The organism is Sphingomonas sp. T1 (assembly GCF_902506585.1).
Lineage (GTDB): Bacteria > Pseudomonadota > Alphaproteobacteria > Sphingomonadales > Sphingomonadaceae > Sphingomonas > Sphingomonas aerolata.
The window spans coordinates 3,210,344-3,322,601 of the sequence record NZ_LR733875.1; the positions used below are offsets into that span (position 1 = coordinate 3,210,344).

At 67.7% G+C, this 112,258-nt stretch carries 105 protein-coding genes, 1 tRNA gene and 3 pseudogenes (1 of these 109 only partly in view); 49 read left to right on the top strand and 60 right to left on the bottom strand.

Going from position 1 to position 112,258, the window contains the following annotated elements; translation table 11 throughout:
• From GV027_RS21920 to hslU, 3 genes and pseudogenes are all read left to right on the top strand, one after another.
• Positions 1-85, top strand: a pseudogene (locus GV027_RS21920) (3TM-type holin); the annotation flags it as partial.
• A 212-nt stretch (positions 86-297) separates the two neighbouring features.
• Positions 298-840, top strand: a complete 543-nt coding sequence (gene hslV, locus GV027_RS14605) for an ATP-dependent protease subunit HslV (protein WP_081874259.1) — start codon at positions 298-300, stop codon at positions 838-840.
• Positions 841-964: 124 nt separating this feature from the next.
• On the top strand, positions 965-2,260 hold the full coding sequence (gene hslU / locus GV027_RS14610) for an ATP-dependent protease ATPase subunit HslU (protein WP_031393589.1): 1,296 nt from the start codon (positions 965-967) through the stop codon (positions 2,258-2,260).
• A gap of 336 nt (positions 2,261-2,596) precedes the next feature.
• On the opposite strand, the gene GV027_RS14615 is transcribed toward hslU, so the two are convergent.
• From GV027_RS14615 to GV027_RS14625, 3 genes are all read right to left on the bottom strand, one after another.
• Positions 2,597-2,863: a hypothetical protein gene (locus GV027_RS14615; RefSeq protein ID WP_037530941.1), complete on the bottom strand. Its 267-nt coding sequence runs from the start codon at positions 2,861-2,863 to the stop codon at positions 2,597-2,599.
• 57 nt (positions 2,864-2,920) lie between these two features.
• A complete protein-coding gene (locus GV027_RS14620) occupies positions 2,921-4,354 on the bottom strand; it encodes a DEAD/DEAH box helicase (protein ID WP_056679374.1) in 1,434 nt (477 codons plus the stop codon).
• Positions 4,355-4,594: 240 nt separating this feature from the next.
• On the bottom strand, positions 4,595-5,335 hold the full coding sequence (locus GV027_RS14625) for a Crp/Fnr family transcriptional regulator (protein WP_236559243.1): 741 nt from the start codon (positions 5,333-5,335) through the stop codon (positions 4,595-4,597).
• A gap of 298 nt (positions 5,336-5,633) precedes the next feature.
• Between GV027_RS14625 and GV027_RS14630 the strand changes: the two genes are divergently transcribed.
• The gene (locus GV027_RS14630) at positions 5,634-5,894 is read left to right on the top strand and encodes a DUF6894 family protein (RefSeq protein ID WP_107045618.1); all 261 of its coding nucleotides are present in this window, start codon (positions 5,634-5,636) and stop codon (positions 5,892-5,894) included.
• Positions 5,895-5,932: 38 nt separating this feature from the next.
• Here GV027_RS14630 and GV027_RS14635 read toward each other — a convergent pair whose 3' ends face one another.
• The 7 genes from GV027_RS14635 to GV027_RS14665 all read right to left on the bottom strand — a co-directional run bounded on the left by GV027_RS14635 (position 5,933) and on the right by GV027_RS14665 (position 10,910).
• Positions 5,933-6,346, bottom strand: coding sequence for a VOC family protein (locus GV027_RS14635; protein WP_037531709.1), 414 nt, complete (start codon positions 6,344-6,346; stop codon positions 5,933-5,935).
• 423 nt (positions 6,347-6,769) lie between these two features.
• On the bottom strand, positions 6,770-7,390 hold the full coding sequence (locus tag GV027_RS14640; RefSeq protein WP_056406925.1) for a MarC family protein: 621 nt from the start codon (positions 7,388-7,390) through the stop codon (positions 6,770-6,772).
• Complete coding sequence (gene folD, locus GV027_RS14645; RefSeq protein ID WP_159512314.1) at positions 7,387-8,277, bottom strand: bifunctional methylenetetrahydrofolate dehydrogenase/methenyltetrahydrofolate cyclohydrolase FolD; 891 nt, start codon at positions 8,275-8,277, stop codon at positions 7,387-7,389. The genes GV027_RS14640 and folD overlap by 4 nt, the downstream gene beginning before the upstream one ends.
• A 10-nt stretch (positions 8,278-8,287) precedes the next feature.
• Positions 8,288-8,584 (bottom strand): DUF167 domain-containing protein, encoded by a 297-nt coding sequence (locus GV027_RS14650; protein WP_056406921.1) that lies wholly within the window; start codon positions 8,582-8,584, stop codon positions 8,288-8,290.
• Positions 8,581-8,883, bottom strand: a complete 303-nt coding sequence (locus GV027_RS14655) for a YggT family protein (protein WP_031395935.1) — start codon at positions 8,881-8,883, stop codon at positions 8,581-8,583. The genes GV027_RS14650 and GV027_RS14655 overlap by 4 nt, the downstream gene beginning before the upstream one ends.
• Before the next feature lie 332 nt (positions 8,884-9,215).
• Complete coding sequence (gene argB, locus GV027_RS14660) at positions 9,216-10,133, bottom strand: acetylglutamate kinase (protein ID WP_056406920.1); 918 nt, start codon at positions 10,131-10,133, stop codon at positions 9,216-9,218.
• Between the two features lie 132 nt (positions 10,134-10,265).
• Complete coding sequence (locus GV027_RS14665; RefSeq protein WP_031440508.1) at positions 10,266-10,910, bottom strand: queuosine precursor transporter; 645 nt, start codon at positions 10,908-10,910, stop codon at positions 10,266-10,268.
• Between the two features lie 174 nt (positions 10,911-11,084).
• Between GV027_RS14665 and GV027_RS14670 the strand changes: the two genes are divergently transcribed.
• A complete protein-coding gene (locus GV027_RS14670; protein WP_031440507.1) occupies positions 11,085-12,350 on the top strand; it encodes a NupC/NupG family nucleoside CNT transporter in 1,266 nt (421 codons plus the stop codon).
• A gap of 249 nt (positions 12,351-12,599) precedes the next feature.
• On the opposite strand, the gene GV027_RS14675 is transcribed toward GV027_RS14670, so the two are convergent.
• The 3 genes from GV027_RS14675 to GV027_RS14685 all read right to left on the bottom strand — a co-directional run bounded on the left by GV027_RS14675 (position 12,600) and on the right by GV027_RS14685 (position 14,734).
• Positions 12,600-13,154 (bottom strand): fasciclin domain-containing protein, encoded by a 555-nt coding sequence (locus GV027_RS14675; protein WP_031395557.1) that lies wholly within the window; start codon positions 13,152-13,154, stop codon positions 12,600-12,602.
• An 84-nt stretch (positions 13,155-13,238) separates the two neighbouring features.
• Positions 13,239-14,186: a diaminopimelate epimerase gene (gene dapF / locus GV027_RS14680; protein WP_159512316.1), complete on the bottom strand. Its 948-nt coding sequence runs from the start codon at positions 14,184-14,186 to the stop codon at positions 13,239-13,241.
• Positions 14,171-14,734, bottom strand: a complete 564-nt coding sequence (locus tag GV027_RS14685) for a DUF6456 domain-containing protein (protein ID WP_236559349.1) — start codon at positions 14,732-14,734, stop codon at positions 14,171-14,173. Before GV027_RS14685 ends, dapF begins: the two co-directional genes overlap by 16 nt.
• 144 nt (positions 14,735-14,878) lie before the next feature.
• Here GV027_RS14685 and GV027_RS14690 point away from each other — a divergent pair, with 144 nt between their 5' ends.
• From GV027_RS14690 to GV027_RS14700, 3 genes are all read left to right on the top strand, one after another.
• Positions 14,879-15,442 (top strand): helix-turn-helix domain-containing protein, encoded by a 564-nt coding sequence (locus GV027_RS14690; protein WP_159512317.1) that lies wholly within the window; start codon positions 14,879-14,881, stop codon positions 15,440-15,442.
• Between the two features lie 49 nt (positions 15,443-15,491).
• Complete coding sequence (locus GV027_RS14695) at positions 15,492-16,190, top strand: EI24 domain-containing protein (protein ID WP_056406908.1); 699 nt, start codon at positions 15,492-15,494, stop codon at positions 16,188-16,190.
• Positions 16,191-16,255: 65 nt separating this feature from the next.
• Complete coding sequence (locus tag GV027_RS14700; protein ID WP_192008188.1) at positions 16,256-16,597, top strand: hypothetical protein; 342 nt, start codon at positions 16,256-16,258, stop codon at positions 16,595-16,597.
• A 5-nt stretch (positions 16,598-16,602) separates the two neighbouring features.
• Here the strand turns inward: GV027_RS14700 and GV027_RS14705 are convergent, their stop codons facing one another.
• Both GV027_RS14705 and queG read right to left on the bottom strand, forming a co-directional pair.
• Entirely contained in the window at positions 16,603-17,589 is a 987-nt protein-coding gene (locus GV027_RS14705; protein WP_236559244.1) for an MlaA family lipoprotein, read from the bottom strand.
• Between the two features lie 125 nt (positions 17,590-17,714).
• A complete protein-coding gene (queG, locus tag GV027_RS14710; protein ID WP_159512319.1) occupies positions 17,715-18,866 on the bottom strand; it encodes a tRNA epoxyqueuosine(34) reductase QueG in 1,152 nt (383 codons plus the stop codon).
• 38 nt (positions 18,867-18,904) lie between these two features.
• Between queG and GV027_RS14715 the strand changes: the two genes are divergently transcribed.
• The 4 genes from GV027_RS14715 (at position 18,905) to msrB (ending at position 22,962) form a co-directional block, all read left to right on the top strand.
• Entirely contained in the window at positions 18,905-19,822 is a 918-nt protein-coding gene (locus tag GV027_RS14715) for an ABC transporter ATP-binding protein (protein ID WP_159512320.1), read from the top strand.
• Positions 19,819-21,048 (top strand): ABC transporter permease, encoded by a 1,230-nt coding sequence (locus GV027_RS14720; RefSeq protein ID WP_159512321.1) that lies wholly within the window; start codon positions 19,819-19,821, stop codon positions 21,046-21,048. The genes GV027_RS14715 and GV027_RS14720 overlap by 4 nt, the downstream gene beginning before the upstream one ends.
• Positions 21,049-21,145: 97 nt before the next feature.
• Positions 21,146-22,393: a cytochrome P450 gene (locus GV027_RS14725; RefSeq protein WP_159512950.1), complete on the top strand. Its 1,248-nt coding sequence runs from the start codon at positions 21,146-21,148 to the stop codon at positions 22,391-22,393.
• Between the two features lie 62 nt (positions 22,394-22,455).
• A complete protein-coding gene (gene msrB / locus GV027_RS14730) occupies positions 22,456-22,962 on the top strand; it encodes a peptide-methionine (R)-S-oxide reductase MsrB (RefSeq protein WP_159512322.1) in 507 nt (168 codons plus the stop codon).
• A 13-nt stretch (positions 22,963-22,975) separates the two neighbouring features.
• Here msrB and GV027_RS14735 read toward each other — a convergent pair whose 3' ends face one another.
• Positions 22,976-23,590: a CHAP domain-containing protein gene (locus tag GV027_RS14735; protein ID WP_081877380.1), complete on the bottom strand. Its 615-nt coding sequence runs from the start codon at positions 23,588-23,590 to the stop codon at positions 22,976-22,978.
• A 343-nt stretch (positions 23,591-23,933) separates the two neighbouring features.
• Here GV027_RS14735 and GV027_RS14740 point away from each other — a divergent pair, with 343 nt between their 5' ends.
• A complete protein-coding gene (locus tag GV027_RS14740) occupies positions 23,934-24,722 on the top strand; it encodes an SDR family oxidoreductase (protein ID WP_159512323.1) in 789 nt (262 codons plus the stop codon).
• 140 nt (positions 24,723-24,862) lie between these two features.
• Here GV027_RS14740 and GV027_RS14745 read toward each other — a convergent pair whose 3' ends face one another.
• Positions 24,863-27,121 (bottom strand): NADP-dependent malic enzyme, encoded by a 2,259-nt coding sequence (locus tag GV027_RS14745; RefSeq protein WP_159512324.1) that lies wholly within the window; start codon positions 27,119-27,121, stop codon positions 24,863-24,865.
• Between the two features lie 151 nt (positions 27,122-27,272).
• Here GV027_RS14745 and mutS point away from each other — a divergent pair, with 151 nt between their 5' ends.
• From mutS to GV027_RS14760, 3 genes are all read left to right on the top strand, one after another.
• The gene (mutS, locus tag GV027_RS14750; RefSeq protein ID WP_159512951.1) at positions 27,273-29,852 is read left to right on the top strand and encodes a DNA mismatch repair protein MutS; all 2,580 of its coding nucleotides are present in this window, start codon (positions 27,273-27,275) and stop codon (positions 29,850-29,852) included.
• A 127-nt stretch (positions 29,853-29,979) separates the two neighbouring features.
• Entirely contained in the window at positions 29,980-30,927 is a 948-nt protein-coding gene (locus tag GV027_RS14755) for a cation diffusion facilitator family transporter (protein ID WP_443029541.1), read from the top strand.
• Between the two features lie 52 nt (positions 30,928-30,979).
• Positions 30,980-31,408, top strand: a complete 429-nt coding sequence (locus GV027_RS14760) for a glycine zipper 2TM domain-containing protein (protein ID WP_031395535.1) — start codon at positions 30,980-30,982, stop codon at positions 31,406-31,408.
• Between the two features lie 78 nt (positions 31,409-31,486).
• On the opposite strand, the gene GV027_RS14765 is transcribed toward GV027_RS14760, so the two are convergent.
• Complete coding sequence (locus GV027_RS14765; protein WP_159512326.1) at positions 31,487-32,515, bottom strand: polyprenyl synthetase family protein; 1,029 nt, start codon at positions 32,513-32,515, stop codon at positions 31,487-31,489.
• 101 nt (positions 32,516-32,616) lie between these two features.
• Here GV027_RS14765 and GV027_RS14770 point away from each other — a divergent pair, with 101 nt between their 5' ends.
• The 4 genes from GV027_RS14770 to GV027_RS14785 all read left to right on the top strand — a co-directional run bounded on the left by GV027_RS14770 (position 32,617) and on the right by GV027_RS14785 (position 37,510).
• Positions 32,617-32,895: a chorismate mutase gene (locus tag GV027_RS14770; protein ID WP_031395533.1), complete on the top strand. Its 279-nt coding sequence runs from the start codon at positions 32,617-32,619 to the stop codon at positions 32,893-32,895.
• Positions 32,896-33,035: 140 nt separating this feature from the next.
• Complete coding sequence (locus GV027_RS14775; RefSeq protein WP_159512327.1) at positions 33,036-33,695, top strand: thymidylate kinase; 660 nt, start codon at positions 33,036-33,038, stop codon at positions 33,693-33,695.
• 21 nt (positions 33,696-33,716) lie between these two features.
• On the top strand, positions 33,717-35,021 hold the full coding sequence (gene pncB, locus GV027_RS14780) for a nicotinate phosphoribosyltransferase (protein ID WP_159512328.1): 1,305 nt from the start codon (positions 33,717-33,719) through the stop codon (positions 35,019-35,021).
• Positions 35,022-35,074: 53 nt separating this feature from the next.
• The gene (locus tag GV027_RS14785) at positions 35,075-37,510 is read left to right on the top strand and encodes a hypothetical protein (RefSeq protein WP_159512329.1); all 2,436 of its coding nucleotides are present in this window, start codon (positions 35,075-35,077) and stop codon (positions 37,508-37,510) included.
• A 22-nt stretch (positions 37,511-37,532) separates the two neighbouring features.
• Here the strand turns inward: GV027_RS14785 and GV027_RS14790 are convergent, their stop codons facing one another.
• The 7 genes from GV027_RS14790 to GV027_RS14820 all read right to left on the bottom strand — a co-directional run bounded on the left by GV027_RS14790 (position 37,533) and on the right by GV027_RS14820 (position 43,194).
• Entirely contained in the window at positions 37,533-38,852 is a 1,320-nt protein-coding gene (locus GV027_RS14790; RefSeq protein WP_159512330.1) for a M20/M25/M40 family metallo-hydrolase, read from the bottom strand.
• A gap of 66 nt (positions 38,853-38,918) precedes the next feature.
• Positions 38,919-38,994 (bottom strand) — tRNA-Val (locus tag GV027_RS14795).
• Between the two features lie 75 nt (positions 38,995-39,069).
• Positions 39,070-40,020: a hypothetical protein gene (locus GV027_RS14800; protein ID WP_159512331.1), complete on the bottom strand. Its 951-nt coding sequence runs from the start codon at positions 40,018-40,020 to the stop codon at positions 39,070-39,072.
• A gap of 100 nt (positions 40,021-40,120) precedes the next feature.
• On the bottom strand, positions 40,121-41,554 hold the full coding sequence (locus GV027_RS14805; protein WP_056673591.1) for an NAD(P)(+) transhydrogenase (Re/Si-specific) subunit beta: 1,434 nt from the start codon (positions 41,552-41,554) through the stop codon (positions 40,121-40,123).
• Positions 41,555-41,582: 28 nt separating this feature from the next.
• The gene (locus GV027_RS14810) at positions 41,583-41,876 is read right to left on the bottom strand and encodes an NAD(P) transhydrogenase subunit alpha (RefSeq protein ID WP_031394789.1); all 294 of its coding nucleotides are present in this window, start codon (positions 41,874-41,876) and stop codon (positions 41,583-41,585) included.
• 69 nt (positions 41,877-41,945) lie between these two features.
• A complete protein-coding gene (locus GV027_RS14815) occupies positions 41,946-43,067 on the bottom strand; it encodes an NAD(P) transhydrogenase subunit alpha (RefSeq protein WP_056406884.1) in 1,122 nt (373 codons plus the stop codon).
• 4 nt (positions 43,068-43,071) lie between these two features.
• A complete protein-coding gene (locus tag GV027_RS14820) occupies positions 43,072-43,194 on the bottom strand; it encodes an aa3-type cytochrome c oxidase subunit IV (protein ID WP_031396100.1) in 123 nt (40 codons plus the stop codon).
• Positions 43,195-43,401: 207 nt separating this feature from the next.
• Here GV027_RS14820 and GV027_RS14825 point away from each other — a divergent pair, with 207 nt between their 5' ends.
• Positions 43,402-44,817: a sigma-54-dependent transcriptional regulator gene (locus GV027_RS14825; protein WP_159512332.1), complete on the top strand. Its 1,416-nt coding sequence runs from the start codon at positions 43,402-43,404 to the stop codon at positions 44,815-44,817.
• A 43-nt stretch (positions 44,818-44,860) separates the two neighbouring features.
• Here GV027_RS14825 and GV027_RS14830 read toward each other — a convergent pair whose 3' ends face one another.
• The 7 genes from GV027_RS14830 to glmM all read right to left on the bottom strand — a co-directional run bounded on the left by GV027_RS14830 (position 44,861) and on the right by glmM (position 51,639).
• On the bottom strand, positions 44,861-45,745 hold the full coding sequence (locus tag GV027_RS14830; RefSeq protein WP_031396098.1) for a bestrophin family protein: 885 nt from the start codon (positions 45,743-45,745) through the stop codon (positions 44,861-44,863).
• A 104-nt stretch (positions 45,746-45,849) separates the two neighbouring features.
• On the bottom strand, positions 45,850-46,908 hold the full coding sequence (folP, locus tag GV027_RS14835; RefSeq protein WP_159512333.1) for a dihydropteroate synthase: 1,059 nt from the start codon (positions 46,906-46,908) through the stop codon (positions 45,850-45,852).
• A 156-nt stretch (positions 46,909-47,064) separates the two neighbouring features.
• A complete protein-coding gene (locus GV027_RS14840; protein WP_037531642.1) occupies positions 47,065-48,207 on the bottom strand; it encodes a site-specific DNA-methyltransferase in 1,143 nt (380 codons plus the stop codon).
• A 177-nt stretch (positions 48,208-48,384) separates the two neighbouring features.
• Positions 48,385-49,023, bottom strand: a complete 639-nt coding sequence (locus GV027_RS14845; RefSeq protein ID WP_159512334.1) for a ribonuclease HII — start codon at positions 49,021-49,023, stop codon at positions 48,385-48,387.
• A complete protein-coding gene (gene thiD, locus GV027_RS14850; protein ID WP_159512335.1) occupies positions 49,011-49,871 on the bottom strand; it encodes a bifunctional hydroxymethylpyrimidine kinase/phosphomethylpyrimidine kinase in 861 nt (286 codons plus the stop codon). Before thiD ends, GV027_RS14845 begins: the two co-directional genes overlap by 13 nt.
• A 212-nt stretch (positions 49,872-50,083) precedes the next feature.
• Entirely contained in the window at positions 50,084-50,299 is a 216-nt protein-coding gene (locus tag GV027_RS14855; RefSeq protein WP_031439763.1) for a DUF1272 domain-containing protein, read from the bottom strand.
• Positions 50,299-51,639, bottom strand: coding sequence for a phosphoglucosamine mutase (gene glmM, locus GV027_RS14860; protein WP_056673574.1), 1,341 nt, complete (start codon positions 51,637-51,639; stop codon positions 50,299-50,301). Before glmM ends, GV027_RS14855 begins: the two co-directional genes overlap by 1 nt.
• Positions 51,640-51,708: 69 nt before the next feature.
• Here glmM and GV027_RS14865 point away from each other — a divergent pair, with 69 nt between their 5' ends.
• Entirely contained in the window at positions 51,709-52,983 is a 1,275-nt protein-coding gene (locus GV027_RS14865; RefSeq protein WP_056673571.1) for a dicarboxylate/amino acid:cation symporter, read from the top strand.
• Positions 52,958-53,950 (top strand): aldo/keto reductase, encoded by a 993-nt coding sequence (locus GV027_RS14870; protein WP_159512336.1) that lies wholly within the window; start codon positions 52,958-52,960, stop codon positions 53,948-53,950. The genes GV027_RS14865 and GV027_RS14870 overlap by 26 nt, the downstream gene beginning before the upstream one ends.
• A 148-nt stretch (positions 53,951-54,098) precedes the next feature.
• On the opposite strand, the gene GV027_RS14875 is transcribed toward GV027_RS14870, so the two are convergent.
• On the bottom strand, positions 54,099-55,892 hold the full coding sequence (locus tag GV027_RS14875) for a peptide MFS transporter (protein WP_159512337.1): 1,794 nt from the start codon (positions 55,890-55,892) through the stop codon (positions 54,099-54,101).
• 164 nt (positions 55,893-56,056) lie between these two features.
• Here GV027_RS14875 and GV027_RS14880 point away from each other — a divergent pair, with 164 nt between their 5' ends.
• Positions 56,057-56,632 carry a nitroreductase family protein gene (locus GV027_RS14880; RefSeq protein WP_031394567.1) on the top strand — a complete coding sequence of 192 codons (576 nt, stop codon included), beginning with the start codon at positions 56,057-56,059 and terminating at the stop codon, positions 56,630-56,632.
• 37 nt (positions 56,633-56,669) lie between these two features.
• Entirely contained in the window at positions 56,670-57,026 is a 357-nt protein-coding gene (locus GV027_RS14885) for a GntR family transcriptional regulator (RefSeq protein WP_031394568.1), read from the top strand.
• A 35-nt stretch (positions 57,027-57,061) separates the two neighbouring features.
• On the opposite strand, the gene GV027_RS14890 is transcribed toward GV027_RS14885, so the two are convergent.
• Positions 57,062-57,835 carry an arylamine N-acetyltransferase family protein gene (locus GV027_RS14890; protein WP_236559245.1) on the bottom strand — a complete coding sequence of 258 codons (774 nt, stop codon included), beginning with the start codon at positions 57,833-57,835 and terminating at the stop codon, positions 57,062-57,064.
• A gap of 322 nt (positions 57,836-58,157) precedes the next feature.
• Here GV027_RS14890 and thrS point away from each other — a divergent pair, with 322 nt between their 5' ends.
• From thrS to GV027_RS14905, 3 genes are all read left to right on the top strand, one after another.
• Positions 58,158-60,149, top strand: a complete 1,992-nt coding sequence (thrS, locus tag GV027_RS14895; protein WP_159512338.1) for a threonine--tRNA ligase — start codon at positions 58,158-58,160, stop codon at positions 60,147-60,149.
• A gap of 99 nt (positions 60,150-60,248) precedes the next feature.
• Positions 60,249-60,779 carry a translation initiation factor IF-3 gene (gene infC / locus GV027_RS14900; RefSeq protein WP_031396176.1) on the top strand — a complete coding sequence of 177 codons (531 nt, stop codon included), beginning with the start codon at positions 60,249-60,251 and terminating at the stop codon, positions 60,777-60,779.
• A gap of 346 nt (positions 60,780-61,125) precedes the next feature.
• Positions 61,126-63,945 (top strand): TonB-dependent receptor, encoded by a 2,820-nt coding sequence (locus tag GV027_RS14905; RefSeq protein ID WP_159512339.1) that lies wholly within the window; start codon positions 61,126-61,128, stop codon positions 63,943-63,945.
• Between the two features lie 192 nt (positions 63,946-64,137).
• Here GV027_RS14905 and GV027_RS14910 read toward each other — a convergent pair whose 3' ends face one another.
• The gene (locus GV027_RS14910) at positions 64,138-66,885 is read right to left on the bottom strand and encodes a [protein-PII] uridylyltransferase (protein WP_159512340.1); all 2,748 of its coding nucleotides are present in this window, start codon (positions 66,883-66,885) and stop codon (positions 64,138-64,140) included.
• Between the two features lie 98 nt (positions 66,886-66,983).
• Between GV027_RS14910 and GV027_RS14915 the strand changes: the two genes are divergently transcribed.
• On the top strand, positions 66,984-68,273 hold the full coding sequence (locus GV027_RS14915; RefSeq protein ID WP_159512341.1) for a homoserine dehydrogenase: 1,290 nt from the start codon (positions 66,984-66,986) through the stop codon (positions 68,271-68,273).
• 111 nt (positions 68,274-68,384) lie between these two features.
• On the opposite strand, the gene GV027_RS14920 is transcribed toward GV027_RS14915, so the two are convergent.
• Positions 68,385-69,593, bottom strand: a complete 1,209-nt coding sequence (locus GV027_RS14920; protein ID WP_031440657.1) for an LL-diaminopimelate aminotransferase — start codon at positions 69,591-69,593, stop codon at positions 68,385-68,387.
• A 102-nt stretch (positions 69,594-69,695) separates the two neighbouring features.
• On the opposite strand from GV027_RS14920, the gene lnt reads away from it, so the two are divergent.
• Both lnt and metK read left to right on the top strand, forming a co-directional pair.
• Positions 69,696-70,712: an apolipoprotein N-acyltransferase gene (gene lnt, locus GV027_RS14925; RefSeq protein WP_268893569.1), complete on the top strand. Its 1,017-nt coding sequence runs from the start codon at positions 69,696-69,698 to the stop codon at positions 70,710-70,712.
• A gap of 72 nt (positions 70,713-70,784) precedes the next feature.
• A complete protein-coding gene (gene metK, locus GV027_RS14930) occupies positions 70,785-72,002 on the top strand; it encodes a methionine adenosyltransferase (protein ID WP_031395305.1) in 1,218 nt (405 codons plus the stop codon).
• Between the two features lie 90 nt (positions 72,003-72,092).
• Here metK and GV027_RS14935 read toward each other — a convergent pair whose 3' ends face one another.
• The 4 genes from GV027_RS14935 to GV027_RS14950 all read right to left on the bottom strand — a co-directional run bounded on the left by GV027_RS14935 (position 72,093) and on the right by GV027_RS14950 (position 75,129).
• Complete coding sequence (locus GV027_RS14935) at positions 72,093-73,205, bottom strand: AI-2E family transporter (protein WP_159512953.1); 1,113 nt, start codon at positions 73,203-73,205, stop codon at positions 72,093-72,095.
• An 89-nt stretch (positions 73,206-73,294) separates the two neighbouring features.
• Positions 73,295-73,579: a hypothetical protein gene (locus GV027_RS14940; protein ID WP_042466252.1), complete on the bottom strand. Its 285-nt coding sequence runs from the start codon at positions 73,577-73,579 to the stop codon at positions 73,295-73,297.
• Between the two features lie 33 nt (positions 73,580-73,612).
• Positions 73,613-74,281: a phosphatase PAP2 family protein gene (locus tag GV027_RS14945; protein ID WP_159512343.1), complete on the bottom strand. Its 669-nt coding sequence runs from the start codon at positions 74,279-74,281 to the stop codon at positions 73,613-73,615.
• A gap of 2 nt (positions 74,282-74,283) precedes the next feature.
• Positions 74,284-75,129: a formate/nitrite transporter family protein gene (locus GV027_RS14950; RefSeq protein ID WP_159512344.1), complete on the bottom strand. Its 846-nt coding sequence runs from the start codon at positions 75,127-75,129 to the stop codon at positions 74,284-74,286.
• A 65-nt stretch (positions 75,130-75,194) separates the two neighbouring features.
• Here GV027_RS14950 and trmB point away from each other — a divergent pair, with 65 nt between their 5' ends.
• Complete coding sequence (gene trmB / locus GV027_RS14955; protein ID WP_037530578.1) at positions 75,195-75,875, top strand: tRNA (guanosine(46)-N7)-methyltransferase TrmB; 681 nt, start codon at positions 75,195-75,197, stop codon at positions 75,873-75,875.
• Here the strand turns inward: trmB and GV027_RS14960 are convergent.
• Positions 75,872-76,960 carry a GNAT family N-acetyltransferase gene (locus GV027_RS14960; RefSeq protein WP_159512345.1) on the bottom strand — a complete coding sequence of 363 codons (1,089 nt, stop codon included), beginning with the start codon at positions 76,958-76,960 and terminating at the stop codon, positions 75,872-75,874. The genes trmB and GV027_RS14960 overlap by 4 nt on opposite strands.
• 121 nt (positions 76,961-77,081) lie before the next feature.
• Between GV027_RS14960 and GV027_RS14965 the strand changes: the two genes are divergently transcribed.
• The 5 genes from GV027_RS14965 to GV027_RS14990 all read left to right on the top strand — a co-directional run bounded on the left by GV027_RS14965 (position 77,082) and on the right by GV027_RS14990 (position 80,123).
• Positions 77,082-77,558, top strand: a complete 477-nt coding sequence (locus GV027_RS14965; RefSeq protein ID WP_031440529.1) for a DUF2721 domain-containing protein — start codon at positions 77,082-77,084, stop codon at positions 77,556-77,558.
• Positions 77,555-77,968, top strand: coding sequence for a DUF4345 domain-containing protein (locus GV027_RS14970; RefSeq protein WP_159512346.1), 414 nt, complete (start codon positions 77,555-77,557; stop codon positions 77,966-77,968). The genes GV027_RS14965 and GV027_RS14970 overlap by 4 nt, the downstream gene beginning before the upstream one ends.
• 39 nt (positions 77,969-78,007) lie before the next feature.
• Positions 78,008-79,204 carry a thiolase family protein gene (locus GV027_RS14975; RefSeq protein ID WP_159512347.1) on the top strand — a complete coding sequence of 399 codons (1,197 nt, stop codon included), beginning with the start codon at positions 78,008-78,010 and terminating at the stop codon, positions 79,202-79,204.
• Positions 79,205-79,667: 463 nt separating this feature from the next.
• Positions 79,668-79,844 carry a CopG family transcriptional regulator gene (locus tag GV027_RS14985; RefSeq protein ID WP_159512348.1) on the top strand — a complete coding sequence of 59 codons (177 nt, stop codon included), beginning with the start codon at positions 79,668-79,670 and terminating at the stop codon, positions 79,842-79,844.
• The gene (locus GV027_RS14990) at positions 79,845-80,123 is read left to right on the top strand and encodes a type II toxin-antitoxin system RelE/ParE family toxin (protein WP_159512349.1); all 279 of its coding nucleotides are present in this window, start codon (positions 79,845-79,847) and stop codon (positions 80,121-80,123) included.
• Positions 80,124-80,407: 284 nt separating this feature from the next.
• Here the strand turns inward: GV027_RS14990 and GV027_RS14995 are convergent, their stop codons facing one another.
• The 4 genes from GV027_RS14995 to GV027_RS15010 form a co-directional block, all read right to left on the bottom strand.
• The gene (locus tag GV027_RS14995) at positions 80,408-80,578 is read right to left on the bottom strand and encodes a hypothetical protein (RefSeq protein WP_159512350.1); all 171 of its coding nucleotides are present in this window, start codon (positions 80,576-80,578) and stop codon (positions 80,408-80,410) included.
• Positions 80,579-80,806: 228 nt separating this feature from the next.
• On the bottom strand, positions 80,807-81,862 hold the full coding sequence (locus GV027_RS15000; protein WP_056409090.1) for a ribonucleotide-diphosphate reductase subunit beta: 1,056 nt from the start codon (positions 81,860-81,862) through the stop codon (positions 80,807-80,809).
• A gap of 45 nt (positions 81,863-81,907) precedes the next feature.
• The gene (locus GV027_RS15005) at positions 81,908-82,186 is read right to left on the bottom strand and encodes a hypothetical protein (protein ID WP_084215159.1); all 279 of its coding nucleotides are present in this window, start codon (positions 82,184-82,186) and stop codon (positions 81,908-81,910) included.
• Positions 82,168-82,371 (bottom strand): hypothetical protein, encoded by a 204-nt coding sequence (locus tag GV027_RS15010; RefSeq protein WP_031396614.1) that lies wholly within the window; start codon positions 82,369-82,371, stop codon positions 82,168-82,170. The genes GV027_RS15005 and GV027_RS15010 overlap by 19 nt, the downstream gene beginning before the upstream one ends.
• A 56-nt stretch (positions 82,372-82,427) precedes the next feature.
• On the opposite strand from GV027_RS15010, the gene GV027_RS15015 reads away from it, so the two are divergent.
• Positions 82,428-82,676, top strand: coding sequence for a DUF2171 domain-containing protein (locus GV027_RS15015; protein WP_031396615.1), 249 nt, complete (start codon positions 82,428-82,430; stop codon positions 82,674-82,676).
• A gap of 461 nt (positions 82,677-83,137) precedes the next feature.
• Here the strand turns inward: GV027_RS15015 and GV027_RS15020 are convergent, their stop codons facing one another.
• The gene (locus tag GV027_RS15020; RefSeq protein WP_236559246.1) at positions 83,138-83,455 is read right to left on the bottom strand and encodes a hypothetical protein; all 318 of its coding nucleotides are present in this window, start codon (positions 83,453-83,455) and stop codon (positions 83,138-83,140) included.
• Positions 83,456-83,512: 57 nt separating this feature from the next.
• Positions 83,513-84,901, bottom strand: a complete 1,389-nt coding sequence (gene nhaA, locus GV027_RS15025) for a Na+/H+ antiporter NhaA (protein WP_159512351.1) — start codon at positions 84,899-84,901, stop codon at positions 83,513-83,515.
• A gap of 188 nt (positions 84,902-85,089) precedes the next feature.
• Between nhaA and GV027_RS15030 the strand changes: the two genes are divergently transcribed.
• The 5 genes from GV027_RS15030 to GV027_RS15050 all read left to right on the top strand — a co-directional run bounded on the left by GV027_RS15030 (position 85,090) and on the right by GV027_RS15050 (position 92,885).
• Positions 85,090-85,293, top strand: coding sequence for a DUF5818 domain-containing protein (locus GV027_RS15030; protein WP_031440577.1), 204 nt, complete (start codon positions 85,090-85,092; stop codon positions 85,291-85,293).
• A 66-nt stretch (positions 85,294-85,359) separates the two neighbouring features.
• Positions 85,360-87,168 carry a DUF885 domain-containing protein gene (locus tag GV027_RS15035; protein ID WP_159512352.1) on the top strand — a complete coding sequence of 603 codons (1,809 nt, stop codon included), beginning with the start codon at positions 85,360-85,362 and terminating at the stop codon, positions 87,166-87,168.
• 161 nt (positions 87,169-87,329) lie between these two features.
• Entirely contained in the window at positions 87,330-88,838 is a 1,509-nt protein-coding gene (locus GV027_RS15040; RefSeq protein WP_236559247.1) for an ATPase domain-containing protein, read from the top strand.
• A gap of 13 nt (positions 88,839-88,851) precedes the next feature.
• Positions 88,852-90,525 (top strand): response regulator, encoded by a 1,674-nt coding sequence (locus GV027_RS15045; protein WP_236559248.1) that lies wholly within the window; start codon positions 88,852-88,854, stop codon positions 90,523-90,525.
• A gap of 128 nt (positions 90,526-90,653) precedes the next feature.
• The gene (locus tag GV027_RS15050) at positions 90,654-92,885 is read left to right on the top strand and encodes a hybrid sensor histidine kinase/response regulator (protein ID WP_159512354.1); all 2,232 of its coding nucleotides are present in this window, start codon (positions 90,654-90,656) and stop codon (positions 92,883-92,885) included.
• On the opposite strand, the gene GV027_RS15055 is transcribed toward GV027_RS15050, so the two are convergent.
• The 10 genes and pseudogenes from GV027_RS15055 to GV027_RS21285 all read right to left on the bottom strand — a co-directional run.
• Complete coding sequence (locus GV027_RS15055; protein ID WP_159512355.1) at positions 92,882-93,454, bottom strand: hypothetical protein; 573 nt, start codon at positions 93,452-93,454, stop codon at positions 92,882-92,884. The two genes, GV027_RS15050 and GV027_RS15055, sit on opposite strands and share 4 nt — an antisense overlap.
• On the bottom strand, positions 93,454-94,473 hold the full coding sequence (locus GV027_RS15060) for a M48 family metallopeptidase (RefSeq protein WP_236559249.1): 1,020 nt from the start codon (positions 94,471-94,473) through the stop codon (positions 93,454-93,456). The genes GV027_RS15055 and GV027_RS15060 overlap by 1 nt, the downstream gene beginning before the upstream one ends.
• Before the next feature lie 165 nt (positions 94,474-94,638).
• A complete protein-coding gene (locus tag GV027_RS15065) occupies positions 94,639-95,385 on the bottom strand; it encodes a hypothetical protein (protein ID WP_159512356.1) in 747 nt (248 codons plus the stop codon).
• Positions 95,386-95,566: 181 nt separating this feature from the next.
• Positions 95,567-97,453: a ribonucleoside-diphosphate reductase subunit alpha gene (locus GV027_RS15070; protein WP_409349135.1), complete on the bottom strand. Its 1,887-nt coding sequence runs from the start codon at positions 97,451-97,453 to the stop codon at positions 95,567-95,569.
• A gap of 407 nt (positions 97,454-97,860) precedes the next feature.
• A complete protein-coding gene (locus tag GV027_RS15075) occupies positions 97,861-100,533 on the bottom strand; it encodes an EAL domain-containing protein (RefSeq protein WP_159512357.1) in 2,673 nt (890 codons plus the stop codon).
• A 76-nt stretch (positions 100,534-100,609) separates the two neighbouring features.
• A pseudogene (locus GV027_RS15080) lies at positions 100,610-101,607 on the bottom strand (anion permease).
• Positions 101,608-101,868: 261 nt separating this feature from the next.
• Positions 101,869-102,987 (bottom strand): DUF47 family protein, encoded by a 1,119-nt coding sequence (locus GV027_RS15085; RefSeq protein WP_159512955.1) that lies wholly within the window; start codon positions 102,985-102,987, stop codon positions 101,869-101,871.
• A gap of 145 nt (positions 102,988-103,132) precedes the next feature.
• Positions 103,133-105,472, bottom strand: coding sequence for a TonB-dependent receptor domain-containing protein (locus tag GV027_RS15090; RefSeq protein ID WP_159512956.1), 2,340 nt, complete (start codon positions 105,470-105,472; stop codon positions 103,133-103,135).
• A 142-nt stretch (positions 105,473-105,614) separates the two neighbouring features.
• The gene (locus tag GV027_RS15095) at positions 105,615-106,238 is read right to left on the bottom strand and encodes a glutathione S-transferase (protein WP_159512957.1); all 624 of its coding nucleotides are present in this window, start codon (positions 106,236-106,238) and stop codon (positions 105,615-105,617) included.
• Positions 106,239-106,255: 17 nt separating this feature from the next.
• Positions 106,256-106,478: pseudogene (locus tag GV027_RS21285) on the bottom strand (efflux RND transporter periplasmic adaptor subunit); the annotation flags it as partial.
• A gap of 70 nt (positions 106,479-106,548) precedes the next feature.
• Between GV027_RS21285 and GV027_RS15100 the strand changes: the two are divergent.
• Genes GV027_RS15100 through GV027_RS15115 form a run of 4 tightly spaced genes read left to right on the top strand, consistent with a single transcriptional unit; the run spans position 106,549 to position 109,689 of the window.
• Positions 106,549-107,115 (top strand): CvpA family protein, encoded by a 567-nt coding sequence (locus GV027_RS15100; protein WP_159512358.1) that lies wholly within the window; start codon positions 106,549-106,551, stop codon positions 107,113-107,115.
• Positions 107,112-107,600 (top strand): iron-sulfur cluster assembly scaffold protein, encoded by a 489-nt coding sequence (locus tag GV027_RS15105; protein ID WP_159512359.1) that lies wholly within the window; start codon positions 107,112-107,114, stop codon positions 107,598-107,600. The genes GV027_RS15100 and GV027_RS15105 overlap by 4 nt, the downstream gene beginning before the upstream one ends.
• Positions 107,600-109,363: a cation:proton antiporter domain-containing protein gene (locus tag GV027_RS15110; protein ID WP_159512360.1), complete on the top strand. Its 1,764-nt coding sequence runs from the start codon at positions 107,600-107,602 to the stop codon at positions 109,361-109,363. Before GV027_RS15105 ends, GV027_RS15110 begins: the two co-directional genes overlap by 1 nt.
• A complete protein-coding gene (locus GV027_RS15115; protein WP_159512361.1) occupies positions 109,360-109,689 on the top strand; it encodes a DUF423 domain-containing protein in 330 nt (109 codons plus the stop codon). The genes GV027_RS15110 and GV027_RS15115 overlap by 4 nt, the downstream gene beginning before the upstream one ends.
• A gap of 13 nt (positions 109,690-109,702) precedes the next feature.
• Here the strand turns inward: GV027_RS15115 and GV027_RS15120 are convergent, their stop codons facing one another.
• The 3 genes from GV027_RS15120 to GV027_RS15130 are packed head-to-tail and all read right to left on the bottom strand — an operon-like array spanning position 109,703 to position 111,479.
• A complete protein-coding gene (locus GV027_RS15120; protein WP_159512362.1) occupies positions 109,703-109,843 on the bottom strand; it encodes a DUF2256 domain-containing protein in 141 nt (46 codons plus the stop codon).
• Entirely contained in the window at positions 109,843-110,943 is a 1,101-nt protein-coding gene (gene aroB, locus GV027_RS15125) for a 3-dehydroquinate synthase (RefSeq protein WP_159512363.1), read from the bottom strand. Before aroB ends, GV027_RS15120 begins: the two co-directional genes overlap by 1 nt.
• Positions 110,940-111,479, bottom strand: a complete 540-nt coding sequence (locus GV027_RS15130) for a shikimate kinase (RefSeq protein ID WP_031395245.1) — start codon at positions 111,477-111,479, stop codon at positions 110,940-110,942. Before GV027_RS15130 ends, aroB begins: the two co-directional genes overlap by 4 nt.
• 103 nt (positions 111,480-111,582) lie before the next feature.
• Between GV027_RS15130 and GV027_RS21730 the strand changes: the two genes are divergently transcribed.
• Together GV027_RS21730 and GV027_RS15135 are read left to right on the top strand one after the other, a co-directional pair.
• The gene (locus GV027_RS21730) at positions 111,583-111,717 is read left to right on the top strand and encodes a hypothetical protein (protein ID WP_260171443.1); all 135 of its coding nucleotides are present in this window, start codon (positions 111,583-111,585) and stop codon (positions 111,715-111,717) included.
• Positions 111,701-112,258: the beginning of a hypothetical protein gene (locus GV027_RS15135; RefSeq protein WP_159512364.1), read on the top strand. The gene runs 1,335 nt beyond the window's last position; only the first 558 of its 1,893 coding nucleotides appear in the window; it begins with the start codon at positions 111,701-111,703; its stop codon lies beyond the right edge, outside the window. Before GV027_RS21730 ends, GV027_RS15135 begins: the two co-directional genes overlap by 17 nt.

A 112,258-nucleotide genomic window follows, 5' to 3' on the forward strand; every position in this document is an offset into this window, starting at 1 on the left:
GGCGATCCCCGAGCCGCTCTATGCGCTCTTCGGGACGGGGTATCTGGGGTATACCGCGGCGCGTGAGTGGGGGAAGCGGCGGTGAGCGGTGCTGTCTTCGGGGCCGCGCGCGTGGCGTTCGGGGCTCTGGGTCCTGACTTTCGTCAGGATGACGTAAAGGGGGAAGGTAACCGGGAAGCTGACAGGGAAGTCGAGCGGGAGGGTGAGGGGGTCGTGCAGGGGGTGGATGCAGCGGACCGTTGCGTGGTCGAAAGCGCACCCTACATCGCGGTCATGAGTGCAAATGATCCCCACGCCATGCCGGTCTGGCACGGCACCACCATCCTTTCGGTCCGGCGCGGCGGCAAGGTCGTCGTGATCGGCGACGGCCAGGTCTCGATGGGCCAGACGGTCATGAAACCCAATGCGCGCAAGGTGCGGCGGCTCGGCGACGGGTCGGTGATCGGCGGGTTTGCCGGCGCGACCGCGGACGCCTTCACGCTGTTCGAACGGCTCGAACGCAAGCTGGAGCAGCATCAGGGGCAGTTGCTCCGCGCCGCGGTCGAGCTTGCCAAGGACTGGCGGACCGACAAGTTCCTGCGCAACCTCGAGGCGATGATGATCGTCGCGGACAAGGACGTGACGCTGATCCTGACGGGCAATGGCGACGTGCTCGAGCCCGAGAACGGCGTCGCGGCGATCGGATCGGGCGGCAACTACGCGCTCGCCGCGGCGCGCGCGCTGGTCGAGTATGAGAGCGACGCCGAGGTGCTGTGCCGCAAGGCGATGGGAATCGCGTCAGAGCTCTGCGTGTACACCAATGACCGGCTGACCGTGGAGTCGATGGACTCGACCAGCTGAAGACCCGGAAGCCCCTCTCCTTCAGGGGAGGGGTTGGGGTGGGGGGCTTCATCAAGCGCTCCGCCCGCGGATAGTCCCCACCCCCAACCCCTCCCCTGAAGGGGAGGGGCGAAGAAGAGTGATCATGAACGACCAGCTTACCCCCAAGGCCATCGTCGCCGCGCTTGACGCGCATATCATCGGCCAGGCCGCGGCCAAGCGCGCGGTCGCGGTGGCGATGCGTAACCGGTGGCGGCGCCAGCAGCTTAGCGAGGATCTGCGCGACGAGGTGACGCCGAAGAACATCCTGATGATCGGGCCGACCGGCTGCGGCAAGACCGAGATCAGCCGGCGTCTGGCCAAGCTCGCCGATGCGCCGTTCGTCAAGGTCGAGGCGACCAAGTTCACCGAGGTCGGCTATGTCGGCCGCGACGTCGAGCAGATCGCGCGCGACCTGGTCGAGGAGGCGATCCGGCTGGAGAAGGAACGCCGGCGGATCGCGGTGAAGGACAAGGCGGAGGAGGCGGCGATGGGCCGGCTGCTCGACGCGCTGGTCGGCAAGGATTCGAGCACCGCGACGCGCGAGAGCTTCAAGCAGCGGTTCCTCGACGGGCATCTGAACGCGGCCGAGGTCGAGATCGAGGTCGAGCAGACGCCGACGACGCCGTTCGAGATCCCCGGCGGTGCGCCGCAGATGATCAATATCGGCGAGATGATGAAGTCGCTGGGCGGCGGGCAGCAATTGAAGCGCCGCAAGCTGACGGTGACCGCGGCGTGGGACAAGCTGGTCGAGGAAGAGGCCGACAAGCGTCTCGACCAGGACGAGGTGAGTCGCGTCGCGCTGGCGGATGCCGAGGCGAACGGGATCGTGTTCCTCGACGAGATCGACAAGATCGCGGTGTCGGACGGGCGCGGCGGATCGGTGAGCCGCGAGGGCGTGCAGCGCGACCTGCTGCCGCTGATCGAGGGGACGACGGTCGCGACCAAATACGGGCCGATGAAGACCGACCATATCCTGTTCATCGCGAGCGGGGCGTTCCATGTCGCCAAGCCGAGCGACCTGCTGCCCGAATTGCAGGGGCGTCTGCCGATCCGGGTCGAGCTGAAGGGGCTGACCGAGGGGGATTTCGTCGCGATCCTGTCGGATACCAAGGCGTCGCTGCCGCTGCAGTACAAGGCGCTGATCGCCACGGAAGGCGTCGAGATCCGCTTCACCGAGGACGGCATCGCCGCGGTCGCACGGATCGCCGCGGAGGTGAATGCCGAGGTCGAGAATATCGGTGCGCGGCGGTTGCAGACGGTGATGGAGAAGCTGCTCGAGGACGTCAGCTACAATGCCGAGGATCGCGGCGGGTCGAGCGTGGTGATCGACGGGGCGTATGTCGACAGCCAGCTGAAGGAGATTGCGCGGAATACGGATCTCAGCCGGTTCGTGCTTTAGTCTGGGGGTTTTCGGGTGCGTTCGGGGGCGGGGGTGCCATTGCGCTCTCCCGCTCCGTTCGTGCTGAGCGAAGTCGAAGCACTGGGCGCAAGCCCTTCGACTTCGCTCAGGGCGAACGGGTGGGGGCGCAGGCCTTTCGACTTCGCTCAGGGCGAACGGGTGGGGGGCGGTTCCCGCCCTCTTCGTCATCCTGGGCTTGACCCAGGATCCAGGGTTACGGGCGGGGTCGCTTTTGGCTCTGGGTCCTGACTTTCGTCAGGATGACGCGGGGGGTGAGGTGGCGCGCGCCCCAACGGTCGTCAGCCTGGGGAGGCGGGGACCGTCGCGTGGCGGGCGCTACAGAACCACCGTCTGCGGGCGGGCGGCTTTCAGCGCGGCGAGGACCATGGTTTCCCAGATGGCGGGGTCGCCGGCGGCGGCCATGGTCTGGTCGGGTTCGCGCAGGGTGCGCAGGACCGCGAGCGCGTCGGGGAGATAGTCGGTCCAGGCGTCGTCGATCAGGCGCGACGCGGAGGCGGCGTCGCCGCCGGCGTTGGCGCTGATCCGCTGGCCCGCCAGGACGCGGGCGATGCGTTCGGCGATCGGGGTATTCGAGACGTCCATCAGTCTTCTCCTCGCAGGTCTGCCTATAGCAAACCCGCGAGGCAAAGACATGGGGCCTTAGCGTGCCGAACTGGGGCCGGCGCCGCGGCCCTGGCCGCCGGGGCGACCGCCACCGGCGGGGCGACCACCGCCCTGGCCGCCGGGACGACCGCCGCCCTGGGGACGACCGCCGCCGCCACCCTGGCCGCCGCCGCCCTGACCGCCACGGCTCGCGCCCGCATAGTTGCGGCCGGTGGTGCCGGTCGCGCGGGGCGCGTGGGTGGCGCGGGGACGCGCGGGATCGCGCGGACGGTCGATCCGGACCTCGGGATCGGCGCCCATCGTCTTGACGCGGGTCTGCTTGATCTGGTTCGACAGGTTGACGAAATCGTCGGGCAGCGGGCGGACCGTCACCTTCTGGCGGGTGATCCGCTCGATGTCGCGCAGATAGGCCTTCTCGTCATCCGCGCAGAACGCGACGGCGATGCCGCTGGCGCCCGCACGCGCGGTGCGGCCGATGCGGTGGACATACTGCTCGGCGACGTTGGGCAGTTCGAAGTTGATGACGTGGCTGACGCCCGAGACGTCGATGCCTCGCGCGGCGATGTCGGTCGCGATCAGGACCTTGACCTTGCCCTGCTTGAATTCGCCGAGGGCGCGCTCGCGCTGGCCCTGGCTCTTGTTGCCGTGGATCGCGTTCGAGGCGATGCCGTTGCCCGCGAGCAGCTTCACGACGCGGTCCGCGCCGTGCTTGGTACGCGTGAAGACGAGCGCGCGGTCGATCGCGGGATCACCCAGCGTGATCGTCAGCAAAGCCTGCTTTTCCGACTGGTTGCAGAAGGTGACATACTGGTCGACGCGCTCCGCGGTGGTCGCGGCTGGCTTGACCGACACCGTCTTCGGATCGAGCAGGAACTGCGAGGCGAGGTCGCGGATCGCGGTCGGCATCGTTGCCGAGAAGAAGAGCGTCTGGCGCTTCTTCGGCAGCATGCGGACGATCTTCTTGAGCGCGTGGATGAAGCCGAGGTCCATCATCTGGTCGGCTTCGTCGAGCACGAGGATCTCGATCATCGACAGGTTGCAGAAGCCCTGCTCGATCAGGTCGATCAGGCGGCCCGGCGTGGCGACGAGGATGTCGACGCCGCGGCTGAGGTCCTGGCGGTTCTTGTTGATGCTGGTGCCGCCGAAGACGGTGGTCACCGACATCTTGCTGAACTGGCCGTAGGCGCGTGCGCTGTCGGCGATCTGGCTGGCGAGTTCGCGCGTCGGCGCGAGGACGAGCATGCGGCAATGCGTCGGCAGGACGCGCTTCTGCGTCTCGGTCAGGCGCTGGATCGAGGGGAGCACGAACGCGGCGGTCTTGCCGGTGCCGGTCTGCGCGATGCCGAGCAGATCGCCGCCCTCGAGCAGGATCGGGATCGACTGGGCCTGGATCGGCGTCGGCTCGGTATAGCCCTTGGCTTCGAGCGCGCGGACGAGGGGCTCGGCGAGGCCGAGGTTGGAAAAGGACATGAATAGTCTCTCAAATGTGCCGGGCTCGCGAATCCACAGGAGGACGCGCGAGGGGCGTGGTGTTTTGACACCCCGCGTGAAAAGGGAAGCCCGTTAGAAACGACCGAGGCGGAGCCTGGACCTTGTTCAGGTCCGATCACGCTGCATGACACCTCGATGGCGGTCAGATGCGCGCGACCGGCCGAAAAGTCAAGAGTGGCCGGGTCGGGGCGGCTCTGGCCCCGTCCTCAGGCCCCGTCCTCAGCTGCGCGTCTGGGTCAGGTGGAGATAGCGTTCGTTGAATTCGGCGGCGTCGCGCAGCGCGCACCAGTCGACGACGCCGATCTGCCGCTTGCGGCGCGTGATCAGCCCGTCGGTCTCGAGCGCGCGGAGCACGCGGTTGACGTGGACCGGGGTCAGGCCGAGCGCATCGCCCATCTGTTCCTGCGTCATCGGCAGTTCGTAGCTGCCGTCCGCGTCGCTGAGCGAGGAGGCGCGCAGCCGGGCGGAGAATTCGCAGAGCAGGTGCGCGAGCCGCATCTTGGCGTTGCGGCGGCCGACGTTGAGCAGCCATTCGCGGTGGATCGACGCCTCGACCAGCGCCTCGATCCACAAGGCGGTGGCGATCTTCGGCGAGACCGCGACGATCTCGCGCAGCGCGGGGATCGGGATCTCGGCGACGGTGATCCGGGTCAGCGCCTGGACGTCGTGATCCGATTCCTCGAGAAACAGGTTCTGGAGATCGATGAAGTCTCCGGGCATCAGGATCGAGACGATCTCGCGCTCGCCGTCGGGGGTGAGCTTCTGGCGATAGGCGAAGCCGTCGATCACAAACGCGCAGCGCAGCGGGCGTTGCCCCTCGCGCAGCATATAGGTCGACTGGTCGATCGTGCGCAGCTTGCACGGCAGCGCCGCGATCGCCACGCGATCCGCCGCGCTCAGCTCGACCCAGGTCGCGAGCTTGGCAATCAGATGATCGGTGACGACGATGGGGTAATCCACATGCAGGCTCCGCTCGGGCGGGAGCATATCGAACTCTCAGTCGCCGGGTTAAGCATAGCTTGCCCAGAGGCGCCCTGCACTATCACAGGCGTTATAGTCTCGCTCAAACATAGGTTAGACGCGCATTTCGGAAATTGTCGGTTATTGTAAGAAAATGTCGGGTGCCTCGCGCTATACGGATGGCGCGGAACCGATCGTCGCGCAGGGGCGTAGACGCCTTGCGAGAAACAGGGGCGAACACTGGGCGCGGCAGCGCCGGTCGCCCCGGCCGTCGCGTCGAACGCACAGGATGTCGCTGATGCCGCGATACAGATTTCAGATCGCCCTGCGCGGCGAGGTGATCGAGGATCACGAGGGGATCGAGCTAGCGCACCGCGCGGCGGCGATCGAGCATGCGATCGTCGCGATGCGCGAGATGCTGGCGGAGGACATCCGCCAGGGCTGTGTCGACCTGACGATGCGGATCGAGATCATCGAGGGTTGCGGTGCGACGGTCCACGTCGCCGACTGTGCCGCGGCGATGGCGGCCGGGACGATGCCGGCCCGCCGCCGCGCCTGACGCGCGGCGGGCGGGCCGACGATCCTTACCAGTGGCCCTTACCAGTGGCCGGTGTTGGGCATCGACGCCCAGGGCTCGGCGGGATCGAGCCGGCCGTCCTGCAACAGCTCGATCGAGATGTTGTCGGGGGTGCGGACGAACGCCATGTGGCCGTCGCGCGGCGGCCGGTTGATCGTCACCCCGGCGTCCTGAAGCCGCTGGCAGGTCTCGTAGATATTGTCGACGCGGTAGGCGAGATGGCCGAAATTGCGGCCTTCGCCATACTCTTCCGGATCCCAATTGTGCGTCAGCTCAACCTCGGCGCTCTCGTCACCGGGCGCGGAGAGGAAGATCAGCGTGAAGCGACCCTGCTCGTTTTCGAGGCGGCGGGCCTCCTTCAGCCCGAGCAGCTCGAAGAACGCGATCGTCTTGGCCGGATCGGTGACCCGGATCATCGTGTGCAGATATTTCATGGACGGCCTTTTCGGGTTGGATCGCCGGTAGATAGGCGGCGCCCCGTCGGGGTTCCAGAGGGGCGGGTGGGGTTGTGGCCCCCTCCCCCGCAACTCCCCGCTGCGGCTCTTCAAGGTCGACTGAGGCCCAGGCACCCCCGCACGACGGACGCGGACGCGCACCGTCATCCCCGCCCCCCTCCCGTCATCCCCGCGAAGGCGGGGATCCAGACGGGCAACCGCTGCGAGTCATCAGCAAACGCATAGACTATGGATCCCCGCCTCCGCGGGGATGACGAAGGGGGCTGCGACACCGTCACCCCCCCCCCGTCATCCTGACGAAAGTCAGGATCCAGAGTTACGCGCGGTATCGGTATTGGCTCTGGATCCTGACTTTCGTCAGGATGACGGCAATCGGCGAACGGCCCACACCTTCGCCCCAGCCTACCGCAACACCACCGACAACCCATCGAGCACGAACTGCACCGCCAGCGCCGCCAGCAGCACGCCGAGCAGCCGCGTGATCACCGCCTCGATCTTCGCGCCCAGGATCCGCATGATCGGCCCCGCCGCGAGCAGCGCGACCAAAGTCAGCAACAGGATCGTCACCATCGCCGCCAGCACCACCGCCGAGCGCTCGATCCCGCTGTTGCGGCTCATCAGCAGCATCACCGACGCGATCGAACCCGGCCCGGCGATCATCGGCATCGCCATCGGGAAGATCGACACGTCGTCGGCCTCGGGATCGCTCGCGACCTTGGCGGCGCGGTCCTCGCGGCGTTCGGTGCGCTTTTCGAACACCATCTCCAGCGCGATCAGGAACAGCATGATCCCGCCCGCGATCCGGAAGCTCGCCAGGCTGATCCCCAGCCCCTTGAGCAACGCCTCGCCGAACAGCGCGAACACGAACAGGATCGCCGCCGACACGCCGACCGCGCGGATCGCCATCGCGCGCTTCTGCGCCGCCGACGCGCTCGCCGACAGCCCGGCATAGATCGGCGCGCAGCCCGGCGGATCGATCACCACGAAGAAGGTGATCAGCGACGAGATATAGAGCTCGATCATGCGCCGGCCCGGTCGAGCGCCGCCTCGTCGATCGCCACCCCTTCGCGACGCCCCGCCGAGACGAGCGTATTGCGCAACAGGCACGCGATCGTCATCGGCCCGACGCCGCCCGGCACCGGCGTGATCGCGCCCGCGACCCCGACCGCGCTCGCGAAATCGACATCGCCGACCAGCCCGGCCTCGGTCCGGTTGATGCCGACGTCGATCACGGTCGCGCCGGGCTTCAGCCAGTCGCCCTTGATCATCTCGGGAATCCCGACCGCGGCGACGACGATGTCCGCGGCGCCGACATGCGCGCGCACGTCGCGCGTCCGGCTGTGCACGACGGTCACCGTGCAGCTCTCGCGCAGCAGCAATTGCGCCATCGGCTTGCCGACGATGTTCGACCGCCCGACGACCACCGCCTCCATCCCGCTCAGGTTCGGCACGACACTTTTGAGCAGCATCACGCAGCCGAGCGGCGTGCACGGCACGAACCCCGCCGAACCCGTCGCCAGCCGCCCCGCATTGATCGGGTGGAAGCCGTCGACATCCTTGTCGGGATCGATCGCCGCGATCACCGCCTGCTCGTCGATATGCTTGGGCAGCGGCAGCTGGACGAGGATCCCGTCGATCGTCGGATCGGCGTTCAGGTCCGCGACCAGCACGAGGAGCGCCTCGGCCCCGACATCGGCGGGCAGCCGGTGCTCGACGCTCACCATCCCCGCCTCGCGCGTCGCCTTGCCCTTCGACCGGACATAGACGTTGGACGCGGGGTCTTCGCCGACCAGCACCACCGCGAGCCCGGGCGCGCGGCCCGCCGCTGCGGCAAAGGCGGTGACGCCGGTGGCGATACGGGCCCGGAGGCCGGCGGCGAAGGCCTTGCCGTCGATGATGGTCGCACTCATGCCCGCCGTCCTAAAGCGCGGCGGCGATTTCCGCCAGCGCAGGCGTGTCGCCCGCGACATGCAGGCGTTTCAGCCGCGCGGTCTCGCCCGCGACGATTCTCACCGCGCGTTTGGGCACGCCGAAGCTCTTGGCGACCAGCGCGATCAGCGCGGCATTCGCGGCGCCATCGACCGGCGCCGCCGCGAGCCTTGCGGCCAGATGCTCCGGCGTTCCCGCCGCCAGCGCATCCCGCCCGCCGCGCGGCGTCACGCGGACCGCGATCGCCAGACCGCCGTCCACCGCACGCCAGGCGGCCGGTTCGCTCACAGCCCGGGGGCGAGCAGGCTTTGTGCGATGTTCGGCACGACGATGTTGGTCAGGATGTACAGGATCAGCAGCACGACGAGCGGCGACAGGTCGAGCGTGCCGAAATCGGGCAGGATCCGCCGGATCGGCCGATAGAGCGGCTCGGTGATCCGCTGCAACGCCTCCCATACCGACCGGACGACATTGCTCTGCGTGTTGATGATGTTGAACGCGATGAGCCACGACATCACCGCCTGGATCATGATGACCCACCAGACGAGGTTGAGCAGCAACTGGACGATCTGAAGAAGGGCGAGCAAGGCAAGGGTCTCCGCTGGTGTATGCCTTATATAAGGCAGCGGACCGACAACGAGAACCCCGCCCCCTCCAAACAACCCCCTTCCGTCACCCTGAAGAAAGAAGAGCATCCCCCTGCCCCAACGCCGTCATCCTGACGAAAGTCAGGATCCAGAGCCAAGCAGCGTCATCCCCCGTAACCCTGGATCCTGGGTCAAGCCCAGGATGACGAAAAAGGGGTAACCCTGCCCCAACTCCGTCATCCTGACGAAAGTCAGGACCCAGAGCCAAGCAGCGTCAGCCCCCGTAACCCTGGATCCTGGGTCAAGCCCAGGATGACGGGAAGAAGAACTCCCTACCGCGCCCGCCCGTTCGCACTCACCAGCGTCCCCGCCCCCTGCCGCGTAAAAATCTCCAGCAGCATCGCATGCGGCACGCGCCCGTCGATGATCACCGCCGCGTCGACGCCCGATCCGACCGCCGCGACGCAGGTCTCGAGCTTGGGGATCATCCCCCCCGTGATCGTCCCGTCGGCACGCAGCTCGGCGATCTTCGCGGGATCCAGATCGGTCAGCAATTCGCCCTGCTTGTCGAGCACGCCGACCACGTCGGTCAGCAGGAAGAACCGCGCCGCGCCCATCGCCGCGGCGATCGCGCCCGCCATCGTGTCGGCGTTGATGTTGTAGGTGTGGCCGTCCGCCCCGATCCCGATCGGCGCGATCACGGGGATGATGTCCGCGGCGATCAGCGTGTCGAGGATCGTCCGGTCGACCGCGATCGGCTCGCCGACGAACCCCAGGTCGACATGCCGCTCGATCCCCTGCAGCTTGTCGGGCTCGCGCCCGTGCCCGACCTTCTGCGCCAGGACGAGCCCGGCGTCCTTCCCCGAAATCCCGACCGCGCGGCCGCCCGCCTGGCCGATCCAGCCGACGATTTCCTTGTTGATCGATCCCGCCAGCACCATTTCGGCGATCTGCGCGGTCTCCTTGTCGGTCACGCGCAGCCCGTCGACGAACCGCGATTCGACCCCCAGCCGCTTCAGCATCGAGCCGATCTGCGGCCCCCCGCCATGCACCACGACCGGGTTGATCCCGACCGCCTTCAGCAGCACCATGTCCTCGGCGAAATCGCGCTGCAGCTCGGGGTCGCCCATCGCGTGCCCGCCATATTTCACGACGAAGGTCTTGCCGGCATAACGCTGCAGATAGGGCAGCGCCTCGGTCAGCGTCTCGGCCTTGGCGAGCAGGGCGGGATCGGGCGTATGATCGGTCATCCCGCCCCCTTAGCCAGTTGAGGGGGGGAGCGAAAGCCGCCGGGGGCCCGCCTGCCTCCCTGTTCTCCCGCGAAGGCGGGAGCCCAGTCTGGGTCCCCGCCTTCGCGGGGACACATCAGGTGGCCGGCCCGGTCAAACCCGGTCCAGCCGCCGCCCCAGCCGCACGAAGAACGTAATCGCAAACGGCACCAGCACCACCGACAGCACGACCTTGGTCAGCATCTGCCCCGCCATCAGCTCGACGATCGGCCGCGCGCCGAGGAACGAGATGGTGATGAACAGCACCGTGTCGATCACCTGCGACACGATGCTCGCGATCATGCCGCGCAGCCACACCAGCCGCCCCTCGCCGCCGACCGGCCCCGCCAGCCGCGCGAAGATCAGCACGTTGAGCGTCTGCGAGATCCCGTAGGAGATCAGCCCCGCCATCATCATCCGTGCGCCCTGCCCGACGACGACCGGGAAGGCGTCGACCGCGGGCGGGTACATCCCCGGATCATGCGGCAGCGCGAGCACCAGCTGGATCAGCGCGGCCGACACCAGCAGCGGAATGAACCCCAGCCGCACCAGGAACGTCGCGGTCTTCTGCCCGTGCAGTTCCGAAATCGCGCTGCTGATCACCACCAGCAGCAGGAACGCGAAGATCCCCGCCTCGACCGCGAGCGGCCCGAGCGCGACCTGTTTCACCCCCAGCACGCCGGCGATGCACACCATGCCGCCATAGAGGACAGAGAAAATGAAGAGCGAACGCGGGAACGCGGGAAGGTCTGTGGTCATCGCGCCGGACGCTAGCGAAATGCCGCGCGCCGTCAAATGCCTAGCCCCCATGAAACCGCGCCGTGAAAGCGTGCGGGCGTCAAATGACTGGCGAGCACGGCGTACCCGTGTCATGTCGGCCGCTTGCGCAGCCGGGGGGCCGCGTGTGTCACCGTACCAAAACGCAGGGCGTCCATGGAAAGACTGATCATCGGCCTTGCAGGCATCGCCGTCATCCTCGGCATCGCGGTGCTGCTGTCGAGCGACCGCCGCGCGATCCGGCTGCGGATCGTCGGCGCCGCCTTCGCGCTCCAGGCGGGCATCGCGATCCTCGTGCTCTATTCGAGCTTCGGCAAGGTCGTGCTCGGCAGCATGTCGGGCGGCGTCGCCAATCTGCTCGGCTATTCGCAAAAGGGCACCGAATTCCTGTTCGGCAAGATGGCGACCCCCGAGATCGGCGGCCAGAGCTTCGCGATCGCCGCGCTCCCCGTCATCATCTTCTTCGCCAGCCTCGTCTCGATCCTCTATTATCTTGGCATCATGCAGTTCGTGGTGCGCTGGGTCGGCGGCGGCATCGAGAAGGTGATCGGCGTGTCGAAGGTCGAATCGCTCTGCGCGGCCGCCAACATCTTCGTCGGCCAGAGCGAATCGCCGCTCGTCATCCGCCCCTATCTCGCCGGCCTCACCCCCGCGCAGCTCTTCACCGTGATGACCAGCGGGATGGCCGGCGTCGCGGGCACGATCCTCGCGGCTTACGCCTCGATGGGGATCCGCATCGACTATCTGCTCGCCGCCAGCTTCATGGCCGCGCCGGGCGGGATCCTGATGGCGAAGATCATCATGCCCGACCGCGTCACGCCGCCCGAGGGCGAACTCGCGCTCGGCGACCTGCCCGGCGAATCCTCCGCGGGCGAACCCATGCCGCAGGCGACGCATGACGAGGAAAAGCCCGCCAACCTGATCATGGCGGCGGCGCAGGGCGCGCAGACCGGCGTCCGCCTCGCGGTCGCGGTCGGCGCCATGGTGCTCGCCTTCGTCGCGCTGGTCGCCCTCGCCAACGGCCTGCTCGGCGGGCTCGGCAACATGATCGGGCTGCCGGGGCTGAGCTTCCAGGGGCTGCTCGGCTATGTCTTCGCGCCGATCATGTTCCTCTTGAACGTGCCGTGGAGCGAGGCGGGGATCGCCGGCGGGCTGTTCGGACAGAAGATCGTGCTGAACGAATTCGTCGCCTATATCTCGCTCGGCACGCAACCCGGGCTCAGCCCGCGGACGATCGCGGTGATCACCTTCTCCTTGTGCGGCTTCGCCAATTTCTCGTCGATCGCGATCCAGATGGCGGTGACCGGCAGCCTCGCCCCCAACCAGCGCCCGATGATCGCCAAACTCGGCCTCCGCGCCCTCGCCGCCGGCAGCCTAGCCAACCTCATGTCTGCCGCCCTAGCCGGCCTCCTGATCAGCTAAACATACCCCTCTCCCCCCCGGGGGAGAGGGAGGGGCCCACGCGAAGCGTGGGAGGGTGAGGGCACGAGAGGCTCGAGACCGCTCATCCCAACCACCCCTCACCCTCCCGTCGCCTAAAGGCTCCTCCTTCCCTCTCCCCCAAGGGGAGAGGGACCCCAAAACCCCTCTCCCCCAGGGGGAGAGGGAGGGGCCCACGCGCTCTTGCGCGTGGGAGGGTGAGGGCAAGCGAGGCTCGAGACCCTCACCCCCTCACGGCAGCATCACCGTATCGATCACATGGATCAGCCCGTTCGACTGGCGCACATCGGCGATCGTGATCCGCCCCTTGTGCCCCTTGCCGTCCATGATGCCCCAGCCGCTGCCCGACTTCATGAACATCAGCGGCTCACCCTGCACGGTGGTGTAGCTGGCCGTCCCGCCATCCGCCTTGGCCTTGGCGGCGATGTCGGCGGCCATGATCGTCCCCGGCACGACATGATAGGTCAGCACGCCCGCCAGCTGCGCCTTGTTCTCGGGCTTGAGCAGCGTGTCGACGGTCCCCGCGGGCAGCTTCGCAAACGCGGCATTGGTCGGCGCGAAGACCGTGAACGGCCCCGGCCCCGACAGCGTCTCGACCAGGTCGGCGGCCTTGACCGCGGCGACCAGCGTCGTGTGATCCTTCGAATTGACCGCATTCTCGACGATCGTCTTGGTCGGGTACATCGCGGCGCCGCCGACCATCGGGTTGGTCTGCGCGGCGACCAGCGCGGTGCCGCTGACGGCGACAGCGGCGGCAATGATCGTGGTACGAAACAGGGGGGTCATGACAGTCTCTCCTGATCGGCGCCGATGATCCGGCTGCCGCAGCGAAGATACGGCCACCCCGGCCGCAACGATGCACACGCTTTTTTACATTCCGGTGCGCAATGTTTCCCAGGCGGCAATCTCTTCGTCATGCCGCCGCGCGATCACCAAGTCGCGCGCACCGGTTTCACCCGGATCCAGATCGACCGTCACCGACCCGGTCCATTCGACCGTCGCATTGCCCGACAGCGTCACCATGCCGTCCGCCCCCGCCTCGGCGCGGACCAGCCCGCCGCGGTTGAACACCGTCGTCGGCGTGTCGTACGCGATCCGCCCCGTCAGGCACGCGGCAAAGGTCGACGCCGCCATCGCGCTGCCGCAACTGTCGGTCAGCCCGACCCCGCGCTCATGCGTGCGGACGAACAGGTCGGTCCCGCGCACCTCGACAAAGCTCACATTGGCGCGGTTGGGCAGCCAGTCGGGCGCCGCCTCGCACGCCATGCCGACGCGGACCAGCTCGGCATCGTCGACCGCCTCGACGAACGCCACCAGATGCGGGTTGGGCATCGCCACCGCGGTAAACGCGCGCGTCGAGGGCAGCCCGGCCAGCGGCGCCTCGACGATCTGGTCCGCATCGACATGCATCGGCCACGCCGCAACGTCGAGCGACGCCGGCCCCGCGGTCTCGCGCACCGTGAACACGCCCGGCGCAATCTCCGCGTCGCGCACGACCAGCGCATCGCTGGTCTTCAGCCGAGCGGTCGCGCGCGTCAGCCCGGTCGCGGCGAACCCCGCACGCGCGACACAGCGCAGCCCGTTGAGGCACGTCTCCGATTCGCTCCCGTCCGAATTGAACATCCGCATCCCGAACGCCCGCCCCTGCGCGTCGCCGCCCGTCAGCAGCAGCAGCCCGTCACCCCCGACCGGCCCCGCACGATCCGCCAGCGCGCGTGCGACCCGCGCCCAGTCCGCATCGCCCAGCGACAGCGCACGCGCGTCGATCAGCGGGAAATCGTTGCCGGAGCCGTGACATTTGATCAGATCGAAGCGCATGCCGCGCCCTTACCCGCGTCGCCGCGCAAAGGCGAGCCGCCGCCCCCCTCGCGCCCTCTGACGTCCCCGTCCTCATAATGTGTCGCCAGCCGGTCGAGCGCGAGCGTCAGCACCAGCCGCCCCGCACGCGCTGGCCAGGACAGCGCGCGCTCCGCCGCGGGCAGCCCCTCGCCCGCGCACACCACCCGCCACAGTATATCCGCGAGCCCCGGCCCCGCCGCCGCGATCGCCGCATCGAACCGCCGCTTCGCCGCGATCTGCGCGACGGTCGGGTCAAGCGCATCCTGCCCGCCGCCATCGACCCGCGGCGTCCAGCGCATCGTCACGCTCGGCGCGATCGACGCGGTCTCGTACGCCGCGCGCAACCGCTCGCCCGCCGCAAACTGCCGCGCATCGATGAGCCCGCGCGACCGCAGCCAGGTCAGCGGCGACTCCGCCCGGTTGACCGTCACACTCCGCCCGCCCCGCGCGACACCTTCCCTCTGCACTTCCCGGCCAAGGTCCCGCTCAACCACCCTGTCAGCTTCCCTGTCAGGCTCCCGCCGCATGCCCCGCCCGTCGATCGCGACCTCGATCAGATCCTGCATGCGCCGCCCTTTCCATTTGCCGAGTCCCGTTTGTCTTGCCATATTCGACCAGAAATTGCAAGAGAAACTAACCTATCTGGTTTGTGCAAGCGACGGAGCCTGTCGATGATCACTGCTATCCGTGCCGTCCGCCGCGCCAAGGGACTGACGCTCGACGACGTTGCAAGGCGTTGTGATCCCCCGACAACCGCGCAGACGATCGGCCGGCTCGAGACGGGGACGCGGACCGTGTCGGTCGGCTGGCTCAACCGGATCGCCGCCGCGCTCGACGTCGCCGCGGTCGATCTCGTGACGATGCCCGAACGCGCCGATCTGCCCGTCGTCGCGATCCTGGATTCGACCGGAATTCAAGCCCCTACCCGCCCCAACCTCGCCACCCCGCCGCATGTCGAGCCGGGTCAGGTCGCGGTCACGGTGGCGGCCGGCGTCGGCGACTATCGCACGGGCGACGTGCTCTGGTGCACCACGCTCAGCCCCGACGAGTTCGAGAGCGCGCTCTACCGCGACGTGCTCGTCCCCCGCCCCGCCGGCCGCTTCGCCTTTGGCCGTCTGGTCGCGCTAACCGACGGCAGTCCCACGCTTATTCCGGTCGGCGACGATGCCGCGCCCCAGCAGATCGAGCGCCCCGTCTGGATCGCCCGCGCTGTCCGCCTGATCCGCACGCTCTGAGTCGTAGCCCCGCATTGACGGCCCGGAGGCGGCGGGCCATCGCTGCCGCATGATCCGCGGCTTTTTCCTCTCGCTCGGCCAGCTCGGCGATCCGCCGGTGCTGCGCGTCTTTGCCAAGTCGATGGCGGTGACGTTGCTCGTCTTCGCCGCGCTCGGCCTGCTCATGTGGCTGGGCGCAAAGGCGATTTTCGCCGCCTGGCTCGGCAGCGACCAGGCCGGGATCGCCGCCGCGGTCGCGCTGTTTCTGACCATCCTCGCGGTCTGGATCCTGTTTCGCGCGGTCGCGATCGCGGTCGTCGGGATCTTCGCCGACGATGTCGTCGCCGCGGTCGAGGCGCGGCATTATCCCGCCAGTCTCGCCACCGCGCGGCCCGTGCCGTTCGCGCGCAGCCTCGCCATGGGATTGCGCTCGGCGTTCCGCGTCCTGCTCGTCAACCTGTTGATGGTGCCCGTCTATATCGGCCTGCTCGTCACCGGTGTGGGGACCGCGGCGGCGTTTTTCGTGGTCAATGGCTGGCTGCTCGGGCGCGATCTCGGCGACATGGTCGCGGCGCGCCACATGGACGCCGCGGCGATGCGGGGCTGGCGTGCGACGACGCGGGCGTCGCGGTTCGTGCTGGGTCTTGCGAACACCGCGCTGTTCGTGGTTCCGATCCTCAACATCGCCGCCCCCGTGCTGGGCGCGGCGATGGCGACGCATTTTTATCACGGGACGCGCGCAGCGGTGCGCGCCCGGGGGACCAGCTGATGACGAGATCACGTGTCAACGCGTTGAAAGGCTTCGCAATCCCGCGGTCCGCCCCGGGCCTGGCTATGGCCCTCGGCCTCGCGCTCGCGGGCTGCGCCGCGCCCGTCGCGACCGCCCCGGTCGGTCGCCCCGCCATCCCCTATACCAGCGTCGGGCTCGAACGCGTGATCGGCCAGACCGCCGCCGGCCTGACCCGGCTGTTCGGGGATCCCGACGCCGATGTCCGCGAGGGCGCGGCGCGCAAGCTCCAGTTCCAGAGCGGAATTTGCGTGCTCGACGCCTATCTCTACCCCGCCGGATCGGGTGAGCCCAAGGTCACCTATATCGACGCGCGCGAGCTCGACGGCAGCACGATCGACCGCGCCAGCTGCGTCGCCGCGCTCACCCGCCGCGACGGCGGCCGCTAAGCCGCTCAGGGCCCGGGCGGCGGCACCGTTTCGGTCGCGCCCGCCGCGCCGACCGGGATCCGCGTCGCGGGTAGCGCCGCCTGGCATTCGGGCGGCGGCGCCGGTGGCCGGCGGTGGAGATGATCGATCTCCGCCTGTCGCCGGTGCAGGTAGAAGGCGCGCGACGATGCATAGGGATCGCCCACATCGTCATGCAAACACTTGAGAGTTTCGTCGAAATCGGCGCGGTGGTCGAGCGCGCCGAGCACGCCGGCCGGCACCGTGTAGCTCGCATCGGTGAACGGCGACCCGATCGCCGTGGGCAGCAGCAACCGGTCGAGCGTCCCGCCGATCAGGTCGCGCACCGTCGTCGGCCCGACCAGCGGCAGGAACAGGAACGGCCCGTTGCCGATGCCGTGATAGCCCAATGTGTTGGCAAAGCCGTTCGACCGGCGCGGCAGCCGGAACGGCCGCTTCTTGGCGACGTCGATGACCCCCGCCGCGCCGACCGTCGAATTGATTACGAACCGCCCGACCGTCTCGGCCGCCTTGCCCGGCTTGAACTGCAGCAGGAAGTTCACGAACACGATCGGCTCGCGCAAGTTATAGAGAAAATTGTGAATACCCTTGCGGATCGGGCTCGGCACCTTGCGCTTGTAGACCCGCGCCACGGGTCCCACGACCGCGCTGTCGACCGCCTGGGTCGCGCCGAACGCCTGGGCATTGACCCCGCGAAGCGGATCCCCCGCATCCCGCGACTGCCCGACGACGACGATGTCCTTCTGCGCGTTCGGCTCGGCAGGCACGGGCGCAGGAACCGGGGCGGTCTGCGGCGCTGCAACCGGCGCTACGGGCACCACGGGCGGCGATACCGGCACGACGGGCGATTCGGGCTCGCGCTGCTCGTCCGCAACCACCGCTGACGGCGCGACCGGGACCGGCGCGACGGGCAGCGGGTCGACGGCCTGCACCGCCAGCGCGGCGACCATCGTAGCAGTGGAAAATGCCAACATATGCAATCATCGCCCCTTGGACCGCCACCGCTGTCCGCATTGCCCCCGCAAGGCAAGTCTCGAATGCGCGCCCCTACACCGCCGTTCGTGAATAATTTCCCCTGTCGCGCGTCACTTGGCCCGCGTCAGCTTAAGTTCGCCCGGTCCCATTCCGCGCGGACGCCGTCGTCATTTTCGCCGCCACGACGCTGCGCTTCCTCGGCCGCGAATCGCACCGCGTCGAGTCGCGACAAGGCCCACACCGCCGTCCCGCGCACCACCGGCACCGGGTCGCCCAGCAACGCCGCGACGCCCTCCGACAAGGCCGGATCGCCACTATTCCCCGCCGCGATCAACGCGTTGCGCACCATCTTGTCGCGCCCGATCCGCTTGATCGGCGATCCGGCAAAGACCTGACGGAATCCCGCATCGTCGAGCGCGATCAGGTCGGCAAGCTCGGGCGCGACCAGCTCGGCCCGCGGCGCAAAGGCGAGATTGGCGTTCGCCGCGGCGGCGAACTTGTTCCACGGACACACCGCCAGGCAATCGTCGCAGCCATAGATGCGGTTGCCGATACCCGCCCGGAATTCCTCAGGAATTACCCCCGCATGCTCGATCGTCAGATACGAGATGCAACGCCGCGCATCGAGCCTGTAGGGCGCCGGAAACGCATCGGTCGGGCATGCGCGCTGGCACGCGTCACAGCTGCCGCACAGATCCCGACCCGCGGCATCGCCCTTCAGCTCGAGCGTCGTGTAGATCGCGCCGAGGAACAGCCAGCTGCCCTCTTTCCGGCTGACCAGATTGGTGTGTTTGCCCTGCCACCCCAGCCCCGCCGCCTCCGCGAGCGGCTTCTCCATCACCGGGGCGGTGTCGACGAACACCTTGAGATCGAACGGATACTCGATACCGACCGCGTCGCTTGCGAGCCACCGGCCGAGCGCCTTCAGCTGCCGCTTGATGACGTCGTGATAATCCGCCCCCTGCGCATAGACCGAGATCCGGCCGACCTCGCCTTGCTCCGCCAGCCGCAGCGGATCGTCCTTCGGCGCATAGCTCATGCCCAGCGCGATGACGCTGCGCACCGCGGGCCACAGCCCGGCGGGGCTCGCCCGCTGCGCGCGCCGCTCCTCCATCCAGATCATGTCGCCATGCCGCCCTTCGGCCAGCCACTGGTGCAGCCGTTCGCCCGCCAGCGGCGCCGCATCCGCGCGCGCAATCCCACACGCCGCGAAGCCCAGTTCGGCCGCCTTGGCCTTCACGCGTGATTCGAGGTCGGATGGCTTGTCGTCGGGCACGTCCGCCCGCTACCACAGGCGATCGGCTTGAAGGAAGTTTGCGCGTGGGCGAGGAATGGGCGGTCAAGGCCAGCGGGCTGGTCAAGCGCTTCGGTGACCGGCGGGTGGTCGACGGCGTCGACATCGCCGTGCCGACCGGCGCGATCTACGGCGTGCTCGGCCCCAACGGCGCGGGCAAGACCACGACGCTGCGCATGCTGCTCGGGATCATCGAACCCGATGAAGGCCATCGCACGCTGCTGGGCTTCGACAGCCCGCGCGACGCCTCGGATCATGTCGGCTATCTGCCGGAGGAACGGGGACTTTATCCCGCGATGAAGGCGCGCGAGGCGATCGCGTTCATGGGCGCGCTGCGCGGTCTCGACTGGAAGACCGGGCGTGCGCGCGCGGTCACGCTGATGGAGGGGGCGGGGCTCGGCCATGCGGTCGACGAGAAGATCCGCAAATTGTCGAAGGGCATGGCGCAGCTCGTCCAGCTGCTCGGCTCGGTCGTCCACCAGCCCGATCTGCTCGTGCTCGACGAACCCTTTTCCGGGCTCGATCCGGTCAACCAGGAACGTCTTGAAAAGCTTATCCTTGTCGAGCGCGATCGCGGCGCGACGATCCTGTTCTCGACGCATATCATGAGCCATGCGGAACGGCTGTGCGACCGGCTGGCGATCATCGCCGGCGGCAAGCGCCGGTTCGAAGGCACCGTCGACGACGCGCGCGGCGTCCTGCCCCAGCGCGTTCACTACACCCCGCACCGTCCCGACCCCGCGATCCGCGGCGTGCTGCCCCCCGATGCGCTGTTCGATCGCGACGGCTGGCGGTTCGAACTGCCAGGCGGCGGGATCGAGACGCTGCTGGTCCGGCTGATCGACGCGGGATACGGCATTTCCGGGCTCTCGATCGAACGCCCCGGGCTGCACGAGGCCTTCGTGCGAATCGTCGGCCAGCAGGAGGCGCAGCCATGACCCGCTTCCGCCGCACGCTGCGCCAGACCTTCACCATCGCCCGCCGCGATTTCACCGCGACCGTCTTCACCCCGATCTTCCTGCTCTTCCTGTTCGCGCCGCTGATCATGGGCGCCTTCGGGGCGGTCGGCGGGCTCGGCGCGGCCAGCGTCACCGACGGCGCGCAGGACAAGGCGCAGATCATCGCGATTCTCCCCGCCGCCGAGTCGCGTATGATGGCCGAGGCCGACACGCGGCTGCGCGGCATCTTCCGGCCAGGCGAGGGACCGCCCGACCTGACCACCCAGCCGGCCTCCGCCGATCCGGCGGCACAGGCGCGCAACGCCTTCAACCGCAACGATATCGACGCCGCCGCAGTGCTTTACAGCCCGCTCGCGGCGCCACAGATCCTCTATGGTCCACGCGGCGACCGCGCCGCGGGCTATCTCGCCACGCTCGCGCAGACGACGCTGGCGGCGCAACAGGCGGGCGGCACGCTGCCCCGGATCGACGTGACCAAGACCCGGATCACGCGGTCGCGCGGCTCGGTCGGCGGCCAGCATCAGTCCGCCTTCTTCGCGGTGTTCGGGATCTTCTTCCTGACGCTGTTCCTCTCCGGCCAGGTCGTCGGGACGATGGCCGAGGAGCGCAACAACAAGGTGATCGAGGTGCTCGCCGCCGCGGTCCCGCTCGAATCGGTATTCTTCGGCAAGCTGATCGGCATGTTCGGCGTCGCGGTGCTGTTCGTCGCCTTCTGGGGAACCGTCGTCGGACAGGTCACGACATTGCTTCCCGCAGGCGCGGCGGCGGCGATCGGCGATCTCCGTCCCGCAGTCGGCGGCCCAATGTTCGCGCTGCTGTTCGCGGGCTATTTCACCATGGCCTATCTGCTTCTGGGATCAGTGTTTCTCGGCGTCGGCGCGCAGGCCTCGACGATGCGCGAGATCCAGATGCTGTCGCTGCCGATCACGATCCTTCAGGTCGCGATGTTCGGCCTCTCGTCCGCCGCGGTCTCGCGCCCCGGCAGCTGGATCGCGACGCTCGCCGAGCTCTTCCCGCTCTCCTCGCCCTTTGCGATGGCCGGGCATGCCGCCAACGCGCCCGAACTCTGGCCGCACGTCGCGGCGCTGGCCTGGCAGGCCCTGTGGGTGACGATCTTCATCGTCGTTGGCGCACGACTGTTCCGCCGCGGCGTGCTGCAGTCGGGCAGCGCGCGGCCCTTCTGGCGCCGCGCGAAACCGCACTGACACAGGTTGTTGACATCGCTGTCAGTACTTGGTCTCCTGCCCGAAAACAGGAGAGTGATGGGTGGCGACGCTTGCAGGCGAAATCACGACGGCTCCGATCAGCGAGCGCGTAACCAACGGGGCGGCAACCGGAAAACACCCGATCGACCCGCTCGATGTCAGTCGCGCGGACCTCTACCGCGACGACGTCTGGCACGTCCCCTTCCGCCACCTGCGCGCGCATGCCCCGGTCCACCATGTCGCGAGCTCGGATTACGGCGCCTATTGGTCAGTCTCGAACTACCGGGGGATCGTCGAGGTCGAGTCGCTGCCTGACCTCTACTCCTCCGAAGCCGGCGGCATCACGCTCGCCGATTTCGATCGCGATCGCGACGTTCGCATGCCGATGTTCATCGCGCGCGATCGCCCGATCCACACCAGCCAGCGTCGCACGGTGGCCCCCGCCTTCACACCGAGCGAGATGACCCGCATGGCAGCCGATATCCGGCGGCGCACCGCGGAGATCCTCGACGGGCTCGACTGGAACACGCCGTTCGACTGGGTGGACCGCGTCGCGATCGAACTGACGACGCAGATGCTGGCCATCCTGTTCGACTTCCCCTGGGAGGATCGGCGCAAGCTGACCTTGTGGTCGGACTGGGCGGGCGACATCGAACTCGTCAAGAACGAGGAGACGCGCAAGCAGCGGCTCGCGCATATGTTTGATTGCGGGGCCTATTTCCAGACGCTGTGGAACGCCAAGATCGACCGGCCGCCAACCCCCGACCTGATCTCGATGATGATCCATTCAGACGCGATGGCGCATATGGAGCATCACGAGTTCATTGGAAACCTGATCCTCCTGATCGTCGGAGGCAATGACACGACCCGCAACTCGATGTCGGCGCTGGCCTATGGCCTCGACGCATTTCCTGACGCCCGCGCCATGCTCGAAGCGGATCCGGCGCTCATTCCCAACGCCGTGAGCGAGATTCTCCGCTGGCAGACGCCGCTCGCGCACATGCGGCGCACCGCGACGCAGGATACCATATTGCAAGGCCAGTCGATCAAGGCCGGCGACAAGCTGGCCCTGTGGTATCTCTCGGCGAATCGCGACGAAAGCGTGTTCGGCGACGATGCCGACGCGATCCGCGTCGATCGCCCCAATGCGCGCCGCCATCTCGCCTTCGGCCACGGCATCCACCGTTGCGTCGGGGCCAGGCTCGCCGAGATGCAGCTCGCGATCCTGCTCGAGGAGATGGCGAAGCGCCGCATGCGGATCAACGTGGTCGGCGCCCCCACCCGAGTCGCCGCGTGTTTCGTCCACGGCTATCGTTCGCTCCCGGTCGAGATCAGCCGCTACTGACTTTCATCGCCCGCCCCCGCGCGCATCCTGTTCGCGGCAAGGTTCGTACTTATATCATGACCATGACACATACATCGCCCGATCGCCGCACGTTCCTCACGCTCGCCGGCGCCGGCGCGGCGGGCTTTGCCCTCTGGGGCTGTTCGTCGCAGTCCGCCCAGGCTGCCGAACGCTTCGAGGTCACATTGAGCGATGCACAGTGGCGCAAGAAGCTGTCGCCCGACGCGTATAACGTGCTGCGCAAGGAAGCGACCGAGCGACCCTATTCGAGCCCGCTCAACGGCGAACATCGCGCCGGGATCTTTTCGTGTGCCGGCTGCGCATTGCCTGCGTTCTCGTCGAAGACCAAGTTCGAGAGCGGGACGGGATGGCCGAGCTTCTGGCAGCCCTTGCCCAATGCCGTGCGGACCCGGGTCGATTCGACGCTCGGGATGGCGCGGACCGAAGTGCATTGCCGACGCTGCGGCGGGCATCTCGGCCATGTGTTCGACGACGGCCCCAAGCCGACGGGAAAGCGCTATTGCATGAACGGCGATGCGCTGACGTTCCGGGCGATGGCGGCCCGGTAATCGCTTAACTGGTTCAGCCCGCGTCGTTTACGAGCGTGAAGATGCCGCGCGGGTCGGTCGGGCCATGCTGCACCGTGGCGAGCTGAGCGGCATTGGCACGCTGCGTCGCGCTGGGCGCGCTGACCATCTGAAGCGACGGCTGGGCGGGGGCGTCGAGCGTGTCGCCACGCGGTGCATGGCCTGAATAGATGAAGCCCTTGGTCGGATAGGCCGAGGTACCGAGATCGCCCTGCGGCCCGTACCAGACCTTGACCATGCTCCAGTCACCCGCGTCGGACACGTCGATCGCGCGGACATTGGTTTCGATCGCACCGCGACGCGACCAGTTGGCATGGGTCAGGAGCACTTCGCGGTCGCTGACGACCTTCGAGACCATCGCGACATGGCCGACGCGCATCCGCGAGGTCGGCGAGAAGGCGAGGACGGCACCGGCCTTTGGTGCATGGCCACGCTCGTAACGGCCCTCGGCCTGGCTCCACCAGGTGTTGGCATTGCCACGGATCTCGATGCCCGACACCGAGCGGGCAAAGGTCACGCACTGCCAGAACTGGGCCGCTGCCGGTGTGGCCGTCATCAGGCCGCACGATACCACCAGCGCAAAACGCGCTGCTAACGCCTTGAAATTCATCGAGACCCCCCGGTCAAAACCCGTTCGTCACAGTCTGGCTACGGGAGTGCGGATTTAATTGAAAGGCGTCGCGGAACCATATCCGACGAAGCGTGTTGCCGCGCCGACGAGCCCCTTTTTGTGCCGTCCACGCGGCCCCTTGTCCGCTGTTCTGCCATTGATGCAGCGGACAAGCGCATGCGGCGGGGATCTTCGTCCCGCACGCATCAAGAAAGCGCAGGATGGCCGGCTTTGCGATGACAGTACGGCGCACCGCCTCGTCAAACTACGGCGATTCGAAAAACGGGTTTGCTACGGGCAGCGCGCGGCGATACCAGTCGCAAAAATCTCTGGAGGATGCCGCATGGATACGACCACCCTGTTCCGTCTCGACGGCCGCGTCGCGCTGATCACCGGCGGCAGCCGCGGCATCGGCAAGATGATTGCGGCGGGCTTCATCGCGCAGGGCGCGAAGGTCTATATCTCGTCGCGCAAGGCGGATGTCTGCGAAGCCGCCGCGGCCGAACTTGGCCCCAACTGCATCGCGCTGCCGCAGGACGTCTCGACCGTCGCCGGTTGCAAGGCACTCGCGGCGCAGTTCGCCGAGCATGAGAGCCGGCTCGACATCCTCGTCAACAATGCGGGTGCGGCCTGGGGCGTGCCGTTCGAGGAGTTCTCGGAAGTTGGCTGGGACAAGGTCATGGACCTCAACGTCAAATCGCCCTTCTTCCTGACCCAGGCGCTTCACGCGGCGCTCAAGGCCTCGGGCTCGCGCGACCGGCCGGCCAAGGTCATCAACATCACCTCGATCGACGGCCAGCGGCTCAACCCGTGGGAAACCTACAGCTATCACGCGTCGAAATCAGCGCTGATCTATCTGACCAAGCGCATGGCCGCGCGGCTCGTGACCGATTCGATCAACGTCACCTCGATCGCCCCCGGTGCATTCGCCAGCGACATGAACAAGGCGGCCCGCGATCACGGCGACGCGGTTGCGCAAGGGATTCCGGCCAAGCGGGTTGGTGTCGACGAGGACATGGCCGGTGCCGCGATCTACCTCGCCAGCCGCGCCGGCGATTACGTGATCGGCGAGACCATCACCGTCGACGGCGGCCTCGTCCACGCCTCGCTAGGCACCAGCATCGACGCCTAACCCTCAGAAAACCCTCTCCCCCCGGGGGAGAGGGAGGGGCCCGCCGCGAAGCGGTGGGAGGGTGAGGGCACGCGCCGCATTCCCGCCCCTGCCCTCACCTCCGCTCGCTCCCTCTCCCCGCCGGGGAGAGGGCTTGCCTGTCACCGGGCAATCCCACCCGCGGCGAGCACCGCCAGCGTCACCAGCTCGCTCGCCGTGCTCGTCATCGGCGCGACCTGCACCGGCTTCTCCATGCCGATCAGCATCGGCCCGATCACCGAATCGCCACCAAGCTCGCGCAGCAGCTTGGCCGAGATATGCGCCGACTGAAGACCCGGCATGATCAGCACGTTCGCCGGCCCCGACAGCCGCGCGAACGGATAGTTCGCCAGCTGCTTCGGGTTGAGCGCCACGTCCGGCGCCATCTCGCCCTCATATTCGAATCCGACCTGACGGCCGTCGAGCACCGTCACCGCGTCGCGGATATTGTCGAGCCACTCGCCCTTCGGATTGCCGAAGTTCGAATAGCTCAGGAACGCGACGCGCGGCTCATGCCCCATGCGACGCGCGACCGCTGCGGTCTGCTCGGCGAAATCGGCGAGCTGTTCGGCGGTCGGACGTTCGTTGACCGTGGTGTCGGCGATGAACACCGTGTGGCTCTGCCCGACGAGCAGATGGATACCGAACGGCGTCTTGCCCGCGGCCGGATCGATCACGCGGTAGATCTGGCGCATCGTCTCGCCATAGGTGCGCGTGATGCCGGTGATCATCGCATCGCCCTCGCCGAGCTGCAGCAGCAGCGCACCGAAGATGTTGCGATCCTGGTTCACCATCCGCTCGCAGTCGCGCCGCAGATACCCACGACGCTGGAGCCGGGCGTAGAGCAGCTCGACCATCTTTGGCACGAGCGGCGAGACGCGGCTGTTGTGCAGCTCGAAGCTCTCGGGGTCGGTGACGCCCAGCGCGCGCAACCGGTCGGGCACGTCGTCGCGGCCGACCAGCACCGGCGTACCATAGCCGCCCTCCTTGAACGCGATCGCCGCCCGCAGCACGACCTCTTCCTCGCCCTCGGCGAAGATGACGCGCTTGGGATGCGCCCGCGCGCCCTCATAGGCCATCGATAGCACCGAGGTGGTCGGGTTGAGACGCGCGCGCAACGACTGGCGATACGCCTCGATGTCCAGGATCGGCTTGGTCGCGACGCCCGATGCAATCGCCGCCTTGGCGACCGCGACGGGAACGACCTCCATCAGCCGCGGATCGAACGGCGCAGGGATGATATAGGCGGGGCCGAAGCTGTGGCTGACGCCATAGGCCAGCGCGACCTCCTCGGGCACACGCTCGCGCGCCAGCTCCGCGATCGCATTGGCCGCGGCGATCTTCATCGCGTCGTTGATCCCCGTCGCGCGGACGTCTAGCGCACCGCGGAAGATGAACGGGAAGCACAGCACGTTGTTGACCTGGTTCGGATAATCCGACCGGCCCGTCGCGACGATCGCGTCGGGGCGCGCAGCCATCGCCAGCTCCGGGCGGATTTCCGGCTCGGGATTGGCCATCGCGAAGATGATCGGCGCGGCCGCCATGTCCTTGACCATCTCGGGCTTGAGCGCGCCTGCCGCCGACAGGCCAAGGAACACGTCGGCGCCGACCAGCGCCTCGGTCAGCGTCCGCGCGCTGCTCGTCGTGGCATGCGCCGACTGCCACTGGTTCACGTCGTCGCGACCCTGGTAGATCACGCCGGTACGGTCGCACATGATGACGTTGTCGGGCCGCACGCCCATCGCCTTCATCAGCTCGGTGCACGCAATCGCCGCCGCGCCCGCGCCGTTCACGACCAGCTTGATGTCGCCAAGCTTGCGCCCGGTCACGAGGCAGGCGTTGATCAGCCCGGCCGCACAGATGATCGCGGTGCCGTGCTGATCGTCATGAAATACGGGGATATTCATCCGCTCGCGCAGCGTCTGCTCGATGATGAAGCATTCTGGCGCCTTGATGTCTTCAAGGTTGATGCCGCCGAACGTCGGCTCCATCAGCTCGACCGCATCGATGAAGCGATCGACATCCTCGGTCTTCAGCTCGATGTCGATCGAATCGACGTCGGCGAAGCGCTTGAAGAGCACCGCCTTGCCCTCCATCACCGGCTTCGACGCGAGCGCGCCGAGATTGCCCATGCCGAGGATCGCGGTGCCGTTCGAGATCACCGCGACCAGATTGCCCTTGGCGGTATAGTCATAGGCGGTCGAGGGATCGTCGGCGATCGCCTGCACCGGAATCGCCACGCCGGGCGAGTAGGCGAGCGCGAGGTCGCGCTGCGTCGCCATCGGTTTCGACGCAATGATCTCGAGCTTCCCGGGACGGCCTTCCGAATGGAACAGCAGCGCTTCGCGTTCGGAGAACTGGAGATTATTGTCGTCGGACATAAGCGAGGCCTCGGGGGTATCTGCAGGGGGAGCCCCTGCCTTTACGGAACGCGTGGCTGTTCGTCACCCCTTGGGAACCCTTCGCAGTGCTATTGGACGTGCGGACGGTTTTCGCTACCCCGCGCCGATGTCCACTCCCGCCGCTACCCCGATGATGACGCAGTATCTCAGCCTCAAGGCCGAGGCGCAGGATTGCCTGCTGTTCTACCGCATGGGCGATTTTTTCGAGCTGTTCATGGACGATGCGCGCATCGCTGCGGCGGTGCTCGACATCGCGCTGACTGCCCGCGGCGAGCATGAGGGCAAGCCGATCCCGATGTGCGGCGTGCCGGTGCACGCGGCCACCGCCTATCTCCAGCGGCTGATCAAGGCCGGACACCGCGTCGCGATCGCCGAGCAGGTCGAGAGTCCGGCCGAGGCGAAGGCGCGCGGCGGTTCGAAGGCGCTGGTCGCCCGCGCGATCGTCCGCGTCGTGACCGCGGGCACGCTGACCGAGGAAGCCTTGCTCGACGCGCGCAGCGACAATTGGTGCGTGGCGATCGGTGAAGCCGGGGGATCCGTCGCGATTGCCGCGGCCGACGTGTCGACCGGCCGGTTCGAGGTCATCGACGTCGCCGACGACGCGGTCGGGGCCGAACTTGCGCGACTTGCCGCGGCCGAGATCGTCGTCGCCGAGGCGAGCGGTTTTGCAGAGGCCGCCACGACGCTGCGCCCCAGGAGCGATTTCGACAGCGGTGCGGGCGAAGCGCGGCTCAAGCGAATCTACGGCGTCGCGACCCTCGACGGCTTCGGGCAGTTCGGGCGGGCCGCATTGGCCGCGGCCGGCGGTCTGGTCGCGTATCTCGAACATAATGCGAAGGGCGCGCTGCCCTTCCTGCGGCCGCCGCGAATCGGGCGGGCGGCACAGGTGATGGCGATCGACGCCGCGACGCGGGAAAGCCTCGAACTGACCTGCACCACCGGCGGCGTCCGCAAGGGAAGCCTGCTCGACGCGGTCGATCGTACCGTCACCGGTGCCGGTGCGCGGCTGCTCGGTGCCGATCTTGGCGCGCCCCTGATGGACAAGGCCGCGATCGACGCGCGGCTCGACCTCGTCCGGTTGTTCCATGACGACCAGGCGCTGCGCGAACGGTTGCGCGCGACGCTGCGCGCGCTGCCGGACATCGGCCGGGCGCTTGGCCGCCTCGCTGCGGGTCGAGGATCACCGCGCGATCTTGGCCAGTTGCGCGACGGTCTCGACGGCGCCTGGAACCTGGGGGAGCGGCTCGATGCACTTACCGATCCGCCGCGCCTGCTCAGCGACGTCGCACCGCTGTTGCGCGGGCATGGCAGCCTGATCGACCTGCTCAAGCGTGCGCTCGTACCATCGCCACCGATCGAAGCCTCTGACGGGGGGTATATCGCGGCGGGATATGACGCCGCTCTCGACGACCTGCGCGATACCGGCGCTGGGGGACGCCGCGCGATCGCCGCACTGGAGGCCGAGTTTCGCACCTCGACCGGCGTGTCCGCGCTCAAGATCCGCCACAATGGCGTGCTCGGCTATCATGTCGAGGTCCCTGCACGAGCTGCCGATTCGCTGATGAAGCCCGACAGCGGTTTCACGCACCGCCAGACCCTCGCAGGTGTCGTACGCTTCAACACGCCCGCGCTGCACGATGTCGCAACGAAAGTGTCGCAGGCGAGTGCGCATGCCACGGCGGCGGAGTCGGCCCATCTCGAGGATCTGACCGCGCGGGCGCTCGCAGGGCGCGAGGCGATCGCCGCGACCGCCGATGCGCTTGCCCGGCTCGATGTCGCCGCCGGTCTCGCCGAGCGCGCAGCCGAGGGGCAATGGTCGCGCCCGATCCTGGTCGACCATGCCTGTTTCGAGATCGAGGGAGGCCGGCACCCGGTCGTCGAGGCCGCGGTCGCCAAGTCGGGCGACCGGTTCGTCGCGAACGACTGCAACCTGTCGGAATGGTCGCGATTATGGCTCGTCACGGGCCCGAACATGGGCGGCAAGTCGACCTTTCTGCGCCAGAATGCGCTGATCGCGGTCCTGGCGCAGGCGGGCAGCTATGTGCCGGCGACCAAGGCCACGCTGGGTCTCGTCGACCGATTGTTCAGTCGCGTCGGCGCGTCGGACAATCTCGCGCGCGGCCGTTCGACCTTCATGGTCGAAATGGTCGAAACCGCTGCGATCCTCGCGCAGGCGACGCCGCGGAGCTTCGTGATTCTCGATGAGGTCGGTCGTGGCACCTCCACCTATGACGGCCTCGCGATCGCCTGGGCCGTGGTCGAGGCGATTCATGAGGACAATCGGTGCCGCTGTCTGTTCGCGACGCATTATCATGAGTTGACCCGGCTCGCCGAACGCTGCGAGGCGCTGTCGCTGCATCATGTGCGCGCGCGCGAGTGGAAGGGCGAGCTCGTCCTGCTCCACGAACTCGCCGACGGGCCGGCGGATCGCAGCTACGGTCTGGCGGTCGCGCGCCTCGCCGGCATGCCGCCGCTCACCGTGCAGCGCGCCAAGGCGGTGCTAGCAAAGCTGGAAGCCGGGCGTGCCAAAACTGGCGGCCTGGCGGCGGGGCTTGATGATCTTCCGCTGTTCGCGGCCGCCGCGCAGATCGAGGAGGTGGCGTGCGACGTGCTGCGCGAAGACCTGGCGAAGCTCGACATCGATGCGATGAGCCCACGCGACGCGCTCGACGCGCTCTACCGGTTGAAGGCGCTCGCAACCGAGGGCTGAGCGCAAACCCGGCGAAAACCACAGTATCGTCGATACTTGTCCCCGGTCTGCAATCCCATCGCGCGGCGTCCTAGTATCACATGCAAGACGGATGCTACGCGCCGGCCGAATCATTGGAGCATGGGCTTTGAGCGGACACGGGCACGGGCATGCACACGGGCATGCAGGACATGGGCACGGCCATGCACACAGCCATGCTCCGGCATCGTTCGACCGCGCGTTTGCGATCGGGATCGGGCTCAACGTGGCGTTTGTCGCGGTCGAGGCCTTGGTGGGATTGCGGATCAACTCGGTTTCGCTGCTCGCGGACGCCGGGCATAATCTATCCGATGTACTTGGCTTGGTCGTCGCCTGGGGGGGGACAATGCTCGCGCGAACCGAGCCGACCAAGCGCTTTACCTATGGGCTGAAGGGGTCGACGATCCTTGCCGCGTTGACCAATGCGCTGCTGTTGCTCGTCGCGCTCGGGGCGATCCTGCTCGAGGCGACACAGCGTTTCGCAGACCCAACGCCCACGGCGGGCCTGACCGTATCGATGGTGGCCGGAATCGGCATCGCGGTGAATGCGATCACCGCCTGGATGTTCGCGCGCGGTCGCAAGGGGGACGTCAACATCCGTGGCGCCTATCTGCACATGGCGGCGGACGCGCTGGTATCGGCGGGGGTCGTGATCGCGGGCGTGCTGATCTGGCAGACCGGGATCTCATGGATCGACCCGGCGGTCTCCATCGTCATCGCAGTCCTGATCTTCTGGCAAACCTGGGGATTGCTGCGTGAAACCGTCGAAATGGCGCTGTCCGCGGTGCCGCGCGGGATCGAATTCGACCAGGTCGACGAGGCGCTATGCACCCTGCCCGGCGTGACCGCGATCCATGATCTGCACATTTGGCCGATGAGCACGACGGAGCCCGTCCTGACCGCGCACCTGGTCATGCCGGGCGGCCATCCCGGCGATCCGTTCCTCACCGCGACCCGCACGATGCTGCAGGAGCGTTTCGGGATCGGCCATGCCACGTTGCAGGTCGAGACGGGCGACGGTCAGCCATGCTCGATGACGCGCCACGCGGTGATATGAACCTTTGGGGCGTTGCGCGGGTTATCCCAGTATAGTTCTGGAGTAATACCCGATGAAGAAGCATTTTATCGCTGCGCTGATGTCCGTTGCCGTCGTCGCCCCCGCAATGGTGCCCGTCGAAGCCGCTGCCCAGCGCCATGACGACCGCCGGGGCCATGACGACCGCCGCAACAACGATTCGCGTCGCGGCAACGACCGCAACTGGCGCGGTGACGATCGCAACTGGGATCCTTCGCGCAGCTATCAGAACGGCAATTACCGCGAGCGTCGTCTCGGCCGCAATGATCGCATCTATCGCGGCAACGATGGCCGGGCCTATTGCAAGCGCAACGATGGCACGACCGGGCTCGTGATCGGCGCACTCGGTGGCGGCGTTCTTGCCAATCTGATCGGCGGCGGCACGCTCGGAACGCTGGCGGGTGCCGGTGGCGGTGCACTGCTCGGACGGTCGGTCGACCGCGGTAACGTCAAGTGCCGCTGAGCTTTTTTGCTCGGTAAAAGAAGATACGGCGGCCGAGCGATCGGCCGCCGTTATTGTGCCTGCCTCAGCCGGCTGAACTTAATAAGCGCGAGCCACCGCAAACTCGACCGCTTCGATCATCGCGTCCTTCGCCTCGCCATTGGCAAAGCCCGCAATCGAATCGATCGCCCGCTGACCATAATGCCGCGCCCGCGCAAACGTGTCGTCGATCGCGCGGGTTGCCCGGATCAGGCGCACGGCATGCTGCAGGTCGGCATCGGTGTCGCGACGCCCCTCGACCGCATCCTTCCAGAATTGACGATCCTCGGCCGACCCGCGCGCATAAGCGAGGATCACCGGCAGGGTCATCTTGCCTTCACGGAAATCGTCGCCCGCATCCTTGCCCATCGTATCCGCATCCGAGACATAGTCGATCGCGTCGTCGACAAGCTGGAAGGCGATGCCGAGGTTGCGGCCATAGGCGTCGAGTGCCGCCTCTTCATTCTCGGGCCGATCGGCCACCACCGCAGCGATTCGGCAGGCGGCAGCGAACAGCGCCGCAGTCTTCGCGCCGATGATGTCGAGATAGCGCTCTTCACCCAGATCGACGCGGCGGGCCGCCGTCAGCTGGTTGACCTCACCCTCGGCGATGACCGCGCTGGTCGATGAGAGGATCTTGAGCGCCTTCAGGCTGCCCGCCTCGACCATGAGTTCGAAGCTGCGGCTGAACAGGAAGTCGCCGACCAGCACGCTGGCAGGATTGCCCCAGATGATGTTCGCGGTGCGGTTCCCACGCCGCAGGTCGGAGCCATCGACGACGTCGTCATGCAGCAACGTCGCGGTGTGGATGAATTCGACGGCTGCCGCGAGCAGGTGATGCTGCGTCCCGGCATAGTCCAACAGCTGTGCACTCGCGAGCGTCAGCATCGGGCGCATCCGCTTGCCCCCGCCCGCGATCAGATGACCCGCCAGTTCGGGGATCAACGGAATATCGGAGGTCATGCGCGCGACGATCACCGCATTGACCTGGTCCATGTCGGTGGTGACGAGCTTGACCATCGGGTCCAGCGAAGGCTGTGGCCCGGAATTCGAACGAGGGGAGTCGAGGCGGTGGACGGTGGCGCTCATCTGCCCGTGCCTCTGACGGCTACCGCCTCGCAAAGCAACCCTTGCCGGCTCGGCAAACCCTCACCAAAAGGCAGGCGACGGCAATAGGTGGAGGTTACACGATGCCCGACGACTTGCTGAGCGGCTATCGCCAGAGCATCGACAACATCGATGCGGCACTGATTCATATGCTTGCCGAGCGATTTAAGGTGACGCAGGCGGTTGGCCGGCACAAGGCGGAGCACGGGCTGCCGGCTGCCGATCCCGGACGTGAGGAGCGTCAGATCGCGCGGTTGCGTCGGCTTGCCGAAGAAGCCCAGCTCGATCCGGAATTCTCCGAAAAGTTTTTGCGGTTCATCATCGACGAGGTGATCCGCCACCACCAGAAACTTTGCCAATGACGCGCTGGGCGGTGGTGGCCGATTGAATGATTCACGGCATCGCCAAGGGCGGCCGACATCCCCGCCAGGCCGCACTTCCCGTATATTTGCGTCAGCACAGCTTTATCGACCTGCACGCGCCGGTCGGTTAGGGGAGCGCGATGAGCTTCCTCCTCGCTATCGAAGGCGCCGACGGCGCCGGTAAGGCCACGGCCTCCGCACTGGTCGTCGACCAGTTGCAGGCCGCCGGGCGCAGCGCCGCGGTCATTTCGTTCCCGCGCTATACGGACACGGTCGGCGGCTGGGCGCTGGGGGCGATGCTCGCGGGCACGTTGCCACGCGGCACGACGCCAAAGGCCGCCGCCGTGCTCTATGGGCTCGACCGGATGGAATCGCGCGATCACCTGATGGCAACGATGGCGGCGAACGACGTCGTCGTGTTTGACCGCTATATCGCGTCGAACATGGCGTATCAGGCGGCGCAGGTGCCCGTCGACGAAGCGGATACGATGATGGCCTGGATCGCGGATCTCGAGACGCGCAGCTTTGCCCTGCCGACGCCTGATCTGTCCGTCTACCTCGATACGCCGGCAGACATTGCACGCGGGCTGATCCGCCAGAAGCGCAAGCGCTCCTATACCGACGATGCGTTCGACGCGTATGAAGCGGATACCGGGCTCCAGGACCGCGTCCGCATCAACTATGCCGCGATGGCGGCGGCAGGGCTGCTGGGCCGCTGGGCGACCGTATCGACGGTCGCGGCCGGCGCTTCGCGGCTGCCAGCGGACATTGCACGCGATATTGTTGCATTGCTGCGCTGAACGCCCCGGAAGGAGATCGGCATGGCCGTCACCGATATTGCCACGCGTACCTATGACCACGGCTTCCGGCTCGATCCGATCGTCCGCAGCCTGCTCGATACCGATTTCTACAAGCTGCTGATGTTGCAGATGATCCGTCACCTCCACCCGACCGTGCAGGCGACGTTCACCCTGATCAACCGCACGACGAACGTGCGGCTCGCGGATATCATCGACGAAGGCGAGCTGCGCGCGCAGCTCGACCATGCGCGCACGGTACGATTCGGCAAGAAGGAGTTGATCTGGCTCGCGGGGAACAGCTTCTATGGCCAGGATCGCATGTTTGCGCCCGAATTCCTGCAGTGGCTCGCCGCCTTCCGGCTTCCCGAATACGAGCTGCAGACCGTCGACGGACAGTTCGAACTGCGCTTCGAGGGCTGCTGGGCGGAAACGACGATGTGGGAAATCCCCGCGCTTGCGATCATCAATGAATTGCGCGCACGCGTGGCGGTCCACGATCGCGGACGTTTCGCGCTCGACGTGATCTATGCGCGCGCGAAGGCCAAATTATGGGACAAGGTCGAACGGCTGAGGGATCTGCCCGATCTGGTCCTGTCCGACTTCGGTACGCGGCGCCGCCATGGCTTTCTGTGGCAACGCTGGTGCGTCGAGGCGCTTAAGGAAGGGCTTGGCAGCCGTTTCATCGGCACGTCGAACGTCTTGCTGGCGATGGATAACGATCTGGAAGCCATCGGCACCAACGCGCATGAATTGCCGATGGTCTATGCCGCACTGGCCGACGACGACCGGGGGATAGCGGATGCGCCCTACCGAGTACTCGATGACTGGCGACGCCATTATGGCGGCAATCTGCTGATAGCGTTGCCCGATGCGTTCGGAACGAGCGCCTTCCTCGCGAACGCGCCCGACTGGGTCGCCGACTGGACGGGCTTCCGCCCCGACAGTGCCCCCCCGATCGCCGGTGGCGAAGCGATCATTGCCTGGTGGAAGGCACAGGGTCGCGACCCGAAAACGAGACTGCTGATCTTCTCGGACGGCATGGATGTCGACACGATCGAAGAAACCTATCGGCATTTCCACGGCCGGGTGCGGATGAGTTTTGGCTGGGGGACCAATCTGACCAACGATTTCCGAGGGTGCGACCCCGATGGCATGGCCGGACTCGAGCCGATTTCGCTGGTTGCCAAGGTCACGCAGGCCAATGGACGCCCGGCGGTCAAGCTGTCGGACAATCCGGCCAAGGCGACCGGCGATCCGGGCGAGATTGCCCGGTACCTGCGAATCTTCGGCGACGAGGGCCGCACGAACGCGAAGGTCGCGGTCTAGACCCTGCGCCACCGCCCTAAAATGGCCATGCCCTGCCGCCACGGGTAGCGCCCATGGCTGTTTCGCGATTCCCCCTCGGCGCGTCGATTACCTGGTCGGGACGCATCGCGCTGCTCTTCGCCGCGCTGCTGCCGCTCACCCCGGCACAGGCTGACCCCGCGGCCTTCGACCTGTCTGGTCCGGCGCTGAACGTCATGGTGACGCACGGTGCGACGAGGTTGCCGATCGGGCAGGTGCCCAATCTCAGCGAAGGCGACCGGATCGCGGTGAGTGCGGATTTACCCCGTGATCAGGGTGTCCATTACCTGCTGGTGGCCGCATTCCTGCGCGGCGCGACCAATCCGCCCCCCAAAAACTGGTTCACGCAGGCCAAGACGTGGGAGCGGAAGAAAAACACTCTCGACCTGACCGTGCCCGCTGGCGCACGCCAGCTGATCCTCTTCCTCGCGCCGGAAACCGGCGGGGGTTATGACTCGATCGTCGACGCCGTCCGCAAACAGCCCGGCGCGTTCGTCCGCGCCTCGCAGGAGCTCAACCAGGCGTCGCTCGACCGCGCGCGGCTCGACACGTTCCTGGACTCGATCCACCGCCTCGAGCGCACGCATCCTGAACGGATCGAGACCGTATCACCCGTCCTGACCCGCAGCCTGTCAATCACGCTCAAGGCCGAATGCCTCGAGCAGGCGATCGATCTCCAGGCGGCCTGCCTGACGCAGAGCCGAAGCTCGCTACTGCTGGCCGACAGTCACAGCGCATCGCTGACCGAAACCCTCGTCGGCGCCCCCACCGATCTGGCCTTGCAACTCGCCGCAACACCCGAGGCCGGATACGGCTATTACAGCTCCTATATCGGTGTCGTTCGCGATCTTGCCCGGATTTTTGGCGCATTCCAGTCGACCCAGTTCCAGTATATTCCCGCCCTCGGCCGTGCGGCAGAGGCGCGCCTGTCGCTGTTGCTGAACGCCGCCCCCTCCTTTGCAAAGCCCAAGTCGGTCATGGTCGCGGCGCTTCCGGCGATCGAGGCGCCCGAGCCGCCGCCGCTGCGGACGATCGCGCCCGGTCGCGCGCTGTGTCGAGCACGAGAGGGTGTGCTGCTTCCAGTCGAAGGCGCGCCGCTGATCTATGCCACGCGCTATGCGCATGCTATGGCGGTCCGCGTGACGCGTGCCGACGGCAGCACGCTCGATCTGCCGGTCAGCGCCGATGTCGAACGCGGGGGTTTCCTTCTCGCCGGCCCGGGCAGCTACGGCGGCGATCTGCGAGTCAGCTTTGACGCCACGCTTCACGGCGTATGGGGCTTCACCCCGTTCGACGGTCCACGCTTTCGCATCCAGAGTCCGCGCGCGAACAGCTGGCGCGCGATCGAGGGCACCACGGTGATCGCCGGACGCGATAACAGCCTGACGATCGAGGGCGGAGCAGCCGCCTGTGTCGAGGACATCGCGCTCGCCCGCACCTCCGGCACGACCGAGCCGCTCAAATGGGCCGCATTGCCGGATGGCCGGGTCACCGCAACGATCCCGAAGGCGCAGATCGCGGCGGGGCAAATCAACCTGCTTATCCGCCAGCAGGGAATCGCAGACGTCGACACTATCGCGTTGACGGCCTTGACCGAGACGGGGCGGATCGACGCGTTCACGCTGCACGCCGGCGATCTTCATGGTGTCCTGACGGGCACACGGCTGGACACCGTCGCCTCGTTGAGCGTCGATGGCGCGGTATTCAGCCCTGGTGCGGTGGTACGAACCGGCAAGGCCGACAAACGCGTCATGACGGTCGACACGCCTGCTCCGGTCGCCGCCTGGACCGCAGGCCAGGATCGATCCGGGCGGGTGGCGCTGAAGGACGATCGCGTGCTGCCGGTCGCCGTGCATGTCGCTCCCGCGCGGCCGTCGGTCACGCTCATCGACAAGACCATCGCCCCGGCGGCGCACGCAGCGTCGCTGCCGATCACATTGCCGTCGAGCACCGTCATGCCGCTCGATGCCAGCCTGACCTTTTCACTCCGCGGCGCGGGGGCAACCCGTTTCAGCGGGCGCGAACAGGTCGAGATCGCCACGGTCGACGGACGCGCGTCGACGGTCATCGCTGCAGCGAACGGCTACCGCGTCCAGAGTGCACAGGTCGCGATTGCGACGATCGAACCGGCCAAGGCGCTGGGCGTATCGGCCTATGGCCCGCTGCGCTACCGCCTCCTGCAGGACGGTGTGGAAAGCGATTGGGCGCCGCTCATCACCCTCGTCCGCCTGCCCGCACTCACGGGCGTGACTTGCGACAAGGGCGCGCCCCGCTGCCTGCTGACCGGTGACGCGCTGTATCTGCTCGCCGCGGTTGGCGGAGACGCGCAGTTCACCGGCGCTGCGGCAATTCCCGACGGCTATACCGCCAGTACGGTCGCAATTCCGCGCCCGACCGACACGCTGTTCCTCAAGCTGCGCGACGACGATTCAGTCGTTGCGACCGCCAAGCCGAACGTCGTCGACCGCTAGCCCAGCGGGGCGTCGAGCCTTGTCACCGATCCTTTGGCTCGCGTGAAAGGCGGGCCATCAGGATCGCGGCGCGCTTGGCCTGACGGCGAATGCTCGCAAGGTCGACCGTCTCCCCCGGTGCATGATCGCCGCTGCTCGCGGTTCCGAGCCCGATCAGCCCGTCGACATCACCCGCGACGAACGCAATGTCGCCCGCACCCCGCTTGAGCGGATCGAGCGCTGCCGTCTCGGGCAGCCCCATGTCGCGATTGACCAGATTCAACCGGTCGAGCAGCGCGCGATTTCCCGCCGTCGGTGGCATGGCGGGATACCCGCTTTCGAACCGGATCGTCGCATTCGTGCCGGGCGCATGCGCCGCGACGATCCGCTCCATCTTCGTACGGACCCGCATGGTCTGGTCTTCGCTCAGGGTTCGGAAGTCGCCACGGGCGACCGCGGTTGCAGGGATGATATTGCCCTTGCCCGTCGCGCTCGCCCGGACGCCGTCGCTGTCGAGCGCTGCCGTCGCACCGCCCGCGACCACGCCCGTATTGAAGGTCAGATTGGGTTCGGGCAGATCCTTGCGAAATACCGCCAGGATCCGGGCCATCTCGTTGATGGCGCCGTCACCATAGGCGTCCGAGAAGATCAGCGACGAGTGCCCGGTCTTGCCCGACGTGGTGAGCACCCAACCGTTCGACGACCGCCGCGCGATCGATCCCATGTCGCGACCTTCGACGACCGACAGGCCTTCGAAGTCGAGCGCGACATTGGCGCGCTTGCCCGCTGCGATCAAATCGCCCCGCGCGATCGCCACCGGGTCGCCCGCATCTTCCTCATCGCCGGTCAGCACGATCTCGATATCGGCGGCGTCCAGCAGGCCGGCGGCCTTCATCGCGCGCAGCGCCGACAGCATCACGACGATCCCGCCCTTGTCGTCGCCCGCACCTGGCCCCGTCGCGCTCTCGCCTTTGCGTTTGAACCGTTGGAACGGTGAGTCCTGCTCGAAGACGGTGTCGAGATGACCGATGAGCAACAGGCGTTTGGCGCCAGGCTTGCCCGGGTGCCGCGCGATCAGATGTCCCGCCCGCTGCGTCTGTGGCATCGGTTTCCAGGTCACTGCAAAGCCGAGTGGTTCGAGCTCCGCACGGACCATCGCACCGACCTTGGCGACCCCTTCAAGATTCATCGTGCCGCTATTCTGGTCGACGAGCGTCTTGAGCAGCCCGATCGAGCGCTCATGCTCGGCGTCGACGGTCGCAACCGCCCGCATTTCTGCCGGCGTGAGGCGCGCCTGCGCTGCCCCTGCGAGATGGATACCCCCGACCACCGTCGCGACCCACCAGAATTTCTGTCGTGCCATAAGCGTCTCAACTCCCTTGGCAGCATGAAAGCGGGGTTCGGCCGCCGCGTCCAGTGTCGGGAGATATGGTGGGCGCTGACGGGTTCGAACCGCCGACCTACTCGGTGTAAACGAGCCGCTCTACCAGCTGAGCTAAGCGCCCTCTCGGGATGAGGCCCTGAGGTGAGGGTCCGATGCCAAAGCTATGGCGTCGGGGCAAGCCCCAAAGCACATGCGTTCAGGCGATCCGCAGCTCGTTGCGCAAGACTGCGCCGAAATAGCCACGCATTGCGTCGCGCGCGGGCGGCGACAGCGCCATATAGGCGCGGCGGCGATCATGCGGATCGGGCTGGCGTTCGAACAGCCCGCTATCCGTCATGCGCGCGATCCAGCGCAACGCCGTCGTCGGCGCGACGGCTGCGGCGATGCACAGGCTCGACACCGACACACGGCGCCGCTCGAGATCGGCGGCGTAGAGATCGAGCAGCATGTCCCAGCCCGGATCCTCGAACAGCGTGCCGCCAAAAAACTGGTCGCGAAGCCGCCGCGCGCGGATCGCGCGTCGAATGTCGGTCGCGTCGTGTTGCGTCGCCCCGGGCGCTGCCTGATAGGCGACCGATCGATCGCCGACGATCGCGGGGGGATCGGACGGTCGATCATGATCTGCCTGTGTCAGCCGGGCAAGCGCCTCGGCAATGCGCCCGACCTCCGCGCTTAGACGCTCCAGCCGGGCCCCGTCGCTTTCGCGGGTGACGTCGAAGACCCCGGCAGGCTGGCGCGATCGTTCGATCGCGATCGCCACCGCGGCAACGCACTCGCCGATCCCGGGATCGACGAGCAACGATGTCGCACCGCCAAGCGTCAGCGCGGTGATCGCGTCGATTTTGTCGGGCCGCAGCGCCACCACCAGCGCAGCATCGGTATCGGCGGCCCAGGCCACGATCTGCGCCATCCGCTCGGCGAGCAGCGGTCCGTTGATCCCCACCGTATCGACCAGAATGATACGCGGTGTCGCGGACCGATCGAGCGGGACGTGCCAGTCGATCCGGGCCATGAGGCGCCCGCCCAGCGCACCCAGCGCGGTCGCGAGCCGATCCCCTGCCCCCGCACCGCCAAGGTCCGCAATCAGAACCGCAGCGGCACCGCCATCATAGCGTATGTCCGCCGATAGCGCGTCGATCGCCGTCATTGCCGCATCCCCCGCCAGACGCGATTAGGCCATGGATCGTACCGGATTTACACGCCAAATGGGTCGGTTCTCGGCGGATCCGGCGGACAGGCAGACGCCGTCAGTCGAGCGCCTTGACGATGTCTTCGACCATCTTCTTCGCATCTGCCAGAAGCATCATCGTATTGTCGCGGTAGAACAAGTCGTTGTCGACGCCGGCATAGCCGACCCCGCCCATCGACCGCTTGATGAACAGCACCGTCTTCGCCTTCTCGACGTCGAGGACCGGCATGCCATAGATTGGCGACGATTTGTCGGTCTTTGCTGCCGGGTTGGTGACGTCGTTCGCGCCGATCACGAAAGCCACGTCGGTCTGCGCGAATTCGCTGTTGATGTCCTCAAGCTCGAACACGTCGTCATAGGGCACGTTCGCCTCTGCCAGCAGGACGTTCATGTGGCCCGGCATGCGCCCCGCGACGGGGTGGATCGCATATTTCACGCGCACCCCTTCCGCCTTCAGCTTGTCGCCCATCTCGCGCAGGACGTGCTGCGCCTGGGCGACCGCCATACCGTAGCCGGGCACGATGACGACCTGTTCGGCCTGGCTCATCAGGAAAGCGGCATCCTCCGCCGATCCGCGCTTCCAAGGGCGGTCGCTGGCAGCCGCGGGGCCACCGGCATCGGCCGACTGTCCGAAACCGCCGGCGATCACGCTGATGAAGCTGCGGTTCATCGCCCGGCACATGATGTAGCTGAGGATCGCGCCCGACGAGCCGACCAGCGCGCCGGTGATGATCATCGCGGTGTTGTGGAGCGTGAAGCCCATCGCCGCCGCCGCCCAGCCCGAATAGGAATTGAGCATGCTGACGACCACCGGCATGTCGGCGCCGCCGATCGGCACGATCAGCAGGAAGCCGATGACGAAGCTCAGGGCCGTGATCGTCCAGAAGATCCACGGCTCCTGATTGGTGACAAAATAGGCGATCAGCCCGAGGATCGCGGCAAGCAGCGCGATGTTGATGACGTGGCGACCGGGCAGCATGATCGGCTTGCCGCCCATGTTGCCGTTGAGTTTGAGGAAGGCGATGACCGAGCCCGAGAAGGTGATCGCGCCGATCGCGACGCCCAGCCCCAGCTCGATCCGGCTGACCGGCCGGATGATCGCGACCGGATCGCCGAGCAGCGGGATCATCAGGTCCGAGATCCCGAATGCCTGCGGGTTCAGATAGGCCGCAACCCCGACCAGCACCGCGGCAAGCCCGACCAGCGAATGGAACGCGGCGACGAGCTGCGGCATCGCGGTCATCGCGATCCGCCGGGCGGTCACGAGCCCGATCGCGGCACCGATGCCGATCGCGACGACGATCTCCCAGATGCCGACGTTGAGATGCGTGACCAGCGTCGTGACGACCGCGATCGTCATGCCGATCATGCCGAACCGGTTGCCCCGCTGGCTCGTCGCCGGGCTGGACAGGCCGCGCAGCGCGAGGATGAAGCACATGCCGGCGACGAGATAGGCCAGCGCGACCCAGGGGTTCACGGCTACGTCATGCATCACTCAGTTCCCCTCGGATCCGTGACGGTCACTTGGCGACCGGCCGTTCCTTTTTCTTGTACATCGCCAGCATCCGCGCGGTGACCGCAAAGCCGCCGAAGATGTTGACGCTCGCCAGCACGACCGCGAGCAGCCCGAGATATTTCGCGACCGGCGATCCCGCCGCGGCGGACGCGATCAGCGCGCCGACGATGATCACGCTGGAAATCGCGTTGGTCACCGCCATCAGCGGCGTGTGGAGTGCGGGCGTCACCGACCAGACGACATAATAGCCGACGAAGCAGGCCATGACGAAGATCGACAGGATCGCGATAAAGTCCATCTCAGCCCTCCTGAGCCCCGCGAATGTTGCGAATGTTGAGACGCAAACGGGGTTTTGTATCGTGCCGGGTCATGGCTGCAAACGCGGATTGACGACCGCGCCATCGCGGGTCAGGCGGATCGCGTCGCCGATTTCCGCATCGAGCACCGGCCGCCCCGTCTCCTTGTCCCAGAAGGCACTGAGAAAGTTGAATAAATTGCGGCTGAACAATGCACTGGCGTCGGCAGCGAGCCGGCTCGGGACGTTGCGGTGGCCGACGATCCTGACGCCGTTCACCTCGACGATCTCGCCCGCGACCGCACCCTCGACATTGCCGCCCTGTTCGACCGCAAGATCGACGATCACCGACCCGGGCTTCATGCTCGCGACCTGCGCGGCCGAGATCAGCCGCGGCGCGGGGCGGCCGGGGATCAGCGCGGTGGTGATGACGATGTCCTGCTTGGCGATGTGCCCGGAGACAAGCTCGGCCTGCGCGGCCTGATATTCGGGGCTCATCTCGCCCGCATAGCCGCCCGTCCCCTCGCCCTCGATCCCGGCGACGCTTTCGACGAAGATCGGTTTCGCGCCGAGCGACTGGATCTGTTCGCGCGTCGCGGCGCGGACGTCGGTAGCGGAAACCTGCGCCCCGAGCCGGCGCGCGGTCGCGATCGCCTGGAGCCCGGCGACGCCGACCCCCATCACGAACACGCGCGCGGCGCTGATCGTCCCCGCCGCGGTCATCATCATCGGAAAGGCCCGGCCATATTCGGCCGCGGCGTCGAGCACCGCCTTGTAGCCCGACAGGTTCGACTGCGAGGACAGGATGTCCATCGACTGCGCGCGGGTGATGCGCGGCATGAACTCCATCGCCAGCGCCTCGAGGCCCGCCGCGGCATAGGCATCGACCCGGGCGCGCTCGCCAAAGGGATTGAAGCTGGCGACGACCCAGGCGCCGGGCGCGGCGCCCGCCAGCGTTGCCGGATCCGGCGCCTGCACGCCGAGCACGATGTCCGCACCCGAAATCGCCGCCGCCCGGTCGGTGACGCTCGCCCCCGCATCGGCATAGGCGGCGTCGGCGATCGACGCGGACTGGCCGGCCCCCGCCTCGACCGCGAGCGTCGCGCCCAGCGCGACGAACTTGCGGACGGTTTCGGGCGTCGCGGCAACCCGCCGCTCGCCGTCCACCTGCTCCTTGAGGACGGCGATCTTCATCGGATCAGGAAATCAGCCAGATGACGATCGCGACGATCACCGCACAGGCGATCGCGCCGATCTTCATCACACCGATGACGCTGTCATAGGTCGCAGCATGACCCTTGATGTTTGCATCGTCCGCCATGATCCGTCCCTCGCCATTCTGTTATCGGTGCGACCTTATCGGGCCGGTGCCCCAGCCTCAACCCCCGCGCTGCCAAACCCCGGCTTCGCGCCGTCGTGCAGCCGCGGCGGCACGGTCGGAGCGCATCGCAACCGCCTCAAAGCGATATTTAAGTCGCCCTTTACCTGAAAAGGCTAAAGACTGTCCGCAAACGGGACAGGATTCGCCATGACGCGCAACGGGCAGCGCCTGCTACTACTGATCGACAACGAGCCTGCACAACGGCGGCTGGTGTCCGCACTGGCGTCGCGTGGCGGCTGGCGGACCGTGTTCGCGAGCGACGGCGAGATGGCGATCGCCACGCTCGGCACGCAGGACGGGATGCAGCTCGACGCGATCATCCTCGACCATTCCGCACCGCATGAGGACGCATCGGCGGTGATCGCCGAGCTGCGCAATCGCCGCCCGGCACTGCCGATCCTGATGCTGACCGCGAACGGATCGGTCGAGCATGCGGTGAACGCGATGCGCGCGGGCGCGACCGATTTTCTGGTCAAGCCGCTCGCCCCCGACCGGCTGCTCGCCTCGCTCGATGCAGTCGTCGCCGGCACGACCGCGGGCGAGCTGCGCCCGCTGACCGAGAAGATCCCCGCGCTGCTCGCGTTCGACGAGATCGTCGGCTCGTCGCCCGATTTCCGCGCCGCGCTGGCGATCGCCGCCAAGGCCGCGCGCGGCCGCGTCGCGATCCTGCTCGAAGGCGAAAGCGGGGTCGGCAAGGAGGTCGTGGCCGAGGCGATCCATGCGGCGTCGCCGCGTGCCAAACGCCCGATGATCAGCGTCAATTGCGGCGCGATCCCCGCCAATCTGGTCGAGAGCGAGCTGTTCGGGCACGAGGAAGGCGCGTTTACCGGCGCGTTCGAGCGCAAGATCGGCCGGTTTCGCGAGGCGGACGGCGGCACGCTGTTCCTCGACGAGATCGGCGCGATGCCGATCGACGCGCAGATCAAGCTGCTCCATCTGCTCGATACGGGCGACGTCCATGCACTCGGTGCGCGGCATCCGCAGCAGGTCGACGTCCGGGTGATCGCCGCGAGCAACACGACGCTGATCGACGAGGTCGAGGCGGACCGGTTTCGCGAGGACCTCTATTACCGGCTGAACGCGGTGCAGGTGACGATCCCGCCGCTGCGCGAGCGAACCGGCGACATCCCGGCGCTCGCCCGCCACCTGCTCGCGCGGATCGCGCAGCAGCCGGGGCTGCGTCCGCTTGGGATCACCGACGATGCGCTGGCGCTGCTGGTCCAATATGACTGGCCGGGCAATGTCCGGCAGATGCAGAATGCGCTCTTCCGCGCCGCGGTGCTGTGCGAGAGCGACGCGCTGACACGCGCCGATTTTCCGCAAATCGCGGCGCTCGGCAGCCGTCGCAGGCCCGAGCCCGCGACCGGTGCCGGTGCCGGTGGTGTGACGCTGTTCAGTGCCGACGGCCATCTGCGCACGCTGGAAGAGATCGAATCGGACCTCATCCGGCTCGCCATCGGTCATTATCGCGGACGGATGACCGAGGTCGCGCGGCGGCTCGGGATCGGGCGGTCGACGCTGTACCGCAAGCTCGCCGAACTCGGGATCGACAACGTCGCCTGACCCCTAAGCGACGTTGTCCTGGAGCCGGACGAAAGGCGGCGACCTACCAGAGCACGCCCTTGACCGGCTTCAGCGGCTCGGGGGCCTCGTCGCCGATCGCCTGGAGCAGGTCGATCTCGATCGTCCGGCACATCGCGTTGAGCGGCACGTCGTGGATCGTGTCCGCGAACGGATCGACGAGATCGTCGCCGATCTGAAGCACCGCGAGGAACATCAGCCCTGCGATCGTCGAGCCGATCGGGGTTGCGAAGCCGAGCGTCTCGACCAGCCCGATCGGCAGCAGGATGCAGAACAGCCGGGTGAAGAGCGTCGGGAAGAAGCGGTACTGATTGGGCAGCGGGGTGTTCTTGATCCGCTCCATCCCGCCCTGCGCATTGGCGATATCGACAAGCAGCCGTTCGAACGACGCCTGCTGGATCGTGTCGATCCAGCCATTGCGGCGGGCGATGTCGATCCGCCGCCCGGTGCCGTCGAGCAGGCCGTTGGCGGGATTGGTCCGCGCGAGCGCGAACGACGCCTCGTCCTCCGACAGGAACCGCAGGACGTCGGGCGCGACCGGCTGGCGACGGAGCTGACAGCGCAGCGCGTTCACATAGGCGATCTGGCGCAAGACGATCGTCCGCTTGAGATCATGGCCTTCGGGTTCAGGGAGCAGGTTGCGCGTCATGCGGGCAAGGCTGCGCGAGGCGTTGGTCATCAGCCCCCAGAGGCCGCGGCTTTCCCACCAGCGCTGATAGGCGGAATTGTCGCGAAAGCCGAGGAACAGCGCGAGCGCGGTGCCGAACAGCGTCAGCGGCAGCGACGGCGCGTGAAAGGGCAGGACATAATAGGTGATGGTTACCACGACGTCCCAGACAAAGAGCCCGAGCAACGGGCGCCAGACTTCGCTGAGGATCTGGCTTAGGCGCGGTGTTGCGGTAACGATCAAACGAAAGGCTCCTTGCTGACGCCTTGTCTAATGCGCGATCGCGCATTTCGCTGCAATGCGGCGATATTCCGCCCCGAACATGTGACCAGAAGATCGGCGCCGGGTCAGCCGCCGACGAGTGCGAGGTCACGCATCCCGCGCCAGACGCGCAACGCCTGAACGGTCTCGGCGACGTCGTGGACACGCAGGATCTGGACGCCGGCTTCAACGCCCTTGAGCGCGAGCGCGAGCGATCCGGCGAGCCGGTCGCCGACCGGGGCCTCGTTCGACAGCGCGCCGATCAGCCGCTTGCGGCTCGCCCCGAGCAGGATCGGGCAGCCGAGCCCGTGAAATATCGCCAGGCCGTTGAGCAGCGCGAGATTGTCGGCGAGCGTCTTGCCGAAGCCGATGCCGGGATCGACGATGATCCGCGTGCGATCGACGCCGCCCGCGACGACCGCGGCGATCCGCGCCTCGAGCCAGTCGAACACGTCGGTGACGACGTTTGCGTAGCCGGTCCGACCGTGGCCGCCCTCGCGGGGGTCGGGCGAGTGCATCAGTACGACCGGACAACCGCTGGCGGCGACGACCTCGAGCGCGCGATCGTCCCACAGCAGGGCGGCGACGTCGTTGACGATATGCGCGCCGGCGGCGAGCGTCGCCGCCATCACGCCGGCCTTGCGCGTGTCGACCGAGACGATCGCGCCGGCGCGGGCGAGCCGCTCGACGACGGGGACGAGCCGGGCGATCTCGTCGCCTTCCCAGACCGCCGCCGCGCCGGGGCGGGTCGATTCGCCGCCGACATCGATCATCGTCGCGCCCGCCGCGGCCATGTCGATCCCGGCGGCCGCGGCGGCGGCGGGGTCGTCGACATGCTTGCCGCCATCGGAGAAGCTGTCCGGGGTGACGTTGAGAATAGCGGCGACGAGCGGCTGGTCGAAGCGCAGCATACGCTCGCCGAGCGGGAGGGGCGCGCGCGGCGCGGTGATCATGGCGTGGAGATGCGCCCCGCGGTCACCCAGCGTCGCGACGTCGGCGACCGGGATCGTGCGACGCGCGCCGCGCTCGATCACCTCATAGGCGGCGAACCACTGCATCCCGCCCGCGAGCCGCGCGACGCTGCCGTCGGGATGGCCGATCGGGGTGTCGACGAACTGGACGGGGCGGAGGTGGAGGCTGGTCATGCCCCCCTTTTCCCCAAATCCGCATGCCGTTCAAACGGCTAATCCCGTTCGTCCCGTATAGGCATCGAGCACGTCGAGATGCCGTATCGAGGGGCATGTACCTCGATACGAGCCCTCGACTACGCTCGGTCTCTACTCGGCACGAACGGCAATTCGCTAGACCGTCGTCGCCAGCAAATAGGTCTGGCGGAGGTCGTCGATCGGTTTCAGCCCCTTGTCGCTCTCGTAATGCCAGAAGCTCCAGCCATTGCAGGCGGGCGCGTTCTGGAGCGTCGAGCCGAGCTTGTGGATCGAGCCGATCGTGCCGCAATCGCTGAGCAGCGAGCCGTCCGCGCGGATCGTCGCGCGCCAGCGGCGCTTGCCGTCGGTCAGCACCGTGCCGGGCGCGAGATACGCATTCTCGACGAGCACGCCGAACGCGACCTTGGGCTGCGCGCGCGGGCTCATCATCGTCGCCAGCGCGGATTCGTCGAGCGGCAGCGCGGCCTCGATCCGCTCCTGCGCCGCCTCGATATACTCGCCCTCGCGGTCGATCCCGATCCAGCTGCGCCCCAGCCGCTTGGCGACCGCACCGGTGGTGCCGGTACCGAAGAACGGGTCGAGCACGACGTCGCCGGGCTTGGTGCACGCGAGCAGGATCCGGTAGAGCAGCGCCTCGGGCTTCTGCGTCGGATGGACCTTGGTGCCGTTCTTCTTCAAGCGCTCGGGCCCGCCGCAGATCGGGAATTCCCAGTCGCTGCGCATCTGCAGCTCGTCGTTGAGCGTCTTCATCGCGCGGTAGTTGAAGGTGTATTTCGCCTTCTCGCCCTTCGACGCCCAGATCAGCGTCTCGTGCGCGTTGGTGAAGCGGGTGCCGCGGAAATTGGGCATCGGGTTGGTCTTGCGCCAGACGATGTCGTTGAGAATCCAGTAGCCGAGATCCTGCACCGCCGCGCCGACACGGAAGATGTTGTGATAGCTGCCGATGACCCAGATGCTGCCATCGTCCTTGAGGATCCGGCGCGCTTCCTTCAGCCAGGCGCGGGTGAAGCGGTCATAGGCGGCGAAGGTGTCGAACTTGTCCCACTCGTCGGTGACCGCGTCGACATGGCTGCCATCGGGGCGATAGAGTTCGCCGCCGAGCTGGAGATTGTAGGGCGGATCGGCGAAGATCATGTCGATCGAGTTCGACGGCAGCGCCTTCATGCGCTCGATACAATCGCCGCGCAGGATCTGGTCGAGCGGCAGCGCGGGCTGCACGGCCGGCGCCGTTCCCTTCTTTACCGCGCGCGGTCGCGCGATCGTGTCGATCAAACCCATGTTTTTGCGCCCCTTGTCGACCCCCATAGCTGCGGAATTGTCCGACTCCGTCAAGCAGAGTTTCATGAACGGCGCGCGCGCGCGAATCCGTCGGTGCGACCAAACGAGTCGCCGTCGCCCAGATGTTGAGTCGTGACAGACTCGCGCCTCAAGCCCTTGGGGTGTGGCGCGAAAGACTCAGCTCGTCGTTTCCTTCGCGAAAAGGCCCTCGCGCGTCAGATAGGCCGCCGCGACGGGGGCGAAACTGCGGCGATGAATCGGTGTGGGGCCATGATCGCGCAGCGCCTTCATGTGGTGCGCGCAGCCATAGCCCTTGTTCGAATGCCAGTTATATTCGGGGTGGACGTCGGCGGCGGCGATCATGATCAAGTCGCGCGTGTGCTTGGCGACGATCGAGGCGGCGGCGATCGACAGCGATTTCGCATCGCCCCCGACCAGCGGGGTTGCGGGGTAGGTCCAGCGCGGCAGGCGGTTGCCGTCGACGAGGACGTGGCCCGGCGCGTGGCCGAGTTCGGTGGCGAGCGCGTCGACCGCGAGCGTCATCGCCTTCATCGTCGCCCAGTAGATGTTGAGCGTGTCGATCTCGTCGGGCTCGACGATGCCGATACCGACGATAGCGCAGCCTTTCAGGCGCGCGCAGAGCCGTTCGCGTTCGGAGGCGGAGAGCTTCTTCGAATCGTCGATGCCGCGGGGCACGCCCTTCGCGGGCAGGATCACCGCGGCGGCGACGACCGGGCCGGCGAGCGGACCGCGACCGGCCTCGTCGACGCCGGCGACGGGGCCGACGCAGAGCTTTTCATGTTTCATGCCGGGCATGTGCGGTCTTTCAGCTGGTCGAACGGGCTGACGCCGAGCGCGTGCCCCATCGGCCCGTGCCCTGCGCCAAGCCCCGGCGGCTGCGCAAGCGCGGCGCGAACGAACGCGATCGCGCGCGCGATGGCTGCGTCGAGCGGCATGCCCTGGCCGAGCCCGGTGGCGATGCCGCTGGCGAGGGTGCAGCCGGTGCCGTGCGCGTGACGGGTTTCGATGCGGGGGTTGGTCCAGAGGGTTTCGCCGGCGTCGGTGACGAGGCGGTCGGTGACGAACGGGCCTTCGGCGTGGCCGCCCTTGATGAGCACGGCGGGCCCGAGGGCACGCACCGCCGCCTCGCCGCCGAGCGCTGCGAGTTCGGGGAGATTGGGGGTGACGAGCGTGGCGATCCGCATGAGGCGGGCGAAGGCGGCGATCGTGTCGGGGGCGGCGAGCACCGAGCCGCTGCTGGCGATCATGACCGGGTCGAAGATGATCGGGATGTGTCTGGCGAGGCGACGGTCCTCGCCGCCTTGTTCTCCCGCGAAGGCGGGAGTCCAGTCTGGGCTCCCGCCTTCGCGGGAGAACATTGACGTCAGGCGGTCGGCGACGGCGTTGGCGGTTTCTGCCGAGCCGATCATGCCGATTTTCACCGCGTCGACGCCGATGTCGGCCACGACCGAGTCGATCTGCGCGAGGACGATGTCGGTGGGCACCGGGTGGACCGCCTGTACGCCGAGCGTGTTCTGCGCGGTGATCGCGGTGATGGCGGTCATCGCGTGGCCACCGAGCATCGTGACGGTCTTGATGTCCGCCTGGATGCCGGCGCCGCCGCCTGAATCGGAGCCGGCGATGATGAGGAGTCTCGCGGTCATTGGCGGTGCCGGGCGGGGTTGGAGATCATGGGTCGGGCTATGGCATAGTCGGTGCGGTGCGGGACAGGGCCATGCCACCACCCCGGCGGAGGCCGGCGGCCAGTTGGGAACCGTTGCTGGGTGAGCGCAGCGCTTCGTTACTGCGACCTTGCCAACTGGGCCCCGGCCTTCGCCGGGGTGGTGGAGATGGGGGGGTGCTTACGCGAACCAGTCTAGTGCCGCCGGCCCGAGGCGGGTCTTTGTGGCGGGGCATCGCCGAACCGGGTCGGACGGTCGAGGAGTTCGCCGCCGCAATTGGGACAGCGCTCGTCGAGCGCGTCGGCGCAGGAGGCGCAGAAGGTGCATTCATACGAGCAGATGAACGCGCCGGGCGCGTCGGCGGGAAGCTCGGCGGCGCAGCGTTCGCAGGTGGGGCGCATCTCGAGCATCAGGCGGCGACCTTGCGGACGGCGTCGCAGATCCGGTCGACGACGCGCCCGACCTGACCCGGATCGTCGCCCTCGGCCATCACGCGGATCACGGGTTCGGTGCCCGACGGGCGGATGACCAGCCGCCCCTTGCCGGCGAGTTCGGCCTCGGCCTGCGCGATCACCGCTTTCACCGCCTCGTCGTCGAGCGGCTTGCCGCCGCCGAACCGGACGTTCTTCAACAGTTGCGGCAGGGGTTCGAACCGGTGGAGCACCTCGCCCGCGCGCGCGCCCGAGCGCTTGACCTCGGCGAGGATCTGGAGGGCTGCGACCAGGCCGTCGCCGGTCGTGGCATAGTCGCTGAGGATGATGTGCCCCGACTGCTCGCCGCCGACGTTATAGCCGCTCGACCGCATCTTTTCGAGCACGTGGCGATCGCCGACCTGGGTGCGGACCAGCCCGAGCCCTTGCGCGGCGAGATGGCGTTCGAGGCCGAGATTGGACATCACGGTGGCGACGAGGCCGCCGCCCTTGAGCCGCCCCTGCCGCGCCCAGCTTGCCGCGATCGTCGCCATCAGCTGATCGCCGTCGACGATCGTGCCGGTCTCGTCGACGACGATCAGCCGGTCGGCGTCGCCGTCGAGCGCGATGCCGATATCCGCGCCGCTCGCGACGACCGTCTCGGCGAGCGCCTGCGGTGCGGTCGAGCCGACGCCGTCGTTGATGTTGGTGCCGTCGGGCGTGACGCCGATCGCGACGACGTCCGCGCCGAGTTCCCACAGCGCGGAGGGGGCGACCTTGTAGGCGGCGCCGTTCGCGCAATCGAGCACGATCCGCATCCCGTCGAGCCGCAGGTTTTCCGGGAAGGTCGACTTGGCGAAATGGATGTAGCGCCCCTGCGCATCATCGATCCGGCGCGCGCGGCCGATCTTGCTCGATGCGACCAGCGGCACGTCGCCGTCGATCAGCGCCTCGATCGCGGTTTCGGCCTCGTCGGACAGCTTGAAGCCGTCGGGGCCGAACAGCTTGATCCCGTTATCGGCATAGGGGTTGTGGCTGGCGGAGATCATCACGCCGATATCGGCGCGCATCGACTGGGTCAGCATCGCGACCGCAGGCGTCGGCATCGGCCCGACCATCACCACGTCCATGCCGACGCTGGTGAACCCTGCGACCAGCGCGGATTCGAGCATATAGCCCGACAGCCGCGTGTCCTTGCCGATCACGACGCGATGGCGATGATCGCCGCGCAGGAAATAGGCGCCCGCCGCCATGCCGACCTTCATCGCCATCTCCGCGGTCATCGGCGATGCGTTGGTGGCACCGCGAATGCCGTCGGTGCCGAAATATTTCCTTGCCATCGTCAATGCTTTCCGTCCGGTATCGCTCTCTGGCATCGCTGATAGCGCGGTGGAACACGAAGGGCGAGCATGTCGCAGACTACACGGATACTCGCAGCGCTGTTCGGCGGCATCGGGATCGGCATCGCCGCGGCCGCCTGGTCGCCGGCCCACGCGCTCGCAGCGACGGCGGTGACCCAGCCGATCGGCGCGGCCTGGCTGCACGGGTTGCAGATGGTGATCGTGCCGCTCGTCGTCGGGCTGCTCGTCACCGGGATCGGCGCGACGACCGAGGCGGCACGCGCCGGGCGGATCACGATGCGGGCGATGGTGATGATCGTCGTCATCCTGTGGAGTTCGACGATCATGTCCGCGCTGGTGATGCCGTTGATCCTCGATGCCTTCCCGCTGCCACGCGGGCTCGGCGCCGCGCTCCGCGCCGCGCTGACCGGTGCCGCCCCGGTCGGGCCGGTGCCGGGGATCGGCGCGTTCTTCGACACGATCGTGCCGACCAACATCGTCGCCGCGGCATCGAGCGATTCGTTCCTGCCGCTCACCGTCTTCGCGCTGACGTTCGCCTTCGCCGTCACGAAACTGCCCGACGATCGCCGCCGCGTGCTGACCGGCTTCTTCCAGGCGGTCGTCGACGCCTTGCTGATCATCATCAAATGGGTGCTGAAGCTTGCCCCGATCGGCATCTTCGCGCTCGCCTACGGTGTCGGTGCGCGCACCGGGACGGCGGCGTTCGGTGCACTGCTGCACTATATCGTCTGCGTCTCGGCGATCGGCTTCATCGTCCTGCTGAGCGCCTATCCGATCGGCATGATCGGCGGCCGGGTCAGCCTGGGCCGGTTCGCGCGTGCGGTCGCGCCGGCGCAGGCGGTGGCGATCAGCACGCAGTCGTCGCTCGCCTCGCTGCCGGCGATGCTGAAGGCCTCGACCGAGCTCGGCGCGTCGCCCGCCACCGCCGGGATCGTCCTGCCGCTGTCGGTCGCGGTGTTCCGCGCGACCAGCCCGGCGATGAACCTCGCGGTCGCGCTGTACGTCGCGCACTGGCTGGGGCTGCCGATCGGGCCGGGACAGATGGCCGCGGGCGTCGCGACCGCGGCGATCACGACGATGGGATCGATCTCGCTGCCCGGCACGATCAGCTTCGTCGCCTCGGTCGCGCCGGTCGCGCTGGCGATGGGCATCCCGCTCGAGGTGCTCGGTCTGCTCATCGCGGTGGAGACCATTCCCGACCTGTTTCGTACGGTCGGGAACGTGACGATGGACACCGCCGTCACTATCTCCGTCGCGGCGCGGTCCGATCACGGCGGCGGCGCCGAGGAGATTCCGCATGAAATATCGCACGCTCGGCCCTGATTTCGAGGTTTCCGCGCTCGGCCTCGGCTGCATGCCGATGGCCGGGGTCGGCAAGGACATGTACGGCAGCGCCCCCGCCGACGAGAGCATCGCGACGATCCACCGCGCGATCGAACTGGGCGTGACGCTGTTCGACACCGCCGAAATCTATGGTCCGCTGATCAACGAGGAGCTGCTCGGCAAGGCGATCCGCGGCAAGCGCGACGGCGTCGTGATCGCGACCAAGTTCGGCTTCCGCTATGACGAGAACGGCATGACCGGCGTCGACAGCACGCCCGCCAATGTGCGGCGCGCGTGCGAGGGATCGCTCAAGCGGCTCGGCGTCGAGACGATCGACCTGCTCTACCAGCACCGCGTCGATCCGGGCGTGCCGATCGAGGAGACGGTGGGCGCGATGGCGGAGCTCGTCCGCGAGGGCAAGGTGCGCCATCTGGGGCTGTCGGAAGCCGGGCTCGACACGATCCGGCGCGCCGCGGCGACGCATCCGATCGCGGCATTGCAGAGCGAATATTCGCTGTGGGAGCGCGGGGTCGAGGACGAGATCCTGCCGCTGTGCCGCGAGCTGGGGATCGGGTTCGTGCCCTATTCGCCGCTGGGCCGCGGGTTCCTGACCGGGCAGATCACCGCGCGGTCGGACCTGCCCGAGGGCGATTACCGCCGCAACGACCCGCGCTATTCGGACGCAAACTTCGCCAAGAACATGGAGATGGTCGCGGTGGTGAAGGCGATCGCCGACACGCATGGCGCGAGCCCGGCGCAGGTCGCGCTGGCGTGGCTGCTGGCGCAGGGTGACGACATCGTGCCGATCCCGGGGTCGAAGCGCCGCGTCACGCTGGAGGACAGCATGAAGGCGGCCGACGTCACGCTGTCGGCGGACGATCTGGCGAAACTCGATGCGGCGGCGCCGAGGGGTGGCACGGCGGGGCCGCGCTATGGGGAGAAGGCGCTGTCGATGACGCGGATCTGACCGGGTCTACTGCCTTATAATCGTCATCCCCGCGGAGGCGGGGATCCAGACTGGCGACCCGTGGTCTCTTACGAACCGCAGAGTGTCTGGATCCCCGCCTTCGCGGGGATGACGGTTTGAAGGAATGATATGCCGGCGGTCCAACAGCTTACTGGACCCCGTGCATCCACTTCTTGATCAGCGGCGAGATCAGCAGCAGCAGCACGCCGATCCCCGCCGAGACCAGCCCGATCGTCCAGAAAACGCCGGCATAGGTGTCGAGGCTGACTTTGAGATTGGTCACCTGTCCGCCGACCGTCTCGACGCTGGCGACCTGCGCGACGATGCCCGCGACATATTGCGCGACCGAGATCGACAGGAACCACACGCCCATCATCAGCCCGACGACGCGCGCGATCGACAGTTTGGTGATCATGCTGAGCCCGACCGGCGAGATGCAGAGCTCGGCGAAGGAGTGGATGAAGTAGAGCCCGGCGAGCCACCAGATCGCGACCTTGAACGTCGGCCCGACCATGCTCGCGCCCCAGACGAGGAACAGGAAGCCGACGCCGACGCCGATCAGCGCGATGCCGAACTTGACCGGGATCGACGGCTCGATGCCCCGGGCGGCGAGCTTGGTCCACAGGATCGACATCACCGGCGCGAGCGCGACGATGAAGAACGCGTTGAAGAACTGCGTCTGCCCGGCCGAGATGCTGAACAGGCCGAACACGCTGAGATCGGTGTTGCGATCCGCGAACAGCGTGAGGCTCGAGCCTGCCTGCTCGAACAGCGTCCAGAACACGACGTTGAACACGATCAGCACCATCGCCGCGAGCATCATCTGGAACTCGCGCCGCTCGCCATTGACGAACGACCAGATCAGGATGCCCGGCACCGCGACCAGGAACGTGCCGAACAGCAATTTGCCCATCAGCGACAGCGAGACGATGTAGCCGATGATCCCCGATCCGGGCACCGGCGGCTCGGCGTTCATCAGGTTGACGAACAGCAGGTAGAAGATCGGGATGCCGAGCAGCGCGAGCGCATAGATGCCGAGCGCGCGATCGGGGCCGCTGCGCACCGGCGGCTCGCCATATCCGTTGAGTTTGCCGCCATCGAACTGGATCAGCGTCCACGAGAACAGCATGCCGATCGCCGCCAGCCCGAAGCCCGCCCACCAGCCGAACGCGACCGCGAGGAACGGGCAGAGCAGCTGCGAGAAGAGCGAGCCGAGGTTGATCCCCATGTAGAAGATCGTGAACCCGGCATCGCGGCGCTTGTCGCCCTGCGCATAGAGCTCGCCGACCATCGTCGAGATGTTGGGCTTGAAGAAGCCGTTGCCGACCGAGATCATGCAGAGTGCGAGCAGCATGATCGTGACGTAGAAGCTGCTGCGTTCCGCGCCCGATTCAAAGCCGCCCTTCTCGACCGTGCGCGCGGTCGATCCGTCCGCCGCGAGCAGCGAGACGGTGCCGTCGTCGTTACCCTTGATCTTCAGCTTGTTCGCGCCGTCGACGAGGTAGCGGACCTCGCTGTCGGCCTGCTCGACGACCTGGATCTCGTAGCGCTGGTTGGCGATCGTCGCATAGGGCTTGGCGGTCTCGCCGCCGAAGCAGAGCAGCAGATAGCCCATCGCCATGATGATCGCGCCGAACTTCACCGCGCGCTTCGAGCCCAGATACTGGTCGGCGAGATAGCCGCCGACCAGCGGCGTCAGATACACCAGCGCGGTATAACCGCCGTACAGCCCGGTCGCCTCGCGATCGCCGAACACGAAATGCTTGGTGAGGTACAGCGTGAGCAGCGCGCGCATGCCGTAATAGCCGAAACGCTCCCACATCTCGGTGGTGAACAGTCGCGCGAGCTGGCGGGGATGGCCGAACCACGTCTCCCCGCTGGCGGGGTTCACATGGGTGATATCCGGCTCTCGCGGCGTATCCGCGGTCGGGGTGTCCACCATCTTTTACGCTCCCTGAAACGCTGGGCCGCCGTCGAACGCGGCGGCTTCATTGCGGCCTTACCTAGCGGCAAAGCCGGGACTGTAAATATCGGTGGCCGCGGGACCGCCTGCTAAATCGCGGATGCGGCTGTAAATTGCCGCGCCCCGTGCCTATCTGCGGGGCGATGTTCAACGACACTTCCAGCCCGCTTTCGCTGCTCGCGACCCGCCGTTCGGGCAAGCCGCGCGACCTCGTCGCGCCCGGTCCCGATGCCGACCAGCTTGCGCAGATCCTGGCGATCGCGGCGCGCACCCCCGATCATGGCAAGCTGGCGCCGTGGCGGTTCGTGGTGGTCGGCCAGGACCAGCGTACCGCGCTCGCCGCGCTGATCATCGATGCGTACCGCGTCGAGAGGCCGACCGCGTCGCGGACCGAGATCGAGGCGCTTGACCAGTTCGCGCACCAGGCCCCCGCGCTGGTCGTCGTGCTGTCGTCGCCCAAGCCGAGCCACATCCCCGTGTTCGAACAAGAATTGTCGACCGGGGCGGCGTGCATGAACCTGCTCCACGCGGTCCACGCGCTGGGCTTTGCGGGCGGCTGGCTCACCGGCTGGCCGAGCTATTCGGACACGGTGCGCGATGCGTTTGGCGAGGGTCATGAGCGGATCGCCGGGTTCCTGTTCGTCGGCACGCCGTCGCGCCCGCTCGACGAACGGCCCCGCCCCGATATGGAACGTGTCGTCTCGCGCTGGCGGCCCTAGGACTCGACGAAATGGCCAATTGCTGTATTAAGGCAGCATGACAGCGCTCAGCAGCGAAGACAGCCCCGTATATCTCCGCCTCCGCGCCACGATCGCCGCCGGGATATTACGCGGCGACTATCGCGCGGGTGATCAGCTGCCCTCGGTCCGTGCCTTTGCCGCCGAGCACGGCGCCAATCCGCTGACCGTCGCCAAGGCCTATCAGACGTTCCAGGACGACGGCTATGTCGAGGTCCGGCGCGGCGTCGGCATGTTCGTCCTGCCGGGGGCCGCGGAGGCCCTGCGCGTGGCGGAACGCGAGACGTTCGTCACCACGCACTGGCCGCGCATCCTCGGGCATATCGACCTGCTCGGCCTCGACGCGCGCGACCTGCTGGCGCACGAGCGGGCCTGAGCCGCCCCGCGGGGTGATCCCGAGCGGCGGGTGACTCAGAACAGATTCAGGGCGGCGATGTCCTCGACGCTCAGGTCGATCCCGAACAACAGGCTCATGCGGATCCGGTAGACGCGCGGGTCGGTGATCTCGCCGCTCGCCGTGTCGGTGCCCGACCGCCGGCGATAGGTGCGCCCCATCAGCGACGCGAAACCGTTGGGCAGGACGATGCTGGCGATCGCGGTCTGCGTGAAGCGGCTCGCGGGCGCGGTCGACGTCCAGTGATTGCCGAGCAGCAGATCGGCATCGAACACCTCGGCGATCGTGAAGCTGTATTGCGGCTGGAACCCGCCGCTCGCGCCGCGTCCGTCGGTGGTCATCGGATCGCCGTCGCGCAGCAGCATCCAGCCCTGTTCGCCGTGATCGCGGCTGGTCGCCTCGAGCCGGAAGCGCGCGCCATCGGGCGCGGTCGCCTCGGCACCGTCGGCGAGCGGGAGCACGGGCGTGTAGCTGCCGCCGAAGCCGGTGTCGGCGATCCAGGCCTGGCCGTCGATCGTCACCAGCGAAAAGGTGTGCGTGAGCGGCGGCACTTCGGTTGCGGCGATCCAGACGCGCGCCAGTACCGGGCGGGCGGCAAAGCCGAGTTCTGTGAGCGCATCGAGGAACAGCCGGTTATGCTCGAAGCAATAGCCACCGCGGCGCGCGCTGCTTGGCTCTGGATCCTGACTTTCGTCAGGATGACGGGGGTGGGTCCGCCCCGGCGGAGGCCGGGGTTCAGGTGGTGAGGTCGGCGTAACTGGGCGCGGTCCGTCATCAGCGGCGTTTCGCAACTGGGCCCCGGCCTTCGCCGGGGTGGAGTTTCGGGAGGGGCGCGGGGTTATTGCGGCGTGCTGGGGTCGCGGCGCGCGCTGCTTGGCTCTGGGTCCTGACTTTCGTCAGGATGACGGGGGTGGTTCCCCGGCGGAGGCCGGGGTCCAGGTGGTGAGGTCGGCGTGACTGGGCGCTGTCCGTCATCAGCGGCGTTTCCCAACTGGGCCCCGGCCTTCGCCGGGGAACATGGGGGCGGTTCGTGGGGTGTCGGTGCGTGGCGGGTTGCCTATATCGGCTGGGCGACGGCATAAGCGCCGCTCTTCCATCACGAGAAAGTTCCTCATGTCTGCCATGTTCCGCATTACGCTTCCCGACGGCTCCGTCCGCGAGGTTGCGCCCGGGACTACGCCCGCGGATGTTGCCGCGGCGATCGGGCCCGGCCTCGCCAAGGCTGCGCTGGCGGCGCGGATCGATGGGCAGGTGCGGGATCTGAGCCGGCCGTTCGAGGGGGATACGCAGCTGGCGCTCGTCACCGCGCGCGACGAGGCGGATGCGCTCGAGCTGGTGCGGCATGACCTGGCGCATGTGATGGCGGAGGCCGTGCAGCATCTGTTTCCCGGCACGCAGATCACCTTCGGGCCGGCGACCGATGACGGCTTCTATTACGACTTTGCGCCGAAGGACCGGCCGTTTACCGACGAGGACCTGCCTGCGATCGAGGCGGAGATGCGGGCGATCATCGCGCGGAACGAGCCGTTCCTGCGCGAGGTCTGGTCGCGCCAGCAGCTGATCGACCGCTGGACCGAGCAGGGCGAGACGTTCAAGGCCGAATGGGCCGCCGAGCTGCCCGAGGGCGAGGAACTGACCATCTATCGCCAGGGCGAATGGCTCGACATGTGCCGCGGGCCGCACATGGTGTCGACCGGCAAGCTGGACCCGGCTGCGTTCAAGCTGACGCGCGTGTCGGGTGCCTATTGGCGCGGCGACCAGAAGAACGCGATGCTCAGCCGCATCTACGGCACCGGCTGGCTCAACAAGAAGCAGCTCGACCAGCACCTGTTCCGGCTGGAGGAGGCCGCCAAGCGCGATCATCGGAAAATCGGGCAGGAGATGGACCTGTTCCACCTCCAGTCCGAGGCGCAGGGGTCGGTGTTCTGGCATCCCAACGGCTTCGTGCTGTGGCGGCAGCTGGAGGCGTATATGCGCCGGCGGCTCGATGCGGCGGACTATGCCGAGGTGAAGACGCCACAGCTGATGGACGCCAAGCAGTGGGAGCAGTCGGGCCATTGGGGCAAGTATCGCGAGAATATGTTCGTGGTGCCCGACGAGATCCCCAATGTGGAAGACGAGGGCGCGGTCCTGTCGGGCGAGGGCGACCTGATGGCGCTCAAGCCGATGAACTGTCCGGCGCATGTCCTGATCTTCAAGCAGGGCATCAAGTCGTATCGCGACCTGCCGATCCGGATGGCCGAGTTCGGCTGCTGCCACCGCAACGAGCCGCATGGCGCGCTGCACGGCATCATGCGCGTGCGGCAGTTCACGCAGGACGACGCGCATATCTTCGTCCGCGAGGACCAGCTGGTCGAGGAGGTGCGCAAGTTCTGCGAGCTGCTCGACAGCGTGTACAAGCATCTGGGCTTCGAGGACTATGCGGTGAAGCTCGCGCTGCGGCCCGAGAAGCGGTTCGGCGACGATGCGATGTGGGACAAGGCGGAGGCCGAGCTGCGCGAGGCGGTGATGCAGTCGACGCTGAGCGACACGATCAAGGCGAATTTCGAAGAGCTGCCGGGCGAGGGGGCGTTCTATGCGCCGAAGCTCGAATTCCACCTGACCGATGCGATCGGGCGGACGTGGCAGGTCGGCACGATCCAGTCGGACCGCGTGCTGCCCGAGCGACTCGACGCGTCGTACGTTGGCGCGGATGGCGAGCGGCACCGGCCGGTGATGCTCCACCGCGCGATCCTGGGCACGTTCGAGCGGTTCATCGGCATATTGATCGAGCATCATGCCGGGCGCTTCCCGCTGTGGCTGGCGCCGGTGCAGGTGGTGGTCGCGACGATCGTGTCGGATGCGGACGACTATGCGCACAGTGTCGTCGCCGCGCTGCGCAAGGCGGGGATCCGCGTCGAGACCGATCTTCGCAACGAGAAGATCAACTACAAGGTGCGCGAGCACAGCCTGGCGAAGGTGCCGGTGCTGTTCGTGGTCGGCAAGCGCGAGGCGGACGAGGCGACGGTCGCGATTCGGCGGCTGGGCAGCCAGGGGCAGGAGATGCTGTCGCTCGACGAGGCGGTGGCACGCCTTGCGATCGAGGCGCGCGCTCCCGATATGTGATGGACGAGGCCGGCTTTCCGCGCAGAGCTTTCTGCGCTATAAGCCGGCCCAAATACTTCGTCAGAAACAACAGGAGCAACCCCCATACGTCCTCCCACGATGCGCCGGCCCATGCAGACGCCCGCGATGAACGGCCCGCGATTCAACGAATTCATCCAGAGCCAGAAGGTCCGCGTGATCGATCACGAGGGCGAGAATCTGGGCGTGATGTACACGCGCGAAGCGATCGAGCAGGCGGCCGAGCATGGCCTGGACCTGGTTGAGGTCTCGCCCAACGCCGATCCGCCCGTCGCCAAGTTCCTCGATGTCGGCAAGTTCAAGTACGAGGCGCAGAAGAAGGCGAACCTCGCACGCAAGTCGCAGAAGACGCAGGAGATCAAGGAGATCAAGATGCGTCCGAACATCGACGACCATGATTACGACACGAAGATGAAGAAGGTGAACGACTTCATCGGCGAGGGCGACAAGGTCAAGATCACGCTGCGCTTCCGTGGCCGCGAGCTGAGCCATGGCCAGCTGGGCATGAACCTGTTGAAGCGCGTGCAGGACGACGTCGCGGAGATCGCCAAGATCGAGGCGTATCCGCGCATGGAAGGCCGTCAGATGCTGATGGTGCTCGCGCCCAAGTAACGGCGTGACGACGCGGCCCGCGATGCGGGACGCGATACGACGATAGCGACCGGCCCATCGCCCCCTGTCCGGGGCGGTGGGCCGTTTGCGTTGGGGTCGGGTTGGGGGATTGAGCGCGCGATCGCAGGTTCCGTAGCGTCAATCGCGGGGAGCGAACCGCCCGTGCGCGATGCATCGATTTCGGGGCTATCACGCGGTGTTATTGCTCGGTGTTGCGGAAGTGCGACACAGCGACCGGAAAGTTACTTCCGCATACGGAAATCGGTGGACGCTGCATGAAAATTCCAATTACCTCCTGACCAAACCGGAAATTCGAAATAATTCGAAGCCGCCAGGAGAGATGCCCATGCGCATGACCGCATATCTGTTGTCTGCCGCCGCGACGATCGCGATCGCGGTGCCGGCCTTCGCACAGGATGTCCCGACGACGCAGCCCGAGGCGCAGACCGTACCCTCAAATACATCGGGTACCGCCGCCGCGTCGGTCGATGCGCAGCAGCAGCCGGTCGCCGAGAACGCGAATCCCCAGCCGATCAACGCAGGCGACATCGTCATCACCGCGACCCGGCGTTCCGAGCGGCTGTCGAACGTGCCGATCGCGGTGTCCGCGGTCGGCCAGGCCGCGCTGCAGAATTCGGGTGCGACCGACATCCGCCAGATGACCCAGCTCGCGCCGTCGCTGCTGATCTCGTCGACGGGGTCGGAGGCGAACGCCTCGGCGCGTATCCGCGGCATCGGCACGGTCGGCGACAATCCCGGCCTCGAAAGCTCGGTCGCGGTGTTCATCGACGGCGTCTATCGCAGCCGCACGGGGTCGGGTCTGAACGATCTGGGCGAAGTCGACCGGATCGAGGTGCTGCGCGGGCCGCAGGGGACGCTGGCCGGGCGCAACGCATCGGCGGGCACGATCAACATCCTGACCAAGCTGCCCTCCTACCAGTTCGGCGGTTACGGCGACGCGACCTATGGCAATTACAACAATATCCGCATCGCGGGCGGGCTGACCGGGCCGATCATCAAGGACAAGCTGGCGTTCCGGCTCGACGGCGTGTTCGGCAAGCGCGACGGCTATTATTACGACGTCATCAACCAGACCGATTACAACGACCGCAACCGGTATTTCGTGCGCGGGCAGCTGCTGTTCGAGCCGAGCGCCGACGTGTCGGTGCGGCTGATCGGCGATTACACGCGGCGCGACGAGAAATGCTGTGGTGCGGTCTATATCGACACGCGCGAGAAGATCGATCCGACGCCGGGCGTCGCGGGCGACTTCGCGATCAACCCCGCGGGCAACCGCATCCAGCAGGTCATGCAGAGCATGGGCGCGGTGTTCCCGAGTCAGGGCGACCCGTATAACCGCCGCATCGCCAACACGCTGGGCCGCGCCTATTCGAACATCACCAAGGATTATGGCGGTTCGGGCCAGATCGACGCGAACCTCGGCTTTGCGCAGCTGACCTCGATCACCGCGTATCGCGAATACAAGTCGGGCGGCGCGGCCGACATCGACTACGGCAATCTCGACATCGGCTACCGCGCGGACGACGGCAACAGCTATCGCCAGTTCCACACCTTCAGCCAGGAAGTCCGGCTGAACGGGTCGCTGTTCGACGACAAGCTCGACTGGCTGGTCGGCGGCTATTATTCGAAGGAAGACCTGGTCGTCGCGGACAATCTGAAGTTCGGGACGCAATATGGCGCGTTCGCCGCGTGCCGGATCGTCGCGACGGTCAACCCGGCGGCGGCGCTGCGCAATCCGGCCAATCCGGGCTGCCTCAGCGCGGCGGGACGTGCGGTCCTGTCGGGACAGGCTCCGGGCACGCAGCCCGCCTTCGGCGCGCTGACCGGTACCATCCTGAGCGGCATCGACCGGCTGAGCACGCTCAACAATCTGGGCGACCAGCGGTCGACCTATTATCAGGACAGCGAGAATTACGCGTTCTTCACGCACAACATCTTCAAGGTCACCGACAAGCTGTCGATCACCGGCGGGCTTCGCTACACGCATGAGGCGAAGGATTTCCACGCCGATTTCAACAACAACAACACCGTCTGCCCCGCGCAGCAGGCGGCGCTGAGCCCGCTGCTGGCGAGCGCGGCGGTGCCCGCCAGCCTGAAGACGCTGGTCGGCGGGATCGTCACGCTGACCTGCACGGGCAATTCGACCTCGGCGCTGAACGGGCTCGATCTGAACGACGGGTTCAAGGAAGGCGAGTTCAGCGGCACGGGGATCGTGTCGTACAAGCCGCGTACCGACACGCTGCTCTATGCGTCCTATTCGCGCGGCTACAAGGCGGGCGGCTACAACCTCGACCGGTCGGACCTGACCGCGAACGTGTTCTCGTCGCCGACCAATGCGAGCGCGAGCCGGCTGCGGTTCGATCCCGAGACGGTCAATTCCTACGAGCTCGGGCTCAAGTTCACCTCCGCGCAGTTCACCTTCAACGTCGCGGGCTTCCGCCAGGAGTTCAAGAACTTCCAGCTGAACACGTTCAACGGCACCAACTTCATCGTCCAGAACATCAGCTCGTGCGACACCAGCCTGAACGGCGCGGATCGCGATGCGAGTGCGGCGACGGGCGCGTGCACCGGCGACGTGAAATACGGCGTGCGGTCGCAGGGCGTCGAGCTCGAGGCGGGGCTGTTCCCGGTCCGCGACGTCGCGGTGAGCCTCGGCTACACCTATGTCGACACGACGTTCAAGAACAACCTGGTCGGGTCGGAGACGGGCGAGGCCCTCGACCCCGCGCTGTTCCTGCTGTCGGGCAACACGCTGTCGAACGCGCCCAAGCACACGGTCACCGCGTCGGGGACGTGGACGCCCGAGCTGGGGTCGTCGGGGATCACCGGGCTGTTCTACATCGATGGCCGCATGACCAGCGACTATAATACCGGGTCGGACCTGTTCACCGAGAAGGCGCAGGACGGCTTCTTCCTGATGAACGCGCGTATCGGCATCCGCGGGCCGGCGCAGAAATGGGCGGTCGAATTGTGGGCGCAGAACCTGCTCGACACCGATTACCAGCAGGTCGGCTTCAACGCGCCGTTCCAGGGTGCTGGCAATCTCGACCAGGTGAAGGCGTTCGGCGGGGTGGGGAACCAGATCTTCACCTCGTACCTCGCCGAGCCGCGGACCTATGGGCTGACGGTGCGCACGCGGTTCTGAGCGTTCGACGTCGCTAGGGAAGGCCGGTCCGCTCGGGAGAGCGGGCCGGCCTTTTTCGTTTGTGGCGGGCCTTCGCTCACGTCCGTCATCCTGACGAAAGTCAGGATCCAGGATAACTCAGCGAGACGTTCGTGGCTCTGGATCCTGACTTTCGTCAGGATGACGAAAAGAAAAGGAGGATGACGGGAGGGGTCAGGCGGCGAGGTCTAGTTCCTTGCCGGCGGCCGCCGCGAGCAGGCGGCGTTCGAGGGTCTTCAGCCGGGCGGGGGCGGTGATGCGGTCGCCGGTGAGGTCGGTGATGTAGAAGGTGTCGACCGCGCGTTCGCCGTACGTCGCGACATGCGCGGAGTGGATCGTCACCTTCGACTGGAACAGCGCCTGGGCGAGCCGGTTGAGCAAGGCGGGGCCGTCGCGGGCATTGACCTCGATTACGGTGAAGCGGTTCGAGGCGCGGTTGTCGATCATCGCGTTGGGGACGATGTCGAACGCCTCGGCGCGCGCGCGCGGGAGCGGCTTGGCGACGAGGCGGTCGGCGAGCTTGCCGCGGTTGGCGAGCGCATCCTCGATCGCGGTCTTCAGCCGGGCGAGCTGTTCTGAGCCGTCGAACGGGCGGCCGAACGGGTCCTGGACGAGGAAATTGTCGACCGCCATGCCGTCGCGCGTGGTGTGGATCCGCGCGTCGATGATGTTGCCGCCCGCGACATGGATCGCGCCGGCGATGCGGTAGAAGAGCCCGGGATGATCCGCGGCGTAGATCGTCACGAGGGTCGCGCCGCGGCCGGGATAGACATGCGCGTCGATCGCGAGCTGCGCGTCGCCGGTGCCGGCGAGGAAGCGGGCATTGTGGACGAGCACGTCCTCGGGCTCGGCGATCCAATAGGCCTCGGGCATGCGGCGGACGAACGCGGCGAATTCGGCGTCGCTCCAGCCGAGATCGGCGTGGAGCGTTTCGTGCTTGGCGGCGATGCGTTCGGCGCGGCCCTTCTGCTTGTGGCCGAGGCGGAGCACCTCCTCGGCGGATTCATAGAGGTCGCCGAGGAGCTGGCGCTTCCAGCCGTTCCAGACGCCCGGGCCGACCGCGCGGATATCGACGATGGTGAGGACGAGCAGGAGGCGGAGTCGCTCGGGGCTTTGCACCACGTCGCAGAAATCGAGGATCGTCTTGAAGTCCGACAGGTCGCGCTTGAACGCGGTCGCGGACATCAGCAGATGCCAGCGGACGAGCCAGGCGACGGTCTCGGTCTCGGCCGGCGACAGGCCGAAGCGCGGGCAGAGGCGCTGCGCGACCTCCGCGCCGAGGATCGAATGATCGCCGCCGCGACCCTTGGCGATGTCGTGGAGCAGCACCGCGACATAGAGGACGCGGCGCGAGACGATCTGGCGGAAGATCGCGCTGGCGAGCGGATGGTCGTCCTTCAACGCGCCATTCTCGATCCGTGCGAGCAGGCCGAGCGCGCGGATCGTGTGTTCGTCGACGGTGTAGTGGTGGTACATGTCGAACTGCATCTGCGCGACGACGCGGCCGAAATCGGGCACGAACCGGCCGAACACGCCGGTCTCGTTCATCCAGCGCAGGACGAGTTCGGGATCGCGCGGCGAGCTTAGGACATCGAGGAACAGCGCGTTGGCGGTCGGATCGTCGCGGATGTCGTCGACCAGCTTCACGTCGCGGGCGGCCGCGCGCATCGCGAGCGGGTGGATCTCGAGCGCGTTGCGGTCGGCGAGCTGGAAGATCTCGATCAGCCGGACCGGACTTGCACGGAAGAAGTCGTCGTCGGGCAGCGCCAGCCGGCCGCGGTCGAGGACGAAGCCGTTCAGGCGGCGCGGGCTGCGGCGGATCGTCGGCAGCCCGAAGCGGCGGCCGCGCGCGGCGAACTTCTCGTCGAGATGCGCGAGGAACACGCCGGTGAGGTCGCCGACGGTCTTCGCCTGGAGAAAGTAGAAGTGCATGAAGCGCTCGACCTTCGGTTTGCCCGGGCGGTCGGAGAAGCGCATCCGGTCGGCGATCTCGCGCTGGACGTCGAAGGTCAGCCGGTCTTCGGCGCGACCGGTGATGCTGTGGAGGTGGCAGCGCACCGCCTGGAAGAAATTGTCGGCGCGGTGGAACAGCCGGTATTCGGCCTTGGTGAACAGCCCGACATCGACGAGCTGGGCCGCGCGCTGGACGTCGTAGATGTACTTGCCGATCCAGAACAGCGCGTGGAGATCGCGCAGGCCGCCCTTGCCCTCCTTGACGTTGGGTTCGACGACATAGCGCGTGTCGCCCATCTTGCGGTGGCGCAGATCGCGCTCGACGAGCTTGTCGGCGATGAACGCGCGCGCGGTATCCGCCTGGACCTCGACCTTGAAGCGGCGTGAGGCCTCTTCGTAGAGATCCATGTCGCCGGTGACGTAGCGCGCCTCGAGCAGGGCGGTGCGGACGGTGATGTCGGCCTTGGCCTGGCGGATCATCTCGTCGAGCGAGCGGCTGGACTGGCCGAGCTTCAGGCCGAGATCCCAGAGCGTGTAGAGCATCGATTCGATGATGCGTTCGACCCGCGGGGTCTGCTTGCCCGGCGTGAGGAAGCCGATATCGACATCCGAATGCGGCGCCATCTCGCCGCGCCCATAGCCGCCGACCGCGATCAGCGTGAGCCGGTCGTCGGGGGTGGGGGCGGGCGCAGGGTGCAGCCGGGTGGTGGTGAAGTCGAACAGCAGGCGGAGCAGCTGGTCGATCAGATAGGCCTGCGCGCTCGACACCTCGAGCCCGCGGCTGGGATGTTCGGCGAGCCGCTTGGCGACCTCGACCCGGCCCGCGTCGAGCGCGGCCTTGAGCAGGATCGTCGCCTGGCGGCCGAGCGCGACCGGGTCGGTCTCGTCCAGCGCGGCGATGGTGTCGGCGACCGCGCGGCGATCGATGATCGCGCGGCGGTTGGGCAGGTGATCGAAGCGGCCGGTCATGCGGGACCAGATAGGGCGCGCGGCGCCATTCGTCATCTTGATTGCGGGAATCCTTCCCGAACCCTAGGTCTTTGCGCGGGTTTGGCGAAAGGAAGACGATGAGCGAAGCGTTGCGCGTGGGACTGGCGGGCCTGGGAACCGTGGGGGGCGGCGTCATCCGGCTGCTCGACGCGAACCGCGAGCTGATCGCCAGACGGGCCGGCCGCGCGATCGAGGTCGTCGCGGTGTCGGCACGCGACCGCTACAAGGATCGCGGCGTCGATCTGACGCGGTTCGCCTGGGTCGACGACACGACCGCGCTGGCGCAGCAGGCGGACGTCGATGTCGTCGTCGAGCTGATCGGCGGATCGGACGGCCCCGCGCTGACGCTCGCGCGCTCGACGCTCGCCGCGGGCAAGTCGTTCGTCACCGCGAACAAGGCGATGCTCGCGCATCACGGCTATGAGCTGGCGACCGCGGCGGAGGCGGCGCGCGTCGCGCTGAAGTTCGAGGCGGCGGTCGCGGGCGGGATCCCGGTCATCAAGGGCCTGCGCGAGGGCGCGGCGGCGAACGCGATCGGGCGGGTCTACGGCATCCTCAACGGGACGTGCAATTTCATCCTGAGCAAGATGGAGGCAGAAGGGCGCGATTTTGCCGAGATCCTCGCCGAGGCGCAGGCGCTGGGCTTTGCCGAGGCGGATCCGAGCTTCGACATCGACGGGGTGGATGCGGCGCACAAGCTGTCGATCCTCGCCTCGATCGCGTTCGGGACGCGGCCGGCGTTCGACACGGTCGCGGCGAGCGGCATCCGGCACCTGCTGGGCGCGGACATCGCCGAGGCGGCGGCTTTGGGCTACCGCGTGCGGCTGCTCGGGCTGGCGGAGGACGGGCCGGACGGGCTGTTCCAGCGCGTGCATGCGCATCTGGTGCCGGTCGACCATCCGCTCGCGCATGTCACGGGGTCGCTCAATGCCGTGGTCGCGGAGGGCAATTTCGTCGGGCGGCTGCTGTTCCAGGGCGCGGGCGCGGGCGACGGGCCGACCGCGAGCGCGGTGGTCGCGGACCTGATCGACATCGCGCGCGGCGAGTACGGCCCGCCCTATGCGATGCCGGCGGCGTCGCTGGTCGCGGCGGCGACCGCCGACAGCGGCGAACGGCGGGGCCGCGCCTATCTGCGCTTCACGGTCGCGGACCGGGTCGGCGTGCTGGCCGAGATCGCCGCGGCGATGCGCGACGCGGGCGTCTCGATCGAGAGCCTGATCCAGCGCGGCGCGATGGCGGACGGCAGCGTGCTGGTCGCGATCGTGACGCATGAGGGGCCGGAACGGTCTGTGGCGCAGGCGCTGGAGAAATTGCGCGGGTCGCAGAGTCTGGTGGGGCAGCCGTTGTGGATGCATATTCTGGGGTGAGTGCCCGGCCGGCGTCATCCCGGGCTTGACCCGGGACCCAGGGTGGCGGGGCGCTGCGCTGCTTGGCTCTGGGTCCTGACGTTCGTCAGGGTGACGGGTGGGGGCGGCGGGTCAGCCGGCGCCCTGGGCGGGGGTGTTGACGCCCATGCTCTGGAGGTAGCGCTTCACGTTGCGCGCGGCCTGGCGGAGGCGTTGTTCGTTTTCGACCATCGCGATGCGGACATAGCCCTCGCCATTTTCGCCATAGCCGACGCCGGGCGCGACCGCGACGTGCGCGTGGGTGAGGAGCTGCTTGGTGAATTCTAGGCTGCCGAGATGCGCGAGCGCGGGCGGCAAGGGCGCCCAGGCGAACATCGAGGCGCGCGGCGAGGGGATGTCCCAGCCGGCGCGGCCGAAGCTTTCGACCAGCACGTCGCGGCGCTTGTGATAGAGCTCGCGGTTGCGCGCGACGATGTCCTGCGGGCCGTTCAGCGCGGCGCAGGCGGCGGCCTGGATCGGGGTGAAGGCGCCGTAGTCGAGATAGCTCTTCACCCGGCTCATCGCCGCGATCAGCGTCTTGTTGCCGACCGCGAAGCCGATCCGCCAGCCCGCCATCGAATAGGTCTTGCTGAGCGAGGTGAACTCGATCGCGATGTCCTTGGCGCCCTTGACCTGGAGGATCGAGGGGGTCGGATTGCCGTCGTAGTAGAGCTCGGAATAGGCGAGGTCGGAGATGATCCAGACCTTGTTCTCCTTCGCCCAGGCGACGAGCCGTTCGTAGAAGGCGAGGTCGACCGCCTCCGCGGTCGGGTTCGACGGATAGTTGACGACGAGGATCGACGGGCGCGGCACGGTGAACGCCATCGCGCGCTCGAGGCTCTCAAAATAGGCGTCGTCGGGGGTGGTCGGCACCGCGCGGATCGTCGCGCCGGCGATGATGAAGCCGAAGGTGTGGATCGGATAGGAGGGGTTGGGCGCGAGCACGACGTCGCCGGGCGCGGTGATCGCGGTGGCGAGGCTGGCGAGCCCTTCCTTCGAGCCCATCGTCACGACGACCTCGGTCTCGGGATCGACGTCGACGCCGAAGCGGCGGCCGTAATAATTGGCCTGCGCCTTGCGGAGGCCGGGAATGCCGCGCGACTGCGAATAGCCGTGCGCGCCGGGCTTGCTGGCGACCTCGACGAGCTTGGCGATGACGTGCTCGGGCGGCGGCAGGTCGGGATTGCCCATGCCGAGATCGATGATGTCCTCGCCGCCCGCCCGCGCCGCCGCCCGCATCGCGTTCACTTCGGCGATGACATAGGGTGGCAGGCGTTTGATGCGGTAGAAATCGTCGGACATGATCGGCCCCGAGCTGGAGGAAGGGGTGCTGTACCGTATGCCGCGGGGGGCGTCATCCACCGCGTTTGGGTTCTGGCGGGAAAGGTGGGGGGTGGAGGCGGCGTGCCCGCCCTTCTTCGTCATCCCGGGCTTGACCCGGGACCCAGAGCGGCGGGCTTGTACGCTGCTTGGCTCTGGGTCCTGACTTTCGTCAGGATGACGGGAGGGGGTGGGGTGCGGGCCCCCGCCAACGCCCCCCGCGTCCGCGTCGTCCAGCCCGATATCGGCCAGGAGGATCGCAGCGAATCGGATGGCGAACGCGTGCTTTCCGCGCTCGAAAAGCTGTCGGGCACGCCTGGCGCCACCCCCCGCCTCGTCGTCTGGCCCGAGGGCGTGGTGCGCGACTATCTCGAGGACGGCTATCCCTTCTACGCCTATGACTGGTCGAGCCCGCTCTATCTGCGCCGCCGGATCGCGCGGCTGCTCGGCCCCGACGACATCCTGCTGACCGGCGGCACGTCGCTCTCGTTCGACCGCGAGGACCGGATCGCGGGCGCGACCAATTCGGTGTTCGCGATCGACGCACAGGCGCGGCTGCGCGGTCGCTACGACAAGGCGCATCTCGTCCCCTACGGCGAATATCTGCCGATGCCGTGGCTGCTGAAACCGCTCGGGCTCGCGCGGCTCGTCCCCGGCGACATCGACTTCACCTCGGGCGAGGGGCCGGGCAATCTGACGCTCGCGGGCTTCGGGTCGATCGGCATCCAGATCTGCTACGAGATCATCTTCTCAGGGCAGACGGTCGACCGCGCGCATCGCCCGCGGCTGCTCTTCAACCCCTCGAACGACGCCTGGTTCGGCAGCTGGGGCCCGCCGCAGCATCTGGCCCAGGCACGGATGCGCGCGATCGAGGAGGGGCTGCCGATCGTCCGCGCGACCCCGACCGGCATCTCCGCGATCATCGCCGCGGACGGCCGCCTGCTCGCCACCGTCGCGCACGAGACGGCAGGTGCGGCCGAGCTGCCGATGCCGCCCGCGCTGCCCGTGACGCTGTTCGCGCGGCTCGGCAATCTGGCGGCGGGGCTGGTCATGGCGGCGATGATCGCCTTGGCCGTTGCCCTGCGCCGCCGCGAACGCTAGAAGGACATATAAAGCTTTCCTTATATGATGCTCCGTGGTGCCCCACCGCCGGGCCTTTTGCGAAGAGGTTTCATGCGCAAGTCCTTTCTCTTCACCTCCGAGTCGGTCTCCGAAGGCCATCCCGACAAGGTCGCCGACCAGATCAGCGACACGATCGTCGACCTGTTCCTCGCCAAGGATCCGCAGGCACGTATCGCCTGCGAGACGCTGACGACCACGCAGCTCGTCGTCCTCGCCGGCGAGATCCGCGGCAAGGGCATCTATGAGAACGACCAGTGGGCCGACGGCGTGCTCGACGAGATCGAGGCGGCCGTCCGCAACACCGTCAAGGAAATCGGCTACGAGCAGTCGGGCTTCCACTGGAACGAGTTCCGCTTCGAGAACAACCTCCACGGCCAGTCCGCAGAGATCGCGATGGGCGTCGACGAGAGCGGCAACAAGGACGAGGGTGCCGGCGATCAGGGCATCATGTTCGGTTACGCGACCGACGAGACGCCCGGCCTGATGCCCGCGACGCTCTACTACAGCCACAAGATCCTCGAGCGGATGGCCGCCGATCGCCATTCGGGCGCGGCCCCGTTCCTCGAGCCCGACGCCAAGAGCCAGGTGACGCTCGCCTATGAGAACGAGAAGCCGGTCCGCGCGACCGCGCTCGTCGTCTCGACCCAGCACGCGCCGGGCTATTCGGAAAAGGGCAAGAATCCCGATCCGGCCAAGTATGCCGAGCTGCGCGACTATGTCATGGGCGTGTTCACCGACGTGCTGCCCGCAGGCTTCATCTCGGACGAGACCGCGATCTACATCAACCCGACCGGCGCGTTCGAGATCGGTGGCCCCGACGGCGACGCCGGCGTCACCGGCCGCAAGATCATCGTCGACACCTACGGCGGCGCAGCCCCGCATGGCGGCGGCGCGTTCTCGGGCAAGGATCCGACTAAGGTCGATCGCTCGGCCGCCTATGTCGCGCGCTATCTGGCGAAGAACGTCGTCGCCGCCGGGCTCGCCCGCCGCTGCACGATCCAGCTGAGCTACGCGATCGGCATCGCCGAGCCGCTGTCGGTCTATGTCGACACGCACGGCACCGGCACGGTCGAAGAGGCCAAGCTCGAGGCGGTCCTGCCCAAGCTCGTTCGCCTGACGCCCAAGGGCATCCGCGAGCACCTCAAGCTCAACGCGCCGATCTACAAGAAGACCGCGGCCTACGGCCATTTCGGCCGCGAGCCCGAGGGTGACAGCTTCACCTGGGAGCGCACCGATCTGGTCGACAAGCTGAAGGCCGCAACCGCCTGACGCACCTCGCCTGATAGGTGATACAGAAAAGCCTCCCCCGGACCGTTCGGGGGAGGCTTTTTCATGTCCGCTACGACAAATCGGAACCGATCAACCGGGTGGCGACCGGTCGGCCCCCGCCGCGTCGCCGACCATCGGCGCGCTCGCGCGCTGCCGGTGCCGCTGCTCGGTCAGGATCTGCCACGACGCCAGGAACAGCGCCGCGACCAGCGGCCCGACGACGATGCCGCTCAGGCCGATCAGCTCGATCCCGCCCAGCGTCGTGACCAGCACGACGAAATCGGGGATCCCCGTGTCGCGCCCGACCAGGATCGGCCGCAGGATATTGTCCGCCATGCCGATCACGACGACGCCCGAGATGATCACCACCAGTCCCTGCCAGATCGCGGTGGTCGCGAGCAGATAGACCGCAACCGGGACCCAGACGATCGCCGGCCCGAGCGCAGGGAGCAGCGAGGTCAGCGCCATCAGCAGGCCCCAGAGCAGGGCCGCGGGCAGCCCGACGATCCAGAAGGTCGCCGCCCCCAGCCCGCCCTGGACCAATGCGACGATCACCGTGCCCTTGATCGTCGCACGCACGACCGACACGAACTTGTCGACCAGCGCGGCGGTGACCGACCGCTCGAGCGGCAGCGCGTCGCAGATCTTCGGACCGATCGTCTCGCCGTCGCGCAGCAGGAAGAACATCACGTACAGCGCGATACCAAAGGCGAGCAGGAAGGCGGCGGCGTTGCGCCCGATCGACAGCGCCTGGCTGGCGATCGTCCGCACGCTGTTGCCCATCGTCTGCGACAGCCGCGCCTGGATCCGCTCGATCGAATCGAACCCGGCCTTGTCGAGCAGCGTCTGCAGGCGCGTCGGCAACGCATCATGCACCTGGTTGAAATAGGCGGCGAAATTGATCTCGCCATTCTGGATGCGGGTATACACCGTGCCCGCCTGGTCGACGATCATCCCGCCGATGATCATGCTCGGCACGACGACCGCGAACAGGATGATCAGCAGCGTCAGCGCAGCGGCGGTGTTGCGACGCGTCGGCATCCGCTCCAGCAGACGCTGGAACAGCGGCTGGAACAGGATCGCGGCGAGCGCGGCCCACAGCAGCGCCAGGGCGTACGACCAGACGACCACGACGAGCGCGATCGTGATCACCACCAGGAATATCAGGAATCCGCCCGTTTCGAGCCGGCGCCGGTTGATCATCATGCATCCCCCCCAACATCGTCGGTCGGCCCCAGGCGCCGCCGACGATACCGCCCCCGCCCGAATCGGCGGGGACGGCATCATTGTACTTAGCGCAGCGCGGCGCTGCCGTTGACGAGGGCCGCCTTCTGCTCGTTCGACATCGCGGCGGCGTTCACGTCCGCGTCGTCGACCGCCTCGCCCTGCTTCTCGCCCTGATCGCGAACCGCCTCGGCGCGATCCTCGAGATTGTCGGCAGCCGCCTCAAGCGCGTCGGCACGGTTTTCCGCGGCGCCTTCGACCTGGCTGCCCAGCTTGTCGTCACCCTTGCCGCCACAGGCTGCGAGCGGAATGGTCAGCGTTGCGAGCATGAGCGCGGTAGCAATGGTCTTCATGAATAAATCCCTCTTGTGAGGCCATCCAAACCGTCACGCAGGCGGAACGGTTCCCTGGACCCCGTTCGGCAACGTCGCGGGATCGTGCTCCGCGGATCTTTCCGTGTTTTCAATAACATGCTCGACGACCGGCGCGACACGGTCGAACAGCGCGCTGACCGCCGCCTCGGCGATCCAGCCGACCGCCGCGCCGACTACCAGGTCGGACAGATAATGCTTGCCGTTGACCGGCTGCGCCGCCGCCACCGCGACCGTCGCCAGCGCCGACGGCATCGCCGCGCCGTCGATATCGCGCGACGCCGCACGCGCGACCGCCACCGCGCCTGCGGTATGGCCCGACGGGAAGGACGTCTGCTTGTGGTCCTGGCTGTCGCCCGTCTCGAACCGCGCCTTGCCGGTGTCGAGCGCATGGCCCGGCCGCGTCCGGTCGACCGAATGCTTGATCACCGATTTCGCCGCGGTCGCCGCCAGATGCGAGGCGAGCATCCGCGCGCCGCCGCGGATCAGGTCGGGCCGCCGTGCGACCAGCCCGATTACCAGCGTGCCGATCGACGTCGCGATCAGCTGCGGCTGGTCGGCAACCTCGGCGAGAAAGCCGGTCGCCTTCACCACCGGCGCATCGCGGTGTTCGGCCAGCTTGTAGGTCGCCTTGCGGTCGACCTCGGTGATCTTGGCCGCCGCACTCTTGCTCTTGCCCGTCATCATCAGTCCTTCTGTCGCATTTCGCCGCGCACCTGCGCATGCGCCAGCAGCGCGAACACCCCCGCACCACCGACGAGATTACCCGCGATCGCCGGCAGCAACAGCCCGGCAAAGGTCCGGACCAGGTCGACATGCCCGGTGAACAGCAGCAGGAACGCCTCGTCCGATCCGACGATCGAATGGCTGAACCCGCCGATCGCGACCACATAGGTCACCGCGAAGATCACCATGAACGCCTCGCCGCGCGCATTGGGCAGCGACCAGGCGAGGATCGCGATCATGAACCCCGCCGGGATCGCGTTGACGAACGTCGCCCAGGCGCCAAGCTCGGTGATCCGCATCGACACCGCGATCATCGCTTCGCGCAGCTCCGCCCCGCCAAGCACACCGCCCGCGATCGCCGCGGCGGTCAGCGCGGTGCCGAGCAGGTTGGCGCCCAGCACGATGCCCCACAGCCGCAACGTCCGCCGCAGCGCCCAGCGCGACGGCGTGGTCACCAGCGGCAGCATCGCGCTGATCGTGCTTTCGGTGAACAATTGCATCCGCCCGAGAATGACGACCAGGAACCCCGCCGGATAGCCGAGCGACACGACCAGCTCGCGCCACGGCGTATCGGGCAGCGCGGCATGAAGCGCGCCCTCGGCAACCAGCGACGCGGTGATCGCCAGCCCCGCCGCGAGCGCAGAGAAGAACAGCGAAACCCCCGGGCGCGCGAGTTCGTCCTCGCCCGCCTCGCGGACCGCGCGGTGGAGATCGCCCGCGTCCGCCGCCTTCAGTTCCTCGACGTCCTGCTCGGGCCCCTCGGGTGCGGACCCGGTGTCCGACGTGGTGGTGCTGTTTTCGGCCATTACGGCCTTGTAACGGACCGCTCCGTGCTTTGCTCCCGCGCAATCGACCGCTAGAGCGCGCGGCGATGAACGATCCCGCCACCATTCGCCGCCTCTATGGCCGTCGCCAGGGCCACAAGCTTCGCCAGGGCCAGTCCGCGCTCGTCGAGGAGATGCTCCCGCGTCTGTCGGTTCCCGAGACGGGGATCGTCGACGCCGCGACCCTGTTCGGCGACGACCGTCCGCTGCATGTCGAGATCGGCTTCGGCGCGGGCGAACATCTCGCCGGCCAGGCCGCAGCGAATCCGGATGTCGGCTTCATCGGCTGCGAACCGTTCCTCAACGGCGTCGTCGGCGCGCTCGGCCATATCCGCGACGGCGGGCTGACCAATGTCCGGCTCTATATGGGCGACGCGCTCGAGGTGATCGAGCGGCTGCCCGATGCCAGCCTCGACCGGCTCTACCTCCTCCACCCCGATCCCTGGCGCAAGGCGCGCCACGCCAAGCGGCGCATGGTCAATCACGGCCCGCTCGACACGATCGCCGCCAAGCTGAAGCCGGGCGCCGAATTCCGGCTCGGCACCGACGATCCGACCTATTGCCGCTGGTCGATGATGATCATGGACCAGCGCCGCGACTTCACCTGGCAGGCGCGCACCCCGCAGGACTTCCTGACCCGCCCCGACGACTGGCCCGAGACGCGCTATGAGCGGAAAGCCCGGCGCCAGGGCCATGAGGTCTGGTATTTCCGCTATATCCGCGACTAGCGCCCGCCGCTGCGCCGCCACCAGCCGGCCAGCGCGCGACCCGCAATCGCGGGCAGCCCGGGCCTGAGCAACAGCCAGTCGCGGATCGGTGCGCCCTCCGTCGCGCCGATCACCCGCTTGTAGCCGCTGTCGCCCGCGCCCCAGTCGACCCTGGTCGCGCCGCGCGCCATCGCCGCGACCAGGTTGCGCCAGTAGAGCAGCTTGCCCGGCGAATGCTTGGCGAAACGCGGGTCGTAGCTGTTGGCGATCGCGTAGATCAGCGCCCCCGTATCGATGTCAAACGAGAAGGCGGCGGGCACGCCGTCGACGCGGAGCAGCGCCGCGCGGAACATCGCTGCGAGCACCGGATCGACCGCCGCCGCCTGCCAGAAGGCTAGATGCCCGTCGGTCGTGAACTTCATGTCGTGGCGATCGGTCTCCTGCGCGACCCAGCTCGTCTGCTCGACCGCGCCCAGATCGGCGAACCGCGCCGGCCAGTCCGCCCCCGCCAGCGCCTGCCAGTCGAGCGCGCCATGCTCGGCAAGATGCTTTTCGTGAAAGCGGTTCTTGCGCAGCGTCGAGTTGCGCGGCCAGCGTTCGCCATCGACGCTCGGCACGAGGTCGAGCACCCAGGCGTCGCCGAGGTGCCGGTCGATCGCGCACCAGCCCGCCGCCCGCGCGCTCGCGATCAGCGCGTCCGCCGCCGGATCGCCGTCCTGAACGGGGCCGATCCGCAGGCCGTTGCACTGCGCGGATAGTCCGCGCAGCGCCGCCGCGCGCGCCGCCTCGCTCGCGCCCATCGCCATGCCGAAACTGCGGAACGGCCAGTAACAGCCCGGCACCGTCGCCAGCCGCAGCCACGCCGGGCCGAGCGCGACGAACGGCAACGCGATCGCCGCGACGCCGTCCTCCTCGACCACCAGCGTCTTCGCGCGGCCGCCATAGGCGCTCAGCGCGGCGGCATACCAGCCATAGCGCAGGAACCGGTGGCTCGGCGCCGCGCGCGCGGCGACCGCGTCGATCGCGATGCTCAGGCCCTCGACCACGCTCGCCTGCGCGCTCGGTGGCACCGGCACGCGGTCGGACAGGAGCATCGGTTTCGACATCGCACGCCCCCTAGCAGCAATCCCTTACCAGGTAGTGCAGGATCGCACCGGGCGCCGCGGGGCTTCAGGGCGGGGCGGGATTGGCTTCCCTCCGGCGCGGTTATTCCGCATGATGATCAGGATGATACCCCTTCCCGCCGTTTCGACGATCGCGCAGACGATCCAGCTATCGCTCGCGCCGGTGTTCATGCTCGCGGGCATCGGCCAGCTGCTCAACGTGCTCGCCGGTCGTCTCTCGCGCGTCATCGACCGCGCCCGCCAGCTCGAAAAGCTCCATCCCAGCAGCGCGGGGCCCGAACGCATCCGCCATATCTGGGAGTTGCGGCTGCTCGACCGGCGGATGACGATCATCAACGCCTCGCTCTTCCTCGCGGTGTCGAGCGCGATCATGACCTGTATCGTCATCGCGCTGCTGTTCATCGCCGAACTCGCCAAGCTACACTTCGGGACCTATGTCGCGGTCTCGTTCATCCTTGCGATGATCCTGCTGATCGCCGCCTTTGCCAGCTTCATGATCGAGGTGCGGATCTCGCTGGTCGCCTTCCGCATCCGCCCCGAACTGCTCGACAACCCCGAACTGCTCGACAAGCTGACATGATGCTCGAAAAACGCCTGCTGCAGGGCGTCGTCGCGATCGCCTGCCTCCTGCCGCTGCTCGTCGGCGGTCAGGGGATCGTCCACGGCCCAGCCCCGTTCGGCCACCTCGCCGACGTGCCGCGCGATCTCGACAGCCATTTCCGCTATATCTCGGGCATCTTCTTCGCGACCGGGCTCGGCTTCCTCAGCTGTATCCCGCATATCGAGACCAAGGGCCCGCGCTTCCGGCTGCTCGGCGGGCTGATCGTGGTCGGCGGCTTCGCGCGGCTCGTCTCGCTGATCGATGTCGGCATGCCGTCGCGCGGGCATGTCCTCGGGTTGGGCATGGAAATCCTCGTCGTGCCGCTGCTGATGCTCTGGCAGGCGCGCCTCGCCCGTCGGGCCCTTTCCAACGCCGGACCGAATCCCTAGACGACGCCTGACCATACCCGGTCCTCGAAAGGTCCAAGCATGCGTGAAGCCGCCATCGTCTCGACTGCCCGTACCGCCATCGGTAAAGCCTATCGCGGCGCGTTCAACGCGACCGAGGCACCGGTGCTCGGCGGGCATGTGATGACCGCGGTGGTCGAGCGCGCCGGGATCGACCCCGCGCGTATCGACGAAGTGTTCTGGGGCGTCGGCAACCAATGGGGGACACAGGGCGGCAATGCCGGACGCATGGCGCTCTTCGCCGGCGGCCTGCCCGAATCGGTCCCCGCGGTCACGCTAGACCGCAAATGCGGCTCGGGGCTGACCGCGGTCGCGCTCGCCGCGCGCACGATCATCTGTGACGAGGCCGATGTCGCGCTGGCGGGCGGGATGGAATCGATCAGCTACACCGTGACCAAGGACGCGCCGCGCTACGTCAACCAGAGCGTCACCGCGCGCGAGCCCGCCGCCTATATCCCGATGATCGAGACCGCCGAGATCGTCGCGCGCAAATACGGCATCAGCCGCGAGGCGCAGGACGCCTATGCCGCGATGAGCCAGCAGCGCGCCGCCGCCGGCCTCGCGAGCGGCGCGTTCGCCGAGGAGATCGTGCCAATCACCGTCGAGAAGGCGCTGTTCGACAAGCAGGGCGCGCGCACCGGCAGCGAGAACGTCACGCTGACCCAGGACGAGGGGATCCGCGCGGGCACCACCGCGGAGGCGCTCGCCGGGCTGAAGACGGTCTGGCCGGGCGGCGACTTTTCCAGCCCGGGGACCAGCGTCACCGCGGGCAATGCCAGCCAGCTCTCCGACGGCGCCTCCGCACAGCTGCTGATGGACCGCCGGACCGCGGAGGCCGAGGGCAAGGAGATCCTCGGTATCTATCGCGGCTTCCAGTCCGCGGGCTGCGATCCCGCCGAAATGGGCATCGGCCCGGTCTTCGCGATCCCCAAGCTGCTCGACCGCGCCGGGCTGACGGTCGCGGACATCGGCCTGTGGGAGCTGAACGAGGCGTTCGCGTCGCAATGCCTCTATTGCCGCGACCATCTCGGCATCGATCCCGAAAAATACAACGTCAATGGCGGCGCGATCGCGGTCGGCCACCCCTTCGGCATGACCGGCTCGCGCCTCGTCGGCCACGCGCTGATCGAGGGCCGCAAGCGCGGCGTGCGCTATGTCGTGGTCTCGATGTGCACCGCCGGCGGCATGGGCGCCGCCGGCCTGTTCGAGATCGTCTGACGTGACGGGGGGGGAGGGATGACGCACCCTCCCGTCGCTCCGCACCATCCACCCTGCCCCCTCCCGTCATCCTGACGAAAGTCAGGACCCAGGGTAACCGGCCACAGCGCGTGTGGCTCTGGGTCCTGACTTTCGTCAGGATGACGGCGGGTATAGAGGCTCAGCCTGTCCGCGATCGCCGACCCGGCGAAGGCCCCGAATGACAAAGGTCGTGCCCTGCACATGCGTTTCCTCCTCCTCCCGGCACTCGCCCTGCTGGTCGCCCCCGCCACCNCTGACGCGGATCAAGCGCGACGTCGACAAATACGGGCGCAAGCTGCGGCTGGTGCAGCGCGACGGGCGGTCGCTGGGCGACACGCTGGTCCGCGAGGGGCTCGCGCGGCGTTATGGCGGGGGGAAGCGGTCGCCCTGGTGCTGAGCGGGGCTCTGGTCGTCGGAACGCCGATCCTGTACGATCCGGTGCATGACGCACGACACCGTCCCGTTCGACACGCCGGACTCCGCGGCCGAGGCTGAGGCCGATGCGCGGGCGGACGCCGATGTGCGAGACGGGCGGCTGATCAGCCACGATGCGGTCAGGCGCTGGCTGTCATCCCTGGGCTCGGCGGCACCGCTCCCCCGACCGCGCGTCGGCGAGTAGTTGCGGATCGTCTGGACGGACGACGCCGTCGCCAATCTTGAGGCGATCATCAGCTATGTATCTGCGTTCGACCCGGCTGCCGCGCGGACATTGGCGGCGCGGCTGATCGCGGTTGCGGACAGCCTGGCGGTGTTTCCCGAGCGTGGTCGCGATGCCGGTGCGGGGCGCCGCGAGATGACGATCGTCTGGCCGTACATCCTGCGGTACCGGATCAAGGGTGACGCGGTGATCATCCTTCGCGTGCGGCACGGGGCGCGCGATGAGGAGCCGAGCGATTAGTCCGATGCGATGTTATCGAGGGGGCGGGGTACGTACAGCTGGTGGTCGCAGCGTCGTGCCGGGAACCTGTTCGAAGGCTGCGATCACCATGTGGGTTCTGCCACTATGGATTCCCGCGTTCGCGGGAATGACGGGGCGGCCTGGCGGATACAGATGGGGATACACGTCCACCGTCTTCCTCGCCGAGCGCGAAGTTCGGAAATAGAAGATGCTGTCCGGACGATTGTGAGGCGTGACAATGCGCTAAGGAGGATTGGCAGACTGCCAATCCTCCCCAAACCGCGTTAACGGCAGTTGAGGTGGAAGCTGATGAGGTGACTGGACGCCTGCAAATCCTGCGTTGCTAAGTCGATTTCAGCAAAGCAACGATCGGAACGCAGATATGTGCTGCCAGTCTCGTCAGTAATTTCCCACCGCCAAACGCCATCGCGGCCCTTGATAACCTCGTAGGTCATGTTGGGCGCCTTTAGCTATTAGCCATCTCGTTCGATCGTGAGATCCATATGTGCGAGGCTTGGAAGAGTCTGACCGCCTTTTCGGTCTATTCTGCCGCCATCTAACAGGGGCCTAAGATCATAATGGTCCGTGTCATCACGAGATAGTCTATTGTCGTGGATAAGCACTGAGCTCATTCTTATGCTACGGCCATACCATATCATTCTCCCCCATCAGAAACTGAAAATCTATTCCGCCGCAACCCCAGCCAGCGAGAACATGTCGCCGCCGTCGGCGAGGTCCTCGTTGGCCGCCGGGCCCTTCTTGGCGGTCTGGCGCTTGTCGAAGCTGTCCCAGACGTCGTTCCACTGGCCCTTGGTTGCGGCCTTCGAATATTCGGTGGCGCGCTGTTCGAAGAAGTTGGCGTGCTCGACGCCGTTGAGCATCGGGGCGAGCCAGGGGAGCGGGTGCTCGTCGATCATGTAGATCGGCTTCAGGCCGAGCTGGGTCATGCGCCAGTCGGCGATGAAGCGGATATACTTCTTGATCTCCTTTGGGGTCATGCCGTTGACCGGACCCATCTCGAAGGCGAGATCGATGAAATTGTCCTCGAGCCGGATCGTCGTCTGGCAGACATCGGCGATGTCGTCCTTGACCGCCTTGGTGAGGCACTGACGCTCGGCACAGAAGGTGTGGAACATCTTGATGATGCCCTCGCAGTGCAGCGATTCGTCGCGGATCGACCAGGTGACGATCTGGCCCATGCCCTTCATCTTGTTGAAGCGCGGGAAGTTCATCAGCATCGCGAACGAGGCGAAGAGCTGGACGCCCTCGGTGAAGCCGCCGAACATCGCGAGCGTGCGCGCGATATCCTCGTCATTGTCGACGCCGAAGCTCTGCATATAGTCATGCTTGTCCTTCAGTTCGGCATATTCGAGGAAGGCGCCATATTCGCTCTCGGGCATGCCGATGGTGTCGAGCAGATGGCTGTAGGCGGCGATGTGCACCGTCTCCATGTTGCTGAACGCGGCCAGCATCATCTTGATCTCGGTCGGCTTGAACACGCGGCCGTACTTCTCGTGGTAGCAATCCTGCACCTCGACGTCGGCCTGGGTGAAGAAGCGGAAGATCTGCGTCAGCAGGTTGCGCTCGTGGTCGCTGAGCTTCTGCGCCCAGTCGCGGCAATCCTCACCCAAGGGCACTTCCTCGGGGAGCCAGTGGAGCTGCTGCTGGCGCTTCCAGAATTCGAACGCCCAGGGGTATTCGAACGGCTTGTACTGCTTGCGGGCTTCGAGGAGGGACATGGGATACTCCGGGACAAATTTGGGAAATTGAAGAAACTGGTGAAGCTAGAAACGGCTTGAACTGGTGATGACGACGACGAGGAACAGCAGCGACGCGATCGGTGCGGCGATCATCAGCACGCGGCCGCGCTGGCGGATCTTGCCGATGTCGAGCGCGCCGGGGTTCCAGCCGGGGGTCGGACCCCAGAAGGTCTCGCCGCGAAAGTCGCCCGACCAGGGATTATGGTCGAGCCGGCTCCAGTGACGGCCGAGGATCATGTTCGCCGCGCAGATGCCGACGACCGCGAGGATCAGGACGAGCGTGTTCACGATTCGAGCGTCCATTGCCACATCGCACCCGCCGACAGCGCGAGCACGATCGCGCCCGAGGTGAGCATGATGCCGATCATCCGGAAGGCATAGACCTGCTTGTCGCTGACGTCGGGGCTGCGCAGCCGCAACAGCATCGCGACGCCGATGATCCCGAGCAGGGCCGCGACGACAAACATGATGGCGCTGCCATAGGTCATGCGACCAATGCCCGAGACGCGCGTTCTGCACCCGGACCCACCACAGGAGACGCAAAATGGTCGACGCAACCCAGATCAAGGAACACGCTGAAGTCATCGGCGCGGACGGCGTTCATGTCGGTACCGTCGATCATGTCGACGGCGACCGCATCAAGCTGACCAAGAATGATTCGCCGCAGTCGCAGGACGGGCAGGGCGCCAAGCATCACTATATCTCGCTCGGCCTCGTCGCCGAGATCGAGGGTGACAAGGTCCGCCTGAGCGCGACCGGCGCGAACGCGCTGACGTTCGAAGAGAGCGAGTAACCGCGCGGCGCCCTCTCCCGAGCGGAGGGGGCGCGCCGAGTGCACGACAGGGGCGTTCCGGAGCGATCCGGGGCGCCCTTTTCGCGTCGTACGTACGCGGCCTCGCGCTGCTGCACCGGCCACCCGAATCGGGGTGGCTTCGGCCAGTGTCCGCCCGGCGGCAGAGTGCGATTTGCTGCGCATGTCGTCTCCGTCCTAGCTGGGCCCGGCGTCGCCGATGGGCGGCGCTGCGTGACGCCATTTATCTACATGATCGGGCCGGATATCGCTATGCACTTATTTCGATAAGAGCCGCGAATTATCCGACTTGCACCTAGGGATGGTGTGGTCGGGCGCGTTTCGACACCAGATACGGGATCGGGCGTCGGGAGGCGGTCGGGTGGTCGAGACCCCCGCCGGGCCGCGGAATTCCGCGGGTTTCGGGGCCGGACAGGCGTTGTCCGGGCCCCGAAACGACGCGATCAGGCGGCTTCGGGGTCGTCGTCGACCGGGGCCGCGCGCCCTGCGGTCGGGAGCAATGCTGCGAGTGCTGCGATCGCGTCGCCGGTGAAGTGCCGGACCGCGCCCTCGGGCCCGATCTGGAGCGCATGCTCGGGCGTCAGTGTCGCGGCGCGCTGATGCTCGGGATCGAGCGTGGTCCAGGTGCGGACCGCGGTCTCGAGGCTGGTAACCTCGGCGACGTCGGTGTCGCCGCGGGGCACGTTTTCGAGCGCGGCGCTCATCCGCCAGTCGATGTCGGGCGGCGTCGTGTCGCCCCAATAGGCTTCGGTCATCGTCATACCTCCATCATACGGGATCCAGATGGAAGCGCCCGGTGGGCGGCGGAGGTTCCGTGGTCAGCCGGCCTCGGTCCGCGCCGCGGCGGTGCGCAGCAGGACATAGCCGAGCGCACCGGAGGCGAGCGAAGCGGCAAGCACCGCGAGCGACGCCATCTCGGTCCGCTGCGCATCGGGAAAGGCGAGATTGGCGATGAACAGCGAGATGGTGAAGCCGATCCCCGACAAGGCGCCGATCGCGAGCACCATCCGCCAGGTGACCGCGTCGGGCAGTTCGGCGGCGCCCGCCTTGACCGCCAGCCACGTCGCGGTGACGAAGCCGAGCGGCTTGCCGAACGCGAGCCCTGCGAACACGCCGATGCCGAGCAGCGATCCCGCGGCGTCGGCGAGCAGGTCGGACGAGAAATGGATCCGCACCGCGGACAGCGCGAACAGCGGCAGGACGACATAGGACACCCAGGGGTTGAGCATCTGGACGAGACGTTCGGCGGGTTCGTCGGTCGCCTCGGTCATTTCCTGGATATAGCCGAGCTGTTGCTGCGCCTTGCGCTGGATTTCCTCGTTTTCCTCGGGGTCGCCCGACTCCGCCTCGTCGACCGCCTGCTTGAAGCGGTCGATCGGGGCCTGGACGCGCTCCGCGAAGCGGCGTTCGGACAGCCGCGACTGGGTCGGCGACAACAGCCCGAGCATCACGCCCGCGATCGTCGCATGGATGCCCGACGCATAGACGCCCGCCCAGACGATCAGCCCGAGCAGCACATAGGGGATGGGCGAGACGAGCTTCAGCCGCAGCAGCACGAAGATCGCGACATAGGCGACCGCCGCGACGACGAGCATCGGCAGGACCAAAGTGCCGGTATAGGCGACCGCGATGACGAGCAGCCCGCCGACATCGTCGATCGCCGCGAACGCCAGCAGCACCGCGCGGATCGACACGGGCAGCCGGGTCGCGAACATGCCGATGATCGCGAGCGCGAACGCGGTGTCGGACGTGATGACGGTGCCCCAGCCGCTCGCCGCCTCGGTCCCGTAATTGAAGGCGAGATAGACCGCGACGGGGACGAGGATCCCGCCGATCGCGCCGGCGAGCGGGAACATCGCGGTGCGCACGGTCGACAGCGCGCCCTTGATGAATTCGCGCTTCACCTCCGCGCCGATGATCAGGAAGAACAGCGGCAGCAGCGCCTCGTTCACCCAGTCGGCGAGCGGGTGCGCGGCGCGGAAGCTGCCGAGCCGGATCTCGAGCGTGCTGTCCCACATCGTCTGATAATCATGCGCGATCGGCAGGTTGGTGCAGACCAAAGCGACGATCGTGGCGATGAGCAACGGCCCGCCGACGACCTGATCGGCGGCGAAGAACGGCGCGAGGCGGTGGAGGAAACCGGCGGCGGCGGGCGAATGATGCGCGCGCGCCGCCAGCTTGCCGGAGAGACGGGGGGTGAGGGCCATGATGTTCCAGGATCGCGTCGGCAGGACGCGCGTGCGGGTATAACGGTGCAGACCGCCTGTCGTATCCCTTGTCGTATCCCTTGCCGTATCCCTTGGGCGCGTGGGACACTTCTGGCGGCGGACCGACGCCGCCGGGGGTTGCGTCGCGCGTCACCTGCGGTATCGCCGCTGGCAGGAGGCCGCGCGCCATGACGACCATCGGAACCAAGATCGACGAGACGGGGACGCTGATCCGTGACGGTGGTGCGTTCTATCTCCGCCGCGACATGGGCGGGCGCTATGAGCTCGAGCTCCACCGCACGCCGGTCGACCTGGTCGAGAAGCGCGTCCGGCTGGTCGGCACGCTGGTCGGCGACGACCTGGTGAATGCGGACGGCGTCTCGCCCGTCTGAAAGCCGGCCCGGGGTGGATCGAGACCGCCCGGATGCTACACCCTCCCCGAATCAGGGGAGTAGTCCATGCATCGTCGTCGGTTTCTAACGAGTGCCGCTGCCGCGTCCGTCATCGGCGCGGTCCCGCTGAAGGGGGCCGCCGCGGCGGGATCGCGCGACGCGGCACTGCGCACGATGCTCGACCGGTTCTTCTATGCGCGGCTCGACGACTCGCCCGAACAGGCGACGCGGCTGGGGCTCGACACGGGAACGCGCAGCGGGCTGAAGGCGCGGCTCGACGACCAGTCGGCGGCGGGACGCGCGCGCGAGCTGGCGCAGGCGACCAAGGAACTCGCCGAGCTGCGCGCGTTCGGGACAAGCGGGCTGTCGAGCGACGCCGCGCTCGATCACGAGATCGTGACCTATCAGCTGACGCGCGCGGTCGCGGGCGCGAAGCGGTTCACCTATGGCAGCAGCCTCGGGCGGTTCGCGCCCTATGTGCTGAGCCAGCTGACCGGGCCGTATCGCGACGTGCCCGATTTCCTCGAATCGCAGACGCGGGTGCGCGATGCGGGCGAGGCGGATGCGTATCTGCAGCGGCTGTCCGCGCTGCCCAAGGCGATCGACGACAGCAGCGAGCAGCAGCGCAGCGACGCGGCGCGCGGCGTGTTCGCGCCTGACTATATCCTCGACACGACGCTGAAACAGCTGGGCAGCGCAATGGAGGGCGCGGCCGCGCAGAGCGTGATGGTGACGAGCTTCGCCACCAAGCTGAAGGCCGCGGGGCTGCCCGACGACCGCGTCGCGCGCGCGACCGCGATCGTCGAGCGCGACGTCCGCCCCGCGCTCGAGCGGCAGCGTGCGCTGGTCGCCGACCTGCGCACCAAGGCGGTGCATGATGCGGGCTGCTGGCGGCTGCCCGATGGCGACGCCTATTATGCCGCGGCGGCGGAGGCCGCGACGACGGTGGCGATGAGCGGGGACGAGATCCACCGGCTCGGCCTTGCGCAGGTCGCCGAGATCGGCGCGCGGATCGACGGCATTTTGAAGACGCAGGGGATGACGCAAGGGACCGTCGGCGAGCGGCTGGTGGCGCTCAACAAGCGGCCCGACCAGCTTTATCCCAACACCGATGCGGGGCGCGACGCGCTGCTCGCGCATCTCAACCGGCAGATCGTCGCGATGCAGGCGCGGCTGCCCGAGGCGTTCGCCAGCCTGCCCAAGGCGCCGGTCGAGGTGCGCCGCGTGCCGCCGACGATCCAGGCGGGCGCGCCGGGCGGCTATTACCAGAACGCCTCGCTCGACGGGTCGCGGCCGGCGATCTACTATATCAACCTGCGCGACACGTTCGACCGGCCCAAATTCGGGCTCGCCACGCTGACGCATCACGAGGCGGTGCCGGGGCATCACCTCCAGGTCAGCCTCGCGCTCGAGAGCGAGCAGATCCCGCTGATCCGTCGGCGCGGGTTCTTCAGCGGTTATTCGGAGGGCTGGGCGCTCTATGCCGAACAGCTCGCCGACGAGATGGGGATGTACGAGGGCGATCCGCTGGGGCAGGTCGGCTATCTCCAGTCGCTGCTGTTCCGCGCGACGCGGCTGGTGGTCGACAGCGGGATGCACGCGAAACGCTGGAGCCGCGAAAAGGCGACCGATTACCTGATCGCGACGACGGGGATCGCGCGCGGTCGCAGCCAGGGCGAGATCGACCGCTACACGGTGTGGCCCGGCCAGGCGTGCAGCTACAAGATCGGCCACACGGTGTGGACCCGCCTGCGCGACGAGGCGAAGACGCGGCCGGGATATACGCCGAAGGGCTTCCATGCGGTGCTGCTGAAGGGGGCGATGCCGCTGGCGATCCTCGAACGAGTGGTGCGCCGGACGGGGGCGGGGGCTTAAGGCCCCCCAGTTCTCCAGCTTCCCCGACGCGGGCGGACCGCGGTGACTTTTGCAAAAATTCCGCAGCGGAAACTTGTGCGTTGCCGGGGGGTTGTTGGGCGGGGGCTCTCGAACCGGACATGGTCCGGCGCGGCGCCCGGACTGGCCTGGAGAAATGTCGCGTGCGCCAAGAACCGTCATCACCCTCCGACGGGAGCGTCGTATCGACCGGCCTCGACCCGCTGAACTATATCCTCGACGGCGGCTATGCGTATAACCGCGTCCACCTGATCGAGGGCGAGCCGGGGTCGGGCAAGACGACGCTCGGGCTGCAGTTCCTGCTCGCCGGGCGCGATGCGGGCGAGCGGTGCCTGTACATCACGCTGTCGGAAAGCCGCGACGAGCTGCTCCATGTCGCCAAGACGCATGGCTGGGACATGACCGGGGTCGACATCTTCGAACTGGTGCCGCCCGAGCTCAGCCTCGACGTCGATCGCGAACAATCGATCGTCTATTCGTCCGATCTCGAACTCGGCGAGACGGTCAACATGGTGATGGAGGCGGTCAGCAAGGTCGAGCCGACGCGGATCGTGTTCGACAGCCTGTCCGAGATCCGCCTGCTCGCGCAGGGGCCGCTGCGGTTCCGCCGGCAGCTGCTCGCGCTCAAGCATTATTTCGCGCAGCGCGGCTGCACCGCCTTGTTCCTCGACGATCTGACGCAGACCGAGGACGATCTCAGCCTGCACAGCCTGGCGCACGGCGTCGTCCGGCTCGAACAGATCGCGCTGCCCTATGGATCCGAGCGGCGGCGGCTGCGCGTGTACAAGATGCGCGCGCGCGCGTTCCGCGGCGGTTTCCACGACTTCGTGATCCGGCGCGGCGGGCTGCAGATCTTCCCGCGGCTGACCGCGGTCGCGCATCCCGATACGGGTTTCGTCGACCGGCTGGCGTCGAGCGGGATTGACGAGCTCGACACGCTGTCGGGCGGCGGTCTGGATTACGGTACGACGACGCTGATCATCGGGCCGTCGGGATCGGGCAAGACGACGCTGTCGCTGCAATATGTCTTCGCCGCGCTCGAACGCGGAGAGAAAGCGCTGTTCGTCAGCTTCGACGAGACCGAGCGCGTGTTCATGCGCCGCGCGGCGGGAATGGACCTCGACCTCAGCGACCATGTCGCGGCGGGGCGGCTGTGCTTCCGCCAGGTCGATCCGGGCGAATTGTCGCCGGGCGAGCTGACGGGGATCATCCGCGACCAGGTCGAGCGGGTCGGCGCGACGGTGGTCGTGCTCGATTCGCTGTCGGGCTATCAGCTCGCCATGCCCGAGGAGCAGCACATGCTGCTGCAGATGCACGAGGTCGTGACCTATCTGAACCAGCAGGGTGTGCTGGGCCTGCTCGTCCTGACGCAGACCGGGATGATCGGGACGATGCAGTCGCCGGTCGACCTGACCTATCTGGCGGATTCGGTGATGCTGCTCAGGTTCTTCGAGGCGGATGGTGCGATCCGGCGGGTGATGTCGTTCCTGAAACGCCGGATGGGTCCGCATGAGGGGACCTTGCGCGAGTTCCGGATCGACAGCGGCGGGATCCGCGTCGGCCCGCAGCTGACCGGGTTTCGCGGTGTGCTGACCGGGACGCCCGAATATGGGGGCAGCGCCGCCCTGCTGACGAACCGTGACGAATCCTGACCGACCGGCGATGATGACCGATGATTTCCTGGTGGTCGCGCCGACCGGCCGCGACGCCGACGTGACCGCGCAGGTGCTGCGCTCTGCCGATATCGCCGCGGTGGCGGATGCCGACGGGACCGCGTTGTTCGCGGCGATCGCGGGGGGCACGCATGCCGGCGCGATCCTGACCGACGACGCGCTGTCGCGGCTCGACCAGGAGCGGCTGCTCGCGGCGATCGCGGCGCAGGCGCCCTGGTCCGACTTTCCGTTCATCCTGCTGAGCAAGCGCGGCGAACCGCGGCGCGGCGCGCGCGAGGTCGAGGCGGTCGCCAATGTGACCTTGCTCGAACGCCCGCTCCACCCCGCGTCGCTGGTCAGCGCGGCGCGCGCGGCACTGCGCGCGCGACAACGCCAGCGGCTCGCGGCACGGCATTTCGAGGACCGCGAAAAGGCACGCGCCGAGCTGCGCGATCTGGCCGACACGCTGGAGGCGAAGGTCGAGGCGCGGACGCGCGAACTGGCGGCGGCGAACGACCGGCTGACCGCGGAGATCGCCGAGCGCGAGCGGGCCGAGGCGCGGCTGGTCCAGGCGCAGAAGATGGAGGCGATCGGCCAGCTGACCGGGGGCATCGCACATGATTTCAACAATCTGCTGACCGCGGTGATCGGCTCGCTCGACCTGTTGCTGCGGCGGACCGACGACGAGAAGATCCGGCGGCTGGCGAGCATGGCGTTGCAGGCGGGCGAGCGCGGCGCGACGCTGACCGCGCAGCTCCTGTCCTTTTCGCGGCGCCAGCACCTGTCGCCGGTACCGGTCGAGCCCAATCAGGTGGTGGCGTCGATGGCGGATCTGCTCGCGCGGTCGATCGGTGCGGCGGTGACGGTCGAGCTCGACCTGGCGGACGATGTCTGGCGCGCGATGGTCGATCCGACGCAGCTCGAGGTCGTGCTGCTCAACCTGGCGATCAACGCGCGCGACGCGATGCCGTCGGGCGGGGTGGTGCGGATCGCGACTCGCAACTTGGCCGCGGTGCCCGACGCGCTGACCGCCGAGCTGAACCCGGGCGCTTATGTTTCGATCGAGGTCGCCGATACCGGTGCGGGGATGACGCCCGCGGTACTGGCGCGCGCGTTCGAGCCGTTCTTTACCACCAAGGGGCAGGGCAAGGGCACGGGCCTGGGGCTCGCGCAGGTCTACGGCTTTGCCCGTCAGTCGGGCGGCACCGTCCGGATCGTCAGCGCGGAGAACGAGGGGACGGTGATCACCTTGTACCTGCCGCGGACGACCGAGGTCGCCGATCCGGTCGCGATCGAGCGGCTGGCCCAGGCGACCGGGTCGCGGCAGCGGATCCTGGTGGTCGACGACGACAATGACGTTCGCGGGGTCGCCGCGCAGATGATCGAGGAGATCGGCTATCAGGTGGTCGCGGCGGCGAGCGGGTCCGAGGCGCTGACCGAATTCGGGCGCGCGTCGTTCGACCTGGTGCTGACCGACGTGGTGATGCCGGGCATGTCGGGCGTCGACCTGGCGCGGCGGATCCGCGCGGTCGCGCCCGCCATGCCGTTGCTGTTCGCCAGCGGCTATGCCGATGTCGCGACGTTCGGCGACGAGCTGGCGGCGGAGACGGTGCTGAAGAAGCCCTATCGTATCGGCGAGGTTGCGGCGCGGATCGGCGACGCACTGTCGGCGGAGTCGGCGCAGTAGCGCAGGTGACGGACATTGCAGCGTTTCGCGGTGGCGGTGCGGTGTATAGGATGGGGTTAAGGCCCGTGCGTGTAGGGTGATCAGGGACGCAGGATTTCGGACCCGGGGTGGGGGCAAGGTGGGGCAGCGTGACTGAGCGGCATGGATTCCTGGGCGACGGACCGCTCGCGGCGCTGATCGCGGCGTTCGATTGGTCGGCGACCCCGCTCGGCCCGATCGAGGGCTGGCCGCCGCATCTGCGGACCGTGGTGTCGATCCTGTTGCGCGCGCCGGTGCCGATGGCGCTGCTGTGGGGCGAGGAGGGAATCCTGCTCTACAATGCGCGCTATGCGACGATCGCGCAGGACAAGCACCCCGCGATCCTCGGCATGCCGGTGCGCGAGGCCTGGACGGAGGCGGCGGCGTTCAACGACGGCGTGGTGCGCGCCGGGATGGCCGGCAAGACGCGGAGCTATGCGCGGCAGGAGCTGACGCTGTACCGCCATGGCGAGCCCGAGACGGTGTTCCTCGACCTCAATTATTCGCCCGTGCTCGATGCGGACGGGGTGCCCGCGGGCGTGCTGGCGGTGGTCATCGAGACGACCGACGCGGTGCTCGCCGAGCGCAGCCTGCGCTGGGAGACGCACAGCCTGGAGACGCTGAACGTCACCGGCGCGGCGCTGGTCGCCGAGCTCGAGCTCGAGCCGCTGATCCAGATGGTCACCGATGCGGGGGTCAAGCTGACCGGGGCGGAGTTCGGCGCCTATTTCCACAATTTGATGGACGAGACCGGCGAGCGGCTGCACCTGTTCACGCTGGCCGGCGCGGAGCGCGCGGCGTTCGAGAAGCTCGGGCGGCCGCGCGCGACCGCGGTGTTCGGACCGACCTTCCGCAACGAGGGCGTGATCCGGTCGGACGATATCCGCACCGACCCGCGCTACGGAAAGAGCGCGCCGCATTACGGGATGCCGCGCGGGCATCTGCCGGTGCGCAGCTATCTGTCGGTGCCGGTCACGTCGCGCACCGGGGTGGTGCTGGGTGGGTTGTTGTTCGGCCATTCCGAACCGGGACGTTTCGGCGAGCGGCACGAGCGGCTGCTGGTCGGCGTCGCGGCGCAGGCGGCGATCGCGATCGACAATGCACAATTGTTCAAGGCGGTGCAGGAGGTCAACGACACGCTCGAACAGCGCGTGGCCGAGCGGAGCGCGGAGCTGACCCAGGCGCACGAGGCGCTGCGCCAGGCGCAGAAGATGGAGACGCTGGGCCAGCTGACCGGGGGTATCGCGCATGATTTCAACAATCTGCTGACGGTGATCCGCGGATCGACCGACCTGTTGCGGCGTCCCGACCTGAGCGCGGATCGGCGCGATCGGTACATCACCGCGATCGCGGACACCGCCGATCGCGCGACCAAGCTGACCAACCAGCTGCTCGCCTTTGCCCGGCGATCGTCGCTGACCCCCGAGGTGCTCGACGTCCGCGCCGTCGTCAGCGGGATGACCGACATGCTGGCGACGCTGTCGGGATCGTTCATCGACATCGCGCTGAGCCTGCCCGACACGCCGTGCCTGACGCATGCGGATGCGAGCCAGCTCGAGACCGCGATCGTCAACCTGGCGGTCAATGCGCGCGACGCGATGGCGGGGCGCGGTGCGCTGCGGATCGTGGTCGGGCGCGCGGCGCGGATCCCGGCGGTGCGCGGCCATGTCGCGCGCGACGGCGATTTCGTCACGATCGGCGTGCACGACACGGGCAGCGGGATCGACCCGGCGCATATCGAGCATATCTTCGAGCCGTTCTTCACGTCGAAGGCGATCGGCCATGGCACCGGGCTGGGCCTGTCGCAGGTGTTCGGGTTCGTGAAGCAGTCGGGCGGCGAGGTGATCGTCGAGAGCACGCCGGGCGCGGGTGCGACCTTCACGCTGTACCTGCCGCATGATCCGACCGGCGTGCCGGCGGGGGTCGGCATCGCGGCGGAGGCGCGCGGCGACGGGCCGTCGCTGCGGATCCTGGTGGTCGAGGACAATGCCGCGGTCGGCGACTTCGCGATGTCCGCGCTCGCCGATCTGGGGCATGCGATCGTGTTCGCGCGCGATGCCGAGGAGGCGCTGGCGATCCTGGCGCGGGAGGTGGACGCGTTCGACGTGATGTTCTCCGACGTGGTGATGCCGGGGATGAACGGCGTCGCGCTGGCGCAATATGTCCGCCGGGACTTTCCCGCGATGCGCGTGCTGCTGACCAGCGGGTATAGCGACGTGATCTCGAAGGACGGCGCGCAGGGCTTTGCGCTGTTGCACAAACCCTATTCGATGGCGGAGCTCGCGCGGGCGCTGCATGCGGTGATGGAGGCGGACCGGCCGCTGGCGGCGGGCGCGTTCTAGAGCGCGGCGCTGTCGGTGAGGCGGTGGACGTCGCCGAGCAGCCGGTCGAAATAGTCGGTGCGCGGCGCGTCGAAGGTGACGATGTAGAGCAGCCCCGCGACGATCGCCGCGCGCGCCTCGCCCCGGCGCGGCAGGTCGTCGCCATCGACATAGGCATAGCCGAAGCGGATGCCGGCATGGCCGAGAAACGGGTCGGGCGCCGCGGTGGTGAGCGTGAAGTCTGCAATCCCGCCGGCGCTGCGATAGGTCGATTCGAGCAGTTCGGGGATTTCGGCGAGCAGCATCGCGTCGCTGTAGCGGGGGAGGGTCTTGCGGCGCCGGGGTTCGCGCAGCAGCGCCTCGCCCGGTGCGATCCCGCCGAACCAGGTGACCGCGTTGAGCCGCTCACCGTCGAGTGTCCAGACCTCGGCCTTGCGGCCCGGTCGGGCGGAGAGCTGGTTCCAGTCGCGCGGCGGGGTGACGGTCATCGTCCGGGCGACGCGGACCGGCTTGCCCTGCGCGCGATAGGCGTTGGCGTCGGCGGGCGCGGGCAGGAGCATGAGGAGGGCGGGCAGCAGCGGGTAGCGCATCAGCGGTCCTCCGGGGCGGCGATCAGTGCCGCGATCATCCCCGCATCGCCGGCGGCGGGGTCGAGCGCGAGATAGCGGCGTAGTGCTGCCTGTCCCTCCGCGAGGCGACCGGTCCGGATCAGCGCCAGCCCCAGCCCGCGCTGTGCGGCGGCGAGGCTAGGGTCGAGCGCGGTGGCCTGCGCGTAGAAGTGCGCGGCGTTGACGAGGTCGCGGGGGTTCCCGCGGGCGCGGTACAGGTCGCCGCGCGCGCGCCACAGCGCCGCGGTCCAGCCGCGCGCGGCACAGGCGGCGATCAGATAGGCGCTGGCGCCGAAGTCGTTGAGCTTGATCTGGTCGTCGAGGAACAGCGGCAGCCACGGCGCGAGCGCGTCGGCATGGCGGTCGGCGCCGTCGTCGCGGTCCGCCGCCTCGGGCAGCGCGAGCGCATCGAGCGTGGCGGCGCGTTCGGCCTCGGGCGGGTGCGAGGCGTAGAAGCCGATGCGGTCGAGCCGCGGCCGGTGCGCGCCGCGCGCGACCGCGGAGGCCCCGGCCTCGGCGATCGCGTTCTGCCACAGCTGCGCGGCGGCCTGCGGGCGGAGGCGGCTGGCGTTGAGATAGCCGATCCCGAGCCGATCGGCCTCGCGCTCCTGATCGCGCGAGAAGCGGTAGAGTGCGCCGTAGACCGAGCGGCCGAGCGTGGCGAAGCGGCGGCGCAGATCGGCATCGGGGGCCATTGCGGCGAGCACCGCCCCCCAGCAGAGCAGGTCGGAGCCGGTACGCTGCGCCCGGAACTGCGCAAGCGTGTGGCGGCGTTCGAAATGGCCGAATTCATGCCCGAGCACCGCGCCGAGCTCGGCCTCGCTGCGCGCGCGGAGCAGCAGCCCGCTGAACACGCGCATCGTCCCGTTCGCCGCCATGCTCGCGTTGAACAAAGGCACGCGCAGGACATAGACCCGCACGCCGGCGCAGCGCGCCGCGCCGACCGTGTCGCAGAGCGCGCGGCGGACATAGGCGTCGAGCGCGGCGTCGCGGATCAGCAACGGCGACAGCGCGAGCTGGCGCTCATCCTCGTCCGCCTCGGCCCAGGCGCCGATCTCGTCGACGCCGACCGGCTGATAGGCGCCGGCATAGGGGGGCGGGGCGGGGGCGGTCGCGGCGAGCAGGGCGAGGGCCAGCGCGGTGACGGTCGGCCAGCGCGGTGACGGTCATCGGGGGGCGGGGGTGTTGCCGGGGAAATCGGCGAGCAGCTGCTGGACGCGGCGGGCGGCGCCTTCGGGGGTGCGCAGGTCACCACCCATCGCCCGGTCGGCGTTGAGCCAGAGCAGGTCGCCCGTCCGCAGATCGACCAGCCCGGCATAGCCCGCATGTTCGCCCGCGCGGAGCGGGATGCCCGGCCCCAGCATCGCGACGATCTGCAGCAGCTTGCGCCCGGTAGAGCCATAGGCGTCGCTGGTGCTGAGGAAGAGCGCGTAATCGGCGTCGCGCGCGCCGGGCAGCCGGGCGATGCCGGGCCCCAGCGTCCAGTCGAACCGCCCGGCCTGCGTCGCCAGCTTCTTGGTCGGCAGCCGGTCGCCGGCGAAGAACTGATAGCGGATCACCGATTGCGAGACCGCGGCGAACAGCGCGGCATAGTCCGCCACGAGCCGCGCCGCATCGCCGTCCGCTACGGGCGCGGGGATCACGCGGTTGCCGAGCGCCTGTTGCTGCGCGGCGAGTGCGGTTTCTATGTTGCGACGGGCCTGGTCGGTCCAGTCGCCATTGGGTTCGAACATCCCGCCGGTCGAGCGCGCGCCGACGCGTATGCTCGGGCGGACCAGGAGGATGGTCCTGCCGCTGCCCGGGGGGAGCGTGAAGCCGGTCTTCTGCGCGCTTCTCTGGCGGGCGGCGGCGGGTGGCGCGGGCGCTAGCGCCAGCAGCATGATCGCCAGACGCGTCGCGAGCCTTGTCCCCATCGACGCCCCCCAGCGCGCTGTCCCGGCGACCGGGCTAGGCCGCGCGCACGGGTGCGACAAGCCGCAGACCGGCCCGCTTTGGACCTAGCCGCGTCCCCACGAAAAAGCCTGTCGCACAGGAAGCGCGACAGGCTGTTCGATCAGGCGGCGGGCGGGCCCGCCACGGTGATGGGTCGGGGGCTTACTGGCAGGCGAGGCACTCGTCATAATCCTTCGATTCGACGTCGATCTGACGCAGGTCGATGGTGTTGTCCGCCTCGACCCCGCCCGCGAAGCCGGCGCGCTGTACCGATTTCGAGCGGAGATAGTAGAGCGACTTGATGCCGAGCTCCCAGGCGCGGAAGTGGAGCATCAGCAGGTCCCACTTCTCGACGTCCGCGGGGATGAACAGGTTCAGCGACTGCGCCTGGTCGATATAGGGCGTGCGGTCCGCGGCGAGTTCGAGCAGCCAGCGCTGGTCGATCTCGAAAGACGTCTTGTAGCAGTCCTTTTCCTCGGTCGAGAGGAAGTCGAGATGCTGGACCGAACCGCCCTGTTCGAGGATCGAGTTCCACACCGCGTCGGAGTTCTTCGACTTCTCGGCGAGCATCTTCTCGAGATACGGGTTCTTGATCGAGAAGCTGCCCGAGAGCGTCTTGTGCGTGTAGATGTTCGCCGGGATCGGCTCGATGCACGCCGACGTGCCGCCGCAGATGATGCTGATCGACGCGGTCGGTGCGATCGCCATCTTGCAGCTGAACCGCTCCATCGCGCCGACATCGGCGGCGTCGGGGCAGGGCCCGCGCTCGATCGCGAGCTGCATCGAGGCTTCGTTGGCCTGCGCGTTGATGTGCTTGAACATCCGCAGGTTCCACGACTTGGCCATCGCACCCTCGAACGGGATGCCACGTGCCTGAAGGAAGCTATGGAAGCCCATGACGCCGAGGCCGACCGAACGCTCGCGGCCCGCCGAATAGGCGGCGCGTTCCATGCCGGGCTCGTGGCGGTCGATATAATCCTGCAGCACGTTGTCGAGGAAGCGCATCACGTCCTCGATCAGGCCCTTCTCGTCCTTCCACTGATCCCAGGTTTCGAGGTTCAGCGACGACAGGCAGCAGACCGCGGTCCGCTCGTTGCCGAGATGATCCTTGCCGGTCGGCAGCGTGATTTCCGAGCAGAGGTTCGAGGTCGAGACCTTAAGGCCGAGCTCACGGTGATGCTTGGGCATCGCCTTGTTCACGTGATCGGCAAAGACGATGTAGGGCTCGCCGGTCTGGAGACGCGTCTCGACGAGCTTCTGGAACAGCGAGCGCGCGTCGACGGTGGCGCGGATCGCCTGGTCCTTCGGCGACCGCAGATGCCATTCCTCGCCGTTGCGCACGGCCTCCATGAAGGCGTCGGTGATCAGCACGCCGTGGTGGAGGTTCAGCGCCTTGCGGTTGAAATCGCCCGAGGGTTTGCGAATCTCGAGGAATTCCTCGATCTCGGGGTGCGAGACGTCGAGATAGACGGCCGCCGAACCGCGGCGCAGCGAGCCCTGCGAGATGGCGAGGGTGAGCGAATCCATGACGCGGACGAACGGGATGATGCCGCTGGTCTTGCCGTTGAGGCCGACCGGCTCGCCGATGCCGCGGACATTGCCCCAATAGGTGCCGATGCCGCCGCCGCGCGAGGCGAGCCAGACATTCTCGTTCCAAGTGTCGACGATGCCGCCGAGGCTGTCTGGGACCGAGTTGAGATAGCAGGAGATCGGCAGGCCGCGACCCGTGCCGCCGTTCGAGAGAACGGGGGTGGCGGGCATGAACCAGAGCTTCGAGATCGCGTCGTAGAGGCGCTGCGCGTGGCCGGCGTCATCGGCGTACGCAGAGGCGACGCGGACGAACAGATCCTGATAGCTCTCGCCCGGGAGCAGATAGCGGTCCTTGAGCGTCTCCTTGCCGAATTCGGTCAGCAGCGCGTCGCGGCTGTGATCGACCTCGACCGGGTAAATCTGCGCGCGCACGGAATGGCTGTCCTGCGCCTGACGCGGCGCCTTGGGGGCCTCTGCTGCGGGCGTGTCGAGGGTCTGTTCGATGGTGTCGGTCGTCATGTCGCTATCCCGGCTGCTGTCTCTGAAATCCAAAAGACCGCTCCTAAAATTCTGTAATCGTTCGAATCGGGAGCATATCCCATGCTATCATCGGGCAGATCAAAAGCAGAACAAAAACTGATCGGCAGCGCGTGGTCACGCCTGTCGACAATCAGGGTGGCAGCCCAAGGGGCGCACCATGTTCTACCAGAGATAGGGCCTGCCGCTGTAAGTAGCCCCCAGATACTGTGCCAATCCCGCAGCGGGTGCAAGCCGCTAGTTGGCCCGTTGCGGCCCTGCCTAGGGTGGATTGGGGTGTCCGGACGCGGCGGCGGCGGCGCGACGCGTGGATCTGCGCCGGGTTCGCGATACGCAAGCGGATTTCGCGCCTTTCGAAATATTTTCGAGCGAGCCGAGCGGACCCGTGGTCAGCCCGCGCGGCGCATCCCGCGGACCAGCGGCGGGGGGCCGAGCCGTTCGATATCGACCGGATGGTCGAAGGCGAGCCCGGCGCGGCCGTCGCGCAGCCAGCGAATCTGCGCGCCGATCATCTGGCCGTCGACGAGCTCGATCGAGACGCCGGCGCCGGTCGGATCGCCGCGGACCATCAGCCCCTCGACCATCGCGCCGCTGGTCGAGATGTCGCGGACGCGGACATCGACGAGCGTGTCCTCGACCAGCAGCCGCGCCGAGCGCAGCATCCGCACGCGCGGCGCACGGCTGGTCTTGAACCCGGCGGCGGTCGCCACCCCCGCGGCGGTGGCAAGCTGTTCCATCACCACCTCGTTGAGGACCGGGCGGCCATAGACATAGCCCTGGATATGGCTGCAGCCGAGATCGCGGACGAGCGCGATCTCGTCCTGCAGCTCGACGCCTTCCGCCGTCGTCTCCATGCCGAGCGTGTCGGCGAGCATGACGATCGCCTTGATGATCGCGGCGTTACGGTTGCCGGGCTCGGCCGCGCCCTTCACGAACGACTGGTCGATCTTGATCTTGTCGAACGGCGCGGTGCGTAAGTAGCCGAGCGACGAATAGCCGGTGCCGAAATCGTCGAGCGCGAGCCGGACGCCGATTCCTTTCAGCGCCTTGAACATCTGGTCCGAGGACGCGCTCTCGTCGAGGAAGACGCCTTCGGTGATCTCGAGCTCGAGCCGGTTGGCGGGCAGCCCGGACTGGGCGAGCGCGCTGGTGACGAGCGCTGGGAGCGCGGGGTTGGCGAACTGGATCGGCGAGACGTTGACCGCGACGCGGACGTCGGCGGGCCAGCGCGCGGCCGCGTTGCACGCGGTGCGCAGGACCCAGGTGCCGATCGCCTCGATCAGCCCGCATTCCTCGGCGATCGGGATGAAGTCGGCGGGCGACACGGGGCCGCGCGTCGGGTGGTTCCAGCGGATCAGCGCCTCATAGCCGACGATCCGCGTCGATTTCGTGCTGACGACGGGCTGGTAGCAGAGGTGGAACGCGCCCTCGGTCACCGCGATGCGCAGATCGTCCTCGAGCTGCTTGCGCGATTTCGCCCCCGCCAGCATGTCGTCCGAATAGAAGCGGTGGACGCCGCGGCCATCGGCCTTGGCCGCATAGAGCGCGAGATCGGCATTGCGGATCAGCGTCTCCGAATCCTTGCCGTGCTGCGGCGTGATCGCGATGCCGATCGAACAGCCGATCGAGACCGACGCGCCGCTGATAAAATAGGGTTGCGACAGCGCGAGGATGAGCTCGCGCGACAGGGTGCTGAGCGTGTCGCGGTTGTCGACGCCGGGCAGGACGACTTGGAACTCGTCGCCGCCGAGCCGGCCGACCAGCCCTGCGTCACCGACGACGCGCGTGAGCCGCTGCGCGACCTGTTTGAGCAGCAGGTCGCCGGCCTGGTGGCCGAGCGTGTCGTTGACCGCCTTGAACCGGTCGAGATCCATCAGGAACAGCGCGGTCGGGCGGTAGGGCCCGGCCTGCTGCGCGAGCGTCTTGTCGAGCGACAGCCGCATCCGCTGTCGGTTGGCGAGCCCGGTCAGCCCGTCGAACAGCGCGAGGCGGTTGATCTCGGCATCGGCCTTGCGCTTTTCGGTGAGGTCGAAGCCGGTGCCGATAAAGCCCTGGAACCGGCCGATCTCGTCGATCACCGGTCGGCCCGACATCGACCACCAGCGCTCGGGCGCGGGGTCGGCGGCGGCGCAGACCGAATAGTCCGAGAAGGAGGTGCGCGACGACAGATGGAAGGCGAGCGTGCGTTCGGTGCCGGGCGCCTCGCTGTCCATGCGGAACAGGTCGGTGAGGATGCAGCCGACCAGCCCGGACGACGGGTCGCACCCCTCCTCCGGATCCGACGGCGGCGGGAGCGCGTGCGCCATCTTGGGCGAGATATAGGTGATGCGGCCGCGCCGGTCGGCTTCCCAGAACCAGCCGGGGCCGTAATTCTCGAACTCCGCCATCAGCTTCATCGCGAGCCGGCCCTCGCTCGACTGGTCCGCATGATCGAGCGCGAGCGCATAGTCGATCCGCGCCATCCGGTAGGCGACCGCGGCAAAGCCGGCAAAGGCGGCGATCGCAACGACCGGCGCGATCCCCACGCCCGACAGCAAGGTCAGCATCAGCGCCAGGCCGATGCCGAACCCCAGGGTCGCGGCGCGCACGGCGTAAAGCGTGATCGCGGTCACGCTGATCGCACCGACGATCGCAACCAGCCCGGCGAGCTCGATCGGCCCGCCCGGCAGCTCGACGGTGACCCAGAGCAAGGACAGGAGCGCGGCGGACAGCCCGGCGGCGCAGGTCGCGAGCACCGCATTGCGGCGATGGATCGGCCATTCGCGCAGCGTCTTGCTGCGCACCGTTGCAAAGGCCGCGCCGGACAGCAGGGCGATCACCCCCGCATGCACCGCCACCGCCGCGATCAGCGCCGGCCGTGCCGCCAGCGAGACGCCGAAGACGATCGCCGCGGCGACCAGATGCGCGATCAGCGCGACCGGCCAGACCGCGCCGACCTTGGCGAGGCGGACATGCTGCGCGGCGCTCCACGCATCCTCGTCGCTTTCGACGAGCCCGAACAGGATGAGGCTCGTGGCGTCGGGATGATCGCGGAGGGGAATGGCGGGAGAGCGCGAGAACATCCCGCAAGCGTACCGCATCAGCGGTTGCGCAATTGCCCTCCGATCATGCTTAACAGATCGTAAGCGCCTGCATTTATCAGATAAACAGCCCGGTCAGCCAATAGGTCGCCGCCCCGATCGCGGCGGCGGCGGGCAGCGTCACCGTCCAGGCGATGATGATGTTGCTGGCGACGTTCCAGCGCACCGCCGACAGGCGGCGCGCGGCGCCGACGCCGACGATCGCGCCGGTGATCGTGTGCGTCGACGAGACCGGCACGCCCCAGAAGGTCGCCGCGAACAGCGTGATCGCGCCGCCGGTCTCCGCGCAGAAGCCTGTGCGGGCGTCAGCCGGGTGATCTTCGACCCCATGGTATGGACGATCCGCCAGCCGCCCGACAGCGTGCCGAGCGCCATAGCCGCCTGGCAGGACAGCACGACCCAGAAGGGCACATGGAACTCGCCGCCGAGCAGCCCCTGCGAATAGAGCAGCACCGCGATGATCCCCATCGTCTTCTGCGCGTCGTTGCCGCCGTGGCCGAGCGAATAGAGCGCGGCGGAGATCAGCTGGAGCTTGCGGAAGCGCTTGTCGACGCCGAGCGGGGTGAGCTTGAGGCTGGTCCAGGCGACCAGCAGGACGAGCAGCAGCGCGAGCAGCAGCCCGACCGCGGGCGAGACGAAGATCGCGCTGACGGTCTTGATCACGCCGCTCCAGACGATCGCGCCGAAGCCGATCTTGGCGACGCCCGCGCCGAGCAGCCCGCCGATCAGCGCGTGGCTGCTGCTCGAGGGGATGCCGAGCACCCAGGTGATGACGTTCCACGCGATCGCGCCGATCAGCGCGGCGAAGATCACCTGCGCGTCGATCACCTGCGCATGGACGATGCCGGTGCCGACGGTCTGCGCGACGTGGAGGCCGAAGACGGCAAAGGCGATGAAGTTGAAGAACGCCGCCCAGAGCACGGCATATTGGGGTTTCAACACGCGCGTCGAGACGACCGTCGCGATCGAGTTCGCAGCGTCGTGCAGGCCGTTCAGGAAATCGAACAGCAGCGCGATGCCGATCAGGCCGATGAGGACCGGAAGCGAGAGGATCATGCGGGGATGCCTGCCGGTGCCAAACTACCACCCCGGCGAAGGCCGGGGCCCAATAGCGAAGGCCGCAGTAACGGTGCGCGATCCGCAGTTATTGCCGTCCCCCAATTGGGCCCCGGCCTTCGCCGGGGGGGTGCTTTGGGGGAGTTTTCGGACTGAAACGACGCGTAACGAACGATCGATCCAGCCATGGCCGTCGCCCAACTGGGCCCCGGCCTTCGCCGGGGGGGTGTAACGGGAGAGGCTTCGGGCCGAAACGACGCGTCACGCATGGTCGATGACGAGTCCCTGGATCTCGTTGGCGACGTCTTCGAAGCGGTCGACGATCTTTTCGAGGCTCGAATAGATTTCGCGGCCGATGATGAACGCCATCGGGTCGGCATGGCTCTTCGACGCTGCGAACAGCGCGCGCAGGCCGGTGTCGTGGATGTCGTCGGCGTGACCCTCGATCTGGATCAGCCGGGCCGTCAGGTCGTGGAGACGGCCGGCGTTGCTGCCGAGCGAGCGGAGCAGCGGGATCGCCTCGGCGGTGATTCGCGCGGCCTCGACGACGATGCCCGCCATGTCGCGCATCTCGGGCGCGAATTCGGTCACTTCGTAGAGCGCGATCGCGTTGGCGGTGCCGTTCATCTGGTCGATCGCATCGTCCATCACGCCGATCAGGTCGGTGATCGCGCTGCGGTCGAACGGCGTCACGAACACGCGGCGGACGTCCTGCAGGACCTCGCGCGTGATGTCGTCGGCCTCGTGTTCGCGGCGCACGATCTCGGCGATCTGGCTTTCGATCGAGCCCTCGCCGTGGAGCAGCCGGGCGAGCGCGTCGGCGCCCGCGACGAGCGTCGCGGCATGCGCGTCGAACAGCTCGAAGAACCGCCCCTGCTTGGGCATGAGTGCCTGGAACCAGCCCAGCATCGGAAAACGCCTCCTCATTCGTGACCGCAGCACCGGCAGCACGCGTTGTTCGAACGCCACCGGGATCGGTGGCTTTCGGAATCCTCGGATCAGAGCCTTGAGTTCGGGCTCGTCGACCGCGGCGGCGGCCTTATCAGGCGGAAACCACCGTGTCTCGCGCTGATCCCGCTCGGGCCAGTCCGCGACCTGTTCGACGACCTGCATCGGATAGACGCTGACGATCATCGGCCGGAGACGCCCGCTGCGGCGCCGCTTGTCGTAGCAGAAATCGCCGACCGCGCTGGGGCAGGGGATGCCGCGAATCCCGGCTTCCTCGAACGCTTCCTGCGCGGCGGCCTCGTGTGAGGCGAGGCCGGCAATCGGATTGCCCTTGGGGATCACCCAGCGCCGCGTCTCGCGCGAGGTGATGAGCAGGATCTCGGCGGATCCGTCGGCGGTGATCCGATAGGGCAGGGCAGCGATCTGGCGGATCGGTCGGGTCCTCGGGCAAGGTCAAACCCGATGTCTGACACGCACCGCGCGCGAGCGCCAGACGCTCCGCAAGGGTGGCGTGGCGGATGAACCGCCACGATCCGCAAGGGGATGGCGTGGCGGGGTTACCGCCACGCCGGCCGTATCAGCGGAACTTGCCGCTGAGCGAGACGCCGATGATCCGCGGTTCGTTGAACACCGCGGCCATGTAGTTCTCGATCACGCCCTTCAGGTTCTTCTCGCCGGTGATGTTGCGCGCGAACACCGCGAGTTCATAGGCATCGTCGGGCGCGGCATAGCCGATCTTCAGGCCGCCTTCGAAGTTGCCGTTCGCGGTGAACTCCTTGGTCTTGTAGAGCACGAACTGCGTATAGCCCTGGATGTTGAAGTCGCCCGCGATGAACGCGCGACCGCCATTGCCGAGCGGCTGGTCGTAGCGTGCGGTCAGGTCGACATTATACTCAGGGGCATTGGGCAGGGGCTCGCCGTCGATCTTGACGAGGAAGGTCGTGCCGAACGCGCCGGGGACGGGGCGGACCGCCGCGGACGGCGTGCAGACGACCGCGTTGTTGAGCGCGCAGATCTGCACCTCGGTCGTCTTGTCGCGAATCGCGCTGTGCAGCAGGCTGAGCCCGGCGCCGAGCGTGAGGTTGGGAACGGGCTTCCAGTTCGCCTCGGCCTCCATGCCGTACGCCTCGGCCTTGTTGCCGTTGAACAGGATGCCGTTGCCGTTGAGATCGTTGCCGTTCAGCTGGATGTCGTTGACGCGGTAGCCGAACACGGTCGCGTTGAGGCTGAGCGTGTTGTCGAGCAGGCGGGTCTTGATGCCCGTCTCCCACGACAGGATCGTCTCCGAGTTGGCGGTCGAGAAGTCCGAGTTGAACACCGCCGAGCGGCCCTGGATCGTCGGTCCGCGGAAGCCCTGTGCAATGCGCGAGTAGAGGCTGATGTCGGGGCTCGCCTGGTAGAGGAGGCTCGCGTCCCAGCTCGGCTTGGTCGCCTTCAGCGTGACGTCGGTGCGGAAGCCGGCGGGATACTGGCTGATACCGGCGACAGTCTGGACGGGCTTGAGCAGCTGCGTGCGCTTCTTGTCCTCGGTGATGCGGCCGCCGGCGGTGAGCGTCAGCCGGTCCATCAGCTCGTAGCTGACCTGGCCGAAGCCGGCCCAGGAGGTGTTGACGTCGTGGAGGCGGACCCAGTTGTTCGGGTTGCGCTGCGCGGTCGTCAGGAAGAAGGTCCGCTGGTAGAAATCGGTGATGTCGCGGTTGTCGAAATACAGGCCGCCGACCTGCCAGTTGAAGCGGCCGCCCTGCGTGCCCGACAGACGCAGTTCCTGCGACCACTGGTCAAGATCGCGGATCTGGCCCTGCGACTGGCCGAAGCCGTTCGCCGTGCCGCGGACGGGGAAGTTCGCGCCCGCGCCGCCATCGGTGTCGCCGCGGCTGAAGCCCGAGGTCGTCTCGTACGCGGTGATCGAGGTGAGCGCGGCTGGACCAAAGTCGTAGGTCGCGCGGACCGAGCCGCCATAGGTGGTGTAGCTCTGCGGATTGTCATTGCCTTCGTCGAGCGCGACGATGTTGCGCGGCTCGGCCTGGACGTCGTTCGAACCCTTCTTCAGCGCGGCGCGGTGGAACAGCGTCGAGGTGCCGTCATACCAGCGCGCATGGCCCGACAGGTCGAGCGAGAAGGCGTTGCCCGGGGTCAGCGCGAGCTGGACGCGGACGTTGCGGTCGTCGAAGCCGCCCATCGCGTTCTTGCGCGGGGTCGCGGTGCTGTCCTGCGTGACGCCGGCATAGACGTTGTCGACATAGTTTTCGCGGTGCTGGAGCAAGGTCGAGACGCGGATCGACAGCAGGTCCTTGATCAGCGGGCCACCGACGCCCGCATCGACGCTGACGCTGCCATAGGTGCCGACCGAGGCCGAGGCGCGGCTGTCGAAGTCGTTGGTCGGCTTGATCGTGTCGAACTTGATGATGCCCGCGGTCGTGTTGCGGCCGAACAGCGAGCCCTGCGGGCCGCGCAGCACCTCGACCTGGCGGACGTCATAGACCGGGTTCGACTTCAGCACGACATGCTCGAGGATCACGTCGTCCTGGATGATCGTGACCGGCTGCGACGCGCCGAGGTAGAAATCGATGTTGCCGAGCCCGCGGATGTAGAAGCGCGGGAAGATGCGCCCGGTGGTCGTCTCGACATAGAGGCCGGGGACGCGGCCCGACAGCGACAGCAGCGTGTCGTCGCCACCCGCCTGGAACGCGCGCAACGCATCGCCCGAGGCGACGCCGACCGACAGCGGAACGCGCTGGAGATTCTCCGAGCGGCGTTCGGCGGTGACGACGATCTCGCCCAGGCCGTCTTCAGCGGGGGTGGCAGCCGGGGCGGTGGTCGTGTCCTGGGCGGCGGCGGGCAGGGCGGCGAGCAGCAAAGTCGCGGGTGCGATGCCGCGCAGGAGCGACGTGGTCAGACGGGTGCGTGTCACGGTGATATTCCCTGGATGATCTTCTTGGTTTTACCGAAGGGACACCCGACGAGCCGCGCGCGCCGATCGCGGCCACCCCCGTGGACCGTGATCGCCGTCGCGCGGCTCATGCTGTCGCAATGCCCCCCGGCGATGCGCTAGGCGCGGATCATGTTGGAAAAATGACAGTCGGCGCATCCGGCTGCCACGGCGCGAATTTGGGCATGACGGCGGCGAAGAGCGGGCTTGCGAGATAGCGGCCCAGCCAGTCGTGAAGCGCGGGGAGGGGGAGCGTGTCGAACCAGGCGCGGTCGGTCTGCGCGAACTGGCGGACGAACGGTAGGATCGCCATGTCGGTCAGCGTGACGCGGGGGCCGGCGAGGTGGCCGGTGGCTGCCAGCCGCGTGTCGAGTTCGGCGAGGATCGCGGTGGCGGCGGCGCGGTGCTCGAGCGGGTCGGTGCCGTGGCGATCGGCATATTTGTAGCGGTCGAGATGATGCTTGAACGCGCCGTCGTTGGTCGCGATCAGGTCGGTGTCTTGTCCGGCCAGCCATTCGAGCGGATCGGCGAGTGCCAGCGCCCAGTGCATGATGGCGAGGCTCTGGTCGATGACGCGGCCGTCGGGGAGGATCAGGACGGGGACGGTGCCCTTGGGGGAGGCGGCGAGCATCGCGGCGGGCTTGTCGCGCAGGACGATTTCGCGGAGCTCGACCGCGATGCCGCTGGCGACGACCGCGCTGCGGGCGCGGATTGCGTAGGGGCAGCGGCGGAAGCTGTAGAGGATGGGGAGCATGGGTTGGGTATAGGGNNCGCCGAGCGTGACCGGGGTCGACTGGAACCCCTTGGCCGTACGGACGAAAACGACTGATTTGCCTTCGACCGTCTGCACTGCCGTCGTCGGCACGCGGACCGCATTGCTGCCTCCGCTACCGCTGAGTTGGACCGCAGCGGTGACGGGCTCGCCGACGCGCCACTGACCGCCACCATTGTCGAGCGTCGCGATGACCGGCACCTGCCGTGTCTGCGGATCGAGGGTGGCGATGATCGGGCGGTTCGCGCGGCTGCACTAGCGGTTCGCGGCACTCGTCCCTATTCCAGACATCATGAACCTCACCGCCCTCGATGTCATCGTCCTGCTCGCGGTTGCCGGCGCCGCCGTGCTCGGCTTGATTCGCGGATTCGTGACCGAGGTGCTTTCGATGTTCGCCTGGGTGGCGATGGTGGCGATGCTCAAGCTGTTTCACATCCCCGTCGCGGCGGCGCTGACGCCGGTCATCGGGACGGTCAGCGGTGCGGCGGTCCTCGCCTTCGCGATCATCACCGGGCTGACCTATATCGGCGGGAGGCTCGTCGCCAACGCGATCGGTGCGCGGACGCGGACGTCGATCCTGGGACCGGTCGACCGCGCGCTCGGGTTCGGGTTCGGGGCGCTGAAGGGACTGATCCTCGCAAGCCTCGTCTTCCTGCTGGCGACGCTGGTGATCGACACAATGAGCGGCGGTGCGGCGCGGCGGCCCGAATGGATGACCCGTTCGCGCACCTATCCGCTGCTCAATGCGACGAGCGCGAGCATCGCCGATTTCGTCGATCGCCGCCGTCGCGGCAAACCGGTGTTCGGCACGAAGCCGAACGTCTCTCGATCCGATACCGTAAGTGAGCCGACCCCATGAACGCCCCCCTCTACAATGCCGAGATCCTGCGTCTTGCCGCATCGATTCCGTATCATGAGCGCCTGACCGCGCCGATGGCGACCGCGGAACGCCGCTCGCCGATCTGCGGCAGCCGCGTGACGGTGGACGTCGATATGGGCGCGGATGGGCGCGTCGCCGCGGTTGGGCTGCTGGTGCGCGCCTGTGCGCTGGGTCAGGCGTCCTCGTCGTTGCTCGCCTCGAGCATCGTCGGGCGGACGCCTGCGGAGCTGGCGGCGGCACGCGATGCGATCACCGCCTGGCTCGCCCGCACCGGCGAGGCACCCGACTGGCCCGGGATGGATGTCTTCGCACCCGCACTCGACTATACCGCGCGGCATCCGTCGATCCGCCTCGCTTTCGAAGCGGCGGCGGAGGCGGCCGAAGCCGCGGCGAACACTGCGTCGGGTCATGCGGAGGTGTCGGTCACGGCCCCCGCGAGCGCAGCTGCCGGGACCGATGTCTGATGCATGACGGCACGCCGACGTCGCTGTTGCGGGACGGGGTGGTCCTGCTCGGCTTCGGGCTGGTGTTCGTACTGCTGTTCCGAAGGATCGGGCTCGGCGCGACGCTGGGCTATCTCGTCGCGGGGGCGGTCGTCGGGCCGCATGTCCTGGGGCTGGTGGGTGACGCGGAGGCCAAGCTCGGGTTTGCCGAACTCGGTATCACGTTGCTGCTGTTCATCGTCGGGCTCGAGCTCAACCCGAGCCGGCTGTGGCGGATGAAGCATGAAATCTTCGGGCTGGGCCTGATGCAGGTCGTTGCCTGCGGTCTCGCGATCACCGCGATCGTGTGGCTCGGCGCGCGCTTCTCGTTGCCCGCCGCGCTCGCCTTGGGGCTGCCGCTCGCGCTGTCGTCGACCGCGCAGGTGTTGCCGATGCTGCAATCCTCGGGGCGGATGCGGACGCCCTTTGGCGAGCGCGCCTTCTCGATCCTGTTGTTCCAGGATCTGTCGATCGTCCCGCTGATCACGATCGTCGCGGCGATGAGCCGCAATCCCGCCGACGCGAATGCGCCCCCCGGATGGCTGCTCGCGCTCTACACGGTCGCCGCGGTCGTCGGGCTGATCATCGCCGGGCGGTTCCTGTTGCGGCCGTTCTTCCGGTTGATCGGCAATATGGGCGAGCGCGAGATGTTCGTGTTCGCCGGCCTGTTCACGGTCATCGCCAGCGCCGCGGTGATGGAATGGCTCGGCCTGTCGACCGCGCTCGGCGCGTTCATCGCCGGCGTGATGCTCGCGGACAGTCCGTACCGCCATGAGCTTGAGGCCGATGTCGAGCCGTTCCGATCGATCCTGCTCGGACTGTTCTTCCTCGCGGTCGGCATGCTGCTCGATCTCGGCGCGATCGCCGAGCGGCCGCTGTTCGTGCTGGCGATGGCCGCGGCGCTGATCGTGACGAAGACCGGTGTGATCATGGCAATCGGCATGGCGTTCAAGATGACCTGGCGGCAGGCCTTCGCGCTCGGCCTGTTGCTGAGCCAGGGCGGCGAATTCGGCTTTGTGCTGTTCGCGCAGGCGCAGGCGGGGCTGCTGATCGATCCGGAAGCGGCGAGCCTGTTCGGCGCGATCATCACGCTGTCGATGGCGACGACCCCGTTCCTGATGGGGATCACCCGCCGGTTCCGGACCGAGCCGATTGCCCCAGGCACCGATCGTGAGGGCCCCGTCGCCGATGGCGCCAATGCGATCATCGTCGGCTATGGCCGGTTCGGGCAGACGGTTGGTCAGATGCTGCTGGCACAGGGCATCCCGGTCACGCTGATCGATACCGATATCGAGATGATCGACATTGCAGGCGAGTTCGGCGCCAAGGTCTATTACGGCGACGGCACCCGGCTTGACCTGTTGCGCCAGGCGGGGGCGGCGGACGCCGAACTCATCTGCATGTGCATCGACGGCGATCAGATCGAACCCGAGACGATCGCGGCGATCCACGAGGCGTTTCCCAAGGCCGAGATCTATGTCCGCGCGTTCGATCGCCGCACGCTCGTCAAGCTGAAGAACGGCCCGGCGACCTATGTCGTTCGCGAGGTTCTCGAATCGGCGGTCAAGATGGCGCGGCTTGCGCTGCGTGGGCTCGGCGTGGCGCCCGCGGAGATCGATCGCGCGGAGGAAGCGTACCGGGCGCGCGACAAGGAGCGGTTGCGCATCCAGATCGCCGCCGGCGACATTCGTGCGGCGCGCACCGAAACCGCGCAGCGCTTTCCATGGGGAAATGATCCACAATGATGCTCGCAGTTCTAGCGGCACTGTCAGGCGCCATCGCGGTCGCGGCGGGCGCGTTCGGTGCGCATGGCGCAAGCGGTCCCGCGGTGGAGTGGCTGAAGACGGGTGCGCAGTATCAGCTGATCCATGTCGTCGCGGCGCTGGTCGCGGTGCGGATGGAGGCGCGGGGGCCGGCCTGGCTGTTCGTCATCGGCGCGGCGATCTTCGCGCTCACGCTCTACGCCATGGCGCTCGGGGCGCCGCGCTGGTTCGGTGCGATCACGCCGATTGGCGGCGCGTTGCTCATCGGTGGCTGGCTGTGGCTGGCGTGGAGCGCAGCGCGCAGCTGACGGTGCTGCTGCGCTATCGCTTCTTGCGGCAGGCATCCGAGCAGTAGATCACCGAATCCCAGTCGCGCGCCCATTTCTTGCGCCAGGTGAACGCCCGTTCGCAGGCCGGGCAGATCTTCGTCGGCAGGTTCTGCTTGGCGACGCCATTGGGCATCAGCGGGGCTCCGCGTCGAGGAAGGCGGCGACATCGTCGAGGTCGACGGTCGTGTCGAGATAGGTCCGGCCGATCCCGCGGGCGAGCAGGAAGGGCAGGGTGCCCGCCGCCATCTTCTTGTCGTGGCGCATGTGATCGACGAGCGTCGCGCCATCCGCGGCGACATGCGCGCCGGCCAGTCCGTCGGGGAGTTGAACCGCACGCCAATGGGCCGCCACCCGATCGGCCTCGTCGCGCGAACAGAGCCCGTGGGCCGCCGAATAGCGGAATGCCAATGCGCAGCCTGCCGCGACGCCCTCGCCGTGGATCAGCGTCTGCGAGAAGCCCGTCTCGGCCTCGAGCGCATGGCCGAAGGTGTGACCCAGATTGAGCAGCGCGCGCGTGCCGGTCGTCTCATGCTCGTCCGCCGCGACGATGCGTGCCTTGGCCGATACGCTGTGGATGATGGCGTATTCGCGGAGTGCGATGTCGCCGGCGAGCAACGCCGCGCCGTTCGTCTCGCACCAGGCGAAGAAGGCGGGGTCGTCGATCAGCCCGTATTTCACCACCTCGGCATAGCCGGCGCGTAGCTCGCGGATCGGCAGCGTGTCGAGCACCTGCGGGTCGATCAGGACCATCGCCGGCTGGTGGAAGGCGCCGATCAGGTTCTTGCCCGCACGCGTGTTGATCGCGGTCTTGCCGCCGACCGAACTGTCGACCTGCGCGAGCAGCGTGGTCGGGATCTGGACGAAGCGGCAGCCGCGCTTGAGGATGGCGCAGGCGAAGCCGACAAGATCGCCGATCACCCCGCCGCCAAGCGCGACGACGTGATCGCCGCGCTCGATGCCGATGTCGAGCAGGCGGTCGCACAGCCGTTCCAGCGTTGCCCAGCTTTTCGATCCCTCGCCGGGCGAAAGCACGATCGCCTCGCTCGCGACGCCGTGCGCCGTGAGTGACGCCTGGAGTGTCGCCAGATGGCCGCTCAGATTCTCGTCGGTGACGATCGCCATCGTCCGACCGCGCGCCAGTGACGCCAGATTCTCGCCGGCTTCCTCGAGCAGCCCGGCCCGGATATGGATCGGATAGGTCCGTGCGCCCAGATTCACGGTGATGACGGTCATAGGCCGATGGCTTTCAGGATGGAGGCGACGGTCGCCTCGTGCGGCGCCTTGTTGCTGGCGATATGGATATGCGCCTTGGCGTAGATCGGGTTGCGGACGCGCGCGAGCTCGGCAAGCACCTGGCCCGCGTCGCGGTTGCGCAGCAGGGGGCGGGTGTTGCGACGCCCGACGCGCTCGACAAGGATCTCGGGCGGTGCGCTGAGCCAGATCGCGGTGGCTTCGGCGAGGATCAGGCTGCGCGTCTCGTCGTTGATGAACGCGCCGCCGCCGGTCGCGATGACCTTCGGCGTGCCGTCGATCAGCCGCGCGATCACGCGGCGCTCGCCGTCGCGGAAATAGGCCTCGCCATATTTGGCGAAGATCTCGCTCACGCTCATGCCGGACGCGGCCTCGATCTCGTGATCGGCGTCGACGAAGGGCAGCCGCAGGCGGTGCGCGAGGCGGCGGCCGACGGTGGTCTTGCCCACGCCCATCAGGCCGACGAGCACGATCGGGGGGCCGCTCCAGGGGGCAATCGGGTTGTGGCTTTGCAACATCGCGGTCCGCGCTATACAGCGGCACTGCGCGGGGGGAAACGGCATCCGCATGCCTATTCGCATCCGTCAGCAATGTCCTATCAGTCATTACAAGGTTTTGCGTATGTCCCGCCTGATAGTCTCGGTCGTCGTTATCCTGGTCGTCGTCGTCGGTGGGTTGTTCCTGCTCGCCGGTCGCGCCACGGAGCGCCCGCAGACGCAAGTCGAGAAGGCCGTGACGCTTGCGAACCTGTCCTAAGGTCACGCTGGCGGCGCTCGCCGCCGCCTGCAGCCTTGCCGCGCTCGCGCCGGCGATCGGGCAGGACCGACCGGAATCACTCCTGCCGCCCGGCTTCGGCGATACGACGCCAGCCCCTGCGCCGCGCCGGACTCCGCCGGCCGCCAGCCCGGCGCAATCGCAGCCCAACGGGTCGGCGCCAGCACGGTCTGCACCGACGACCCCGTCTTCGGGCCCGACCGCGTCCCCCGGCGCTCCCGTTCCGGCGCCGCCGGCCGGGATGGCGACGATCCAGCCGCTGCCCGCACCTGATGGCAGCATTGCGCCGCTGACGGCGACGCCTGCCGCTGACACGCCGCCAACGATCGATCCGGCGGTTCTCGCGCAATATGAGATGCCGGCCTCGGCCCGCCGTTCGCTCGACCGTGTCGGGCCGATCGGCCCCGGCGAGGGCGGTCTTTCGGCCGACGCGTTCGGCGATGCCGAGGGCCCCTTTCTCGAAACGCTGATGCGGCGGTTAAGCGCGCCGCTCCCGTCACGCTGGATGTCGATCCTGTTGCGA

What these genes read in the sequence shown, in the direction of transcription:
- GV027_RS14630 (WP_107045618.1), top strand. Translation starts at nt 5,634, where the DNA reads ATGCCGCGATACAGATTTCAGATCGCCCTGCGCGGCGAGGTGATCGAG.
- GV027_RS14845 (WP_159512334.1), bottom strand. Translation starts at nt 49,023, where the DNA reads ATGCCCGGCATGAAACATGAAAAGCTCTGCGTCGGCCCCGTCGCCGGC.
- GV027_RS14640 (WP_056406925.1), bottom strand. Translation starts at nt 7,390, where the DNA reads ATGATCGAGCTCTATATCTCGTCGCTGATCACCTTCTTCGTGGTGATC.
- GV027_RS14940 (WP_042466252.1), bottom strand. Translation starts at nt 73,579, where the DNA reads ATGAAGACCATTGCTACCGCGCTCATGCTCGCAACGCTGACCATTCCG.
- GV027_RS14865 (WP_056673571.1), top strand. Translation starts at nt 51,709, where the DNA reads ATGTCGCAGACTACACGGATACTCGCAGCGCTGTTCGGCGGCATCGGG.
- dapF (WP_159512316.1), bottom strand. Translation starts at nt 14,186, where the DNA reads ATGCGCTTCGATCTGATCAAATGTCACGGCTCCGGCAACGATTTCCCG.
- GV027_RS15120 (WP_159512362.1), bottom strand. Translation starts at nt 109,843, where the DNA reads ATGCCCAATGGCGTCGCCAAGCAGAACCTGCCGACGAAGATCTGCCCG.
- GV027_RS15130 (WP_031395245.1), bottom strand. Translation starts at nt 111,479, where the DNA reads ATGTTGCAAAGCCACAACCCGATTGCCCCCTGGAGCGGCCCCCCGATC.
- glmM (WP_056673574.1), bottom strand. Translation starts at nt 51,639, where the DNA reads ATGGCAAGGAAATATTTCGGCACCGACGGCATTCGCGGTGCCACCAAC.
- GV027_RS14775 (WP_159512327.1), top strand. Translation starts at nt 33,036, where the DNA reads ATGAGCTTCCTCCTCGCTATCGAAGGCGCCGACGGCGCCGGTAAGGCC.
- GV027_RS14920 (WP_031440657.1), bottom strand. Translation starts at nt 69,593, where the DNA reads ATGTCCGACGATTTCTACCGCATCAAACGCCTGCCACCCTATGTCATC.
- GV027_RS14695 (WP_056406908.1), top strand. Translation starts at nt 15,492, where the DNA reads ATGATCCGCGGCTTTTTCCTCTCGCTCGGCCAGCTCGGCGATCCGCCG.
- GV027_RS14880 (WP_031394567.1), top strand. Translation starts at nt 56,057, where the DNA reads ATGTTCAACGACACTTCCAGCCCGCTTTCGCTGCTCGCGACCCGCCGT.
- GV027_RS14970 (WP_159512346.1), top strand. Translation starts at nt 77,555, where the DNA reads ATGATGCTCGAAAAACGCCTGCTGCAGGGCGTCGTCGCGATCGCCTGC.
- GV027_RS15010 (WP_031396614.1), bottom strand. Translation starts at nt 82,371, where the DNA reads ATGACCTATGGCAGCGCCATCATGTTTGTCGTCGCGGCCCTGCTCGGG.
- thrS (WP_159512338.1), top strand. Translation starts at nt 58,158, where the DNA reads ATGTCTGCCATGTTCCGCATTACGCTTCCCGACGGCTCCGTCCGCGAG.
- folP (WP_159512333.1), bottom strand. Translation starts at nt 46,908, where the DNA reads ATGACCAGCCTCCACCTCCGCCCCGTCCAGTTCGTCGACACCCCGATC.
- GV027_RS15000 (WP_056409090.1), bottom strand. Translation starts at nt 81,862, where the DNA reads ATGTCCCTCCTCGAAGCCCGCAAGCAGTACAAGCCGTTCGAATACCCC.
- pncB (WP_159512328.1), top strand. Translation starts at nt 33,717, where the DNA reads ATGGCCGTCACCGATATTGCCACGCGTACCTATGACCACGGCTTCCGG.
- GV027_RS14770 (WP_031395533.1), top strand. Translation starts at nt 32,617, where the DNA reads ATGCCCGACGACTTGCTGAGCGGCTATCGCCAGAGCATCGACAACATC.
- GV027_RS14995 (WP_159512350.1), bottom strand. Translation starts at nt 80,578, where the DNA reads ATGACCTACGAGGTTATCAAGGGCCGCGATGGCGTTTGGCGGTGGGAA.
- trmB (WP_037530578.1), top strand. Translation starts at nt 75,195, where the DNA reads ATGAACGATCCCGCCACCATTCGCCGCCTCTATGGCCGTCGCCAGGGC.
- GV027_RS14975 (WP_159512347.1), top strand. Translation starts at nt 78,008, where the DNA reads ATGCGTGAAGCCGCCATCGTCTCGACTGCCCGTACCGCCATCGGTAAA.
- aroB (WP_159512363.1), bottom strand. Translation starts at nt 110,943, where the DNA reads ATGACCGTCATCACCGTGAATCTGGGCGCACGGACCTATCCGATCCAT.
- GV027_RS14700 (WP_192008188.1), top strand. Translation starts at nt 16,256, where the DNA reads ATGGCCCTCGGCCTCGCGCTCGCGGGCTGCGCCGCGCCCGTCGCGACC.
- infC (WP_031396176.1), top strand. Translation starts at nt 60,249, where the DNA reads ATGCGCCGGCCCATGCAGACGCCCGCGATGAACGGCCCGCGATTCAAC.
- GV027_RS14870 (WP_159512336.1), top strand. Translation starts at nt 52,958, where the DNA reads ATGAAATATCGCACGCTCGGCCCTGATTTCGAGGTTTCCGCGCTCGGC.
- GV027_RS15070 (WP_409349135.1), bottom strand. Translation starts at nt 97,453, where the DNA reads ATGACGACCGACACCATCGAACAGACCCTCGACACGCCCGCAGCAGAG.
- hslU (WP_031393589.1), top strand. Translation starts at nt 965, where the DNA reads ATGAACGACCAGCTTACCCCCAAGGCCATCGTCGCCGCGCTTGACGCG.
- msrB (WP_159512322.1), top strand. Translation starts at nt 22,456, where the DNA reads ATGACACATACATCGCCCGATCGCCGCACGTTCCTCACGCTCGCCGGC.
- GV027_RS14820 (WP_031396100.1), bottom strand. Translation starts at nt 43,194, where the DNA reads ATGGCGGACGATGCAAACATCAAGGGTCATGCTGCGACCTATGACAGC.
- GV027_RS14810 (WP_031394789.1), bottom strand. Translation starts at nt 41,876, where the DNA reads ATGGACTTTATCGCGATCCTGTCGATCTTCGTCATGGCCTGCTTCGTC.
- thiD (WP_159512335.1), bottom strand. Translation starts at nt 49,871, where the DNA reads ATGACCGCGAGACTCCTCATCATCGCCGGCTCCGATTCAGGCGGCGGC.
- GV027_RS14705 (WP_236559244.1), bottom strand. Translation starts at nt 17,589, where the DNA reads ATGTTGGCATTTTCCACTGCTACGATGGTCGCCGCGCTGGCGGTGCAG.
- GV027_RS14965 (WP_031440529.1), top strand. Translation starts at nt 77,082, where the DNA reads ATGATACCCCTTCCCGCCGTTTCGACGATCGCGCAGACGATCCAGCTA.
- nhaA (WP_159512351.1), bottom strand. Translation starts at nt 84,901, where the DNA reads ATGGCCCTCACCCCCCGTCTCTCCGGCAAGCTGGCGGCGCGCGCGCAT.
- GV027_RS15095 (WP_159512957.1), bottom strand. Translation starts at nt 106,238, where the DNA reads ATGCTCCCCATCCTCTACAGCTTCCGCCGCTGCCCCTACGCAATCCGC.
- GV027_RS14840 (WP_037531642.1), bottom strand. Translation starts at nt 48,207, where the DNA reads ATGGGTTTGATCGACACGATCGCGCGACCGCGCGCGGTAAAGAAGGGA.
- GV027_RS14735 (WP_081877380.1), bottom strand. Translation starts at nt 23,590, where the DNA reads ATGAATTTCAAGGCGTTAGCAGCGCGTTTTGCGCTGGTGGTATCGTGC.
- GV027_RS14745 (WP_159512324.1), bottom strand. Translation starts at nt 27,121, where the DNA reads ATGTCCGACGACAATAATCTCCAGTTCTCCGAACGCGAAGCGCTGCTG.
- GV027_RS15110 (WP_159512360.1), top strand. Translation starts at nt 107,600, where the DNA reads ATGCATGACGGCACGCCGACGTCGCTGTTGCGGGACGGGGTGGTCCTG.
- GV027_RS14690 (WP_159512317.1), top strand. Translation starts at nt 14,879, where the DNA reads ATGATCACTGCTATCCGTGCCGTCCGCCGCGCCAAGGGACTGACGCTC.
- GV027_RS14800 (WP_159512331.1), bottom strand. Translation starts at nt 40,020, where the DNA reads ATGACGGCGATCGACGCGCTATCGGCGGACATACGCTATGATGGCGGT.
- GV027_RS14945 (WP_159512343.1), bottom strand. Translation starts at nt 74,281, where the DNA reads ATGACGGGCAAGAGCAAGAGTGCGGCGGCCAAGATCACCGAGGTCGAC.
- GV027_RS14805 (WP_056673591.1), bottom strand. Translation starts at nt 41,554, where the DNA reads ATGCATGACGTAGCCGTGAACCCCTGGGTCGCGCTGGCCTATCTCGTC.
- GV027_RS15075 (WP_159512357.1), bottom strand. Translation starts at nt 100,533, where the DNA reads ATGTTCTCGCGCTCTCCCGCCATTCCCCTCCGCGATCATCCCGACGCC.
- GV027_RS14620 (WP_056679374.1), bottom strand. Translation starts at nt 4,354, where the DNA reads ATGTCCTTTTCCAACCTCGGCCTCGCCGAGCCCCTCGTCCGCGCGCTC.
- GV027_RS14685 (WP_236559349.1), bottom strand. Translation starts at nt 14,734, where the DNA reads ATGCGGCGGGAGCCTGACAGGGAAGCTGACAGGGTGGTTGAGCGGGAC.
- GV027_RS14665 (WP_031440508.1), bottom strand. Translation starts at nt 10,910, where the DNA reads ATGACCACAGACCTTCCCGCGTTCCCGCGTTCGCTCTTCATTTTCTCT.
- GV027_RS15035 (WP_159512352.1), top strand. Translation starts at nt 85,360, where the DNA reads ATGCATCGTCGTCGGTTTCTAACGAGTGCCGCTGCCGCGTCCGTCATC.
- GV027_RS14825 (WP_159512332.1), top strand. Translation starts at nt 43,402, where the DNA reads ATGACGCGCAACGGGCAGCGCCTGCTACTACTGATCGACAACGAGCCT.
- GV027_RS14785 (WP_159512329.1), top strand. Translation starts at nt 35,075, where the DNA reads ATGGCTGTTTCGCGATTCCCCCTCGGCGCGTCGATTACCTGGTCGGGA.
- GV027_RS14635 (WP_037531709.1), bottom strand. Translation starts at nt 6,346, where the DNA reads ATGAAATATCTGCACACGATGATCCGGGTCACCGATCCGGCCAAGACG.
- GV027_RS14855 (WP_031439763.1), bottom strand. Translation starts at nt 50,299, where the DNA reads ATGCTCGAGATGCGCCCCACCTGCGAACGCTGCGCCGCCGAGCTTCCC.
- GV027_RS14740 (WP_159512323.1), top strand. Translation starts at nt 23,934, where the DNA reads ATGGATACGACCACCCTGTTCCGTCTCGACGGCCGCGTCGCGCTGATC.
- GV027_RS14950 (WP_159512344.1), bottom strand. Translation starts at nt 75,129, where the DNA reads ATGGCCGAAAACAGCACCACCACGTCGGACACCGGGTCCGCACCCGAG.
- GV027_RS14885 (WP_031394568.1), top strand. Translation starts at nt 56,670, where the DNA reads ATGACAGCGCTCAGCAGCGAAGACAGCCCCGTATATCTCCGCCTCCGC.
- GV027_RS14720 (WP_159512321.1), top strand. Translation starts at nt 19,819, where the DNA reads ATGACCCGCTTCCGCCGCACGCTGCGCCAGACCTTCACCATCGCCCGC.
- GV027_RS15030 (WP_031440577.1), top strand. Translation starts at nt 85,090, where the DNA reads ATGACGACCATCGGAACCAAGATCGACGAGACGGGGACGCTGATCCGT.
- GV027_RS14905 (WP_159512339.1), top strand. Translation starts at nt 61,126, where the DNA reads ATGCGCATGACCGCATATCTGTTGTCTGCCGCCGCGACGATCGCGATC.
- GV027_RS15045 (WP_236559248.1), top strand. Translation starts at nt 88,852, where the DNA reads ATGACCGATGATTTCCTGGTGGTCGCGCCGACCGGCCGCGACGCCGAC.
- GV027_RS14615 (WP_037530941.1), bottom strand. Translation starts at nt 2,863, where the DNA reads ATGGACGTCTCGAATACCCCGATCGCCGAACGCATCGCCCGCGTCCTG.
- argB (WP_056406920.1), bottom strand. Translation starts at nt 10,133, where the DNA reads ATGACCGATCATACGCCCGATCCCGCCCTGCTCGCCAAGGCCGAGACG.
- GV027_RS15015 (WP_031396615.1), top strand. Translation starts at nt 82,428, where the DNA reads ATGGTCGACGCAACCCAGATCAAGGAACACGCTGAAGTCATCGGCGCG.
- GV027_RS14935 (WP_159512953.1), bottom strand. Translation starts at nt 73,205, where the DNA reads ATGATCAACCGGCGCCGGCTCGAAACGGGCGGATTCCTGATATTCCTG.
- GV027_RS15065 (WP_159512356.1), bottom strand. Translation starts at nt 95,385, where the DNA reads ATGGGGACAAGGCTCGCGACGCGTCTGGCGATCATGCTGCTGGCGCTA.
- GV027_RS21730 (WP_260171443.1), top strand. Translation starts at nt 111,583, where the DNA reads ATGTCCCGCCTGATAGTCTCGGTCGTCGTTATCCTGGTCGTCGTCGTC.
- GV027_RS15105 (WP_159512359.1), top strand. Translation starts at nt 107,112, where the DNA reads ATGAACGCCCCCCTCTACAATGCCGAGATCCTGCGTCTTGCCGCATCG.
- GV027_RS15005 (WP_084215159.1), bottom strand. Translation starts at nt 82,186, where the DNA reads ATGGACGCTCGAATCGTGAACACGCTCGTCCTGATCCTCGCGGTCGTC.
- mutS (WP_159512951.1), top strand. Translation starts at nt 27,273, where the DNA reads ATGATGACGCAGTATCTCAGCCTCAAGGCCGAGGCGCAGGATTGCCTG.
- GV027_RS14790 (WP_159512330.1), bottom strand. Translation starts at nt 38,852, where the DNA reads ATGGCACGACAGAAATTCTGGTGGGTCGCGACGGTGGTCGGGGGTATC.
- metK (WP_031395305.1), top strand. Translation starts at nt 70,785, where the DNA reads ATGCGCAAGTCCTTTCTCTTCACCTCCGAGTCGGTCTCCGAAGGCCAT.
- GV027_RS15020 (WP_236559246.1), bottom strand. Translation starts at nt 83,455, where the DNA reads ATGACGATGACCGAAGCCTATTGGGGCGACACGACGCCGCCCGACATC.
- GV027_RS15100 (WP_159512358.1), top strand. Translation starts at nt 106,549, where the DNA reads ATGAACCTCACCGCCCTCGATGTCATCGTCCTGCTCGCGGTTGCCGGC.
- hslV (WP_081874259.1), top strand. Translation starts at nt 298, where the DNA reads ATGCCGGTCTGGCACGGCACCACCATCCTTTCGGTCCGGCGCGGCGGC.
- GV027_RS14670 (WP_031440507.1), top strand. Translation starts at nt 11,085, where the DNA reads ATGGAAAGACTGATCATCGGCCTTGCAGGCATCGCCGTCATCCTCGGC.
- GV027_RS14875 (WP_159512337.1), bottom strand. Translation starts at nt 55,892, where the DNA reads ATGGTGGACACCCCGACCGCGGATACGCCGCGAGAGCCGGATATCACC.
- GV027_RS15115 (WP_159512361.1), top strand. Translation starts at nt 109,360, where the DNA reads ATGATGCTCGCAGTTCTAGCGGCACTGTCAGGCGCCATCGCGGTCGCG.
- GV027_RS15055 (WP_159512355.1), bottom strand. Translation starts at nt 93,454, where the DNA reads ATGCGCTACCCGCTGCTGCCCGCCCTCCTCATGCTCCTGCCCGCGCCC.
- GV027_RS14910 (WP_159512340.1), bottom strand. Translation starts at nt 66,885, where the DNA reads ATGACCGGCCGCTTCGATCACCTGCCCAACCGCCGCGCGATCATCGAT.
- GV027_RS14760 (WP_031395535.1), top strand. Translation starts at nt 30,980, where the DNA reads ATGAAGAAGCATTTTATCGCTGCGCTGATGTCCGTTGCCGTCGTCGCC.
- GV027_RS14675 (WP_031395557.1), bottom strand. Translation starts at nt 13,154, where the DNA reads ATGACCCCCCTGTTTCGTACCACGATCATTGCCGCCGCTGTCGCCGTC.
- GV027_RS14815 (WP_056406884.1), bottom strand. Translation starts at nt 43,067, where the DNA reads ATGAAGATCGCCGTCCTCAAGGAGCAGGTGGACGGCGAGCGGCGGGTT.
- GV027_RS14985 (WP_159512348.1), top strand. Translation starts at nt 79,668, where the DNA reads ATGACGCACGACACCGTCCCGTTCGACACGCCGGACTCCGCGGCCGAG.
- GV027_RS14960 (WP_159512345.1), bottom strand. Translation starts at nt 76,960, where the DNA reads ATGTCGAAACCGATGCTCCTGTCCGACCGCGTGCCGGTGCCACCGAGC.
- folD (WP_159512314.1), bottom strand. Translation starts at nt 8,277, where the DNA reads ATGAGTGCGACCATCATCGACGGCAAGGCCTTCGCCGCCGGCCTCCGG.
- GV027_RS14915 (WP_159512341.1), top strand. Translation starts at nt 66,984, where the DNA reads ATGAGCGAAGCGTTGCGCGTGGGACTGGCGGGCCTGGGAACCGTGGGG.
- GV027_RS14765 (WP_159512326.1), bottom strand. Translation starts at nt 32,515, where the DNA reads ATGAGCGCCACCGTCCACCGCCTCGACTCCCCTCGTTCGAATTCCGGG.